Raw genomic sequence first — 111,412 nt, 5'->3', positions numbered from 1 at the left:
GATGCGGACACGCGGATAGGACCCGATACGCTTCTTCACCTGAGGAGTGCTTCTTTCATGCGCCGACCTGGACCCTAGACAAGTCCCATCGTTGCAGGTCAGGAGCACTCTTCGCGTTTCCGATCACGCATCGGACACCCAGCCACGTGAAAGCCCGAGGCTAGAACCCCACTACCGAAACCCAGCCGCACGACGCCGAATCGACCAGGGCCTCGGCCTGGGCGCGTACGCGCTGAACCGCCTCTACAGCGATCTGTCCGAACTGGGTCATTCACAGCAAAACTGATCACGGCTGGGCGAGCAGGAAGGCTGCGAGCGCGGTGAATTCGTCAACGTCGGCGAGTAGCCGCCAGGCCGTCGGTATCGAGGCGACGGGGCCGAACACCCCTGCCTGGTCCCGCAGTACGGCCAGATCCGCGATGGCCTCGCCGCCATTGGCGAGCATCACCGCCAGATCGGTGGCGATCCGGCCCGGCTCATGCCCGGTCCCGCGCGGCCGAAGCGACCGGAGCGCAGTGGAGTACGCGGCAGCCAGCCCAGTGGCATCAGCGAGATCGGCCAGCAACCGTGCCCCGGCATGACCGACCACCCCCGAACCATCGGCACTGACATGGACCCTGGGACGCAACCCGAGACTCTGCACGTAGAAAGTGCCCTCCGCCCGGACCGACAGAACCCCTCAGCAAGGTTCATCGTCCCAGGTCAGGAAAGCACTTTCGCCTTTTCGCCCCACCAGCCGCCGTACCCAAGTGAAACGGCGAGGCTAACCTTCCGCCATGGGAAGCACACAAAATCAGGATGATGGGCGCTGCTACGCATGGCGGGATCTGCTGCAACGGTGGAGTGACGAGTGGCTCGACCCTGTACTGCACGAACAGGAGCGGGCCGAGCCGTTTCCCGGCAAAGTGCGCAAAGCTCGCTGGCTGGGGGCTGCTGGGGCTACCGGCGAAGACCTCAGCGCGCTCGAACAGCGCCTGGGTACCGTTCTGCCGGCGAGCTACCGGCAGTTCCTGCTGACCAGCAACGGCTGGCTCAACACAACCCATGCCATCGACCGAATCTTGCCGCTCCAGGAAGTCGGATGGGCCCGGGACCTGGACCCGGAACTCATCACAGGCTGGACAGGTGGACCCACGGAGACGGCGTCGCGGGTGAGTGACGAGGAGTACTTCGTCTACGGCAAGGCCCAGGACCCCACCTCGCTCCGCCCCGAATACCTGCCGCACACCCTGATGATCAGCCATACCCCGAACGCCACCGACGTCTACTTGCTCAACCCCTGCGTGGTCACCGCAGACGGAGAGTGGGAAGCCTGGTATCTCGCCCACTGGCTGCCCGGAGCGGTCCGCTACCGGTCCTTCTGGGACCTGATGAATGACGAATACAACGGCTTCCGCGAAGAACAGTGAAAGTCATGGGTCCTCGTCCCTGTGAGGACAGGACAGGACAGGACAGGGATCGGGCTGCTGGATCAGCGTGCGATCCCACCGCGTCAGAGGTGGGGATGATCAAAATCCGCGGTTGACTTCGAGATTCGTCAACACGAGCAGGGCGCGCAGGAGCTGGGTCACCGCTTCCCCAAGGCGAGCGCCTGGCAGCTCCTCGGCTACCTCCTGCTCGACACCACCGACCACCACCGGATCGACACCGTCGGCTTCTACCTCTCCCGCTCCGCCGTCCTGGCCACCTGGCCGGTGGAGAACTACCTCGACCTCCTTGGCACCTGCCGCCGAGACCTCGCTGCGCTGCGCTCCGTCTTCCCCGAACTCCTCGCCGGCTGCCGGGCCGACGCGGAGCCGTACACCCCGGAAGACCAAGACCGCGTCCGGCGGCTGCTCCAGAACCTGGCCCCAGTCATCGAGGCCGGCCACTGCCCCACCTGCGCCCAGCCGCTGCCCGAGGCCACCCGCCGCCCCCGCAAGTTCTGCACCACCTGGTGCCGCAGCCGCGACCAGGCCATGCGCCGCAAGGGTCTCCTCCCCGGCGGCCCCGTTCCGGCTCTGCCACGCCCGCGAAAGGAGCGCCTGGAACCCCCAGAAGACGCGGAGATTGTGAGCCTCACACCGCATTTGCGCAGGTAGACGCGTTGCGCAGCAAGGCTGCGAGGGCGTGAGACGGAGCTCGTGGCTGCACTCTCCTACGTTCCGGCCGCGGGCTCTACCGGGCCGCCACGCGGCGCTTCCCCACCCCGGCCTGGCGGTTCGGGACGGCCCGGGGGAGGCTGGAGAGGGGGCAGGAGGCCGTCATGCGCGTCCAGGACATCCAGATCGGCGAGACCTACCAGGTCAAGATCCCCCAGCGACTGCCGCCGGCCCTCCGCCACCGTATCCCCCGCACCCATGCCGACTTCGCCGCCGACATGCGACTGAACCTGCGCCGCGGCGACCGCTTCGACCTCACCGTCACCGGTACCGACCCCGAGGGCGCCACCGTCGACGGCTACGAGGCCACCACCACCAACCGGGTCACCCTGCGCCTCACCGCCGACCAGATCGAACTTCTGAACCTCCCCGCCGGCCCCGAGTACGAGATCGACGGCTTCGTCACCGACACCGACGGCAACGAGGTCACCCTCCCCGCCGCCACCACCTACACCGTCCTGCCCGCCGTCTGGCTGCATCCCCTCGAAGAACCCGTCCCCCTCGCCCCCAGCACCGCCCGGTTCTACCGTGCCCGGGTACAGGCACAGGCCACCGGGATGACGGTCCAGGACGTCGCTCGCGCCGCTGAGGACGCACAGGAATACCAGCGCGACATCGCCGGGCAGGCACTGGACAGCTACCGAGCCGAGGAATGGCTCCGCACCGCCGAAGTGGAACACCAGGAATGGCTCCGGATCTCAGCACTCATGACAGACAAGACAATGAAGACGTACGCCCCGCAGAACGACCCGCAAGGAATGACACCCCACTCCTGAGAAGCACGCTCCCGTCCCCCTGACCGTCGCGGCTGAGATCGCTTCGCGCGCCAGTTCCCGGCGGGCCCCTTCCCGGCCTGAGATGATCAGCGGGACCGTACGAATGAACGCAGAGGTGGGGAACATGGTCGGCCTGGTGCTGCTCGGCGTCTTGGTGCTCGCCGCCGGCGGGTGTGCGTGTGTGGTGTGGGCGGAGCGCGGCGGGCCCCGCTGGGTCCGCGGCGTGGCGACCGTGACGCTCGCCGCGAGCGAGCTGGTGCGTCGCTCCGAGAAGAACCGGCGCCGGAGTCTGAACCGGACCACCAGCGACGGCGAGTAGGAACGGACGAAGCGGCCTGAACCGGGCGGTCAAAGTCGCCTGGCACGGTCAAGATCACTTGTCAGAGGTCACCTGCGGCTGCTGCATGGTGCTGCTGATCGTCGTGGTGGTGGCTGGGATGGTGGTTCGTGGTGCAGCGCAGCATTTGCACGACCCGGCCGGGACAAGGGTGCTGCTGCTCCGCAAGATGACCGCGCCGCAGCCCCCTACCTGATCGGCCTCCGCGACACGGCCGCATTGCTGGCCGGATTCGCCCTCGCCGCCTGCCGCAGGACCGCGTGGGTGGTGTGGTCAGCCGAGGAAGGACAGCCGGACTTGGCGTTCGGGGCTCTCCCGGTTGGAGTTCACCAGTACAACGGACTGCGAGGCCCCCAGCTCCAGCTCACCATTGACTACGGGCAGCGTGGCGTGTGGTGGTACCAGTGCCGGGAGCACGTGGTCACTGCTGTGGCCTGGACGACCGTGGCGGGCTCGCCAACGGTCGTCCGCGGGAAGAATTTCGCGGAGGGCTGCCAACAGGTCATCGTCACTGCCCGCGCCGGTCTCGATGATGGCCAGGCCGGATGTCGCGTGGGGGGTGAAAACGTTCAGCAGTCCGTTTCGCCCATGAGCGACCTCCCGGAGGAACGCGGAGCATGCGTTCGTCAGGTCGTGCATGGTCTCAGTGGCGCCGGTTGCAATGTTGACGGTGCGGGTGGTGAAGGTGCCGGTCATGATTCACCCGTACCCATCACGGAACAAAAGCACTAAGGGCCGGATGGGTTGTTCCTCCGGGACTCCGCCGGTAGGGGCACGTGCTCCCGTACCTGGACAGGCCCATCGCACCGTCTCATCCGAATACCGCAAGCCAGCCCTGGACTGCGGCTTCCTCGCTCTCCCGGCCCCACACGCATCCCTTGCCGTCCAGCGCCTCGATCCGCTCCGGTGGCAGCTTCACTCTGCGGGAGCAGGAACCCCTCCATCCACCGCTGACCCCGCCAGCCTGGCCCGGCGAACGATTGCGCTGCTTCGTGGGCAGCAGCACGGCGCCGATCTCCGCACCGGCGGCTGCATAACATCGCAGTTCTGCAATGTTCCACGCGAGATCTATGCACGACTGCTGCATACAGCGCCCGCGCCCGTGCTGCTCGCTGCACCCTGACACCTGCGGATGTACGCACTCGCCGGAGCAGCAGCCGGTTGTTTTGGAGAACCAGAACAAAACGGTTCCCCTGGTGATACCGACCGGCGCCCTGCCCTCCCCGCTCGGGAGGGTGTGCGGGCCGCTGGGCATGCGAACGGCGCCGCACCCCGGGGGATGCTGTTGGTGAGGTTCCCCCGAGATGCGGTCTTTCACCACGCCCGCTATGCGTCGAGCAAAGCCGCCGTCGAGTCCATCGCGCTCAACCTCAGCCCCGAGCTCGGCCGGCGCGGCATCACCATCAACGCCATCGCGCCCGGGGGAACGGTCACCGACATGTCGGACCATGCGGGTTCCCAGTACGTCCATCCCGACGTCGACGCTGACTTCAATACCGCTATCCGCACTGCGAGTGCGCTCGGGAGAATGGCCCAGCCCGCCGAGATCGCCGCAGTCGTCTCGTTCCTGGTGTCGGACGATGCCTCGTTCATCACCGGCCGGACCATCCAGGCCGACGGCGGCTGGTTCTGACCAGGAAGGGCACCGTGGGCGAGACGGCCGCACAGCCTTGGTGCGCCGTCTGCTGATTCTGGGACTGGAAGCTCCCACCCTGCACTGGAAAACACCTGGTCGCAGCGGCCAGAGTCCGTCGAACAGGCGTACAGTTAAAAGACCGGAAGTACTTCGCACACCGGCTCCCACGCGGGTGTCATTTTCGGCGATCACGAAAAAACCGGGCTGCCGACGGACAGCCCGGGGGCAGGTCCACACCATGGCCACCCTCCTTGACCGGACCGCGCCCCGCGCCCCCGCATCAGAGTTCCCGGCACGCTTGTCCCTCACCCCGAAGAGCACCCTCGCCGGCCAGCTGGACGGGGCCTGGTGGCCCCGTTCCCGCGACCTGGACGTGGAGCTTCCACCGCTGGTGGCCGCACTCGACGAGGTCTGGGGACGCATCACACGCGTCACCATGAACCCCACCCACTGGCCCGTCATCCCGCACAAGGTGCCCGTCTCCGGGCACACCGTCCATGTGGGCTGGTTCACCGAACAGCACCCCGACAAACTGATCCTGCTTTCCCTCACCCTCGGCCGCTGGGACCTGCTCGTGATCCCGCCCGAGACCGAGCCCGCCGCCGCGGCCCGTCTCATGGCCGCTGCCGCGATCCCCGGAAGCGTTCTCACCGCCGACATGCTGATGGCCAACGAAGCCGATATCAGCAGCGGCATACGGGACGCCCGAAGCCGCGAGGACACCTGGGAAACCGAAGGCGGAGCATGCATGGCGCCCTTCGGGCACCCGATCGGGCAACGGGCCCTCCCCGCACCCGGGAACACGTAGCGGTGAGAAGCATGGCGCCCCTCATCCTCATCGCGGCGGTGATCGTCATGACCGCCATCGGAATGCATCAGATGCACCTCCTCAACACACAGCACGACGCGCGCATCGCCGCCTATCACTTCAGCGACGCCCTGCCCGGCGTCCGCCGACGCAGCCGCAAGCACCACCCGCGGGCACACGGAGACCCCTGCCGATGACCCAGACCCTCCTCTGACCGGGGGCAGTGGGTGGGACGCCACAGGCGTCCCACCCACCGACGTGTCGCCCGCCCCCGACGAAAGGACACCTGCCTCGGACCCTCACGAGACACAGACACCGCGGTCAGCCGGACACGCAGAAGTCCGTATCGTCGCCGCCTCGCCCCAGGCCGCCCGCGCGGTCGCCGAAATACTGCGCCACTGCTTCGACGCCACCGAACAGCGCAGCTACCCCACCCCCGCCGGCGGCACCCGGCTCCACCTCACCGTCGACACCGAAACCGCCGCCGGCCCCGTCCGCTCCTGGCTGGCCACCAGCAGGCCCCCCACCGGCACCGGCGCCCACGCCGATGAGACCTGACGGACCGGGGCACACACCACGCACGAAAGGACGCGGCCATGGCCACACTCCGCGAGCGGAAGACCTACCGCCAGCAGATCCTCAACGACCTGTACGAAGCCACCGAAGGCAACCGCCTCCTCGGCATCACCGGAGCGAAACTCGGACACGACCTCCACATCCCGGAACAGGACCTGGCCGCCGCCTGTACCTACCTCGCCGGCGAGGGTCTGATCACCGTCGACTGGGAGCCCGGCAACACACCCGCAATGGTCTCAATGACCCACCAGGGAATCCGGCTCATGGAGACCGAGGAAGAAAATCGCGGCTGAACCAGCCTCTCAAGCACAGTCACCTGGCCCCAGCCAGCGTACGCATTGCTTGCAGCGGAGTGGGTTCACCCAGACATCAGTGAAGCACCCAGGGCACCTGTTTCAAGAAGCACGCCGCCACCCACTCTCGCGGCTGGTGGTGGCGTGCCACAACGTGCCGGTAAGAGCGGTACGGTATCCAGGGGGCGTCGGGGATCACTCCCAGGAGGCCACCAAGGAGCATTCTCCCAGGTCAGCGGCTAAGTGCACACTCAAGTGCCGAGTGTTTCCCAAGCTCGGAGCGCGAGTTCGGCCGCTGGACCGCCGGATGCTGGGCGCCGACCACAGGCTCCGTGCTGGCCAGGCGGGTGAGCCGCCCGCATCGCCCTGGCTCAGCTCCCGGGGAAGTACCGGCGGGGGCGGCAGACGCTGATCCGCACCGACTCCGGTCGCGGCACCCACGAGTTCGTCTCCTGGCTCACGCAGCGTGGCCAATGGCTGTCGTACTCGGTCGGCGTGACCATCACCGACGCCACCCATCAGGCCATCTTGAAAGTACCAGCCTCGGCCTGGACGCCAGCCGTCGAGCCGGACGGCGAAGTCCGTGACGGGGCATGGGTGACCGAACTCGCCAGGGACGTGGTGCTGGACGGCTGGCCGGACGGGATGCGGCTGATCGTCCGCAAAGAACGGCCGCACCCCGGCGCCCAGTTGCGATTCACCGACGCCGACGGCATGTGCCATGACTCAATCCTTTCACGGAATCGAGTCTCTATTCGAACCGGGGCGGTTCACCCTGCGCCCACCCGACACGACAGCCGGGCCACTGACGAGCCCACCACCAGGCCCGACAGCCGAAACGGCCCGTCAGAGAAACCGACGGACCGCCACGAAAGATCGAGGCTAGGTATCCGGATGTCGGCCTCGGCGCCGACGCTCTCATCGCCACAGCTATTGGCCCGACCACCAAGCGACATCAATACTCAGGTTCTGGTTCAGCTTCTGTGGTCGGTCACGCTGGGTTAGCCGGTCACGGGAAGAGGACCTGTTTGCGCAGAAAACTATGCATGCCAACTGTTCTGACCGGGTGCGACATGCCGCCTCTGGCGTAATCGACTCGTTGGGCCGGTTAGCGGTGTCAGGCTGTAGGGGTTGATCACTGTCGTGCGAGGAGCCCTGCGCGCACAGGGCGTGTGAGCGTTCTCCGAGCGGATCGCCGCTGACTTCCCGCTGGATCCGAGTGTGTCGGGGTGTGCATTGGGTCGGGGCACTGTGAGCCGGAATACGTGGCTGGGGTGTTGAAGGCGCCAGCGCCGAGAGAGGGAAAAGCAGCTCCCCATCCTGGCTGACACCGCCTGGTACCGGCTCCGCCCACTGAATTCCCACGCCGCGGTACGAAGGGATGCAAGGAGCGATGACCGAAGGCGGGCGGAAGCCGAGCAAGTTTGAGGTGGACCGGTCGGAGGGGTTTGGTGAGCGGTTGCTGGGTGTGCTGCTGGACCGGGCTCACGAGATGCCGCCGCAGTTGATCGCCCCGCTCGTTGCGGAAGAAGTGGCCAGGGTCGGTGGCCGGGACCTCTCGATCCTCTTGCAGGACTACGAACAGATGCTGCTGGTGCCGCTACCGGGACGGCGGCTGACGGTCGGTGACCCCGAACCGGTCGAGGACTCCCCCGCCGGCGAGGCGTTCCTGAGCCGCAAAACGGTAGAGGTGCCGCAGGACGGCACTGTGCGCATGTATCTGCCGCTGCTGGACGGCAGTGACCAGATCGGGGCGATGGCCGTCACCCTGGACAGCGTCGATGACGACGACCGGCGGTTGCTGCGCAGACTCGCCGGCTTGGTCGCAGACATGATCGTCACCAAGGACGCCTACACCGACCTGTTCTTCCAGGCCCGGCGCAGCGCCCCGATGAGCGTGGCCGCGGAGATCCAGTGGTCGTTGCTGCCCCCGCTGTCGATGACTGTTCCGCAGGTTGAGGTGGCCGGAATCCTGGAGCCCGCGTACGACGTGGCCGGCGACAGTTTCGACTACGCCCTCAACGGCGACATCCTTCATGTGGCCATGATCGACGCGATGGGCCACGGCCTGGACGCGGCGACCATGGCGACGGTGGCCATCGGCGCCTATCGCCACACGCGACGGGCCAACACGGATCTGTCCCAGGTGTACGCGTTCATGGACAAGGCCATCAACGAGCAGTTCGGCCCCGACCACTTCGTCACCGCGCAGATGATGTGTCTGGACATCGCCACGGGCCGGATGCAATGGGTCAACGCCGGCCACCCGGCACCGCTGCTGATCCGTGACCGCGCCGTGGTGGACCGGCTGGAGAGCCCGACCACATTGCCGGTCGGCTTCGGCGGTGAGCAGCCGGAAGTCAGCGAGCGGATGCTGCAACCCGGGGACCGGCTGCTGTGTTTCACCGACGGCCTGATCGAGGAGCACCAAGCCGGCGGGGAACAGTTCGGTGAGGAGCAACTCATCGAGTGGACCAACCGGATCCTCCGTGACCACATCGCGGTGCGGGCGGTGGTGCGCGCGCTTTCTCACGCCCTGAAACAGGAACGAGGCGGCATCACCAGCGACGACGCGACCATCTTCCTCATCGAGTGGCGCGGCGGCGACGCCGATCATCTCGCCACCCTCGATTGAGCCGACGACCACCCGCCCCGAGGGAGTCGAAGCCCCCACGGCCGATCCGCCGTTCGCCAAGCCGCCCTCGGCCCAGAGGAAAAAGGCAGCCGTCACCGCAGGATCTGTTGAACCTCCGGACGCCACTCTTCCATGTCTGCACCCTTTCTCATGAACAGAGCCAACGGTCGGCAGTGCGGTGTAGAGGTCCGCCAGCGTTCAGCCCGGCCGTAGAGTGCGGTATTCAGTTGAGGTGTATTCCCCAGACTCAACCGGTCGTCGCAACACCCCACGAGCCGAGGGTCACGAGCGGATTCCAACGGCAGCACCCCGGCATCTCGCTGGCGGTCTCGCTGACCGGCGGCAACCACAACGATGTCACCCAGCTCATTCCGCTGCTCGAAGCGGTGCCGCCCGTACGCGCGCAAGCGCGGTCGGCCGCGTCGTCGCCCGGACGTTGTGCTCGCCGACCGCGACTACAACCACGACAAATACCGGCGCTTGGTCTGGGGCCTCGCTGTGAAGCAGTTGATCGCCCGACGGGGTACCGATCACAGCTCTCGGCCGGGCACTGTCACGTTGGCTGACGGGTGGGATGATCTTCGGGTTGATCATGGTGGAGGGGGTTGTCCGTGGGCAGTACGGCGCCGTCGTACAAGGGGCACCGGTACCCGGTCGAGGTGATCTCCCACTGCGTGTGGCTGTACTTCCGCTTCCCGTTGTCATTCCGCGAGGTGGAGAAGCTGATGCTGCAGCGCGGCATCATCGTCTCCTACGAGACGGTCCGCCGCTGGTGCCTGAAGTTCGGACAGGCCTATGCCGACGGACTGCGCCGCCGTCGGCCACGGCCCGGGGACAAGTGGCACCTGGACGAGGTCTTCATCAAGGTCAACGGCGAGCTGAAGTATCTGTGGCGGGCCGTCGACCAGAATGGCAACGTCCTCGACATCCTCGTCCAGAATCGGCGGGACAAGACCGCGGCAAGACGCTTCTTCCGCCGCCTGATAAAGAAGACCCGTACGGTGCCGAGGGTGGTCGTCACCGACAGGCTCCGCTCCTACAGCGCGGCGCACCGCGAGGTCATGCCCTCGGTGGAACACCGCTCCCACAAGGGCCTGAACAACCGGGCGGAGAACTCCCACCAGCCCACGCGGCAGCGTGAACGCGCGATGAAGGGATCCCGTTCCGTAGGCGGGGCCCAGCGGTTCCTGTCCGCGTTCAGCGGCATCTCGCCCCACTTCCGCCCTCACCGCCACCTGATGACAGCCTCCGACCACCGAGCCGAGATGACCGTCCGCTTCGCGATCCGGGACCAGATCACCCAAGCTGCCAGCCGGCCCACCACGGCCTGACCACAGGCCCGGACCGCAAGCCCACCATGCCCCAACGCGCCGTCAGGCACCGACATACTCAACAACTTGACAGCGCCCATCGGCGACGTCAAGCGCCTCGCCTTCGAGTCCGACTTCGACGAACTCGCGCTCAAGCTGCGTGACGAGGCCATCCGCCGGATCAGACGGCGCGCAGGTGGACCAGCGCCGCGCTCTGAGGTGCCCGCGCAGGACCTGGCAGCCCCAGTGCTCCCAGTGCCGCACCGGAGGCCTGGACGCCCGTGACCTCCCAGGTGACCGACGGGTCGGCCGGCGTGATGAGCGAGGCGCTGTAGGTCTGGTCCGGGTCGAGTCCCGGGATGCGGAGCCGCGGTGGCACGGGCACGATATCATCGAGCTGGGCATAGGAGAAGAGCGCCTCCGACCGGTCCCGGGCGACCACTCCATGCGCGAGTAGACCGTCGGGCAGTTCGACGCGCGTCAGCCGCCCCGTGTGCAGGAGCGCGCGGTGCCGCTTGTAGAGGCCGATCCAGGACTTGAGACGGTCCAGCTCGTGGGCCGGCACCTTCGTGAGGTCCCACTGGATGCCGAACTGGCCGAAGAAGGCCGTGGCTGCGCGGAGGTCCAGGGTGCTGGTCCGGCCGGTCTGGTGGGAGACCGGTGCGGTGACGTGAGCGCCGAGGTACTCCAGCGGGGCGAGCTGGGCGGTCCAGTGCTGGATCGGCTGGCGGGACAGCGGATCGGTGACGTCGGAGGCCCAGGTGCTCTGGACCCGCTCGAGCACGTCCAGGTCGATCCTGCCGCCTCCCGAGGCGCAGCTCTCCCACGAGATGCCGGGATGGCGGCGGGCCAGCTCATCGAGGAGCTCGCGGAAGGCGAGGGTCTGCCGCCGTGAAGCGGGCCGGCCGGTGCCGCGCGAGTCACCGCCGTCGACCTGGTCGCGGTTGTGGTCCCACTTGACGAAGTCGATCCGGTGCGCCGCCACCAGACGGCCGAAGGCGTCGAGCAGGTGGGTCCGCACGTCCTCCCGGCCGAGATCGAGCAGGTAGCAGTTGCGTTCCAGCACGGGCGACCGGTCGCCCGTGCGCAGAATCCAATCGGGATGATCGCGGTGGACCGCGGAGTTCGGGTTGACGGCCTCCGGCTCCCACCAGAGCCCGAACTCCATCCCCTTCTCGTGCACCCGGTCCACCAGCGGTGCCAGCCCGTGCGGCCACACCGCCGGGTCCGGGGTCCAGTCGCCCAGGCCGTCGTCAAGGGAGGTGCGGCCTGCGAACCACCCGTCGTCGAGCACGAAACGCTCGGCACCCAGCTCGGCCGAGATGTCGACCAGCGCGGTCAGCGTGTCGAGGTCGTGGTCGAGGTAGACCGCCTCCCACGGGTTGAACATGACGGGTGCGGGCCGGGACGGATGGGCCGCGAGCGACCGGACGTACTGGTGGGTCGCGTCCGCCAGTCCGTCGAGGCCGCGCGCGGACGCGGCCACGTGCACCCAGGGCATCGCGTACGTCTCGCCCTCGGCGAGGACCATCTCGCCCGGGTGCAGCAACTCGCCGGCCCGGACGACGGCGGTGCCGGAGCTGAGCTGCTCGACTGCGTACCGGTGGTTGCCACTCCAGGCGAGGTGGACACCGAGCACCTCACCCTGGCCGTATCCGAAGCCGGGGTTACCGACCACGACCAGGCCGGTGCCGTCGAGGACGCGCATGCCGCGGCGGTGCTCCCGGACCCACTGCCCGTCCGCGAGGGCACGGCGCTGCGGCTGCCGCTCGCGGGCCCATCGCCCGGTGAAGTCAAGGATCTCGCCCGCGCCGGTCGGAACGGGGACGACCACGTCGAGGGCGTCAACCACGTAGGGACCGGCGCCGACGTTGGTCAACAGGTGCCGGAGGCGGAGCCCTCCCCCCGGGACGGCTTCGGCCTCGAAGCACAGTTCGAGTCCCGCTGCCCCGTCGGTGGTCCGGACCACGAGTGAGCCGTCCTCGCACCGCACCGAGGCGGGGCCGAACGCGGTGGACCAGTCGCTCCCGGGGCCTTCGGGGCCGACCCGGTGGCCGAGCAGCGCGGGCCGTCCGAGGTAGCCGCGCGCGTGCTCCGGGAGCACGCTGACCGGTGAACCGATCAGCCAGGAGTTCCAGGCCGTGGTCTCGACCGAGGCCGGGAACGTCAGGGACCGGACGTCCGTCGCCGCCAGGGAAGACCCCACCCATCCGATGTCGGGCAGGCCGTCCGCCCTCGGCAGCAGGACCATCGTCGTGGTCTCGGTCCCGCCGAGTCCGGAGAGGGACACGGGGGCGGTGGGCGCGGGCACGGCAACGCGTCCGGGCTCGATCATTCGGTGACTCCCTGGTGCGGTGAGAGGGGGGTGGGGGGATCAGGCCTGCACTGCGAGCAGGCGTTCCTTGAGGTCGTCGAGCGCCAGCCGGGCGGCGCCGAGGGCGACGGACTCGTCGCCGAGCAGGGACACACGGAACTCCGGGTTGTTGAGGGAGGTAGCGGCCAAGTGCCGCTCGAAGGGACCGGCGAGCACGTCCCCCGCGCGGGACAGGCCGCCGCCGAGCACGACGAGATCGGGGTCAACGGCGTGGACCAGGACGGAGGCGCCCAGGGCGAGGGCCTCGGCGACGCGGTCGACGGTGCGCACCGCGGTGCGGTCGCCGTTCGCGGCCGCTTCGAAGAGGGCCCGGACGTTGCCGCTGGTGGACTCCTCGGCGGCCGAGCCCGCGAGCTCGCGGCTCTCGCGGTCGAGCTGCGCCATCGCTTCGGCCCACCCCAGGATCTTCATGGAACCGACGGACGCCGCCAGGCCATGCCGCCCGTTGTGGATCTGCCCGTTGATGACGATCGCGGCCCCGAGGCGGCGGCCGGCGTGCATGTAGACGAGGTCGCGTGCCCCGGCGCCGCCCTGCCACTGCTCGGCCACCGCCGCGAGGTGGATGTCGTTGGAGACCACAACGTCCCGCTTGAAGCGCTCCGACACCTCCGACACCACGTCGATCCGGTCGAAACCCGGGAGTGAGTAGACGTCCAGGTCCTGGCCCGCGGGAACGGTGCGGATGTCCATGACCTCCGAGCCGTTGGCGCCCACACCGGTGATGCCGCAGGCCACCGAGCGGACGTGTTCCGCGCTCGTCCCGGTCTGCCGGAGGGTCACCTCGACCAGACGCGCCGCCGCCCCGATGCGCCCGGCCGGCCCGACTCGGGAGTCGACGCTGCGTCTGCGTACCGCCAGGACGTTTCCGCGCAGGTCGCAGACGACCACGGCCACCTTGTGGGCGCCGATGTCGACTCCGACGACGGCGAAGTCCTCGGCCACGACCTCGTAGCGCCGGGCCGGCCGCCCCGCCGACCGCTCGCCGTTCGGACGGTCGAGTGCCTCACGGACGAAGCCCTCGTCCAGCAGCGTCGCCACCAGGTCCTCGGCGGTGGGGCGGGAGACTCCGACGATCGCACGCACGTCGCTGACCGTCAGTGACGGGGCGTCGAGGAAGGCCCGCACCGTGGCCGAGAGATTGAGCCTGCGCAGGAGGTGGGCATCGCCCGCACGGCCTGCGGGTGCCGTGCTGCCCCGGGTTTCACCAATGTCTTGACTCACGGCGGCACGGTATCTAAATTGACGCCGCAACAGCAATATTGACAAGAAACTTACTTATCTAAATTCTGGCCGAGCGACCTCCCCCGGTGGGTTCGACCAGCAAGGAGGGCCTCATGAGCAAGCGGGCCAACTGGGGTGCGGTAGCGGTGTCGTTGGGCCTGGTCGCGCTGACCGGCTGTGCCGTCGGCGGCGGGAACGGAGGTGGGAGTGGTTCGGGCGATGACGTGACGTTGAGCCTGCTCACCTTCGAGACCCCCAACCTCACCGCCTCCTACTGGGACGACATCATCGCCCGGACCAGCGCCAAGGTGCCGGGGGTGAAGATCAAGAAACTCGTCGCGCCGAGCGCCGAACAGCGCAACGAGTACACCCGCCAGCTCGACTCGACCGGCGCACTGCCCGACATCATGGTCGCGATCGATCCCGCCGGACTGGCGGAGGGCGGCAAGCTCGCCCCGTTCAGCGAGAAGGAACTGGCGGACTGGACCAGCCCGACCGCGAACAGCTTCAACGGCAAGATCTACCAGCTGCCCACCAACTCGCAGACCTGGCAGATCTACTACCGCAAGGCGGACTTCGAGAAGGCGGGCATCACCACTCCTCCGAAGAAGTGGGACGACCTGCTCGCCGCGGTCGACAAGCTGAAGGCGGCGCGGATCAAGCCGTTCGTCATCGGCGGCGGTGCACCGGACGGCCTCGGCCCGCGATGGACCTTCGCCCAGCTGGTGGCCGACGAGGTCTACGCCAAGGACCCAAAGTGGCTCGACAAGCTGACCGCGGGCAAGACCGACTTCAGCGACCCGCTTTTCGTCAACGCGGCGACCAAGATGAAGGCACTGGCGGGCAAGGAGAACGTCGACAACCTGTCGGCCACCTACGCACAGGCGCAGGAAGCCTTCTTCAAGGGCAAGGGCGCCATGTACCCGATGGGCTCGTGGTTCCCGGCGTCCCCGGACAAGGCGCAGCAGAAGGAGTTCGGCGCCTTCCCCATGCCCACGCAGGACGGCTCGCTCGTCCTGCCCGTTTACACCGGCGGTGGTCTGTCGGTGAGCGCCAAGGCCTCCGACGTCGCGAAGGCCAAGCAGTGGGCCGTCGAGTTCTCGAAGCTGAACGCCGATGGCGGGGCGCGGTACGACGGCCTGTTCGTCGCGCTCAAGGGCTACAAGCCGCCGGCCGGCCTGCCGCCGCTGTACAACACCACCCTCGATCTCTACGAGAAGGCCCAGGCCGGTGGAACCGTGACGCCGAGCTTCGGAAACGAGAGCGGTGTCCCGGCCCTGCCGTCGGGCTTCATACCCAAGGTCGACGCGGCACTGAACGATCTCCTCAACGGCCGTGCGGACGTGGACAAGTTCGTCGCGACGCTGAACACGAAGTTCAAGGAGCTCTCGAAGTGACACACCCCTCGCCCGCCCGGACGGGGACCGACGCCGCCGGAGGAATACCGCGGCCCGTCCGGCCGCCGGCCACTTCGGCCCCGTCCGGGCGCGCGGGTGGGCCGCACCGGCGCCGCACCTGGACGTGGTCGTCAGCGGGAACCGGCGCCGTCTTCGTCCTGCCGACCCTCACGATCTTCACCGCGATGGTCCTGGCGCCCATCCTGTGGACCCTCTACACCGGGATGACCGATGAGCGCGCCACGCGCCCGGACACCTCGTTCGTAGGCCTGGACAACTACGGATTCCTCCTCGGGAACGAGGAGTTCCGGCACTCCCTGTGGAACACCGTGGTGATCACGGTGATCGTGGTGGTGCTGACGAACCTGCTCGGTCTCGCGATCGCCCTGCTGCTGCGCCGGCCGGGCCGGCTCTACAGCCTGCTCCGCAGCGTCTACTTCACACCGGTGATCCTCTCCGCTGTGGTGGTGTCGGTGATCGGGCGTTCGATCCTGGCGGACGACGGCCTGCTGAACAGCGCGCTCGTCTCGCTGGGGGTCGAGCACCCGCCGGGCTGGCTCACGGATCCCTCGTACGCGATCTACTCCGTCTCCGGGATCATGGTCTGGCAGCTGCTCGGCTTCGCCGTCGTGGTCTACCTCGCCGGGCTCGCGGGGATCCCCGCCGAGCTCGACGAGGCCGCGAGCCTCGACGGCGCCGGCCCCTGGCAGCAGTTCCGCGCGATCACCTGGCCGCTGCTCGCGCCCGCGCTGACGATCAACACCGTGATGCTGATGATCAGCTCGTTCAAGGTCTACGACCAGATCGCCGTGCTCACCAACGGCGGCCCCGGCACCGACGGCACGGCCACCGTGGCCTTCGCGGTGATCCGCACCGCCTTCTCCGAGCAACGTCCGGGAGTGGCGTCCGCGATGGCCGGGATCATGCTCGTCGTCGTCTCGGTAGCGAGCGTGACCGTGCTCAGGCTCCTGCAACGACGAGAGGTGAATCTGTGAACTCCCGAATGCCGTGGATGCGGCCGCTGTTGGCCACCGGCGTGGCGGCCGTCTTCTGCATGCCGCTCTACGTGGCGCTGGTCAACGTCTTCAAACCCAGCTCCGAGGTCGTGACATCGCCGTTGGCGCTCCCGCTTCCGCCGACGCTCGACAACCTCGAACACGTACTGAGCCGGCCGGACGGGCTGTTCTGGTACGGCCTCGTCAACTCCGTCACCCTGACCGCGGCGTCGATCCTCATCACCACCGTGCTGGCCGCGATGTCCGCGTACCATCTCGTGCGGTCGGGCCGCTGGTGGAGCCGTGTCGTCCTCGGCGTCATGCTGTCCGGCCTGATGATCCCGCCCGCGGTGATCATGCTTCCGATCACGCGGATCCTCGACGCCATCGGCCTGTTGCACTCGATGCCGGGCGCCGTGCTGGTCGACGTCGGGTACTACCTGCCGTTCGCCGTGTTCGTCTTCATGGGCTTCATCCGCTCGATCCCGCGCGAACTCGAAGAGGCCGCGGCGGTCGACGGTGCCGGCCGCTTCCGGATCTTCTGGCAGGTCGTCTTCCCGCTGCTGCGGCCCGCGTCGGCCAGCGTGCTGATCTTCCTCGGGGTATGGGTCTGGAACGACTTCCTGACTCCACTGCTCGTCCTGGGCCCGGGAGCCGGGAACACCGTGACGGTCGGGATCTTCCGCTCCATCGGCCCCTACCAGCAGGACTTCGGGGCGGTGTTCGCCTTCATGCTGTTGGCCACACTGCCCGTCCTGGCCTTCTATCTCGCCTTCCAGAAGCAGTTCGTCCGTGGTCTGACAGGGGGTGCCACGAAGGGATGACCGGCACGAGCGGCCGGTGCAGCAGTTTCCGTCGAGAGGTGACAGGAGCAACATCATGCGGTTCTCAGAACTCATAGTCGGATCCCAGCCCCCTCGGAGGAGGCCCGAACGGCGTCGGCGGACGGCCGGTGCCCTGGCGTTCGCGGTGCTGACCGCCGGCATTCTGCCCGCGGTCGGCGCACAGCCGGCGCAAGCACGACCTGGCGGAACGACTCCGTCGATCGAGATCCAGGCCGGCTATCTGGAGCTGGAGCTCGACAGGACAGGGACGGTCGTGGGTCTGGAGGACGTCAGGACCGGGGTCGACCACCTCGCGCCCGGTCATGCGGCGTCCCTGGTCAGCCTGGTCGTCGACGGCAAGCAGCAGAGGCCGACCACGGTTGACCGTTCCGGACCCGGTGGCCAGATGCTCACGTTCCGGAACAAGGCCGCGCACTGGAAGATCCAGGTGAAGCTGGTCAGCAGTCGCGGGGGCTACACCACGTTCGAAGCGGTCGCCGTCGACGTGCCGAAGGGCGTCGATGTGCAGACCCTGCTCTGGGGTCCACTGGCCACATCGATCTCCCAGACGGTCGGTACATCGGTGGGCGTGGTCCGCGACGACGATTTCGCCATCGGGCTCCGACCGCTGACCGACCGTACCGAGGGCGCCTGGCCGCAGGAGGACCAGGACATGGGCTGGGAGAACGAGGTCAACCACGATCCGGACCACGTGAGCGTGGGCTCCCTGGAGGAATGGAGCGCGGCAGGCGCGACCCCCTGGGGTTCCGTACTGCGCGCCTTCACCTTCGACTACACCAAGGAACGCCACCGCAAGGTACGCGGCTATCCGATCCCGGTCGGACCGCTGCCCGGCCGCGACGGCAGGATCGCCGGTTCCAAGATCGCACTCTTCGGAGCCTCGCCCGAGGCGACGCCGACGATCCTGTCCAACATCGCGAAGGGTGAGAAGCTGCCCTACCCGAAGCTGAGCGGGCAGTGGCAGAAGGCCTCCCAGGCGAGCAGCCAGTCATGGCTGGTGCTCGGCGACCTGGAGACCGGCAACATTCCGGCGGCGGCCCGGTTCGCCAAGGCGGCCGGTATGAACCGCATCTACTCACTCACCAGCAGCTACGGCCCATGGAAGTCCAGCGGCCACTACCAGTTCGACTCCAGCCTGGGCGGCAGCGACGCCGGGGCCGCGGCGGCCGTGGACAGCGCCCGGGCGAACGGTGTACAGCTCGGCGTACACACTCTGTCGGACTTCATCAGCACCGGCGACGAGCCCTACAACTGGGCCTGGTTCCCGCGGGACGCCTACCTCAAGCCGCCCGCCGACGACCGGCTCGCGATGGGAGGCACCGCCTTGCTCACCCGTCCACTGACGGCGGACGACACCACCGTGTACCTGGACGACGGCGCGCTGCTCGCCGCGGGACCCAGCTACAGCCTCCTGCGCATCGGGGACGAGTTCGTCAGCTACGGAGCGGCCGAGCAGGTGGGGAAGGAGTGGAAGCTGACCGGCGTGCAGCGCGCGCGATGGGGATCGGTCGCGGTCGCACACCCTGAGGGCGACCACACCGCCCGGGTCATGGCCAACAGCTACGGCGGCGCGATCGGCGGCCATGCCGTCCTCGACGAGATCAGCGACCGGCTGACCACCGCCTGGAACACCACCGGCATCACCGGTATGTCGTGGGACGGCCTGGAGTCGGCATCGGAGTCCGGCTGGGGCGCCTACGGCATGGCGCACCTGGTGAACAAGACGTTCCGGCGCATCGATGCCAAGGACGGATTCATCTCCGAGACCAGCCGGATGACCTCGAACACCTGGGACGCGCTGACCCGGGCCAGCTGGGGTGAGGTCGGCAGCACCTCGATGGAGCAGGTGTTCGCCAACAACAAGTACCTCCAGGCGAACTACCTCCCCGGCATGCTCGGCTGGATCAGCCTCAACGGCTCGGACAGTCTGCTCACCATGGAGTGGAAGCTGGCCCGAGGCGCAGGCCTGAACGCCGGGACGGGTTTCCAGAGCTCGGTCTCCCGCCTCGAATCGGGCGGCGAGAACACCACGCGGCTGCTCGACGCCATTCAGCAATGGGAGACGGCACGCAACCTGGGCGCGTTCACCGCGGAGCAGCAGGCGCGGTTCCGCGACCTGAAGACGAACTGGCACCTGAGCGCGGTCGAGCCGGGCAAGCGCTGGTCCCTGCAGGAGCTGGACGCCGACGGCAAGCCGGTCGGCGCCCCCCAGGCCGTCGTCGCCCCGACCCCGGAGCTCGACGCCGGACCGCTGCCCGCGGCAGCCAAGGGAGCCCTGTACGAGGCGACCGTGAAGACCAACACGCCGGCGACCACGCGCTACGCGGTGACCTCGGGGACCTTGCCCGCGGGCCTCGTGCTCAATGCGGACACCGGCGGAATCGTGGGGACACCGGTCAGGGCGGGAGCGGCGCCGTTCACGGTCACGGCGTACCAGAGCTCCGGTCTGCCGACAGCGCGGCGCGACTACGTGATCGAGGTCGGCGGTCACTGAGCTCGTAGGCGTGGTGTCGTCAGGGTGAGTCCAGTGCCGGCAAGGCATCCGTCAATAAGGTCGGGCTGGTACTGGACCTGGCGCAGTCCCGGTGGGCGCCGTCGAGCAGGCGGATGTAGTCCATCTCGCTCAGCGAGCGGCACTCGCCCTTGCGGCCGGCGTGTCGGCACAGGCGGGTGGGCAGGCCCGGCCTGATGCACAGCAGCCCGGCCACCGAGAGGCGGCCACGGCTGCACCCGGGCACACGCACCGTCGGGGTGATCCCGCGCTGGCCCCAGGTGCGGCCCTTGGGCGGCCGACCGGTTACGCCCGATTCATCCTCGAAGCAGATGAACGCGCCGGTCGCCGTCCGGAGGTTTTTACCTCCTGCCAGGTCGCCTTCCGCCATGCAGTAATCGCGTCTTCGTCGCGTTCGGCGGCGGGCCGGGCGGGCATCTGCACGCTGTAGCCCATCCGGTGCAGCAGCCGGGTGACGCCGGAGAAGCTGTAGGAGATGTGGAACTTTCGCCCGATCAGTGTGCGTACCCGGGCGACGGTCCACACCTGATCGTCCGTCCAGCCGTGTGCGGCCGGTGCAGGCATCGGACCTGTGTTCTCCCATCCGCCGAGGCGATCTCGCCTGGCTTCAGAGTCGCTACAAAATCCGATTCAGCTCAGGTCGGGGTGCCCCGGGCACGCGGTCCTGCTCGACGGTCCTGTCGAGGCGGACGAGAGTCTGAACCGCCATCCCGCCCACGTTCGGGAACCACTCGACCAAGTGTTGTGACACGGCTGATCTGCCACCATGACGAGGTCCGCACCCAGTTCACACCCACACTGCCCGCGCGGTGTCGGACCCGCCCTGCTCACCCGGCCGCAGTCAGATGTTGGACCACGACTTCCGTAGTCCGCTGCACGTGAGTGAGCACCCACCGCGTTGGCCCACAGCCACCGCCGTGGGTGCGTGGCGGGGATCCCGGTCACTGGTGATGGTTTCGCCATTCGGGGGCGAGGATCGCCCACATCTGCTTGTCGTGACGGGTGCCGCCGTAGGGCCAGTACTCGCGCCGTACGCCTTCGAGCGTCATACCGAGCCGCCGGGCCACCGCAGAGCTGCGCTCGTTGTCGGCTCGGCAGTGCCACTCGGCGCGATGCATCCCCCGGGAGGCGAACGCCCACTCCAGCAGCGCGCGGCACGCCTCTGTGACCAGGCCATGACCCTCGACGGCCGGCTCCAGCCAGCAGCCGATCTCGCAGGAACCGAAGCCGGCGTCGAAGTCCACGAACATCACGCCGCCGACCAGCGTTCCGTCGAGCCAGATACCGAAGAGGCGGCCGCCGTCCGCGGCCTGACGCTCGGCGTACCGGCGCAGTGTGGCCCGCGCCCCGTCGAGGTCGTCGGTGACGAACCCCGGCCCGACCCACGGCCGGATGTGCTCGCGAGCCCGGTCCAGGTGGGCCGCGAACTCCTCGGCATGCCATATCTCCAGCGGGCGGAGGCGGGCGTTGTCCCGCAAAGAAAGGGAAAACATGATGACCCCATTCACATAACAAGCGTTACGGTTATGTACCGTAGCAGCATGCCACGCACCAAGGGGAACCATGAGGCTCGCCGACGCGATGTCTCCGAGGCGGTCTGGCGGGTGTTGGTCGCTCACGGCTTCGGTGGATTGACCATGCGAGCCGTCGCCGCCGAGCTCGATGCCACCACCGGCCTGCTCACCCACTACTTCCCCGCCAAACGCGACCTGGTTGCGTACGCCCTCGACCTGCTCGAACGGCGAAGTGCCTCCCGCCCCCGGCGCGCCGCCGACAAAGGCCTGTCCGCCGTGAGGGCCGCGCTGCTGGACATCCTGCCGCTGACTGACGAGGCCACCGAGAGCAACCGGATCTGGGTGTCCTCCTGGGATGCCGCGCTCGCCAACCCCGAGTTGAGCGGCGATTACGCCCGCAAGTACGCGCAGAGCCGCGAAAAGCTGCGCGACCTGGTCGCCGCAGCCCAACAGCTCGGCGAACTGCCCGATGGCGACCCGGCCCGCATCGCGGCCGGCGCCCAGTCCTTCGTGCTCGGTCTGGTGGTACAGGCGCTATTCGACCCCCCGGCGTTCCCACCCCACCGCCAGGCCGAGCTCCTTGATGACTACCTGGCCACGTTGACCTCCCCGCCCTCATCCGGTGGCGATCACGAGGTCCTGTCCTGACGGCCACGCGTCTCGGAAGAGTTGTCGAGACTCGCACGGCGGCCGGCAGCGCGCACCGTTCATCGGCCCCGACACCCGTGTGCTCACCTTGCAGTCCCTTCCCGAAGACGCACCGTCACGAGCGGCCGTCCGCCGGTCGTCGCCACACCACCGCACCGCCCCCTCGTTCCCGTCCGGCCACCGCCCTCGTAGACGTGTCCGGCCGCACGGGAACGAGGAACAAGAAGGAAACCGCACGTATGACCACCGCGACCAACAGGCAGCACGCCCCGTCGCCCCTCCCACGCCTGTTCGCATCGTCCGGGCCCGCCGCATCACCACCCTGGACGGCGAGGCCGACACCCGGGTCCTCGACGCCATCGAGGCGGCCCGCGCCGCCCACCCCGAGCAGCGGATCAACCACCGCATCGAGCACTGCTCCCCCGTCGACGAGAAGCTGGTCCAGCGGATCCGCGCCGCCGAGGTCACCCCGGTGTCGTTCGGCGCATTCGTCCACGGGGGGCTCCAAACTGCGCCGCTACCACGGTGACGCGCGCGCCGCACGGGTCAGTGACCACCGCTCCTTTCTGGACGCCCGCATCGTCGTCGCGGGCTCGTCCGACCACCCGTCGGGTTCCCCTTGAGCCGCTGCTCGCCCTCCAGACGATGGTGACCCGGCGTACCAGCGGGGGCGATGTCCTCGGCGCCGGCAGGGCCCTGACGGTCCGTGAGGCTTTAAACGTTTACACCATCGCTTGGGCGCGCCACAGGCGAGTCCCAGCTCAAGGGCCGCGGACGCATTGCAGCAACCGGGGCTCTCACTGCTCGCCCTGTCCTTTTCTGCCTCGCATACGAAGCGAACCACCGCCGAATGGCACCAAGATCCGGGCCATTCCCGGACCACCTCGCCCACGAGGAACGAAAGATTCAACGTTTCCGCTGGTCAGCGACATGCATGACGTGTACCACCAGCAGACGAAGAATCTTCTGGTGTCGTACTCGCCGAAGAAGCTCGGCTTCTTCTAGACGCACGAGAAAAGGCGCCTGACCTGGGCTTTCACCCGTCAGGCGCCTTTCACTCAGCCCGCTCTCGATCGAGCCCGGCTTGCGTGCTAACTCCCATTTCCTCCCACTGCTGTACCCCTCCCGACCAGTGCTTCCGGACCAGTCACGGACCAAACCTCCAGTTCAGCCCTCGGGTGCGTCACCTTGGTTGACGCGCTGCCACTCGTTCATGGACTGCTCGATGAGGCGGTTCGCCTGCTCTCGAAGGCCGTCGAGGAACTTGGCGTAGTGGCGAAAGAGAACCTCGATGCTCTGACCGGCGCGGCGGGCGCATTCGGCCGGGTCCACTCCGGAGTAGAGCCAGAACGAGATCCCGGCGTGCCGGAGATCGTAAAGTCGCTTGGCCAGGCGAGAAGTCCGCTCGGTACGAGTCAGGGCGTGCTCCCGGGCCCGCGCCCACGTGATGCCGTAGGCGGCAGCGTCCACGCAGTTGCCAGCCTGGTTCCGGAAGAGTCGACCGTCGGGTGCCACATCGAACCGTTTCACATGGGCACGCAGCATGCGTACGAATTGCGGCGGGATGGGAATAGGTCGCGTCGCGCTTGCCGCGCGACGCTTGAGCGAGTGCACCTCGTGCACCTCTCCGTTGTCGGTCCACTCCTTGCCAGACGTGACAACCCCGCCCGAGAGGTTGAGCATCCCCCATCCAGTCTTCGGCAAGTGGCATTGATCGATCCGAAGATGGATGACCTCAGCTGGCCGCATAGCCGCGAAGTACATGCAGCCGAAGAACGCCTCAAGATGAGGACCCCGCCCCCGCTGGCGAGCAACGGACTCGAGCAGGCGAAGCACCTGGGCCGGATTGGGAACGGCGGCCGGATCCACCTCTTCATTGACTGCTGGCGCTTTCCACCGTAGACCGTTGAGGGGGTTTTCCGCGAAGTACCCCTTCTCCACCGCAGTGTTGAGAGCTTCGTTGAACGCAGCCCTCTTGCGTCGGGCTGTCTTGGCCGCAGCCGCCTTGCCGTCCAGTTTGCGGCACATCGCGTCGAGGGCCCGCCTCAGAACGTCGGCCTCCGCGAGGGCGCTGACCGGCAGCGAGTTCCGCTTCATCCAGTCCAGCGCGTGGAGCCACTCCTCGGTGGGCTCGCACTGCCAGGCTTTCTTGTTGAATGCCCACGAGTACAGGGCACGCCGTAGTACCCGCGGATCGGAAAACGTTGCGCCGGGGCGCACGAGGGCGGGCGTGACCGTGGCGAAGGCATCAGCCAGGGTGCGGCGGGTGTTCCCTGGCGTGCGCTCCCATCTTTGCTCGATGTATTCGTGCGCCAGGTCATACCACGTAGTTCGCTGCTTGATGGCCCGCAACTCGGATGCCGGCAGACCGGTGTGCTCATCAAACGGCTCACCCTCGCGCGCAGCTGTCATCAGCTTCGCGCGTCGGCTATCAGCAAGCGCGAACGTGATGAAGGACTCGGACTTCTCTCGCCCGTTAACCGTCCACCGAATCTGGAAAGGCTTGCGCCGGTCTGGGCGCTCGCGTATCTCCCAGAAGCGGACGTTATAACTCATCGCCATCCGGGCGTATCCCTTTCACACGCCTCCCACCACGCATCCAGATCGACGCGGCGGCAGCGCAGTTCACCGTTGGGCAGCTTGATAATTCGGGGTGCCTGACCGCGAGCGCGTAGGCGGTAGAAGGCCGACGGGCTCATCCGGATTTCCGCTAGGACCTCGGCGAGCTTGAGCGCAGGTGGACGAGCCATTGATGTTTCCTCGGGTATTCTGAATTCGTCGGCCGCCCAGGCGGCAGCGCGCGACTTGCACCCACTCCGCCACAGATGATGGGCAGGCGCTGTCAGTTACGGGGACTGCTGGGCGCCGAAATGAAGGGCCATAGTGTCCGAACGGCTCCACCGCCAAGCACAGCCGCTGCGAACACCCTCAATGGTCGTCACGATCGCCGGTTTGGCTAATACTCCAGCCGTAGATCGTGATCTCGGTGGTGAGGGGCGCCGAGGCGGCAGGTGGCCAGCGTCGATCATCTCGCCCGAGATCGCCCACGCCGTCGCGGGCGTCGGCTCCTTCTCCGTCTACCCGAGTTCACCGAGACGGAGGGCATCCCTTATCTCGCTGAGCTTCGCGGTCGTGGCCGGGGTCCGCTCCTGCGCTTGTTCAGCGAGTCGGAGGGCGTCGTCAATCTCGCTGAGCTTCACGGAGGACAGGACGGCCGCCCGCTCTATCAGGTCGTCCCGGGACACAGTGGTCAGCCACGTGCACGGGGTGAAGCCTGGACGCGGGAACGCGAGCCGCAGCACGCCTTCGAACGGCAGTCCTTCACCGGCGCCGACCGTCACTTCGATGCCCAGACCGCTGATGTCGACGCCCGCCGGAGCGACGACCTGCATCACCCGGATCCCGGACGTGTCGTCTCCCGACAGCAGTACGACCAACCTCCGCTCGTCGAACTGGACCCACCAGACTTCGCCACGTTGCACAAGTCCTCCAGACACATGACGGCAGGCAGACGCTGCGCGACCCTGACGCGCTGTGGAGACGGGTGCGGCCACCGTTGATCATCGGTGTGTGAAGACTGAAGATCATGCGGTGGCCGCAGGTCACAGCGTAGACCCTGCCCGCTGGCAGGAGGCGTTCGAGGGCCTGATGGCCCGGATCGCGGGCCGGTTCACACGGGTCGAACCCCGACGTCGGGTCGGGCGGTTGGTGCTCGGGCTGCTGTCGGACCTGCCGCGCAAAAACTGCTGGACCATCGCAGAGTGGGCCGGAGAGAGCACCCCGGACGGCATGCAGCACCTGCTCGGGCGGGCCAAGTGGGACGCCGACCAGGTCCGCGACGACGTGCGGGCCTACGTGGTGGAGCATCTGCGGGACGACCAGGCGGTTCTGGTGGTCGACGAGACCGGCGACGTGAAGAAGGGCACCGACACCGTCGGTGTCCAGCGCCAGTACACCGGCACCGCGGGCAGGATCGAGAACGCGCAGGTCGCCGTCTATCTCGTCTACGCCGGCCGCCGCGGACACGCCGCGGTAGACCGGGAACTGTACGTTCCGCGTTCCTGGACCTCGGACCCCGACCGCTGCCGGGCCGCCGGACTCGGTGACAAGACCGAATTCGCGACCAAACCGCAGCTTGCCGCCCGCATGGTCACCCGATTCCTGGACGCCGGCCACCGGGCCGCCTGGCTCGCGGGAGACGAGGTCTACGGCGGCAACCCGACGCTACGCGCCGCGCTGGAAGAACGCGGCACCGGCTACGTCCTCGCGGTGGCCTGCTCGCACGAAGTCACCACAGGCGCCGGGAAGTTCCGCGCGGACACGCTGGCCAGGAAGGTGCCCAAGAGGGCCTGGCAGAAGCTGTCCGCAGGGAGCGGAGCCAAGGGCCACCGCTTCTACGACTGGGCCGTCATCGACCTCACCGCCCCCCGGCCCGGGAGCCGGCAGTTGCTGATCCGCCGCAACCGCAGCACCGGCGAACTCGCGTACTACCGCTGCTACTCGCCGGCCGCCGCAGTGCCGCTAACCACCCTGGTGCGCGTCGCTGGATCAAGGTGGCGGGTCGAGGAGTTTTTCCAGTCCGGCAAGGGCCTGGCGGCCTTGGACGAGCACCAGGTCCGCCGCTACCCGTCCTGGTCCCGCTGGGTCACCCTGGCCATGCTCGCGCACGCCTTCCTCGCCGTCGTCCGCGCGAACGAACACGACCGCGATCCCGCACCAGACGCCCTCATACCGCTCACCTGCAACGAGATCCAACGGCTGTTCATCACGCTCGTCATCCGGCCCGCCTTTGACCCGGTCCACCGGCTCAGCTGGTCCGACTGGCGACGCTGCCACCAGGCCCGATCCCAGACCAGCCACTACCGGCGGCAAGCCGCTCGAACGTGAAGATCACGATTTACGGCTGGAGTACTAGCCTCGGGCTTTCACGTGGCTGGGTGTCCGATGCGTGATCGGAAACGCGAAGAGTGCTCCTGACCTGCAACGATGGGACTTGTCTAGGGTCCAGGTCGGCGCATGAAAGAAGCACTCCTCAGGTGAAGAAGCGTATCGGGTCCTATCCGCGTGTCCGCATCGAGGGCGGCGGGAGCGGGGTGGTCTCGCAGGCTGGCGGAGTACTGCTGGTCGAGACTGCCCGTAAGACCGGCCTGGATACCGAGATATCGGCGGCGCTGACGCCGTGGCGGCGGCCTCGGGCGGTGCACGATCCGGGCAAGATCCTGCTGGATGTGGCTCTCGCGGTCGCGCTGGGCGGGGACTGCCTGGCCGATGCGGGACTGCTGCGGGCCGAGCCGGCCGTGTTCGGGCCGGTGGCCTCCGACCCAACGGTCTCCCGGCTGATCGACACCCTCGCCGCGGCCGGGGACAAGGCCCTGACCGCGATCCGCTCGGCGCGCGCCGAAGTGCGCGAGTACGTCTGGACGTTGGCCAAAGATGCGGCGCCGGATAGGGGCGGCCAGGTGATTGTGGACCTGGACGGAGTGCTGGTCCTGGCCCACTCCGACAAGCAGGACGCGGCCGCGACCTGGAAGAAGTCGTTTGGACATCACCCCCTGATGGGCTTCGTCGACCACGGAAGCGGTGGCACCGGGGAGCCGGTGGCAGCACTGTTGCGGCCGGGGAACGCGGGATCCAACACCGCCGCCGACCACATCACCGCCACTCAACTCGCTTTGGCCCAGCTCCCCAAGCGTCACCGGCGCGGCCGGTCCACACTGATCCGTACCGACTCCGCGGGCGGCACCCATGAGTTCCTCGCCTGGCTCACGAAACGGGGCCGGTGGCTGTCGTACTCGGTCGGGATGACCATCACTGAGCAGATTCATCAGGCCGTGTTGAAGGTCCCGGCCTCCGCCTGGACCCCAGCGGTCGAGCCGGGCGGCGAGATCCGCGACGGCGCCTGGACCGCCGAACTCGACGGCGACACACTCAAGGGCTGGCCGAAGGGAATGCGGCTGATCGTCCGCAAGGAACGGCCCCACCCCGGCGCCCAGTTGCGCTTCACCGACGCCGACGGCCTGCGGCTCACCTGCTTCGCCACCAACACGACGGGCGGGAAGATCACGGACCTGGAACTGAGGCACCGCCGACGGGCGAGGGCAGAGGACCGCATTCGGAACGCACGGGCCACCGGCCTGCGGAACCTGCCCCTGCACGAGACCGCACAGAACCGGATCTGGCTGGAGATCGTCCAGCTCGCCCTCGACCTGCTCGCCTGGATGCCGATGCTCGCTCTGACCGGCAAACCCCGCCTCTGGGAGCCCCGCCGCCTGCGGTTGCGGCTGTTCTCCGCCGCTGCCCAACTCATCACCACCGCCCGCCAACGGCACCTGCGATTCGCCCACCACTGGCCATGGACCGACGTGATCACAGACGCGATCAGACGGCTCGACACCCTCCCGAACCCACGCTGACCAGCAACAACCCGTCCCGACGAGCAGAAGAGCCACCGACCGGAACCGTGGAATCCGGCGCCCACCCGATGCGACGATCGGGCCACCCGTATGCCCGCACACGCTCCACAACGACGCATTGGCCGCCAGCCGAAGCTGACGACCAATCACGAAAGATCGAGGCTAGGGCCTTCTTACGGGCCCGCTCCCACGTCTTGCCGCAGGCCGCTGCATCGACGTATCCGTCAGCCGCATTGCGGAACACTCGACCATCGGGCGCCACGCCGAAGCGATCGACGTGATCTCGCAGCGTGCGCACGAACGACGGCTGTATCGCCGTACTCAACCGGGAACCGGACAAGTGCCTGGCCCTGGAGTGGCACACCGTGCACGACCTACCCCAGGACATCATCGAATGCCCCGCGAGGAATGGGTCAAGACCCAGCCCCACGCACTCATCGCCTCCTGCGTCGTACTCCTCGACCGACGGCGCCGGATGCTCATGCTGCGCTACGCCCCCGGACAGCCGAGCGCCGGAAGTTGGTGGTTGCCGGGCCGTCCGGCAAGACACCACAGCCAGCCCGGTAGCCGACGGCGCGGCCAGCACCGGGTTCGCGGCCCCCTCTACGATCAAGGCCCTACTGCCCGGACTTCTTCAGCCGCTCAGCCGCCTTTGCTGCGGTCTCCTGGGCCTTTCCCGTCATTTGCTCGCCGCGGCCCTCTGCCTGCATACGCTCGTCGCCCAAGGCACCGCCAGCGGTTTCCTTCAGCTTGCCCTTGACCTGCTTGGCTTTCGCCTTTCCCTTACCCATGACACTTCCGTCCTTCCCTGTGAGGGGGTTGACGTCTCCACCTTGCGCCCGTCAATCTGAGGCCGCAATCGGTGAGGTGTCGCCGCAGAGCGGCGCTCTAGCCGGTCGGGCAGTTCGTGGAACCCAGGGCCTGGCCACAGGGGGCAGCTCCGCATCTGGCTGGGAGTCGGGTTCACTCGGACCTGGTCCGGACGGCAGCTGCGGGTCTTGGGGCGCCGGAATTCAGCCTTCCGACGACGGGTCTCGGGGCCTCTCCTAGATGAACATGGAACGCCGGGAACAGCAGCCTCATCTGCCTGCACAGCCCATGTGCTGAGGAACAGCACAGTGGCTTCCTGCTTCGGCTACTCGCTGTACGCTCGCCGCTGGCGCGCCGGACGCGCATGCTGGTCAAGACATCCGATGCAATCTTCTACGGCGAGGTACTCGAGTGGGCCTGCGCCAGGCCCGGCTGCTGGGAGGTCCGCTCCGGGACGTCAGCAGCGTGGCAGCCCGGATCGTACCGGCCGGTACGATGCTGAGCGGCGAGCGGACGAGTCCGCGCTGGATTCTCTACTTCCCGTACCGAATGCTGGCACGGCGGGGGTGGCCTCCCGGCATTGCGGCGGAACCATCGGCCGGGTAGTGGAGGGCGATCACCACAACAGCTCTGTCGTGCGGCCCCCGCGGCGCGGTCTTCGACGCCGAGTCTCCACGCAGCCCCTTGATCATCACTGCGGCGGTTAAGCTCGGGCCCGACGCTGTTTCCGGTCGGTCCCCGCGGGCCGGGAGGCCTGGCAAGGCAGCAATGGGCGCAAGGATTCGAGGCATCCGCGACGGCACACCGCTCCGGCCGGACCGTTCCATCCCGAAAGGATCTGGGAATGTCCGACAACGACGTGAGCATGCGGAGGGTCCTGGCGATCGTCACGAACTACGGCGTCGAGCAGGACGAACTTCTGGTGCCCCTCGAACACCTGCGGGGCTGGGGCGCCGACGTGGACGTCGCTGCCGTGTCGGCGGACGATATTCAGACCCTGGTCGGCGACAGGGCTCCCGGCGAGACCATCCGACCCGAACTCACTCTGAGCGACGTCGACCCGGCCGATTACGATCTACTGCTCGTGCCAGGTGGCACGTTGAACGCCGATACGCTGCGCCAGCAGGAATCGGCGAGGAGATCGTCCGCTCCTTCACATCGTCCAGTCGCCCCATAGCGGCCATCTGCCACGGACCCTGGACCTTGGTCGAAGCGAGTGTCATCGAAGGTAAGAGGCTCACGTCCTACCGCTCGCTGAGGACAGACATCGCCAATGCCGGTGGTGAATGGGACGACGAGCCGGTCATCAAGGACGACTCCCATGGCTGGACGCTCATCACCTCGCGCAACCCAGACGATCTGGAGCCCTTCCTGCGAGAGATCGACGCGGCGCTCGCCGTAGATACCCACTGAGCGGACCGGTAGGCCGGTCCCCGCTGCGCGCCACCGGCTCACGGGAGGACTCATCCATGTCGGCGTGCAAGCGGATCACAGGCCACCATGCGGGTCTCGTCAGGCACACCTGCAACAGCTCCAGATCGGGTCGAAGTACCCGTATGGCGATTTTCGCACCGCGGGAGATCGCGGTCAGCCTCCTCCTGCCTGCCGGACCTGCCCTCCACGCCTCGATGTAGCCGCCCCCGCTCCCAAGCCGGTGTCCTCTTGTGAGACTCCGCAGGTCAGCTGCTTGTCCCTCTCGGCTGTCCCTAAGGATTCGGACACGATCGTGAGACTGACCGGCTGGACACGGCGTGAGACACCGCGAGAAACCACAGGTCACAGCGTCGCCGTGGGACACGAGCGGCGAGACCCTATGTGTGTCGGGAAGCGGACCGGAGCACCGGGGAAGGGTGCCAACCCCTGCGCAGGGAGTCAGGGCGTAACCGGGCCACCGCCCGTAATCCGATTCTCATGCGGAGCGGGTGTGATCGCATACGGAGACGCAGCGCACCACAGCGGGCCGAGCGCGGTATCCGGACGACAGAGACGGCAGGCCAGCGCGCTGTCCTCGGCGGGCAGGCTCACTGCCTGCTCGCGCGACGGCCTTCGCCGATGCCCTGCTCGACCGTCCAGTCCAAGGGTGGGGACGGGGGCTGGCGTCCGGTATGCACGCTTGGCTCCCTTCCTCTTCCTTCTGCCAGCGGCGGGTCGCTGTCGTCAGGTATCGGACACGGTGAAGAGGGCGCCATCGGAGTCGCGGATGACGAAGGCGTCGAATGAGGCATCGGCGAGTGAGGGAACCGGTGAGGATTCGCCCCTGGCAGCAACGGCGGCGGCCGCGGCCTGCTTGCTGCTCTGGACACGGATGTCCACAATCGACCGGGGGGGCCGGATTCTCGGGTCCGGGTCGGTTTCGATACCTCCGCCGCGCAGGGTGGCGACGGTGTCTCCCGCGGCCTGGATGAGGACGTGATCCTGCGCGTAGTCGACCGTGCAACCGCCGGGCAGTTGGGCCCAGTCGAAGATCTCCGCGTAGAAGATGGCGGCCTCGAACGCGTCGCGGGTCTGCAGGTCCAGCCGGGCTGGAGCACTGCCCCGCCCCACGGACCAGAACAGGACCGGGCCTTCCCAGAATTCGAACACGGCACCGTCACGGTCGGCAGCGATCCCGACGCGGCCCTCGCCCAGGGGAAGCGGCCCCACGGCGAGCGTGGCGCCGCGCTCGCCGATCCGGACCGCCGTCTCATGCGCGTTCTTGCCGGCGAAGTACGGGCCCCAAACGGCTGAAGGGCCACCAGCATCCGATTCCGGCGACCGGTTCACCATAGGCCAGAGCCACCGAAAAGTTGCTGCCCAGGATGCTCTCCCGGAACTTCCAGCCGATGACATCGGTATGGAAGGACTGTGCTGCGCGCAGATCCTGCGCCATCAGATTCACCCAGCAGGGCGCGCCGGTCACCGGCCTGATCTTTTCGAGGGTCGGCATTCGATACTCCTCCGGCTGTGTGACGGACGGCGAGGCATGTTGGCGGCCTGGGGTTCAGCCTTTGGTCGTGCGGCCGCTGAGCAGGTCGCGTACGCGGTCCACCAGCCCGACCCCGGGCACGAGCAGCTTGTTGGCGGGCGGGGTGTTCGGGAGCGAGGGGTGGGGGCGGGTGGGGGCCATCTCCTTGGCCCGGCGCACCAGCCGCCCCAGCTCGTCCAGCTTCGCGGGTGGGAGGGACGCTGCGAGTCTCGGGAACAGTTCGTGCTCCTCCTCGCGAACGTGGGAGGCGACCGCGAACTTCAGCTTAGCGACGATGTCGTTGAACTGCGGATCAACGGCGTGCAGGTCTTCGAGATCCTTGAGCATCTGCTCGACCTTGGCATGATCGGCGAGTTCCTTGTCCGCCAGTGTCGCACCGTCCGATACGTGATTGCGTACCGCCGGATACAGGTGCAACTCCTCGGCAACCGAGTGCCGTACCAATTCCGCAGTCAGCCGGTCCGCCAGTTCGCGCCGCTGCGGATGGTCGACGGGCTGCGCTTCGATCTGCGTGAACAGTGCCTCCAGCTCACGATGATCGGCCGTGAGCTCCACGATCACATTGCCGCCGTGTCCCATGACAGTCCCTTTCCTCTTTCTCGGGTTCATCGCCCCTCAGAAGGAGGGTGCAGACGCCCAGACAACAGCCATGGAGGCAAAACCTGCGCCTTGCTCGCGAAGACAGACCCGGCGCTCACCTCCCCGGCGCAGCCACGTCAGGGCCCACACTGCTGCCCTTGGTTTCCTGGGGCCGGCCTGGATTACGGCTACTCGTGACGGTGGGCGTCGGCTCCGCGCGGCGGTGGCAGGCTCATGCCCTCACACTGGCCCCGACCACGCTCCAGCGCGCGTCACCGTCACAGTGCCCGCGCCCGATCCCGCACCGCCGGCCAGGGCGCCATCCGGACATACATCAGGCACTTGGCTCATCAGGGCCCCGCGTATTGGCGATGTAGCTGTCCGGGGCGGCACATGCAGGCCCAGACGTACAGGGAACGCCGAGCACACCACGGGTGCCGGGGAGTGCAAACGATGCTCGAACCTGTTACCGCCCGCGGCTTCGCCTACTACGAGCTCACAACCGAGATGATGCAGCGCGTTCTTCTCCCCCCCAGACAGGCGCTGTGTGATGAGCAACCACGGCCGTCCTCCGCGCCCGACGCAGCGAGCGGAACTGACAGCCCGGCCCCTCCCGCTGCCGACCAAGACAGCGCCGCGCTCCTCTCTCGCTCTGCCCTCCACTGCTGCAAGGCCCCCGAAACCAGAACGGCAAAAGTTTGCGGACAGCCCCGGGCCGGAAACGCCGCCGGGTGCGGGGCCCGATGAAGTAGGGGGACGAGGCTACCGCGCAGCTGGATGACCTCCCGGGTGGAACCGAGGGCGAACCACCCGTAACCAGCTGGCATACGACGCTTCCGGCGTGCTGCGAAGCAGCCTCCCCCACATCGCCACCGTGGAGGAAGACGTTGCGAAGGATGTTGTCGTCGCCCCGTCCAACCCGAAAGACGCCGAGCACCTGCGTCAGGAAGTCGTCCAGCAACTGACCTTCTCTGCCTACGCCCTGCAGATAGCAGACCCCACAGCACAACATGAGCACCTGCTTGGCTGGGCACCGGCCCACGGGCAGTTGGTCCGGTCTCCTCCAGCCGTACCCGTCGGCTGCACTTCCGCGTCCGCACGGAGGCCAAGAGTGAGCCCTGCGCCATCCACGCTGAGCAAAACCTTTATCCCAACAGCCTGCGAGCAGTTCCTGACAAATACTTCATCCCCTCATCCTCGGCGCGGGAAGGGGTTGCTCCCCCACTCGTCGCGAGCCGACGAGCCAGGAACACATGTCGCGCCGCGATGATCAGCTGCCCCTTGAAGAGAACGACGCGCACCCCCTGCGCGCCAAGGCCAACAGCTGTCTCTACTTCAGGCAGACAACGCTGATACGGATGCCTTCGGCAGTGGGGCGGTCCTGGCTGGCGACCCCACCGTGGTCGCAGAGTTCGAAGCCAAGAGGTACCGGCGAGCCGACCACCTGTGCTGGCCACGGCTCGACGCGGTGAGCTCGACTGGACACGGCATCCGGACTGCCGAACCAGCGTGCCTCCCCCTCCTCCTGTGGTGAGCCACCCAGGGAGCATGCGACGGATGCTGCCGTCACGAAGAATGATCTCGAATAATGGACCGTGGTCGGGTGATACGTCGCCGTGAACTGTCTGATTCCGAGCGGGTATTTGTCCGGTCGCTGCTGCCACAGTCCTTGCCGGGCCGGAAGCGACTGAACGACCGCAACGCGCTCGATGGGGTCGCAAGGAAGTTCCGGACCGGGGGCGCCCTGGCGGGACGTGCCAGCGATACGGCCCGTGGGCCACACTGCACACCGTTTCCACCGCTGAGCCAAGGACGGCACCTTCGAGCAGATGCTCCGGCCGGCCGAGGCGGAAGGAAACGCGGCTGGCCTCAGTGTCAACAACGCTCGTGATCAATACAGTTAGGCCGCGGTTTCTGCGATGAGGACGGCGGCGGTTACCGGGCCCGAGGTGTCACTGGTGGCTGCGTCGGCTACCGCCGCCCGGACGGCTCGGGCTACTTCCAGTGGTTGGTACCCGGGGGCGACCGCGAGCTGGACCTCGATGTGCCGGCCTGGTGGATGGTCATGTTGCTCCACTTTGACCGGGTGGCTTCCCAGCACGGGGGTGAGGCGGGCCACGCCCGGAACAGCCGCTGCGACGTCGGCCAGCTCCCCGATGGGGCCCCTCATGGGCCCTGTTCCGGTCGTTGGGAACGAGCTTCGCGCGGCTGCGGCCTCCGGCGAGGGCCCCATGGTGTTCTCTGCGGTCTGCGGCCTGACGTCTCTCTCCGGGCCCTCATGGAGATCCGTGACGCGCAGGTCAACTGCCACGGTGGCCAGGCCGAGCCGTTCAGCGGCCACGTTGAGCAATGTGCTCCTCAACTGCTCCGCGGTGCGGGGCAGTGGCTGCCCTATAAATGCGGTGAATGCGGCCTCGATCCTGAGCGGGCCAGGCGGTAGCGCGCTGGCCGGCGGACGGACGGACGGCTCGGACACGGGCCCGAGCGATGCCGGTCCGATGCGCAGGCTCTCCAGCCAAACGCCAGGAATCTCAGCGGCCGTGCGCCCGAGGGCCCGGACGGCTGCTTGCTCGGTGATCCACGTCCCGTCGTCAGGCCCTCCGAGCGGGAGCAGCCGACCCAGGCCGAGCTGGCGCCGTACTGCCTGCATCCACGCCTCAGTTTTCACCGGCCTCTCACCCTCTTCCATGGCCACGGTTCTCCCCCTCCCGCACTGCGCCCCGACTCCGCAGGGGCTCTGGGCAGGGGCACTTCGTGCCACTCGTTGCACCACCCCGTCTCATGGTTCGCACCTCTGATAAAACCCACTAAAACGAATATAATCCGATCAAAGAGTGCTAGGTGATCTCCTTCAGGGAGGAAGAGCCCGATGACTGAGAACACCGGCGGAAAGCACGGCGGTGCGCCCGGCTCTCGCGGTCGGACGACCATTGCCGACGTGGTGGTAGAGAAGATCGCTGGGATGGCGGCACGCGATGTGCCCGGCGTCCATGCCCTGGGCAGTGGATTCGCGCGCTCGATGGGTTCCATGCGGGAGCGGATGCCCGGCGCCGGTAGTGGCAAATCCGTCACGCGCGGGGTCAGCGTCGAGGTGGGAGAGGTGCAGGCGGCCATCGATCTGGAGATCGTCGTCGACTACGGCGTCTCCATCACGGACGTGGCCAGTGACGTGCGCGAGAACGTGATCTCCGCAGTGGAGCGGATGGCGGGCCTGGAAGTCGTGGAAGTCGATATCGCGGTCAGCGATGTGAAGCTGCCCGACGAGGAGGACGAAGAGGAACAGCGGCAGCGGGTTCAGTAGCCAAGGGGAGCAGCCCGCTTGAGCGAAGGAGCGCGTGATGAGCAAGGCTGTGGTCGGCTTGATTGCCGGAATGGCACTGGGCTTCGCCGGATACTTCGGTGGCTTCTGGGCCTTCCTGCTGGTGCTGGTACTGGGCGCCGTCGGACTTGTCGCCGGGCGCTTGATGGAAGGTGATCTCGAACCGGGTGACTTCATCCGCCGCCGTGACGACCACCAGCGGATGCGCGATGACCGGCGACAGGCTTAGGGAGACTGGCGGCAGTGACCAGTGACGTCGATCGTCGTCCGGGCATTCCTCGTGGGGAGCGGGGTGCGACCACCGTCTCCGACCGAGTCGTTGCGAAGATTGCTTCCCACGTGGCCCGCGAGGCGCTGAGCCGGTTCACCGAGTCGGCCGGCCACGTACCGCCCGGCCGCCGGACACCACGCGTGAGGGCGTCTGTGCGGCGGGCACCGGAGCGGAACGAGAACGCCGCAGGACGGGACGGTGATCCTGCCGATAGCCGTCCGGCCGCGCTTGGCGAAGTACGGATGCACATCGCCGTGGAGCTGGGCTATCCGTCCGACATCGGGGCTCAGTGCGCTGCGGTGCGCCGCGAGGTCATCGAGCGACTCAGGAGATGGGCCGGCATGGACGTGTCCGAACTCACGGTGTCGGTCGAGAGGCTGCACTCGGTGCACTCGCGGCATGGAGACCGGGAGAGAGTGAGATGAGCGCGAACACCTGGCGGCAACCGACCGGCGATGGCGACATTCCCTCCGGTACGGGACAGGTAACTACGTCTGCGGGCAATCCCGCAGGTAAGGGCACGACGGCAGCGGTCCATAGAGCGGGCCGGCCGGCGCGCCGCTTCTGGTCCGCGCGGCGGATCCCGGCAGCCGTTGTGGCGCTTCTGTCCGTCGCAGCCATTGGGCTGCTCCTGTACGACGTGGTCTCGGTGCGGGCAGACCGGCCCGGGATGAGCTGGCGACGGCGTCTCGCCGAGGAACTGGCCACACGACCACTGCATGACATCTGGATGACCGTCGGGGCCGCAGTGGCGATGGCCCTTGGCCTGTGGCTTTTCCTGCTGGCGGTGACGCCGGGACTGCGCGGACTGCTACCCATGCGGCATCCCACCGGAATCCCCGGAACAGGGGAGGTCCGCGCCGGGCTCGACCGCCATGCGGCCGCCCTGATTCTGCGCGACCGGGCCGTACGGGTGTCCGGTGTGCAATCGGCACGGGTCGATGTCGGCCGCCGGAAGGTCAAAGCCCGGGCACAGGCACATTTCCGCGATCTCAACGAGGTCCACGCGGATCTGGACGCCGCGCTGAGCGAAGCCGCAACGAACTTGGGGCTCGCCCAGCAGCCCACGCTGGACGTGCGCGTCCGGCGCCCGAAGAAGGGGTGAAGTGTCCCATGCTCAAGGCGGTGAACCGGGTGCTGCTGGGGCTACTCGGCCTTGGACTGTTCGCCCTGGGTGGCGGCGTGCTGCTGGGTGGGCTGGATCTGCAGCGCCACTGGGGGTTCGACGTGCCGGGCTGGTGGCCCTTCCGAGGTCCGAACGATGTCGTGCTGGGCACCGAGGGACGCACCCGATGGCGGGAAGAGGACTGGTGGTGGCCGGCCGTCATTGCGGTGCTCGCCGTGCTTCTCGCGCTGCTGCTGTGGTGGCTTCTGGCGCAACTGCGCAGACACCGGCTGGGCCAGGTCCTCATCGAGAGCGAAGACGACCCGGCGGCCCGGCTCAACGGCCGCGCGCTGGAGGACGCAATCGAGGAAGAGGCGCAGGTCCTGGACGGGATCTCGCAGGCTCATGTGCGGCTGACGGGTCGGCGTACTGCTCCGGCCGCACGAGTACGGCTGTTGCTGAAGCCTCACGCGGAACCGGCGCAAACTCTGGAGCAACTGAGCCGGGAAACGCTCGCACACGCACGGGACTCGGCAGGCCTGGACCGCCTCCCGTCGGAGGTCCGACTCCGGGAAGTCCGCCACCGCACCCGCCGCATCGCCTAGGCGATCTGTCCACGGAGATCGGTGACAGATATCGCCGGTGTGTGGTGATCCTGAACAGGTGAGGCCCTCATACGGGTCTGCCAAACGACCGGTGTAGCTCACGTTGTTGAGGTTTCTGGCGGACTGCTGAGAGACGGCCGTCGAGGTGATGTCGAAGGCGTTCAGTGCGGTCCTCCAACACATGGTCCGGCGGGCTTGACTCTTACCGGTGAAGTCCGGGGACGTGATCTCCATGTTGACGCGCTTCAGTGCGGCCTTCGTTGGGGAATTGACCGCGGACCTTGCCCCCCGGCAGCGGCTTCTGCCGCTGGCGTACGATCTTCGACTCGAACGCGCCTTCACGGTCCCTGGGCACGGTGATCTCCATGGGCCGACGTCGGTCCGTACCGTCTTGGAGCGGGTCCCGTTGTGGGAGGTGCCGCCATAGAGCCTCGTGCAGACGGGGCCATGCCCCTTAGATTTGAACCGCGCTTTCCAGGACGGTTGTCGGAAGCTGATGAGTTGCGTCACGGCGCCTCTGGTGCCGAGCGCACTGGCGATGACGGCCAGGCGGAAGCGCAGGATGCGCCTGCCCTCGCGGCATGGCCTTTTCCCTGGTCTGGTGGACGATCGCCTCGCGCGGTCTGCATCGCCGTGTGTATGTGTGAGGCGCATACTGAAAAGACCTGGGAGAACGGAGGACGCCATGATCATCCTCGGCGTCATTCTACTGGTCATCGGTCTGGTGGCCGGCATATCGATCCTGTGGACCATCGGCATCGTGCTCGTCGCGATCGGCATCGTTCTTTGGATCCTGGGTGCCGTCGGGCATGCAGTGGGCGGTCGACGGCATTACTGGTAGGGCTGCTTGTTCCGGCTCCCCGTGCGGCCATGTGATGTCCAGCGGCGGCTGTGATCTCGGTGTGCTCGGGTGCCGCATGCTTGCTCGATGCGGATGTTGGTGCCCTGCCCGCAGATCGCTACCAGGGTCGGGAATTCAGCGTCCCGGATGGGAGCACACATGGCTGTACGTCATCAGCTCATCGCCCGGGAACCGTCCGTACTCTGGGCAGTTCTGGAGGACGAGAGCCGTTACACGGACTGGGTGGTGGGGACCTTCGACTCCGGCCCGGGCGACGGGCGTTGGCCGGAAGTCGGATCGTCGATCAAATACACGGTGCGTGTGGGTCCGAAGGAGTTCGACGGACGCACGACGGTCCGTCGCCTCGACGCGCCGCGCGCGCTGGAACTCGAAGCGCACGGAGGGCCGTTGGGTACGGCACGGATCGCCTTCGACATCCGGCCGTGGGGCGACAAGACCTTGGTCATTCTCGACGAGCATCCGCTGCGCGGACTGGGAGGGAGTCTCCACAACACAGTTCTCGACGCCTTTGCGCAGATTCGGCACCGCAGCATGCTGCGACGACTGGCGGAAGTCGTCGAAGGAATGCCCCAGGACACGGGGTGAGCGACAGGACGGGAGGACCAGCCCCAACAGTTCGTCTTCCCACCGATGCCCGGTGGCTGGCGGATTCGAGGGGTCGTCTCAACACTGCTGGTCAGCTGACTGAGTCCAGTAGCTTTAGCGAGACGCTCGGCTGGGGCTTCCCAGCCGAGCGTCTTTCGTGGTCGGCTGTTGAGTTCGGCGGCCACCACCTCCACGCCCTGGTCCCAGGTCAGGGAAAGCCACAGGTGCGGCGGAAGGGATTGGACCGTCGCGGCGAGAGCGTTACGGGTGGCCAGGACACTGTGGCCGCACGGCAGATGTACGAGCATCAGATAGCGGGTGGAGCGCTCGACCGCCAGGTGGCGGCGAGAGTGGTGCTCCTGGCTGCAACGTCGCGCGCCGCAGTTACGCGGAGCGTGTGGCTCGCCCTTGCCCGGCGTGGACTCGCACACGCCACGACCACAGTCGTGGAACAGCCCTTCGTGCACCCGGCTGGCAGCGTGACCATACGACCGGCACCTGGACCCCGCAGCCATGCAAAGGATGGGCTCGTGCACCGTCGTCCGCTACACCGCCAAAACATCGATCACCAAAACTGTCGCCCACCCCGGCTGGTGCGCCCGACAGCTCCTCAAGGTGCGAGGCGCCCGATACCGATCAGACTTGGATGCATGGCAGAAGAACGTCGGCCGCGCGACGGGAACACTTCTACGACAGCCGCGTGGCGAAAACGACGACTTCCGAAGCGCGGCGGAGCAATTCGGAAGCGCGCACCGCGAACACGTCGAGCTGCGTCTTGCGGGCCCGCCTGCCCTGTTGCAACGTCGTCGCCGCTGCAGGCACTCACGTGCAGGCCGCCGGAGTCTGACATGGGACTGATCACAGGACTTCTCACGCTCCCCAACACACCGGTCCGCGGAGTGATCTGGGTTGCAGAGAAGCTCAACGACGCTGCCGAGCGCGACCTGCACCACCCAGGAATGCTCAGTGCCCAGCTGGCTGTACTTAACCGGGAGTTTGAAGACGGAGATATCAGCACGGAGGATTTCGAACCGGGAAGAGGAAGGGCTGATCGACCGGCTGCATGCTGCACAGGTCGGCCCCGCACCGAACGATCGAAGGTGGCGCACTCATGGATGACACAGCCAAGGTGGCCCTCGCGGCCGCTGTAGTGGGCGGCTATGTGCTGGGCCGGACGAAGAAGGGCCGGCTGGCGCTGACCATAGCGACGTATCTGGCAGGGAGACGATTCGGCCTTGAACCCCGACAGCTTGCCGCCGAAGGGATGCGCAGACTCGGAGAGATTCCCCAGTTCGCCGAGCTGCAGGAGCAGCTGAAAGGGGAAGTCTTCGACGCAGGCCGTAAGGCAGTGGCTGCCGCCGCCGACCGGGGCATGAGTTCCCTGGCCGACGCCCTCAGCGACCGCACGGCGCGGCTCGGCGAGAAGCAGGATGAGGGGGACGAGGAGGAGTACGAGGAGGAAGAGGGAGGCGCGGAGTACGAGGAAGAGGAGGAACCGGAAGAGGAAGAGGAAGAGGAAGAGCCGGAGGCCGAGTACGAAGAGGACCAGGCTGAGGAAGAGGAGGAAGAGGAGGAAGAGCCTGAAGAAGAATACGAGGAAGAGGAAGAGCCGGAAGAGAGGCAGCCGAAGCGGCGCCGCAGTTCTCTCCAACCAGCCCAGCCCAGAGGGGGCGCGGCACGCAAGAAGGCCGCTCCAGCCCGCGGAGAGAAGCCTCGGACGGCCAAGAAGTCTGCCGCCCGGAAGGCGGCCCCGCCAAAGAAGACGGCTGCGAAGAAAACTGCTCCGGCCAAGAAGCCCGCCGCCCGGAAGACGGCCCCGCCAAAGAAGACGGCTGCGAAGAAAACTGCTCCGGCCAAGAAGCCCGCCGCCCGGAAGACGGCCCCGCCAAAGAAGACGGCTGCGAAGAAAACTGCTCCGGCCAAGAAGCCCGCCGCCCGGAAGACGACGTCGTCGAAGCGAGCAGCGTCCAAGCGCGCCGATCGTCGGAGGTAGACAGTCATGACCAGGACGGAAACAGACCAGCCCACGGCACAAATGTCGGGTGCGGACCGGCTTCGCGAAGAGGCGTCCAACTTCCTCAGTGCACAAGTGGAGAGGCTCGCCGAGAAGGCGGGCGACAAACTGACCGATGTCACTGGGCAGCTCACTGATGTGGCCGAGAGTGGATCGCTTCCCGCGATCGGCTCCCGTATTCTCCAAGGCGACTCACCGCTGAAGGCATTCATCGGGGAGAAAGCCAAGGGCGTCAAGGACAAAGTCGTGGGGAAGGTCAAGGAAGCGTTCGGCGGCGGAAAGGGGAAACGCAAGTCGAGCGGCGGCAAGGTCATGAACATCATCGAGGTGCTCGATGTGGGAGTGCCCCTGCGTGTCGCGTACGACCACTGGACGCAGTACGACCAGTTCAGCAGCTTCGCGAAGGGCGTTCGCGACGTCTCGAAGAGCGATGAGATTTCCAGTGACTGGAAGGTCAAAGTCGGCCCTTCCTCGCGCAGCTTCAAAGCGACTGTCCAGGAACAGATTCCCGACGACCGCATCGTTTGGACGTCCGAGGGAGCCAAGGGAACTACCCGTGGTGCGGTCAGCTTCCATGAGCTGGCACCCAGCCTGACTCGAATCGTCCTGGTCGTGGAGTACTACCCGTCCGGGTTCTTCGAGAAGACGGGCAACCTGTGGCGCGCCCAAGGGCGCCGCATGCGACTCGACTTCAAGCACTTTCAGCGATACGTCTCCCTCGCCCAGGAAGAGCCCGAGGGCTGGCGCGGTGAAATCCGGGACGGTGAAGTCATCGTGTCCCACGAAGACGCCATGGAAGAAGAAGAGGCCGCCGAGCAGGAGGACGCACAAGGCGAGGAGTCCGAGGACGAGGAATACGAGGAGGAGCCTGAGGACGACGAGCCCGAGGACGAAGACTACGAGGACGAGGACGAGCCTGAAGACGAAGAAGAAGGCGAATACGAGGAAGAAGAAGAGGAGGAAGGAGAGGAAGAGGACGTAACACCCTCCAGGAAGCAAAGGCGACAGAGGTGACGCCATGACTGACGTCGACTTCAGGCAGGGGTCTACCCCGTTTCGGGGCCGTAGACCACCAATGTCGGGCCGCAGTCTGTCCAGATGGGTCGTGATCCACCGCAGGACTTTGCGCGGCTTGCGCATCGTCCGGTGCGGCGGGGGCGGATCACCTCGAAAACCCTGGTCGCGGACTTCACGGAAGATCTGGCTGGCCGGCGTTGTGACAGCCCTCAGCGAACCGCTTGTAGATGTACGGCTTGAAGTCGTCCAGCAGCGTCCGGCGGGAGGTGACCTTGACGAGCAGATCGTCGACATCTGGAGTTCTGGCATGGCGTCGGGATCGTGTAGTAGTCGAGCTGCAAATTCCGGCTGATTCCATGCAACGGGCTTCCATGGGAGAGGAGTTCGTGCACGGCCGGGCGCCGTTCGGGGATACCGACGATGATGCGGCGCGGACGGCCGTTGACGTCGTTGGCTCCGTCCGGGGCCAAACGTGGCTCCGCTTCGGAAGAGGCGGGCCCGTATCGGCGAACGCGGACCGAACGCATTTGCAGTGTCCTGGCACGGTCTGCTCCACAGTTACTGTCCGAGGTTGTTCCACAGGTGCCAGGCGTCCGCGACCTGGACGGCCTGCGGTGCCGCCGCGCGTGCGGCCTCGGGGTAGGTGGAACCACGGTCCTGGCAGATGACCTCCACCTCAGGATGGTCGGCGAGCCAGCGGGCTCTGGCGCGGATTCCCTGCCGGGCAGTACATCGATCGGTCGCCGGGCTTCGAGGTCCACAAGCAACGTCACGTACGTATGTCCGCGCAGCAGTGCGAATCGATCCGACGGTCAGATTGCCTCGTATCTCGCCGGTGGCCGCCGCCACCTCCGCCCCGGCCCGCTCAGCCGCCCCCAGGGCCTGGCGGGCGGCGGGCAGGAACGCCTCTCCGGCGGTGGTCAGCCGCTCCCAGCGGCTGGTCCGCTCGAACAGCCGGGCACGCAGTTCCTTCTCCAGCCGGGCCACTTGGTGGCGGAGCGCGGACCGGACGACGTGGCACCGCTCGGCGGCGCGGGTGAAGCTCGTGGTCTCCGCTACCGCGAGGACGTAGCGCATCTGCTGGAGATCTCCATTGATCCATCGTGAACCACGATGGATCGGATGACAAACATGCGTTGGACCAACGGATGCCTGTTCGGCGATGCTGAAGTCAAGGGCAGGCCACGGCAGTCAGCGAACAGCCACCGCCCCGGACCGGCAAGGCCCGGAGCCGCCGGCCCCGTCGTACCACCACCAGTGCCCCGGCCGACCCGACCCTGCGGAGACATCCATGCGCGTGATTGCCTTCGACCACCTCGTCCTGAACGTCGCCGACATCGAGCGCTCGCTCGCCTTCTACACCGGCCCGCTGGGGCTGCAACCGGTGCGGGTGGAGGAGTGGCGGGCCGGCAAGGTCTCCTTCCCGTCCGTGCGGGTGAGCCCCACCACCATCATCGACCTCGTCGAGGCGCCCGACGAGCGGCCGCAGGGCTCCAACGTCGACCACATCTGCCTGGTGGTCGAGCCGCTCGACTGGCAGCAGGTCATCGATTCCGACGTCTTCACGGTGCTGGACGGTCCTGGCGAGCGCTTCGGCGCCCAGGGCACCGCGGCCTCCCTCTATGTGCAGGACCCGGACGGCAACACCGTAGAACTGCGCTGGTACCCGCAGGACGCCTGAGGATCGTCGCGGCAACCCATCGGACACCCCCTATTGATCAGAAACTCAATGGGTTCTCGTCCAGGACGTAGCGAACGGTGGGACCGCCGAAGTAGCCCCGGACGATGTGTGGCTGTCGCTGGCGTCTGCGGAAGAACCGGCTTGTTTCGGTGGCAAGTTCGGCTTGGTTCCGGGCTCGGTGCTGCCACCAACGCGGCCACCGCCCGCAACCGCAGGGCCTCCTGCGCCGACGGCGACAGGTGCCGCGCGTCCCCCACCAGATCGCTCACACACCACCAACGACCCAGAACCCAAAGCGTTTCGGGGATCAATATGCTTCGGTGGCCAGTTCGGAGGCCTGCTCGAAGTGTTTCGGGGTCGGCAGTACCTGAAAACTGCGGCGGCCTCCAACCAAAGGCCAGAAAACACCTCCACAAGTCGCTGAGTGGCGAGACTCCGCCGGGCTACCAGTAATGCCTTCGTCCAGCGACCGCGTGCCCCAGCGACCCCAAGATCCACAAGACGACCCCGATGACCGCGAGAACAATCCCGATTGTCCACAGTATGGAGATCCCGGTCACGAACCCGACGACAAGCAAAATAATTCCGAGAATTATCACGATGTGCTCCGATCTCGCACATGCCCTCTGTTTTTTTTACTGTGATCCCTGCACACCGCAAGGGCAACTGCTCAGGGATGTCGGCGGTCTCTGAACCTGGACCCCCTGGGGTCGGTGACTTTTGGCCCCGTCTGCAGTTGTTCAGCCGGTTGCCGCGCTCGGTGTGCGGCCGATGTCGCGGTCTTTGAGCCGGTAGGAGTCTCGCGCCCAGGGCCTCAGTGGAAGCGATTCCTTCCTTGAGGGATAGCGTGCCCACCACCCCACCACCCGACCACCCCACCACTCACAGCGTTTCTTATGCGGCAGCGATGGCGCTATGCAGCCAGTGGGGGCTACGGCGCGCGGTTAGGAGGCTGTGCCCGGCGCTGAAGCAATGTGCGAGCTCCGAGATGCCGTCAGCCCTGGCCGTATATCATGGAACGGCGTCTTGTGAAGGTGACGCGGGCATCATGTCGTCTCCGATTCCGGAGCGGGAACATGGCCGTAGGCGAAGAGGACGAGACAGGGCGCGTCCGGCGTCCGTCCAGCAAGAAGCCCGTCAAGAAGACCGCCAGGAAAACCAGCACCGGACGGGCCAGCAGCCGCACGAGCGAAACGAAGCGTGCGGCCCGTAGGGTTTCGGCCCCGCGGGCCATGCGGTATGCGGCTGAGCAGCTCCAGGAGCTTTTGGGGCGAGCACCCGAGTCCGTCTCGGCGGTGAAGCCGACGGAGAGCGGCTGGCAGGCGGACGTGGAAGTTTTGGAGCTGGAGCGTATCCCCGCTACTACCAGCGTGATGGCGAGTTACCGGGTGACGCTGGACGAGGAAGGCGAACTGCTGGCGTACGAGCGCACCCGCCGCTACACCCGAGCCCAGATCGACCCGCGTGGCTAGGGCCGGAATACCGCTGCTGCACCGCTCGCCGGACAAACAAACGGAAACGGCCTCGTCCGGAGCCACGTGTGAGCTGCTGAAAGGAGGCACCATGACTATGGTGCCGCAGGGCGGAGGAACCATTTCCAGGGCCGGCGGAGGAGGGTCGGGGAACCTTTACGACATCCTCGAGCTGATTCTGGACCGCGGCCTGGTGATCGATGTTTTTGTACGTGTGTCCTTGGTGGGCATCGAGATCCTCAAGATCGATGCCCGCATCGTCGTGGCGAGCGTGGATACCTACCTGCGTTTCGCGGAGGCCTGCAACCGCCTCGATCTGGAGGAGGGCCGCAAGGCTCCGTCTCAGCTGACCGACCTGGTCGGCGAGGTAACCGAGAGTGGAGCACACGGCAAAGCCAAGGGCGCACTGAGCGGGGCCGCTGACGTGCTGACCGATGCTCTGAAAGGGGGACGTGACGACGACGAGGCCGAGCAGTCAGAAAAGAGGCGCAAGGAGCCCGAGGAGAGGCGGGAGCGGCCGCGGCGTCGGCCTGCCGCCCGACGCCGCGAGGAGTGAACCATGGCCGTATACGTGTATTCCATTGTCAGGGCCACCCATCCGCAGCGCTTGGACGGCCTCCACGGGGTGGGGGACCCGCCTGCGACCCTCCGCACGGTGCGCACCGAAACACTGTCCGCAGTCGTCAGCGACGCGCCCGAGGAGCTGCGTCCCAAACGCCGAGACCTCAGCGCACACCAGTCCGTCCAGGAACAGCTGATGGCCGACGGCACCGTTTTGCCGCTGCAGTTCGGCTTCACCACCACGGACGACGACGCTGTACGAGCGGTCCTGGAGGACGGTACGGATAATTTCGGCGAACGCTTGCGGGCGCTGGAGGGCTGCGTGGAATACCACCTGAAGGCCGCCCAGGACGAGGATGCGCTGTTGCGCCAAATCCTTCAGGAGTCCGACGCGGCACGCGAGCTCAACGAGGAGATCAGAAGCGGCCGCAGCAGCCCGGAACTGCCGCTCGCCCTCGGGGAGCTGGTCTCCCAAGAAGTGCAAGCGCGGCAGGATCGGCTCGCTGTCGCAGTCCTCGATGCGCTGCGCGGACTCGCGCGGGAAGAACGCTCGTCGCAGCCGACCGGGAACGACTTCTTGAATGTGTCCTTTCTTGTGGAGCGGGACAACGAGAAGAGCTTCCTCGGCGCGGAACAGGACATCGCCAAGGAGCTGGGCGAGGACTTCGACCTGCGACTGGTCGGCCCGCTGCCCGCCTACAGCTTCGTCTAAGGAGTCCTCATGGGACTGCTGACTCAACTCGCGACTCTTCCGCTGGCGCCGGTGCGCGGCGTGGCCTGGGTCATGGAGCGCGTCGTCGAGGCCGCGGAGAACGAGTACTACGACCCGGCACCCGTCGAACGGGAACTCGCCGCACTTGAGCGAGCGCTCGTGGCGGGAGACATCGACGAGGAAACCTTCGACCGGCGCGAGGACGAGTTGCTGGACCGGCTGGACGAGATCAGGGCCCATGTCCAGGGCGTCGATACCTGATCGCGGCAGCCGGTGGAACGGGCGCATTGCCACGCGCTCCCGTCGAAGCTCCGGGACACCAGGGAATTGAGGTGCAGCGGCCGTGACCGAACCCGTCGCCAGGAGGCTGGGCGACCTCCCGTCCAGGTCCGCCCCGTATGGCCAGGGCTCCTCGGCCAATCTCGCCGACATCCTGGAGCGCGTCCTGGACAAAGGCATCGTCATCGCAGGCGATATCCAGATCAACCTCCTGGACATCGAACTACTTACCATCAAGCTGCGCCTGCTGATCGCTTCGGTGGACAAAGCGAAGGAAATGGGCATTGACTGGTGGGAGCACGATCCCTCACTGTCGTCACGCGCCAACGACGGCTACCGCTCACTCGCCGAGGAGAACAAACGGCTGCAGGCTGAAATCACGGCGCTGCGCGAGGACCGCGAGCTGGCACGGGTCAAGGACGAGGAGAGCCGCGCTGCGACTCCCCGGCGCACCTCACATACCAAACGAGCAGAGCCCAGCCCCCGCAGCGAGAGGCGGGACGAGCCATGACCGCCACGGTCTCCTATGCGTACGCCGTAGCACGGGACGCCGACGGATCGCTGGAAAAAGCTCTGTCCGGGCTCCCTGGAGTGGCGGAGGCGTCGGTGCATCTAGTGCGTGTAGAAGACAGCGACGATGTGGTGGTCGCCGTGAGCCCGGTACCCGAGCGAGACTTCCGAGAAGCCGCGCTGCGAGCGCATCTTGAGGACTTGGACTGGCTGGAGTCAGTCGCCCGCGCCCATCACCGGGTGATTGAGGCCTTGGCCGCCCGCACCGCCGTCCTGCCACTGCGTCTGGCGACGGTATACCTCGACGACGAGCGGGTGCGACTCATGCTCCGGGCCCGCCACGAGGCGTTTGCCGGCAGACTGACCGACCTGGCAGCGCAGGTGGAGTGGGGCGTCAAGATCTATGTCGAAGCGGCCGCTGAGACCGAGAGGCCAGCAGGCCCACCCACAGATGCGGGTCTGAGCCCCGGGCGGGCCTACCTCAGCCAGCGCAGAGCACAGCGACACGCCCGCGAAGACGCCTATCGGGGCGCCGAACAGGCAGCCGAGCGGGTCGAGGCCGCCGCCCGCGCTTATGCGGTTGATCGCGTCCAGCACCGGCCGCAGCAAGGCGAACTCGCCCGCGGGCCGGGAGAGAACGTCATCAACGACGCCTACCTTGTGCCACTGCAACACGCCGAAGACTTCCGCGCCGATGTCATGCAGGCCGCGGAAGCACTACCCGGGGTACACGTCGAAGTCACCGGGCCGTGGGCCCCGTACTCCTTCGCCGCCCTCGCCGAAGCAGAACCGCTGAAGGGGACCACGCCGTGAGGGCGGCAAGCAGGCCGGAGGCCACGCCGGAGGAGCCGCTGCCGCAACGGCAGATCGCACTGATCGACCTGCTGGACCGGTTGCTCAGCGGAGGGGTGGTCCTCACCGGTGACGTCGTGCTCTCCATCGCCGACATCGACCTCGTACGCATATCGCTGCGCGCGCTGATCGTCTCCATCAGCGAACAGAATCCGTCCCCCTGGCATGCCATCTCAGCACCCACAGGAGACGACCATGACAGGTGAGGACCGTCCGCCCGGAAGCCGCCTCGACGAGATCGCCGATGCCGCCGCCCGCGCCTTCCGCATGCTGCCCGCAGTGCCGCAGGACATCCTGCCCCGGGGCGGTGCGGAGGTGCGAAGGCCCGCCCACCGGATCACTACCGACCCGGACACAGTGGAACGGGACCTGATCAAACTCGTACTCACACTCGTCGAGCTGCTACGACAGCTCATGGAACGCCAGGCCCTTCAGCGCGTCGACGCAGGAGACCTCACCGAGGAACAGGAGGAACGCCTCGGAGCAACTTTGATGATTCTGCACAGTCGTATGATTGAACTCTGCTCTCGATACGACCTTTCCATGCAAGATCTCAACTTGGATCTCGGACCTCTCGGATCTCTGCTGCCACCACCTGAATGACCCCAGGGAGAACGACATGGGTATCGGAAAGAAGTCCAAGAATATAGGCAAAATCGCGGAGGGGAAAACAAAGGAAACGGTCGGGCGGGCCGTGGGCAACGAAAGCCTGGAGGGAAAGGGGAGGGCCCAAAAGATGAAAGGCAAAGTGAAGCAGGCAGTGGAGAAGGGCAAGGACACGTTCAGGCACTGAAAGAAAGACATGTAGCACTGGCCCGCTGCCGCACTCCCTCGCGGCCGAGGCCGCCTCCCCTGCACGACGACGGGGGGTTCCTGATGATGGCGGACCTTGAGGGCAATGAGTTCTGCATCATCCCTGAGGGCGCCTTCGAGCTCGACGACGAGGGACGCGCGAACTACCTCGGGGGCCTCTGACCCAGCCCCATAGGTTCGCCGACTGGTCTTTCGTCGATACCCGCGGCGCCGAGTGCGCGGCCGGGCCGCACGGGGCGCGGCAGTGCTTACCTGTCGGCTCCGGCTTGGGCGTGGCGGCCAGCGGGCTGGGGCCCGTGCCAGTCCAGGCACACGATGGTGGCGTCGTCTGCCGGGTGTCCGTGGCAGGCATCGGTGACCGCTTGGGTCAGGGTCCGGACGACCTCGCGGGGGTGTTCGCCGGCGGTGTTGTGGATCATGTCGGGCAGGTCGACGGATTCCGCTTGGCGTTCTTGCATGCCGTCGGTGTAGAGCACCAGGCGGTCGCCTGGGGCAAGGTCGAGGTTCTGGACCCGGTAGCGGCCGGGTGCGTGCACGCCGAAGGGCAGGTCGGCGTCCAGGCGTACTTCGTCGACTGTGCCATCGCGCAGGCGCAGTGGCCAGGGGTGGCCGGCGTTGACGAGCTGTGCGCCGGACCCGTTCAGGGCGATGCGCAGGAGTTGGCCGGTGGCGAAGGCGCCGCGGCCGTGGTCGAGGAGGGCCTGATTCGTCTGGCGGGCTTGTTCGGCAAGGTCCTTCTCGGCGCGGCGGGCGCCGCGGGAGGCGTTGACCAGGAGGGAGGCGATGAGGGAGGCGTCGACGTCGTGGCCCATGGCGTCGGTGACGGCCAGGTGCAGGGTGGCGTGGTCGAGGCTGTAGTCGTAGGTGTCCCCTGCGATGGTGTCGGCCGGAACCAGGGCGCAGGCAAGGGCGAACTCAGCGGCCTCGCAGGAGGCTGCCGAGGGCAGGAGCTGGCGCTGGATCTCGGCGGCCAGGCTCAGCGCGGTGGTGCGCTCGCCCCAGTGATAGAGGTCGGTGAAGCGGCGGTCGGTGACGATGATGTACGCCAGCGCGTGCGCGGCCTCCTCGACCTGCTCCAGCACCTCCTGCGTGGACTGAGGAAGGAACAGCTCCAGCACGCCGATCGTGTCGCCCCGGTTGGTGACCGGTGCGACCACCTGCTGCACGTCGCCGTCCGGGCCCTGCACCAGCTTCTGGGTACGCAGGACCTTGTCGTAGATGCTGCCGGCCAGGGGGATCTGGTCGGCGCGTCGACCCTGCTGCGAGGCGGCCTCCCCGCTGACCCGCACCACCTGCCGGCCGACGACGTCGACGAACAGGAAGCTCACGTACTGCGCGCCGAAACGGTCCCGCAGGTTGTCCGCGACCGTGTCCAGGGACGCTACCGGCGCCGCATCCTCGGCTGCGGCCAAAAGCTCGGCCAGCCCGATCCGATTATTGGCCATCGTCGTCTCCCAGCGTTCCTTCGCACCCCCACCTGACCACAGGCATCATCCTCACGCGACTGCGCATCGAGTCGGCTAAGAGGTCGTTTTCTCCCAGTGTTTCATCCCGGAATCTGCTGTTTGATCTGTGGTGCCGGGTCGCGCCAGGACACGGTGGTTTCGCCGGTGCGGCGGCGGGGCATGAGGTCGGTCATGGCGAGGTGGATCATGGCTTCGGAGCGGGCAGGCAGGGTTTCGTAGTCGCGGGCCAGGCGGCGGCGGAACATGAGCCAGCCGTAGGTCCGCTCGACCGCCCATCGCTTCGGAATGGGGGTGAAGCCCCTGGTTCCGGGGGCGCGGGCGGCGATTTCCATGTCGATGCCGAGTGTGCCTGCATGCTCGACGAGGTGCTGGCGGTAGCCGCCGTCGACCCAGACCTTGCGGATGCCGGGGTGTTCGGCGGCGACCTGGTCGATGAGCTGGGTGCCGGCCACGGAGTCCTGCACGTTCGCTGCGGTGACGAGCACCGCTAGTGCTGTGACCGCATAGGTTCGCCGGGTCGGTGGTCGTGGCGGTTGGATGTGCGGTGACGCCCGATCCGACTCCTGGAGGTGCGGTGGCCGATCCTGTCCGTGTGCGCAGGTTGACCGACCAGGAGGGACAGACACTGCAGCAGATCGTGCGCCGGGGCAGCACCAGTTCGGTGCGATACCGGCGCGCGATGATGCTGCTGGCCTCAGCCGGCGGCAACCGGGTGCCGGTGATCGCCCAGCTGGTCCAGGCCGACGAGGACACCGTCCGGGACGTGATCCATCGGTTCAACGAGATCGGCCTGGCCTGCCTGGACCCTCGGTGGGCGGGAGGCCGTCCCCGCCTGCTCAGCCCTGACGACGAGGACTTCGTCGTGGCGACGGCCACTACCCGCCCGACCAAGCTCGGTCAGCCCTTCACGCGCTGGTCCATCCGCAAACTCGCCTCCTACCTGCGGAAAGTGCACGGCCGCGGGATCAGGATCGGACGCGAGGCGTTACGGTGCCTGCTCGCCCGCCGCGGCATCACGTTCCAACGGACCAAGACGTGGAAGGAGTCGCCCGACCCGGAGCGTGACGCCAAGCTGGACCGGATCGAGGAGGTGCTGGAGCGATTCCCGGACCGGGTGTTCGCGTTCGATGAGTTCGGGCCGCTCGGGATTCGCCCCACCGCCGGGTCGTGCTGGGCCGAGCAGGGCCGACCGGAGCGGCATCCTGCGACCTACCACCGCACCCACGGGGTGCGCTACTTCCACGGCTGCTACTCGGTTGGCGACGACACGTTGTGGGGCGTCAACCGTAGGAAGAAGGGCGCCGCGAACACCCTGGCCGCGCTGAAGTCGATCCGCGCCACCCGCCCGGACGGCGCCCCGATCTACGTGATCCTGGACAACCTGTCCGCCCACAAGGGCGCCGGCATCCGCCGCTGGGCGAAGAAGAACAAGGTCGAGTTGTGCTTCACCCCGACCTACGCCTCGTGGGCGAACCCCATCGAGGCCCACTTCGGACCGCTGAGACAGTTCACCATCGCCAACTCCCACCACCCCAACCACACCGTGCAGACCCGGGCTCTGCACGCCTACCTGCGGTGGCGCAACGCCAACGCCCGCCACCGCGACGTCCTGGCCGCCGAACGCAAGGAGCGTGCCCGCATCCGCAGCGAGAAGGGCCTCCGCTGGGGCGGCAGACCACTACCGGCCGGGGCCTGACCACCCAACCCGGCCCGCTAGGAGTTGGCAGCCTCGCCCAGGACGCGGGCGAGTTCGCGGGGGCGGGTGGCCATCGGCCAGTGGCCCGAGTCGAGGTCCACGTACTCAAGGTGAGTAGCGCGGGCGAGCTCAGGACTCTCACCGGCGGCGATCCACTCCTGGGCCTGGGCGGGGGTGAACTCGGGGCAGACAACCACAACGGGGACGTCGAAGCGGCGCTCGTCGGTCAGGCGCACGACTCCCCTGGCGACCGCCTCGGGGACAGGAACGGCGGCGGACGCGAAGCGGTCCCGGGCCTGCTGGTCCAGGTCAGCGGCGTCCGCGCCCTCGAAAGGATCCCACCCCGGGAAGGGCATGGCGCCGCCCTCGATCGCGAAGTGATCGGCGTAGGCCCGCCCATCGGCGGCGGGGAAGCCGCCGATCAAGGCGACCTTGGCCACCTTCTCTGGTCGTGCGTCGCCAGCCAGCCAGGCCAGGGTCGATGCTGCGGAGTGCCCTACCACCAGAGGCTTTCCGGGCACCGCGTCAACCGCGGCAAGCACTGCTGCCAGCTGGTCGTCAAGCGTCGCGGAGGCGGCGCCGTCACCCTGGCCCGGGAGGGTGAGCGGCACGGGATGGTGGCCGAGCGTGGCGAGTTCGGGCACGACGTCGTCCCATGCGGATCCGTCGAGCCACAAGCCAGCGATGAGCAGGATGTCCACGGTGGTTCTCCCGGAGAGACGTCAGATCTGGTTGCCGGCACGCTACCGGGAGGCTCTGACACCGGGCTCCGGTCAGACTGAGATCTTTGAAAACTGCGGCTCGACCCAACCCAACCTGGCGAACCTACGCGGTCACAGCACTAGTGTCCTGCGCCGGAGATCCGTCGGCAGAAGCGGGCGAGGGAGTCGAGGATCTCCTCGGCCGTCTTGGTCCAGATGAACGGTGTTGGGTTTTCGTTCCACTCCTTTACCCACGCACGGATGTCGGCTTCCAGGGAACGCACGCTTTTGTGGGAGCCGCGGCGGATCTTCTGGTCGGCGAGGAAGCCGAACCACCTCTCCACCTGGTTGATCCAGGACGAACTGGTAGGGGTGAAGTGCAGGTGGAATCGGGGGTGTTTGGCCAGCCATGCCTTGATGGCGGGCGTCTTGTGGGTGCCGTAGTTATCGCAGATCAGGTGGACCTGGAGGTGCCCGGGAACCTCCTTTTCGATCTTGATGAGGAACTTCTTGAACTCCGCTGCCCGGTGCCGACGGTGCAGCGAGGTGATGACTTCGCCGGTCGCGACGTCGAAGGCCGCGAAGAGGGTGGTCAGACCGTTGCGGACGTAGTCGTGGGTGCGACGCTCGGGCATGCCCGGCATCATCGGCAGCACCGGCTGAGACCGGTCCAGCGCCTGGATCTGCGACTTCTCGTCCACCGACAGCACCACCGCCCCTTCGGGCGGATTGAAGTACAGCCCGACCACGTCGTAGACCTTCTCCACGAACAAGGGGTCCGCCGACAGTTTGAAGGTGTCCGTCAGATGAGGCTTGAGATGGAACTTGCGCCAGATTCGGCCCACGGTCGACTTCGACAGCCCGCTGCGGTCGGCCATCGACTTGCGCGACCAGTGCGTGGCGTTCTTCGGCATCTCCTCCAACGTGCTGACCACGACGGCCTCCACCTGGTCGACGCTGATGGTGGGCGGTCGACCCGGCCGGGGCTCGTCCATCAACCCGTCCAGCCGGGCGGCCAGGAACCGCCGACGCCACTTGCGGACCGTATCCGCCGCTACCCGAAGATCCCGCGCCACCACAACAATCGGCGGAACGTCAGGGCCTGCACACGCCAGCACGATCCGCGCCCGTAACGCCACCGCCTGCGCAGACGTCGCCCGCCGGGCCCAACGCTCCAGCACCGCACGCTCGTCAACGGACAACAACAACGGTTCCAGCTTCGGACCACGACGCGGTGCGGGCACACCCGCAGAAACACTCATACAGGAACTAACGATGGATCTCCGGTGCAGGACACTAGCAGGAGGCCGATGGTGTCGACGACGATGCTCCGCTTCCGCCCGACGATCTTCTTTCCGGCATCGGTGCCCTGGGTGGAGGCGAGGACGCTGGTGGACGTCTTGACGCTCTGCGCGTCGATCACGCAGGCCGACGGTTCGGCGTCCCGCCCTTCATTCTGCCGTAAGAGCTGCCTGAGCAGGCCGTTGAGCTGGGCGAACACGCCTTCCTTCGTCCACTTCGCGAAGTATCCGTAGACCGTTTCCCAGGGCGGGAAGTCGTGCGGAAGGTAGCGCCACTGCACGCCGGTGCGGTCCACATACAAGATCGCGTCCGTGATGTCGCGCAGGTCGTGCTCGGGTGGCCGGCCGAAGTGCAGGGCCCTGCCCCGGCTGCCCTGGTGATCGTGTCCCTGCTCTACCGCACCGCCCGCGCGCTGTTGTCCGTCCCCCCGGTCCTACTGCGTCGAGACACCGCCAAGGATGCCGAACTGCTGGTGCTGCGGCACGAGAATGCCATCCTGCGCAGGCATGTGAAGGGCAGGGTGCGCTATGAGCCGGCCGACCGTTTCTGGCTCGCCGCCCTCACCTCGCTGATACCGCGTGGCCGCTGGGCCGCCACCTTCCCCGTCACCCCCGGCACTTTGCTGGCCTGACACCGCAAACTGATCGCCAGGAAGTGGGACTACCGCGGCTCTCGCACCGGACGGCCGCCGACGGCGGCCGCACTCAAGAGTCTCGTGCTGCGCCTGGCCGATGAAAATCCCCGCTGAGGCCACCTGCGGGCTGCTGGCCCTCGTTGTCGAGGTGGCAGCGGGCGGTCAGGCGTCAGGGTCGACTTCGGGGTGCGTGAACCGCACGGGCTTGCCCAGCGACCGGGCGTAGGCGATTTCGGCTCGGGTGCTGTCTCCGATGTAGTCGCCGACTACGAGCAACTCATCAGCGAGCCGGATCTTCGCCCGGTGCAGACCGTCGAGTCGAACCTTCAGCGCCTCGGCCTCGACAGGATCGGACCAAAGTTCGTGCGGCGACTTCATGTCAATGCCCGGTTTGACGACAATCTTTCCGGCTTTGATCTCCCGCAGATCGGCCTCGTTCATCTCAACAGGACCTCGGTCGTGGCCGAGCGGGCGTCCGGCTCCGGCTCCGCCCGGTCCGCGTACACCGGCGAGCCGCAGTCCAGATAGATCACCGGCACACTGGCGGCGAAACGGTCCCGGACCGCGCGCAGCAGCCGCCCCTTGCCCATGCCCGGGCCACCGGTGACCAGCACCACGGGAAGGTCGGGCCCGTACAACGGTTCGCGGCCGGCGCCCGATGGTGACCGTCCGAGCAGGCGCGCGAAGAAGCCCTCCTCGTCGAGGAGTCTTTCGAATCCCAGGGCTTCACACACGGATCCCTCATGGAGGCTCTCCCGCCCGGGAGCGGGGTGACGGTGGAAGGAGATTATTGGAGCATAGGTCCTCTGTTCGGACACCGGTGGTTACAAGACAGGAAGTTGGCGATATTGGGCACGGAGTCCCGGGACGCGCCGGCACCACCTCGGACGCCCGGATGTCATGCCGGAGAAAGGCCGGAAAGGCCCAAGTGGAAGGGGATGCGGTCCGCAGGGTGGGCCGAGATCAGGCCACGCCGAGGAAGCTCAGTACGGCGAGCACCCGGCGGTGGTCGGCGTCCGCCTTCGGCAGGTCGAGCTTGGCGAAAATGTTGTTGATGTGCTTGGCCACCGCGCTCTCGCTGACCACGAGTTGCCCCGCTATCCCGGCGTTGGACCGGCCGCCCGCCATCAGCTCCAGGACCTCGCGTTCCCGCGGGGTGAGCCGGTCCAGCGGGCTGCTGTGGCGGCGCACCAGAAGCTGCGAGACGACCTGCGGGTCCAGCGCCGTCCCGCCGGCCGCGACCCGGCGCAGCGCGTCCACGAACTCCTCCACGTCCGCGACGCGTTGCTTGAGCAGATAGCCGATGCTGGAGGTGTTGGCGGACAGCAGATCGGCCGCGTACCGCTCCTCCACATACTGCGAGAGCAGCAACACCGCGGTCTGTGGCCACTGCTGCCTGATGACCAGCGCGGCACGCACGCCCTCGTCCGTGAAACCGGGGGGCATACGGACGTCGACCACGGCGATGTCCGGCCGGTGCTCCTCCACCGCGGCCAACAGCGCCTCGCCGTCGCCCACTTCGGCGACGACCTCGAACCCGGCCATCTCGAGGACCTTGACCACCCCGACCCTGAGCAGTACGGAATCCTCGGCGATCACGGCACGCACGGCAGCTCCACGGTGATGACGGTCGGCCCCCCGACGGGGCTGTCGACCGACAGCGTGCCATCGACCGAGGCGACCCGCTTGGCCAGCCCTGCCAGCCCGGTACCACCGGTGGGTTCCGCGCCGCCCACGCCGTCGTCGCTGATGACGACCAGCAGCGTCTTCCCGAAGCGCTCCACGGACACCTCGGCCCCGGACGCCTCGGCGTGCTTCACCACGTTCGTCAGCGCTTCGGAGACGACGAAGTAGGCGACCGCCTCGATCGTGGGAGACGGACGTGACGGCACGTCCACCTTCACCCGTACCGGGATGGGTGCTCGGGCGGCGATGCCGGACAGCGCGGCGTCCAGGCCGCGGTCCTCCAGAACGGCCGGGTGCAGTCCGCGCACCAGGCCGCTCAGCTCCTCTATCGCGTCCTTCGCCTCCCGGTGCGCCTCATCGATCACCTGGCGGGCGTCCTCGGGCAGGTCCTGGAGCGTGGCCTTGGCCAGGCCGAGGTTGACCGCCAGGGAGACCAGCCGCTGCTGAGCGCCGTCATGCAGGTCCCGTTCTATCCGCCGCCGTTCGGCGTCGACCGCGTCCACCAGGCCCGTCCGGCTCTCGGTCAGGTCCTCGACCCGGCGGGCCAACTGCTCCTCGCGGCTGGGCCCGAGCAGGACGGTGGCGGTGCGGGTGTCGAGCCGGGAGAGGGCGTCAGTCGACAACCGCGCGATGTGGAGCAGGGCGAGCCCCGCCGCGGTGACGTACGCCGCCCAGGTGTAGTAGCCGGGATGGTCGACGCGCCAGTCCAGCGGCACCAGCCAGATCCACAGGTAGATCGAGGTGGCGGTGACGGCCACGACCCATGCCAGGAGGGTGAAGGACCCCGCGAGAGCGAGCAGCGGCCCGTCCAGCAGGTGGTAACTGAGCTGCCGGTGCCCCGCCCGGGATCGCAGCCACTCCGGCAGCCGGGGCCGCTGTCCCGCGTAAGGCGAGGGGATGGCCACGTCGAGCCGGGTGCGGAAGCGGCCGCGCTGCACCTCGGTCAGCAGCGGCCCGGCGAGCACGATGGCCGTGAACGCGACGAACACCGCGACGGGCAGTTGGCCCGCCGGGTCGAGGACCGGGACGAAGAGCAGCCACAGCAGGGACACGACGAAGAGGACGCCGAGCTGGACGAGGACGCCCGTGACGAGGAACGAGACCGGTCGTCCGGCTCCCTGGAACGGGAACAGAAGTAGGCGCCGCAGGCGGGCGGTTGTGTGCATGGGGAAACGGTAGGTGTCCGGGCCGGGGGCGGGCCATGGCAAGAGCATCCGCCTCGGGGTGTAGCTAGTGCCACCCCCACAACGGACATTCGCGTTACTGACCATGAGCGCCGGGCGGACGAGGCTTGAGGCCGTGAAGGAACGCCAGGAACGCGAGGAGAACGATCCGATGAGCACGCTGAGCATCTGCCGACTTCAGGACGAGGCCCGCGGCTCGACCGGTCCGCGCATCCGCCGCCGGTACCGCCTGGAACACGTCCTGGTCGGCTGCGGGCTGGCCCTGCTGCCGTGGCTGGTCGTGCTGGCCAACGGGCTGCCGGGGACCGCCATCGCCTCGAACTGGTGCACCGCCTGGATCGGCCTGGACGCCTTGGAGTCGCTGGGACTGATCGCCACGGGGCTGCTGGCCATGCGCGGCCACCACCTGCACGCCCTGACGGCCACCGCCACCGCGACGCTGCTGGTGGTCGACGCCTGGTTCGACACGATGACCGCGGCACCGGGCGCGGATCAGGTCTCGGCGATAGCGATGGCGCTCGGCGCGGAACTGCCACTGGCGGTGGTGTGCGTCGTGCTGGCGGTACGAGGGTTTGCCCGCCAGACAGCCTGACCCTCGCTCCCGGCCCCGCCTCCTTCCCGCACGCCACCATCCCCTCCCAAGAAGAGATCCATGTCCCACACCGTCCTGGCCAAGCCCGCCGTCCGCTGGGCGCTCGCCGCCGATGCCGTCGCCGCCGGCGCCCTGTGGTTCGGCGACAAGGCCCCTTACCCGCACGCCCAACACAAGCTGCTGGACCTGCCGTTGCCGTATCTGACCGCGAACCGCGTGGACGCCGTGCTGCGGCCCAGGCCAGGTGAGCGGGTGCTGGAAGTCGGTCCCGGCACCGGCCTGCAGTCGCTGCACGTCGCTCCCCAACTCGGCCCGGAAGGAAGGCTGGACGTCCTGGACATCCAGCCGGAGATGCTCGACCACGTGATGCGCCGCGCGGAACGGCACGGCGTCGCCAACATCACGCCCACCCGAGGTGACGCTCGTGAACTCCCCTTCCCTTACCGCACGTTCGACGCCATGTGCCTGGTGACCGCACTGGGCGAGGTACCGGAGCCGGAGCGGGTGCTGGCCGAGGCGGTCCGGGTGCTCACCCCCGGCGGCCGACTGGTGGTCGGCGAGTTCTTCGACCGCCACTGGATCCCCTTCGGCACCTTGCACCGCCTCGCCGACGACTCCGGCCTCCACCTGGCCGCACACCGTGGCTCCACCCTCGCCTACCTAGCCCGCTTCCGCCCCTGCGCCGCGGCAGCGTAGGGACGGGCCCGGGTGTACTGCCCCGGGAGGCCGGGGACGCGGCCGGGCGGCTGGTTTTTACCCGCGGAGCTGACGGATCCCGGCGGCCGGCCCGTACCTCCTGCCGTACAAGCCGCTCGCGTCTGGAGGCAGCGTGCCCATCTCCCGCAACAGGGCAGGACCCGTCTTCGTGACCGGTGCACTGGGTCTGACCCCCGCCGCGCTCGCCTACCCCGCCATGCTCGGCGTCCAGAGCACGTCCGGCTCCCCGGACCGCAAGATCGGTCCTCGAAGTCGCGGGGGCTAGTCGGTGGATTGAACAGCTTCGAAGTATTCAGCCCAGCTGTTTTGGGCGTACTGATCCCAGGCGTAGGCGGTGTGGGGGTGGATGCCGAAGAGGTCGCTGACCACGATCGGCGGGAGGTCGGTGATCGCTTCCATCATGGCCGTGTTGCGGGCGCTGACGCCCGGCAGGCCGTGCAGCTTCATGTAGTGGTTGACGGTCTGAGGGCTGCGGGGGCGACTTGGGGGCCGGCCCGGGAAGAGGAAGCCCGGAGTCCCGGTGTGCGACTGCTGAAGCACAGAGGTGCGGCAGGCGGGGCTCGTGATCTGTCGTTCGATGAGGACCGCGAGCCGGGGTGGGAGCAGGACGGGGTGCTTGCTGATCGTCAGGTAGGCGTCGTCGCCGTCTCGGTGGAAGCGGTCGGTCGTGAGCTCGACGATCCGGGTAGTGGGAAGGGCATAGAGGCAGGTCAGAGCGCCGATGATGCGGGCTTCCAAGGGGAGGGTGTCGTCGTTGAGACAGCGGCGAAGTTGTTGGTTGAGTTCGTCGGTGTCGAGGAATCGGGAGGGCAGGCCGTATTTCTTCGTCGGGATGGTGACCTTGCTGGTCAGGCGGCGGGCGACGGCCCAGCGGATGAATGGCTTGAGGTCTCGGCGCCAGGTGGGGTTGGTGGTCAGCCAGAGGTCGAGGTCTTCCTGGCTGAGGTCGGCGAGCGTGATCGAGTTGTCGTCGAGCCAGGTCATGAACTTGATTGCGGCCCGGAGCTCTCCGGCAGTGATCGCCCGGACAGTTCCTAGTACTCCAGCCGGACTTCTTCATTGGCGCTGGTCAGCGGCTTGGGTGTGGGGAGTGTAGCGGGCTGGAACAGGGGCGGGGCGGTCTTTGCCGGGTCGTCCCGCGTCGTGATCATTGGGTGGTCCGGTTGAGGATCAAGCTCTCCTGATACGGCGCCTCTGCGCGTTCTGGTCCGCACCCCCAGTCGCACGCATGGCGGGCACCTCTGCAAAGATCGTCTTGAAGGCGGCCACCGATCATCGGGGCCGACCTACGAGAGGACAACTTCGTGACGCTCATGACGAGCAAGTCCACGGTGGCCATTTTGGGTCCGGGCGGCATCGGCGGTCTGCTGGCCGCCCTACTGTCCCGCTCCGGCCACCGCGTCATCTGCCTGGCCCGCGAAGCCACGGCACACACCTTGCGCAGCAGCGGGATCGAGGTACATAGCCGCCAGTTCGGCGACTTCACCGCAGCCGTGGAAACGGACACCGAACTGCGAGAGCCGGTCGACGCGTGCCTGATCACCGTCAAGCAGACCGCTCTGGATACCGCACTTACCCGCGTCCCGCCCGCAGCCCTCGGCGACGCCCTCGTCGTACCGCTGCTGAACGGCGTCGAACACCCCGCCACCCTCCGCGCTCGCTACCGGCCTGACCGGGTGGCCCCCGGAGTAATCCGCGTGGAGTCAACCCGCCTTGCCCCCGATGGCACCAGGCCCGTCGTCATCGAGCACGGCAGCCCGTTCGTCGAGATCGACCTGGCCGCCGGCACGGCACCCCGCCCCCACGTCGAAACCCTGGCGACCGCCCTGTCCGCCGCGGGCGTGACGGCCCGCCTGACTGAGGACGAGACCACAGCCCTGTGGGCAAAAATGGCCTTCCTCGCCCCCTTCGCCCTCCTCACCACCCGGTACGGCGCGCCCCTCGGAGAGGTCCGCACCCGCCACCACGAGGAGCTGGAGAGCCTGGTCGCCGAAACCGCCGCGGTCAGCCGCGCCTGCGGCGCACCGGTGGACCCCGCTCAGGCCCTGGCGCGCTACGACGCCTTCCCTCCCGACGCCAAGTCCTCCATGCAGCGCGACGCGGAAGCGGGCCGGCCGCTGGAACTCGACGCCATCGGCGGAGCGCTGCTGCGCGCGGCCGACCGCCACGGTGTGCTCGTGCCGGTGGCGACCCGCGTGGTACGGGAACTGCAGTCCGCAGGCCACTAGGGCATATATCGAGTCGTGATCGTTCCAGGGATCGGCCCTTACGGAAGGGATTGATCCGGAAGATCATCTTGGATGGCTCGCGCGCAACTGACGGACGTGGAGTGGGAGTTCATTGGGCCGTATCTACCGATCGGGAGATACGGCCCGTACCCCGAGCGGCTGCGGCAGCAGTTCGAGGGCGTGATCTGGCGGTTCAGGCCCGGTGGGCAGTGGCGGGAGATGGCGCAGGAGTTCGGTGCCTGGTCGACCGTCCATAACCGCTTCCGGCAATGGCGTGACGCCGGTGTCTTCGAGGCCCTGCTGGGCCTGATCGCGGAGGCTGCGAAGCGGGGGAGGTGAACCTGTCCCTGGTCAGTGTGGACTCCACGACCGCCCGCCCGCCCCACCCCCGCCACCCTGCTCTACATGCAGGCGGTCAACGAACTCCTCGGCCTGCACGTCACCGATCCCCAGGCCGGGTTCAAGGCGTTCACCCGCACCGCCCTAGCCGGCGCTCTGCCCCGGGTCACCGACCACCGGCTGTCCTTCGACACCGACCTGCTCGGCGCCCTCCAGCACACCGGCAACCACATCGTCGAGGTCGGTGTCGCCGCCCTGCACCGCTACGTGGACGGCCAGGTCGGCACGCCCCGCGACTACGACACCATGCTCGCCGCCGTCCACCAGCAGGCAGTGCGCCACGGGCTCGACCCCAGCGACCGGGCCACCCCGATCTGGGACCGGATCCGCGAGGCCGGCTCACTGACCGCCGCCGCGGCCCCCAAGCCCCTCTCCGTTTCGATCACACCCTGACTCGCTGATCCCGAAGACGCACACCGCCAAGCCGCCGCGCTCAACAGCGCTGGCGGCTCGGCCAGTTGAGCGCCCCCGCCGCGGGCTGCGGGTTCACGGAAACCGTGCGCGGTATGCGTAGACTGTCGCGCCTATCCCGCCCCGCCGGGCCCTGCCGGAGGACCACAGGCAGAGCCCGCACCCACCCGAAGGGCCCGCGTGAGTCGCGCCGTCATCGCCGTAGCCGGCATGGGAACCCGCTTCTTCCCCATCGCCAAATCGGTCAACAAGTGCATGCTGCCGGTACTCGACCAACCCGTCCTCGCCTACGCGGTCGCCGACTGCCTCGCCGCAGGCGTGCGCGAAATCGCGATCGTCACCTCGCAGGGTGAGGGCGGACGGCAGGTCCGCCACTACTTCACCGAAGACCACGGCATGCGGGACTACTTCGCCGCCCGCGGCTGGCAGAAGAAGTACGAGCCGATCGCGCACCTCCACGACCAGGCAGACTTCCACTTCATCGAACAGCCCCGCGACGGCGACCGGTACGGAACCGCCCTGCCCGCGATCCTCGCCGCCGACTTCATCGGCGACCACGACTTCTTCCTCATCGCCGGCGATGACCTGCTCCTGCGAACCGACGGCGGATCCGACCTCGCCGCCCTCGCCGCCGCCCGCGACGCCGCCGGCACCGCGGGTGCCGTCGCCGCCGCCACCGTCCCCGGCAGCGACGCCCACCGGTACGGAATCCTGAAGCCCCGAGCCACGGAGGACGGCCAGCAGGTACTGGACGATCTGTTGGAAAAGCCGACCGCCTACAGCGCACCGACGGCCTACATCAACATCAGCCGCGCCCTACTTCCCACCGCGGCCACCGCCTACTTCGAGAAGCTCACCCCGGCCGCGAACGGCGAGTACCAGGCCACCGACGCCATCACCGCCTTCGCCCGCGACCACGACGTCCTCATCCACCCCGTCGCCGGACAGTACTTCGACTGCGGCAACCCAGCGGGCTGGCTGGCCGCCAACAACGCCGTCGCCCTCCGGTCGGGGACGATTTCATGACCACGACCGGCGCCGTTCCGGCCATCGCGATCCGCACCTGCGCAGCCATCATCGAAAGCGACGAGATCTGCCTGATCCGCCGGGCCCGGCCCGATGGAGACCAGTACTCACTGCCGGGCGGGCTCCTCCACCCGGAAGAGGAAGTACCTGTCGCCCTCGCCCGCGAACTCAAGGAAGAGCTCGACCTCGATGTCACCGCCCTCCCCGACCGTCCCCGGTTGCGCTGGGCACAGGACGAGATCACGACGCGGCCCGGCAGGACCGGCACGTTCCGCCGTCTCCACCTCATCCATCTTCTGGCCATCCCCCGCTACGTCCGCGCTGTCCTCCCGGCAACCGAGCAAGACGCCGAAGACATCACCAGCGTGGTCTGGGTTCCCCTCGCGCAGGCCGCCGAACGCCACCTCTGCCCCGCCGTTGGCAACGCACTCAGCCAGCTGACCGAGCCCGCCGACGCGCCCAGCAACGTACTGCTCCCCCCGATCACCGACCAGACGTACACCTGGCGCTGATCCAACGGCCCAGGGTGCCTACTCATCGGCCAGCAAGGTGGCGCAACATAGCGCGGGATCTCCGGTCAACCAAACCGGCGATCCCGCGCATCATCGAACTTCCACCGCCACGCCCTGCCCGTACGTCGAAAGGCACTACACGACGACCTCAGATCAAGCGCAAATCGCTCACGGCCAGAATGCCGTCGAGCCATCACGCTGCTGCGTAGCTCGCGCGGAACAGATCCTGCGCTCGCTCCACGTCCCTCGGCGTGCGGAGCTGAACCTCCAGATCGCCCGTCCCGTGGTGGCCGAGCCCGGTCACGTCTCGGGTGAACCCGGGAAGGAGGTCGACGTGCCTCGGGTCGGCCTTCAGGTAGACCAGGAGCTTGCTCCGCTGGGGCGGGCAGACACAGGCGAAGTTTCGCAGCTTCTGGAATGCCGTGTACTGCTTGCGCTCGACGCGTTTGATGCTGCCTCCGAGCCCGAGCAGCGCCTCCTCGGCCGCGCTCACCACCTCCACCATCGACGCGCCCTGGACGTCGACTGCCGCCCGCGCCTCACCCTGTCGGCGCACCCGACGAGCTATCTGTATGCCGCCGCTGACGGACGCCACGGTCTCAAGCCCGAGCAGGTCGCTGCCGAAGAGTCGGTAGCGGACCAGGTCGATCGACCTCCGGTGCTCGCGTACGGCGTGTACGTCGTAGCGTGTGAAGTCGCCGGCGATACAGATCAGACGCGGTCCGCTCCACAGCACCTGGGATGCGGCCGTAGCCCCGAGCCGGTCACGAACCAGGTGCTCGAACTCGGACCGGTGATCCATCAGCCACGAGAGATAGAACAGGCCCTGGTTGATGACGCCTTCTCTGAACCACGAGTTGCGAGGATCCGGGCCGACGCCAGACCGACATGCCCGGTCACCCTCCGATGAAGCTCACTGTTTCTGTCATGTCAGCCCGCCCGGTACGCAGCCGCGGCACGCCCTCCTTCTCGAATCCCACCGAGACACCGCAGAACAGCACGAGCCCGTCATCGGCTCCGACGATCTGGCTGACGGTCTTGCGATACATCGTCCACATCACCTGAGGGCAGCTGTGCAGCCCTTCCGCCCTCAGTAACAGCATGACCGTCTGCAAGTGCATCCCCGCGTCCCCCCACTGCCCTGGCCCCATCGTCCGGTCGAGGTAGCAGAACAGCACGACCGGTGCCCCGAACGCCTCCGAGTTCAAGGCGGCGATCTTCATGGGCCTGTCGGGGTCGTCGCGCTCGATCCCCAGCGCTTTGTACCGCTGGGCAGCCGCGGCGGAAAAACGGTCCACATACGGCGAGGTCAGTTCGGCCGGGTACATCGGATACTCCCGCTCATCCCCCGGGTCTCCCGCCAGTGCCCTGGCCGTTGCGCGCCTCTTCAGCTCGGCCAAGGGCTCGCCGGTCACGACATACACATGCCACGGCTGGAGGTTCCCGCTCGACGGAGCCCGCGTCGCTGCGGCCAGCACACGTTCGAGTATCTCTTTGGATACCGGCTCATCGCTGAACGCCCGCACAGCCCGGCGACTGTCCACAGCTTCATACACATCCACGTCTACTCTTCCCCTCACTCAACGACAACCACCTCTATACCGTCTTCAGCACGCACAAGAGGCAACAGGTGATCCGGATCGCGCTTCGGATCTGCGGCAGGCGGCAGCCCTGTTCCTTGGCCTGTCGATGCGATGGGCCTCCGCCTGCTCCACGAGGCGGTGGACCGGTTCGTCGGTGATCGGACGAATCACGGAGCGGGCTCCTCAACGTCACTGGTGCGGATCGCGATCTGGGCGAAGGTGGGCATCCCGAGGTCGACGGCAGTGCCGCGGCGAGTCTGCTCAGCATCAAGCTGGGCGAGTTTGTCCTCCGCCCCGGCAAGGCTCACTTGCAGCCCTTCCACCTCGCCGAACCACCCTTCGCGATCGGCCTCGGCGATGCGGGCGAGGAGGTTGCCGCGGATCTCAACAAGCCGGTCACGCTGGGCGGGGTCGGGCCAGAGCATCGGGCAGCGGATGCAGGCTTCTCTGAACTTTGGGGCCTGTCCGCCCCAAAGCGTCTGATCTGCAGCTTTCTGAAACCGAATCGGTGACGCCAGAGGAATCACAGCGAGATGTTCCGGAGAGCGAGAGCCGCTCCCCCTGCCGCCTCGGTACTGTGTCTTCGCATGACCGACACCGAGATCGAGATCACCGCAGACCTGGTCCGCGACCTGCTGCAGGAGCAACATCCAGACCTTGCAGGGCTGGCCATTCGCGAGGTGGCGGGCGGCTGGGGCAACCAAATGTGGCGCCTCGGGGACGAGTTGGCCGTGCGCATGCAGCGCATGGACCCCACTCCGGCGCTCCAGCTGAAGGAGCGGCGGTGGCTACCGGTGCTGGCCCCGGGCTTGCCGCTCCCGGTGCCGCTCCCGGTGCGGTTCGGCGAACCGTCCGAGCGCTTCCCCAAGCACTGGACCGTGATGACGTGGGTTCCCGGCGAGCCGCTGGACCATGGCTCGATCAGCCGCGGCGACCACGCGGCCGACACGCTGGCGGGTTTCCTCCGGGCGCTCCATGTGGAGGCGCCCGCCGAGGCGCCGACCTCTACGGACTTCGGTGCCCATCCTAGGAACTGCACGGACGGCTTCGAGAACTTCTTCCAGGCCGTTGGCCCCAACGACATCGCTGCCGATGTCCGGGCCGTCTGGGACGACGCCGTTGCGGCCCACGCGTGGGAGGGCCCGCCGGTGTGGGTGCACGGCGACCTCCATCCCGCGAACGTCGTCGTCTCGGACGGAACGCTCTCGGGCATCGTCGACTTCGGTGCCATGTTCGCCGGCGATCCGGCGTGGGACCTCGCCGCCGCATGGGTGCTGCTGCCTGCGGGCACGGCCTCACGGTTCTTCGACATGTACGCGCATGCAGACGAGGCGGCGATCCGGCGCGCCCGCGGGCTGGCTGCAATGAAGAGCCTGTTCCTGATGCTCATGGGGCAGAACGGAGATCGGGGCCTTCCCGGCGGCAAGCCGCACTGGGGACCTGCAGGCCGGGCGGCACTTGATCGTGTTCTGAATGGCGTTTGATGCACGCTTCTTTAGACGTCGTTTCTTATGGCGTGATCGCTCGTTGAGTAGTGCATGACGGATCTGGTTGAGCGGTTGATGCCGGGTGAGTTGTGGGTGCTGTTCCGGCGGGTGGTGCCGCTCACGGAGGTGAAGCGTCCTCAGGGCGGCGGTCGACGACGGGCCGGTGACCGCGAGACTCTGGCCGCGATCATCTTCGTGGCCACCTCGGGCTGTACGTGGCGGCAAATGCCGCCGGTTTTCGGCCCGGCCTGGCAGACCGTCTACCGGAGGTTCGCCCAGTGGAGCCGGGACCGGGTCTGGGCCCGGCTCCACCGCGTCGTCCTGGACGAACTCGGTGCCCGGGGCGAGCTGGACTGGTCGCGGTGCGCGATCGACTCCGTCAGCGTCCGGGCGGCAAAAGGGGGCTGCTGACAGGACCGAATCCGACCGACCGTGGCAAGTTGGGATCGAAGATTCACCTGATCACTGACCGGAGCGGGCTGCCGCTGTCGCTGGGCATCTCCGGCGCGAACATGCACGACAGCCAGGGACTGGAACCGCTCGTCCGCGGCATCCCTCCCATCCGGTCCCGCCGCGGACCTCGCCGCAGGCGACCGGCCAAGCTGCACGCGGACAAGGGCTACGACTACGACCACCTGCGTCGATGGCTCCGCCAACGCGGCATCCGTCACCGGATCGCCCGCAAGGGCATCGAGTCCTCCACCCGGCTCGGCCGTCACCGCTGGGTCGTCGAGCGAACGGTGTCCTGGCTCGCCGGCTGCCGACGCCTGCACCGTCGATATGAACGCAAGCCCAAGCACTTCCTCGCCTTCGTCGGCATAGCCGCAACCCTCATCTGCCACCGCCGACTCACCAAGTGAAACGACGTCTAAGTTACCGGTGTTGCCTCTAACCTCGACGCCCGCGCCGTGCAAGGCGAAGTCCTCCGTGGCTCGTTCGCGGTATCAATGAAGCTGCGCCATCTTGAAGTGGCTGGTCAGGGTGCTGGTGTGATGTCGTTTCGGGGTGCTCGTGCTGGTCGTGGGCGGCAGTCTCGGGTGTAGATCGTCTGGCAGGAGTGGGTTTGTGGATTCCCGTCCGTCGTCGCGGGTGCCGCTCCTACGCTCCGGCCCATGATGGATCCCGAGGTGTTGGAGCGGATCGCCGAGCGTGTGGAGCTGGACGGAGTCGAAGAGCAGCTGGTCAAGCAGCTGTCGGAGGTACGAGCTGAGCGCGATGAGCTGGCCGTGGCCGAGCGGGTGTGGCAGCGGATGAGCGAGCAGCTCGCCGACGAGCGCACGGAGGCCGGGTCGCCGGTGGTCCAGGTGGCAGGTCGGGCGGTGCGGCTGGTCCCGGACCGTGGGCCGGCGGTGGCCGAGTCCGCACTGCCGGCGGAGTACCAGCGCATCCTGACCGCCGTGCGGCAGGCCGCCGGCCCGGTCTCCACCCGTCAGATCGGCAAGGTGCTGGGCTTGGACGCCGGGGTACGGGGCAAGCTGGAGCCGCTGCGCGGGAAGCTCACGAAGCTGGCCGACCGCGGCTGGCTGCACAAACGACCCGACGGGAAGTTCACCACCCGCCCGTGACCGGCCCGCACGGCGACCGGAGCGTAACCAAGGTGCCCCCCGGCGGCTGTTGGAATTGTGTGACGAAAACCAAAGAGCACGCCGGAGACACCGTGTCCCTGGTCTACCAGTGCCGCCTGCCGCTGTCCACGCACACCCTGAACTACCTCACCGACCTGCTGCGACGCCATCTCAAAGCGATACGGTCGAGGTGGCGGGCGCTGCCACCCGGGAGGATCGCGGTGATCGTCCTGGCCGTGCTGCGGCACCATAGGCGCCTGGCCGACATGGCCGGCGGCAACGACATCTCCGCCACCACCATCCGGCGCTGGCGCGACGAGCTGATCCACCTGCTGGCCGCGAAGGCCCCTCGCCTGGACCGCGCCCTGAAGAAGATCGCCCGGCGGGGCGGCGAGGTCGTCCTGATCGACGGCACCCTCATCCCCACCCAGCGCCGTACCGGAGAGGCGAACCGCCCGAACTACTCCGGCAAGCATCGCCGCCACGGCCTGCACGTCCTCGCGCTGACCGACGAGCGGGGCCGTCTGATGTGGATATCGGCCGCCCGGCCCGGCCGCACCCACGACATCACCGCCGCCCGCCGCGACCACATCCTGGCCCACCTGCGTGCTGCCGGCCTCGGCGCCCTGGCCGTCCTGGGCTTCCTCGGCCTGGACGACGACGGGGACGATCCCGTGGTCGTCACCGGCTTCAAGGCCACCCGCGACCGCAGGCTCGCACCCGCCGAGAAGGAGGCCAACCGGGTCCTGGCCGCCGGACGCGTCCCCGTCGAACGCGGCTTCGCCCACCTGAAGAACTGGCGGATCCTCACCAAGCTCCGTACCGACCCCGCCCGCGCCACCCACCTGTTTCGCGCGCTGCTCGTCCTGACGAACATCGAGGCCACTACCGACAATTGATCTCTACCGCAGGTAGCCCACGACCAGCACAAGCACCGCGGAACAGCGTCACCGGACCGGGATCGGCTGAGTGAGGTTCACCGGGTTGCCGTCGGGGTCCCGGATGTGGGCGACGCGCTGTCCCCACGGCATGTCGTTGGGGCCGCCGCGGACCGAGCCGCCCAGCGCCGCCACCTGGCCGAGCGTCTCGTCGACATCGTCGACACCGATGCTGAGCAGGATCCGCGACGCCGCCCCAGTCCCCGGGTTCTCCTTGGCCACCAGCCCGAGGTCGGTGTCGCCGATGCGCAAGCCGAGGTAGAAGGCCGGGCCTTCCGCCGGTACCCGGAAGATCTCCTCAGCGCCGAACAATTTCGTGTAGAAGCCGAGCAGAACGTCCTGGTCGGCAGTCACGATCACTGGCTGGATAGTGGACATGGCACTCCTGTCGAGAACGGTCGTGTCGCTGGATAGACCGTTCGAGGACGGTGAACTCATCGGCAAAACCACCCCGCCGGACGATCTACAACACAGACTGCCGCCCACGACCAGCACGAGCACCCTGAAACGAGGTCACGCCACCCCGCTGACCAGCCACTTCAAGATGGCGGAGCTTCAATCAACGTTGTGATTGAAGGCGACGGGACTGGATGCGAACAAGAAGACGCCTGGCCGCAAGCGTGGGCTCACTGTGGACGTCATGGGCCTGATCATCGGAGTGGTGGTCCTGACCGCGAGCGCGCACGACAACGAGGCCGGCATCGCCCTGCTGGACCAGGCTGCCGAACGATGCGGGATGCGCCTGGAGAAAGCCCTGGTCGACCAGGGCTTCAAGGACGCCGTGATCACCCACGGAACGGTGAAGGACATCATCATCGAGGTGGTCCGGCGCAACCCCGACGACCAGGGCAAAGGCTTCGTCCCGCGACCGAAACGGTGGGTGGTCGAGCAGGTCAACGGCACCCTCATGCTCCACCGACGCCTCGCCCGCGATTATGACCACCGGCCCGACAACGCGGCCTCCCGCGTCTACTGGGCCTCCACCGCCGGCATGCTCCGCCGCCTCACCACCCCCACCCCCGCCTGGCGTGACGACGTGGAGCTGGCCGCGTGAACGTCTCCGAACTCCTGCGGCTGCTGCAGACCGAACACGACGAGACCACCGCACGTGCCGACAGCCTGCGCAAGCAGATCGAGCGGCTCACCACCGCCCTCGCCGGGGCCGAGGCTCGCCGGGTCGAGCTCGCCCCCACCCGCAAGGTCATCGACGGTCTCGCCCCGCCCGACCATGTACCGGCCGCCACGGAGACCGCCACCGTCTATCAGCGCATCGTGACTGTTTTCAACGAGCACCCCGAGAAGGTGTTCCGCGTCCGCGACCTGCACGAACATCTCGGCCTGCCCACCGACGAGCCCTCGATCAACGTCACCCGTTCCCGCCTGGGACGGCTCGTTCGCCAGGGAATTCTCGAGCAGCCCGGACGTGGCCGTTCTCAGAAACGGACTTAACGCCCTCTCAAGCGGCACCGCGCGGTCGCCACGAGATACGACAAGCTCGCCGTCCGCTACGAAGCGACCGTACTGGTCGCAGCCATCAACGAGTGGCTGTGACCAGCATCCTCATGCTCGTCCTGGTGGCCTTCACTGGTCTTCGGTGTCGAATGCCTGGGCCACGGCGAGGCTGTCCTCGTAGATATGGTGCCGGGTGACCAAGCCGTCTTCGAAGGTGAGGTGCATAGCGAACCGCGCGCGATACGCACGTCCGGTGGACCGAGCGGTCTGGCGAATCTCGCCGATCACGACCGCGTCGTTTCCGTCGATGAGGATGCGCTCAACCTCAGTCGCCACCTGCTCCGGCACGTGGTGCTCGGCAAGTTCGCGATAGTGGGCGGCCGCGTCGGCCCGGGTGGACCGATGACGGATCCAGGGCGTGGCAGTACGACCGTGCTCGGCCTCCGGCCAGTTCAGCTTCCAATCGCCCCGCTCGGCGTACAGCTCGGCGATGCGCTCGGGGTCGCCCTCACCGATCCTGCGCAGTAACTCCTCAACCGCGGTCCGTGTGTTCGTAGATGTGGCTATGCACATGATTGGCCCCTCCGTATGGTCCGCGTCCTGCTCACGCGGCGAGATCACCAACCTAGTACTCCAGCCGTAGATCGTGATCTCGGTGGTGAGGGGCGCCGAGGCGGCAGGTGGCCAGCGTCGATCATCTCGCCCGAGATCGCCCACGCCGTCGCGGGCGTCGGCTCCTTCTCCGTCTACCCGAGTTCACCGAGACGGAGGGCATCCCTTATCTCGCTGAGCTTCGCGGTCGTGGCCGGGGTCCGCTCCTGCGCTTGTTCAGCGAGTCGGAGGGCGTCGTCAATCTCGCTGAGCTTCACGGAGGACAGGACGGCCGCCCGCTCTATCAGGTCGTCCCGGGACACAGTGGTCAGCCACGTGCACGGGGTGAAGCCTGGACGCGGGAACGCGAGCCGCAGCACGCCTTCGAACGGCAGTCCTTCACCGGCGCCGACCGTCACTTCGATGCCCAGACCGCTGATGTCGACGCCCGCCGGAGCGACGACCTGCATCACCCGGATCCCGGACGTGTCGTCTCCCGACAGCAGTACGACCAACCTCCGCTCGTCGAACTGGACCCACCAGACTTCGCCACGTTGCACAAGTCCTCCAGACACATGACGGCAGGCAGACGCTGCGCGACCCTGACGCGCTGTGGAGACGGGTGCGGCCACCGTTGATCATCGGTGTGTGAAGACTGAAGATCATGCGGTGGCCGCAGGTCACAGCGTAGACCCTGCCCGCTGGCAGGAGGCGTTCGAGGGCCTGATGGCCCGGATCGCGGGCCGGTTCGCACGGGTCGAACCCCGACGTCGGGTCGGGCGGTTGGTGCTCGGGCTGCTGTCGGACCTGCCGCGCAAAAACTGCTGGACCATCGCAGAGTGGGCCGGAGAGAGCACCCCGGACGGCATGCAGCACCTGCTCGGGCGGGCCAAGTGGGACGCCGACCAGGTCCGCGACGACGTGCGGGCCTACGTGGTGGAGCATCTGCGGGACGACCAGGCGGTTCTGGTGGTCGACGAGACCGGCGACGTGAAGAAGGGCACCGACACCGTCGGTGTCCAGCGCCAGTACACCGGCACCGCGGGCAGGATCGAGAACGCGCAGGTCGCCGTCTATCTCGTCTACGCCGGCCGCCGCGGACACGCCGCGGTAGACCGGGAACTGTACGTTCCGCGTTCCTGGACCTCGGACCCCGACCGCTGCCGGGCCGCCGGACTCGGTGACAAGACCGAATTCGCGACCAAACCGCAGCTTGCCGCCCGCATGGTCACCCGATTCCTGGACGCCGGCCACCGGGCCGCCTGGCTCGCGGGAGACGAGGTCTACGGCGGCAACCCGACGCTACGCGCCGCGCTGGAAGAACGCGGCACCGGCTACGTCCTCGCGGTGGCCTGCTCGCACGAAGTCACCACAGGCGCCGGGAAGTTCCGCGCGGACACGCTGGCCAGGAAGGTGCCCAAGAGGGCCTGGCAGAAGCTGTCCGCAGGGAGCGGAGCCAAGGGCCACCGCTTCTACGACTGGGCCGTCATCGACCTCACCGCCCCCCGGCCCGGGAGCCGGCAGTTGCTGATCCGCCGCAACCGCAGCACCGGCGAACTCGCGTACTACCGCTGCTACTCGCCGGCCGCCGCAGTGCCGCTAACCACCCTGGTGCGCGTCGCTGGATCAAGGTGGCGGGTCGAGGAGTTTTTCCAGTCCGGCAAGGGCCTGGCGGCCTTGGACGAGCACCAGGTCCGCCGCTACCCGTCCTGGTCCCGCTGGGTCACCCTGGCCATGCTCGCGCACGCCTTCCTCGCCGTCGTCCGCGCGAACGAACACGACCGCGATCCCGCACCAGACGCCCTCATACCGCTCACCTGCAACGAGATCCAACGGCTGTTCATCACGCTCGTCATCCGGCCCGCCTTTGACCCGGTCCACCGGCTCAGCTGGTCCGACTGGCGACGCTGCCACCAGGCCCGATCCCAGACCAGCCACTACCGGCGGCAAGCCGCTCGAACGTGAAGATCACGATTTACGGCTGGAGTACTAGCCCGCACAGTCCGGGCGAGACGATTACCTCCTGAGTAAGGCAACGCATCATAAAGATCCACTTTCCAAACGCACCCTAACTTGATCTTTAACCTGTGCGGCGTGGACGCGGGGTTGTTGACTTCTTCGTCCGTCGTTTTGCGGGGCCCGGTTTGCCGACTGTGTGCACGTCGTAGCGTGGTGTGGGCCAGGTGTTCTTGCGACCGGATGGCCGTCCTGGGCCGGGGCGGGAGGATTTCGGTGCTCTGGCAGGACAGGCCGCCTTCGGGCGGAGGTGCCGGAAACCGCGGCGGACTCGGGCGGGAGTGAGCTTGTCGGGCGGGCTCGGTTTCTCCCACGGCCGTCGCAGGTCGGCCGCCAGCGGGCGGGCCAGACGTAGTTGGGTGAACACGGCGAGGATCAGCCAGGTCCACCGGTCGGCTGCTTCGGGGGTGCGGATCTTCGGGCAGCTCCAGCCCAGGGTCTGCTTGAACAGCCGGAAGGTGTGCTCGATGTCGAAGCGCCGCAGGAACGCCTGCCACAGACGGTCGACGTCGGCTGTGGTGGCGTCGGTGCCCGACCACCACAGCCACACCGGCTTCGGTGTCGCGCCGCTGGGCAGGTGCTCGACCTGCAGGCGGATCACGGTGCCTTCGATCACCGGCAGGGAGCCCAGCTGGGCAGTCCAGGCGGAGCGGTGGGTCAGTCTCGGGTGGAGCCGGTCCCAGGCCCGTGCGGTGGCGGTGCCGTAGAGGCGGGTCTCGGTCACCGTCTGCGCGTCGGGTGTGTTCCAGGTGGTGGGGTCGCCGAAGACGAACTCGCCGCCGTGGCGGGGTGGGCGGCCCCGGGTGCCGGGCGCGCGGGGCGGGACCGTGCGGCGCAGGACGCGGTCCGAGCGCATCCGGCCCAGCACCTGCACCGGCAGATCCTTCACACCTGCACCGGCAGATCCTTCAGCAGGAAGGCGAGGCGGGGCACGTCGTATCCGGCGTCCACCACGATCAGAACGTCCGGATCGCCGTCTTTCCACTGTCCGGCCGCCATCAGCCGCTCGACGAGTTCACGCATCTGCCCGGCCGTGACGGTGGCGGCATCATCTCCCGGGGCCAGACGCAGCGCGTCCAGCGGGGCGGTCCATGAACTGCGGCCCGTCTCCAGCGCGCAGATCACCGAGTACGGCCAGCCGGGAACAGGAATGTGCTGGTCCTTGCCCCGGCCGTAGGTGTGACACAGGATCCGCTGCGGTGAGGTGTGCGCGCTGGGCCGCAGCCAGCAGGTGATGTCGGCGGCCAGCATCAGCCGGCCGTCCGCCGCCCGCGGTAAAGACACCGCGGCCAGGGCCCGCCGCAGCCTGCCGACATCGACCTGGCCCGCGGCCAGGGCGTCGTAGAGCCCACCGTGCCCGCGACGATGCTCGCCCACCAGCGACAGCTCCACCAGCGACCGGACCGGACCATCCGCACACAACACGGCATCCGCAAGCTCGAACAACGCATCCGCACGCCGGGTCAGACAGGAGTAGAACTCACCCCGGAAGCATGACAGTTCCGCAAACGGATCCTGCCCGACAGCATGATGCAACAGACTCATTCCCACGGCCTTCGCGCTGAGCTTGTGTGTTTCTTGGTCGGAGCACATGCTCAGCCGAAGGCCGCCTGCACGCACGGCAGTTACCAGTCCGAGTGATCAAGTACGACGAGTCGTTCGACCTCCGAGGTTAAAGATCAAGCTAAAGGCTGTCCCGCAACTGCTGGTCACGAGTGAGATGATCTCGTCGTGTCTGGTGTGATCACGGCGTCGGAGCCGTCTTGGATAGCCCCGTTCTCCGGGTTGAGCCCGCGTCAGTTCGGCAAGCTCATCAACGCGTTGCGGCGCGACGGGGCGGACCCGGTCCGCAAGGGCCGGCCCTGGGGTCTGCCGCTTGAGGACCGCGTCCTGCTGGTCGCCGCCTACTGGCGAACCAATCTCACGCTGCGGCAGTTGGCGCCGCTGTTCGGCATCTCGAAGTCGGCCGCCGACCGCATCATCGACCACCTCGGCCCGTCGCTGGCGCTCCAGCCCCGCCAGCGGTTCCGCAAGGACACCGTGCTGATCGTGGACGGCACCCTGGTCCCCACGCGTGACCACCAGGTCGCCGAGCAGTCGAAGGATTACCGGTACTCGACCAACCACCAGGTCGTCATCGACGCCGTCACCCGACTCGTCGTCGCGGTCGGCCGGCCGCTGCCCGGCAACCGCAACGACTGCAAGGCGTGGGAGCTGTCCGGCGCGAAAGCCGCCATCGGCCGCACCACGGTGATCGCGGACGGCGGATACCGGGGCACCGGCCTGGTCATCCCGCACCGCCGCGAGAATGGCCAGACCGAACTCCCGGCCTGGGAAGAGGAACACAACACCTCCCACCGCAAGGTCCGCGCCCGCGTCGAGCACGCCTTCGCCCGGATGAAGACCTGGAAGATCCTGCGCGACTGCCGCCTCAAGGGCGACGGCGTACACCACGCCATGCTCGGCATCGCCCGCCTGCACAACCTCACCCTCGCCGGGTAACGAAGAAACAGGCAGGTCAACGAACACGTCGTAGATCATTTACGGGACAGCGCTTAGCTGAGCTGGTGTTTCAGGGATGTCGCACGTTGACGTGATCACCAAGAACGTTCCAGTCCTTTGGGGCTCTTTCGTGTCTGCCGTGGGTGAGTGCGTCGGCGCCAGGGGCAGGGCTGAAGCATTCTCGCCTGTCGAGATGGATGGTTGGTGACGATCGTGGCCGTTCGGCCTGCTGGGCCCGGTGAACGAACGAAGGACGCGACCTCCGATGATCAAGGTGTCGAAGCCGTTGATCGTCCAGAGGTCGCGTCTGTATGCCAGTTTCCACGATCGAAGTCCTGTCCTGCCGCCGCGCCCGCATAGCGGACTCGCCGACCGACGAGCCCGAGGAACTGGTCCGGCTTGCCGAGGTGTTGGAGGCTCTGCCCGATCCGCGCCGACGTCATGGGCGCCGCTACCGGCTCGGCGCCCTGCTGGCCGTGTGCACCCTCGCCGTCCTCGGCGGCTGTACCACTCTGACGTCCATCGCCCGCTTCGCGGCCGGGATGCCGTCGGAGTTGAGAGCCCGCCTTGGCCTGGGAACTGCCGTCCCGCGGGCCTGCACGCTGGGCCGCCTGCTGGCCCGGATCGACGCCGATGCCCTGGACCAGGCCGTCGGCCACTGGCTCGCCGATCAGCTTGGCCCCCACGACGGTCTGCGGGCCCTGGCGGTGGACGGGCGCCGCCGTCGTGCACGGCGAGAAGGCGGTGGTCGCCCAGCGACAGGTCGACTCCAAGAGCAACGAGATCACCGCGTTCCAGCCGCTGCTGTCCCCACTTCAACTCGCGGGAACCGTCGTCACGTTCGACGCGCTGCTGACCCAGACCGATCACGCCCGCTTCCTCGTCGAGGAGAAGAAGGCCCACTACATCGCCGTGGTCAAGGGCAACCACCCCACCTTGCAGGCAACGCTGAAGAAGCTCCCCTGGCGGGACATCCCTTTGCTGAACAAGACCCGTGCCACCGGTCACGGCCGCGATGAGATCCGACGGCTCAAAGCCGCAACCGTCACCGGGCTCGCTTTCCCGCACGCCGTGCAGGCACTACAGATCGTGCGCCGTCGTCGCGATATCCGTACGGGAAAGGTGACGCTCGAGCGCGTCCACGCAGTCACCAGCCTGGTCGCCGAGCAGGCCACTGCCGTCCAGCTTGCCGCCACTGTCCGTGGACACTGGCAGGTCGAGGCCCTGCACCACGTCCGCGACACTACCCTCCGCGAGGACGCCTGCCGCGTTCGCACCGGGAACGCACCCCGCCCTCTGGTCACCTTCCGCAACCTCGCGATCGCCCTGGCTCACCTCGTCGGCTGGACCAACCACGCCGCAGCCGCCGATCACTACCGGTCACACCCCGACCACGCACTCGACCTACTCATGCCCGCCAGTTGAGAACGCTCGCACCCTGGCGCCAGGGGCGTGGGCTCCTCGTAGGAAATCGCGAGGCTTCACAGAGAGCAACCCGATCAGGAGCTGCCACAGCCTCTGAGAGAGCGGTACGTGACCTGATGTCCGGTTCGTTGTCGCCTGAACGTGTGGCTGTGGGGACTCCGGGCCGGTCAACGCGTTTGGCCGTGCTCGAGTGGCGGGGTGAGCGAGCGCAAGTCCTACAAGAGCGACTTATCTGATGAGCGTTGGGCGCTGATCGAGCCGGTGATCACCGCGTGGAAGGCGAAGCATCCCTCCGTCAGCGGCCACCAGGGCAACTACGAGATGCGGGAGATCGTCAACGCGATCTTGTACCAGTCCCAAACCGGCTGCCAATGGGACTACTTGCCCCACGACCTGCCGCCGGCCGGCGCGGTGAAGTACTACTTCTACAAGTGGCGGGACGACGGAACTGACCAGACCCTCCACGAACTGCTGCGCTGTTCGGTGCGTGAGCGGGCCGGGCGATTAGAGGACCCGTCCCTGGTGGTCCTGGACACGCAGCGCCTTCGAGAAGGCACACGGTGACACATTGCGTCCGGGACCGGCGCCCATGACGGACACAGAGCGCGCCGCGGCCAAAGCTCGAACCTCCCTTGAAGCACCGGCAGTCGAGCGCGAGGCATCCCTCCCGGCACTGGAGACTGTCCCCGCCTACGCCGCCGATGCCGGCGACCACGACGCGCTCCTGGACGCTTTCCTCGACGCTCACGGCGACTGGCAGAAGTGGCGCACCTGGTCCGACGAGACCACCCACGCCATCCACGAGGAACAGACCCTGCGCATCGAGCGCATCCACAACGCCCCTGCTCGGGAGACCGCCTGGACCGTAGCGGCGTACGAAACACCGGTCTCCGACCGCATGTGGGTCCTCACCGCGACCGGCAGCACCCCCGCTCCCGTCCTGCAGGTCCTGCTGGATCACCTCGCCTACAACGACGGCTGGGACACAGCCCTCGGCTCCCCGGTGGACGAAAAGACCGTCACCGCCGCCGCGCAGCCCCTCTCCGATGCCGGGTGGAAGCACACCGTGGACGGACGCTGGATCCGCTGGACGTCTCCCGCCGGAGACGCTGGAGTCCAATTCGACGCCTTCGTCGCGCAGCATCCCATCCAGAACCTCGACACCTGGACCGTCTGGGCGGGTCCGAGCCTCGACCACGCCACCTGGACCCTCACCGCATCTCCGTACACTCCCAGCTCGCTGCTGGCCGACCTGTCGGAAACCCTCGCCCACGGAATCGGCACCCGCCAGCCCTTGCCGCCCACCCGCAAGCACAAGGCCGCCCTCGGGACCACACCGCCGGCCACCTCAGCGGCCACGGCCTCGCGGCCCATTCACCTCGCACGCTGAATCGTGTGACTGAGCGCGAAGCGGACTTCAGAGCGGCTTTAGGTCAGCCAGCCCAGAGGATCGGCCCTTGCTTGAGTGCAAGGAGTTCCGACTCCTGCGGGGCCGGCCACATGTCGACGAGGTACTGAAGTCCCCGGTCCGGCCGGTCCGGGTGATCACGCTTCTGCGAGGGGAAGCGGTCCGCGCACGTCGCCTACCGCACGGCGACGTGATCCCCGGTCGACGACTTCGCCCCGGAGGTGGAGTTCCCGTAGTACGTCCACCGCCATGTCCCCGACCCGGTGGCCTTCACCGTGGTCTTGAGCGCCCCCGTACTACTCGACGTCGCCTTCTTGACCGTCGTGTACGAGGATGCGCCCGCCGCCTTGAACTGCAGGCTGACCGTGCGGCCCGCGTACCCCTGGTACGTGTGGGTGTCCCAGTTCGCGCGTGTGACCCGCCCGGTCACGGTGATCGTCTTCCCTTTCGCGACCGGCTCCGGCGAGGCGTTGACAGTGACGCGTGTGGCCCGCTTGACCTGCAACGGAAGGTCCTTGTCGTCAGTGTCGTGGGCGTCGCCGGCGAGAAAGACCCGAGCAGCAGTTCGCCAGGTGCCGGCGTCCTCGTTCCCGAAGTCACGGTTCTGCGGGTCGATGTACAGCCATTCCTCGAAGTCGCAGATTCCTTTCGCCCTGTCCACGACCTTGCAGTCGCTGGTGATGACGGAGCTGTGCAGGGTGTCCCCAGTGTCGGGCTTCCCCCGGTAGGGGAACACCGTCGGCCCGAAGTCGTATCTGAGTTTGGTCGTCATCCGGAAGACCGCATGCACCTCGACCTCCTCCTTGACCCCGATCACGATCGGCTTCCCGCCGTTCACCGAGACCCGGCTGAAGGAGACCCCGCCCTCCGCCGCCCCGGACGGCACCGCCGCTACCCCTGTGAACATGACCGCCGCTCCACCAGCCACCACCGCTCTCCACATCGTCTTCCCCATCTTCGAGCTCGCCCTTTCCCCAGCAGCCTGGACCGAACGCGTAGGCGCACGGCCGGAGGTTCATCCTCACGGCTGACTGTGGGACAGGAGAGGGCCGTACGCGGTTGTACGCGGTGCGGCAACGATTTGATCAACACCGCATCGCCCTGGCCCGGTTCCCGGGAGGGGGGCCCGATGGCTTCACGGAGGATCCGGTGATCAGCCTTCCGCATTCCTGACTCCGCAGCGGAACAGGTGCACCCGAAATCGGTACGTTCACCGCGCCGAGTCCCTATCCTGCCTCCTGAGCCGGGACACGTTAGTCGGCACTGGTGTCCCGTCTCAACGGATCTGGTTTACGACGAGTGGCTCGACCAGCGGCGACCAGATCGGTTGAGATAGGGCGGGAGCCGGATTCTCGGCGGATCTGGTCAGATGCGCGTTGCTCGTGCTGCTCATCTCAGTTGATGTGGTTCGGTTCAGGTGTTGCGACCAATCTGGTCGGTGCAGCTCAGTAGGGCCCTTGGGACCTGCCCCTTGACCCCCGTCCACGATCAGGCGCCGCCCCCACCACCCCCTCTGATGGCCGCAGCGGAGGCACTGAGACCGGGCGGGGGTCCTACTTCGACGGGCGCGTCCAGGCACGGACGGCCAGCTTGCCGGTGGTGCCGAGATCGAGGTGGGGCGTCACGGTCACCGGATCGGCGCGCTGCTCGGCCCGCACCCTGACGTACGGGACGTTGACGGCGGCGCCGGACTCGGTGGTGTTGCGCCACATGAGGCCCGAAAGGGCGCTCTCGCCCGGCTTCAGGACCAGCGGGCGGGCCGGCTCGTCAAATCCGGTACCGGTGCTGATGCCACCGCTTCCATGTACGATCCGGACGCCTTGGACGGGTGACAGATCCTTGTCCAGCAGTTCCAGAAGCGGGTAACCGTCAAGTGAGTAGTCGCGCTTCCCGCAGTTCTCCAGGTGCAAGCCCACCACGCGCAGCCCCATCGCGGCGTCGCCGTCATCGGTGGTGAGGCGGATGCCGGAGGGTGGACACTCGCCGGACGCGAGCGGCGCCTCGGCGGCGGGCACCTTGGTCACCCGGGAGACCTTGACGCGGGTCACCCGGGACGCTCCGGGGGCCAGCACCCCCACCCGGACCGTGCCGCGCTCGGTCGCGCCGGGGCCGACCGAGCGCACGGTCTCGTGGCTGTTGCCCATGACTTCGCCGGTGTCCGTGGTGAAGTCGAACAGGATCGTGTACGTCAGCGCCTCGGTTCCGTTGTTGGTGACTTCGTAGGCGGCCGAGATCCCGGAGTCACCGGTGGGAAGGGGGTCGGCGTGGACGGAGAACCCGTCAGATTTGGGGGTGGGCGTGGCGGAGGGGATGGTCACCGAAGTGATCCGGACGCCGTCCACGGGCGGGTCGGTGACGGCGGTCCCTGACGCGGGGGCGACTGCGCCGGGGGTGCCCGCCTGTTCGGATCCGCACGCCGTGAGCAGCAGGAGTGCGGCGAGGGCCGGAAGAAGGGAAGTGACTTTGCGCATCAGGTCACTCCATCAGGGGCGCGAGCGCCGAGCCATGGTGTAAGCCAAAATTCCGGTCACAGGCGTGTCACGGGCCGCCTGCCGAGTGGGCTACTGCGACCTGCGGATACGCGGCTCCGGGCAAGATCAGGGGCACGGTGTTTACTACGGTTGCCTGTTCCGGCCGTGTTTGGCCCCCTCTGAAGGCGCATCGCCGTTCCCGGCCCGGGACGGTAGAGGCTCGACTTCGGTGAGATCGGGATCGCTCCAGGAGCGCGGCGGCATAGGCCTCGTTTTGCTTGGTTGGAGGAACGTCAGCCCCGTCCGCGTCGATGTACTTGTCGTACAGATCCGTGAAGCACTGGGCCGCAGCGGCGTCGCCTGCAGGACGCTCGCCTTCCCAGACAGCAAGGTCATAACTCATGGGTGAAGCCCACCATCCCGCACCGACAGCGGCATCGACGGACCAGACCGCCTGAGACGGAGAGCGAATCGGACCAGATCAACTGAGATCGGAGCCAGATCGCAGAAGACGGGACAGCACTGGCGAGGAGCCGTGAGCTGGCGGTTCCCGGACGACGGGACACGGTTGTTGGAACCAGGTGGTCACACTTCTTGCAACCAACCGTGAGTTGTCGGTGCCTCCGGGGACAGCTATTGGTCGATGTCGACGTGAACCCCGCGCAGCTGCAGCCGAGCCTTGAGGAACTCCATCTCCGACAAGGTCCCCACCAGGCCATCGTGGCTCAGCTCCCCAGCCAGCTCACGAGCGCGCGACAACGAGGCCGCTGAGACCTCCCGAAGGACCTTCAAAGCCGGGACAAGACTGGGGACCGGACCGACCAGCCGGAGCCTGACGGGTCCGTGCGCTGCGAGTAGGGCCTCCCGGACATCATCAGGCGCTGGTCCCCGACCAGCGTGTTCACACAAGTAGGTGCCGCAGGACCCGCAAGAGAACTCCGAGTCCCACCACAACTCATCGTGAAGGATGAACTGGTTCACCTGTCGCACCGCTGTGCTGCCGCACTCGCACCGCGATGTGATCTTCGCTGTCTGACCAGTCACCCGGGCTCCCCCATGTTCCACTCCCGCGGCAGATCCTCGCCGCAGAAGACGCAGACGAAGTCCTCCTCCCGCACGATGTTGAGCTCCCGGCAGGAGCGGCATCGGCGGAAGACCACCTCGTGGGTGAACCCGGATGGGTGATGGATCCCGATCCGGTCCAGGGCCTCGGCCACGGCTGGCCATGAGCTGACGTCCGGGCAGTAGCCGGTCGACTGGTTGCTGACCTCCTCGACCACCCACCGTCCGGACTCCTCGCGGAAGCTCATCTCGCCGGCGCTCAGCACCTCTCCGCCGCCAGCGCACACCACGTGCTCGCTGCGGCGCGGAGCCAGTCGCAGTACCCCGCCGCCATCGACGACGAACGTGAAGGGCTCGGCCAACTCATTCAAGGTCAGCGCAGAGACCCACTCGCCGAAGTCCGCTGACGAGCGGATGCTCCGACCCTCACTACCCGCCCGGACGAGCGCCTTCAGCTCCGCCGGACCCACATACCGATAACTCTGCCCCCGCGTCTCCACGCACACCAATCTAGTGATTCATGCAGCCAGAACCTGGGGAATTACGGGCTCTGGCGAAGACCGCGAGCGTTGATAGGGCGGGACTGCGGCCTCGGCGTTCGCCATCAAGCTCAGTGCCAACAACCAGGTCCAGGTTCCAACTACCGTGTCCCGGCTCACCTCCTGTGCCGAGGCTCAGTAGTTGTCACCGGCGTAAGCCGGATGACGTGGTGAGTGGATCGGTCGAAGCTGTCTGGTTGGCACAAGCGAGGCAAGCCTGTCACACACACTCATGCGGCAGCATTTATGTCACCGGCTACGGAGGGTATGTGACAGGCCCGATGGCTCATTGGATCAGGTCGGTGTGCGGATGCTCGGGGAGGTCGGGCAGACGTAGAGCTGCATGTTGTCGGTGCTGCCCACTTCGACCGCAGTCGGCTGCGAGGGGTCTTGGGCAGCGTAATGGGCGGCGTAGGCGGCGGCCTGGTCTTCACACGGCGCCCAGCTGCGTCCCTCACCACCGTCCCATTCGGAGGAAGCGATGGTCAGCAGCGGGACCATCTGCACATCGCAGACAGTGCAGTATCGACGATACGGGTCGGTGCGGCCCCACGGGGGCCAGCCGCCGACCTTCCAGCCGGGGGCGTCAGCCAGCTCACAGTCATAGAAGTCCCGCGGATGGTCCGCGTAGGCGCTGTCCACGCCCACGCCGGCTGCCTGCCATCTGCTCCGGTCCTCCACCATCAGCCGCATCTCCGGGCTCAGATCGAGGCTGTCGGGGTACTCGGTGATCGCTTCTGGTGCCAGCAAGCACGGCTCGGGCACATAGCCCGGATAGTTCGCCTCGTACGGTTCCGGCGGTGTGGCGAGGATGTCGACGACCGCGGCGGCGGACCGCCAGAACAGCGCGGTCGACGGCTTGTTATCCGGATCGTGGTCGTAAGGGCACCAGAGAATCTGGAGCAGATCGGCCTGGCCGGGCGGCCGCAACAGAGGTATGTCGTGCAGATACAGCTGGGCCACGGGCAACATGGGGACCGGGCACTCCGCGGGCGGAGGGCTGGCAGCGAGTCGCTCCGCGAGCCTCGCAGCGCTCCGTTCCTTGAGCGCCTCCTCCTCGGGCGTTGGCTCGAAACCACCGGAATCAGGGCGCCACCGGGCCCGCATGCGTCTCTCAAGCCGCACTATGGCCGGCGACTGGCGGAACCAACTGTCAAAGTGCAGGTGCGAGCTTTCACAGTGCGGCCACGGCTCCTCAGCCGGCCACAGCAACGGCCCCCCGACCGAGCTCTCCCTGACCGACGGCGACCCCGGGCGGGGATGCAGCCGAATCGCAGGACGCGCCAACGAAGCCAGCTCAGGAAGGACCGCGGTCACATCTACAGGCCGCGGCGGAGTCCTACGTACAAAGACCATGCCGGTGATCCTGCCACCAGCCACCGACAGCCCCCTGCCGCCTCAATCGGCGTCGTTGGCGTCGGTGCTCAGCTGGTCGAGTCCAACGCACGCAGACTGGGCCACGGTGACAGCTTCTCCGAACTAAGAAGCCAAGCAGGACAAGTTGCCCCTTAGCCTTGATCCACCGATCTGATGGCTGTGGATGACTCTTCGAGAAACAAGGAAGTGCCTTGTGACCTGCGATGATGGGAGTTCTTGAGGCTTCCAGCACGCACGATCGGCAAGGCACTTCCGAGATGCAAGTTTCCCATACTCCAGCGGCGGTCTCCGCTGCGTTCGATGACCCGAATCTGGTCGCGCATGCCGGGCTGGTTCCGGTGATGCGGCTGGCCGAACGGTGCGGGCTGTCGGGCCTGGTGGCGCAGAAGGTGAAGCTGAGCGGGACGAGGAACGGCGCGGGTGCGTCGGCGGACGTCAAGGTCAGCAGCATCGTGGCCGGCATGGCGGCGGGCGCGGACAGTATCGACGACCTCCATATCCTGCGGCACGGCGCGATGCCGGCCCTGTTCCGGGGGCCCGTGCGCCGTCCACGCTGGGCACCTTCCTCCGTTCGTTCACCCACGGTCACGCACTCCAACTCCACGCTGTCCACCGCAGGTTCCTCGGTCAACTGGCCGCGCACGCCCCGCTGCTGCCCGGTGCCGGCGACAAGGCGTTCATTGATATCGACTCCACCCACAAGCGGGTCTACGGCCGGGCCAAGCAGGGTGCCGAGTACGGCCGGTTCAAGGGCATCCGCACCCTGCACCCCCTGCTCGCCACGATCTGCACCCCGCACGCGCGGCCGGTGATCGCCACAGTACGGATGCGCCGCGGCAAGGCAGCCGATTCCCGTGGGGCCCCGAAGTTCGTCAGTGAGGCGCTGTCCACCGCCGTCGAGGCGGGCTGCACCGGCACCCGGATCCTGCGAGCGGACTCGCAGTTCTACAACGCCGGGGTGATCTCCGCCTGCCGCCGGGCCGGAGCCCACTTCTCGATCACCTGCGGGATGAATCCCTCCATCAAACGGGCCGTCCTCAGCATTCCCGACCAGGCCTGGCAGCAGATCACATACCCGACCGCGGTGCCCGATCCCGCAACCGGTGAACTCATCTCGGACGCCGAAGTCGCCGAGATACCCGCCTACACCGCCTTCGCCAGCCGCACGAAAGCGCAGCGGGTCACCGCGCGGCTGATCGTGCGCCGGGTCCGCGACCTGGCCAAACCCGCCATTGTGGGTGAGCAGGGCGAGTTGTTCCCCGTCTGGCGCTACCACCCGTTCTTCACCGACCAGCCCGCCGCAACCCTGCAGGCCGAACGCGAACACCGCCACCACGCGGTCATCGAGCAGGTCATCGCCGACAGCAAAGCCTCCGCCCTGGCCCACCTGCCCTCCGCACACTTCCACGCCAACGCAGCATGGCTCACCCTGTGGGCGATGACCTACAACCTGCTGCGGGCCACCGGCGCACTGACCTCGCCCTTCCATACCAAGGCCACCACCGCCACCCTCCGCAGCCACCTGGTCCAGGTCCCGGCCAGGATCACCCGCTCCGCCCGCCGCATCACACTGCACCTACCGCACAACTGGCCCTGGCAGCACACCTGGACACGCCTGTTCTCCACCGCCCACGGACCGGCCGGCTGATACGAAAAGTCCCTGCCCACCCCGCCCGCAAGGGCCCGACCGGAACCCAACCGTGGAAAAGCTGGGCAGACCAGCGGACACAACCTGCCCTCACCCGGCCGCCCGACCCGAAACCGATCAAAAGACCACTCTCAAACCACCTCGGTGGATCCAGGCTTAGCCAGCCGTCCCAGCTACCCTCCGCCCATGGAGCAAGACCACCCCCTCGTTCGCGACGTCTTCCCAGATCTCATCGCCGAGCTGACTGCCCTCCTGGAGGATGAAGGAGAACGTGAGCTGGCGCTATGCGCGTGGGATCTGCGTCTGGTTGACGAGTGCGGCTGCGGCGATGACTTTTGCCAGAGCATCCGGACGGCAGATCATCCGCAGGGGCAGCCGTATGGCCCGGACCATCGGTGCGTGCCTCTCTTGCCCTCGAAAGGCATGCTGATCCTGGACGTCGTGGACGGCCGGATCATGTACATCGAGATACTCGATCGGCCACCCATGCACCGTCAGGGTGCACAGCCGTGACGTTCGCCCGAACGGAACACGAAGTGCGGGCTCGGGCTTGCCAATTCGGGTGCTCGGGCCTACGGATGGGGCCTGGTTCGGGTGCGGGTACGGCCACCGTTGATCATCGTGACTTGTGTGGAGTAATGATGAGACGGTGGCCGCAGGTCACAGCATAGATCCCGCTCGTTGGCGGGAGGCGTTCGAGGTGGCCATGGGCCGTATCGCGGGACAGTTCGCCCGGGTCGAACCTCGGCGCCGGGCCGGGCGGTTGGTGCTGGGCCTGCTGTCGGACCTTCCGCGCAAGAACTGCTGGACGATCGCGGAGTGGGCCGGGGAAGCGAGCCCGCACGGCATGCAGCATCTGCTGTGCCGGGCCTCCTGGGATGCCGACGCCGTCCGCGAGTACGTCGTCGAGCACCTGCACGACCAGGAGGCGGTGCTGGTCGTGGACGACACTGGCGACGTGAAGAAGGGTGTCCACACCGTCGGCGTACAGCGTCAATACACCGGCACGGCCGGGCGGATCGAGAACTCCCAGGTTGCCGTCTACCTTGTCTATGCAGGTGCCCGAGGCCATGCGGCGGTGGACCGGGAACTGTACGTGCCCCGTTCCTGGACCTGTGACCACGACCGGTGCAAGGCAGCGGGGCTCGGCGAGGACATCGTCTTCGCGACCAAGCCTGAACTGGCCCGCACGATGATCGAACGGTTCCTGGACGCCGGACACCGCGTCGGCTGGGTCGCCGGCGACGAGGTCTACGGCGGCAACCCGAAGCTGCGGTCCGCCCTGGAGGAGAATGGCCTGGGGTATGTCCTCGCGGTGGCCTGCTCGGCCGAAGTCACCACCAGGGCGGGCAAGTTCGTTCCGTGCCGACACGCTCGCCGCGAAGGTGCCGAAGCGTGCCTGGCAGAAGCTGTCGGCAGGCGCGGGAGCCAAGGGCCACCGCTTCTACGACTGGGCCGTCATCGACCTGGCCGAGCCCGGCCCTGGCCACCGGCGGCTGCTGATTCGCCGCAACCGCCGCACCGGTGAACTGGCCTACTACCACTGCCACTCCACCCGGTTGGTCCCGCTCACCACCCTGGTCAGGGTCGCCGGATCAAGGTGGCGGGTGGAGGAGACTTTCCAGACCGGGAAGGGGCTGGCCGGCCTGGACGAGCACCAGCTCCGCCGCTACCCCTCATGGGCCCGCTGGGTCACCCTCGCCATGCTCGCCCACGCCTTCCTCGCCGTCGTCCGCGCCGACGAACACACCCGCCCGGCCTCCGACGACCTCATTCCACTGACCTGCAACGAGATCCAGCACCTGTTCATCGCGCTCGTCGTCCAGCCGCTGTCCAACGTGGCTCACCGCCTGCGCTGGTCCGAGTGGAGACGACGTCATCAAGCTCGATCACGCACCAGTCAGTACCGGCGACAAGCCGCCACTCAGACATGAAGATCACGATCTACAGCTGGAGTACTAGATCCGGCAAAGCCGCGCTTCGCCAATGATCCAGCGGCATTGAAACAGTTCGAAATTGAGGACCCCATAGCTGAGCGGCGCGCTGCGCACGGGTCTTCGACGACCAATAGGGGAAAGCTGGTTGCCCAGAACTTGAGACCGGGGTCGGACTGCCGTCGTCGTCTCGAGCCCACCAAACCGTACGAGTCCGAGCGATCTCACGGAAGAAGGCCGCTGCCTGAGCCCCGCTTGTGCTCACCTGAATCCTCCTACGATCGTCCCGACTTCGGCATCACGCTTGAGCGCGGCACCAGAGGGCACCACTTGCCGCCGGTCCACGACGTGCACACTGCCGTTTGGGCGAGTCGCGCGCCATGGGCAAGATCTCGCCAACAACACGGCTGCGGTGCAGACTACTCCGCGACCGAGCTCTCCCCTTCATCTTCCTGGGAAGCCGGCGGCAGTTCGGGCGCATTCACCTGGAACTACGGCTTCACTGTGCCGCCGGCCGCGGCCGGCCCCACGCCACCGTTGTCTCTGTCCTACGACTCGGGCAGTATCGACGGGCGCACCGCCACCACCAACAACCAGGGCTCTGCGGTGGGTGAGGGGTTCTCCCTGACCGAGTCCTACATCGAGCGCACCTACGGCAGCTGCGACAAGGACGGTCACACGGACGTCTTCGACCACTGCTGGAAGTACGACAACGCGCGCATCGTCCTCAATGGCAAATCCAGCCGCCTGGTCAAGGTCAACACCTCTGGAGACTGGCGTCTGGAGGACGACGACGCCTCCACCGTGACCCGCTCCACCGGCGCGGACAACGGCGACGACGACGGCGAGTACTGGACCGTCATCACAGGCGACGGCACCAGGTACGTGTTCGGCCTTAACAAGCTCGACGGCGCCGCCGACCAGCGCACCAACTCCACGTGGACTGTCCCCGTATTCGGCGACGACTCGGACGAGCCCGGCTACGACAAGGGCAGCGCCTTCGCCGAGCGGTCCCTGACCCAGGCGTGGCGGTGGAACCTCGACTACATCGAGGACACCAGCGGCAACGCCTCCACCTACTGGTACGCGAAGGAGTCCAACTACTACCCGAAGAACAAGGCAGCGACCGCTAACGCCTCGTACACACGCGGTGGCTACCTCAAGGAGATCAAGTACGGGCTGCGCAAGGGCGCCCTGTTCACCGATGACGCGGACGCGAAGGTGACCCTCGCGCACGCGGAGCGCTGCACCGTCGGCGGGTGCGCAGATCTCACCAAGGAAACCGCCAAGAACTGGCCCGACGTCCCCTTCGATGCCATCTGCAGCAGCAGTGACAGCGAATGCAATGCTGCGGGCCCGTCCTTCTTCTCCCGCAAGCGCCTCACGGGCATCAGCACCTTCTCCTGGAACGCCACCAGCAAGGCGTTCGACCCGGTGGACACGTGGGCGCTGACCCAGGACTACTACGACGCAGGTGACATCGGTGACACCACCGACCACGTCCTGGTCCTGGAGTCGATCAAGCGTACGGCCAAGGCCGGTCCTGCGGCGGTCGATGTCAACCCGGTGACTTTCACCTACCAGTTGCGCCCGAACCGGGTCGATGGCACGGACGATATCCTGCCGCTGAAGCGGCACCGCATCGAGACGATCACTTCCGAGACCGGATCGATCACGACGGTCACGCTGTCGCAGCCCGAGTGCAAGCGCAGCGAAGTCCTCGGCGCCGCGCAGGACACCAACACCCGCTCCTGCTACCCGCAGTTCTGGAACATCAACGGCGCCACCAAGGCGTCGGTGGACTGGTTCCACAAGTACCGCGTTCTGGCCGTCGGCGTCGCCGACCCCACCGGCCAGAACGAGGCGATCGAGCACGCCTACGACTACGCCGGTGCTGCCTGGCATCACAGTGATGATCCGTTCACGCCGAATGAAGTTCCCCCCTGGTCTTGGACAGCGGTTGCTTACGCTGCGGGGGTGAAGTCGTGCTGCAGCCTGGCTCGGGTTTCGAGTGGGGTGAGGTACCCGAACTCGGGGTGCTTGCGGAGCCTGGTGCGGTTGTACTCGACCTCGATGAAGCGGAAGATGTCAGCGCGGGCCGCCTCGCGGCTCTCCCAGACGGCGGTGCCGATCTCCGCTTTCAGCAGTCCGAAGAAGCTCTCGGCTGCGGCGTTATCGTAGCATATGCCGGTTCTTCCCATGCTCTGCCTCAGGTTCAACTCCTGTAGTTCGCGGCGGAATTCGCCACTCGTGTACTCGCTTCCGCGATCGGTGTGCATGATGCAGCCACCCTGAAGGTCACCGCGGCCGGCGGCCATCCGCAGCGCGTCGGTGACCAGCTCGGCACGATGGTGTTCGGCCATCGCGTAACCGATCACCTCGCGCGTCGCCAGGTCGATGACGGTCGCGAGATACCACCAGCCGTCGATCGTCGGCAGATAGGTGATGTCACCGACGAGCTTCATGCCGGGCCGGTTAGCGGTGAAGTCGCGGCCGACCAGGTCCGGAGCCGGTGCGGCCTTGGTGTCCTGTTGCGTCAGGTGGCGGCGTCTGCGGCGGGTGATGCCGCGGATGTCGCGCTCGCGCATGATCCGCTCGACCTTCTTCCGGTTGATCGCATGTCCCTTGCGCCGCAGCGCGGCGTGCACGCGCGGGGCGCCGTAGGCACCCCGCGAGGAGGCGTGGATCTCACGGATCTCCTCGCTCAACTCGTCCTCGGCGCACTGTCGTTCGGCCGCTGTCGGCCGGGCCGCCAGCCAGGAGTAGAAGGTGGAGCGGTTGATCCCCGTGACACGGCACAGCAAAGCCACGCTGTAGCCGCCAGGGTTGGCCTCGGCGGCCTTCTCCGCGTCGATGAAACGGCACAGCGTGCCTACTTCATCGTCTCCTTCGCGAAGAAGGCCGCTGCTTTTTTCAAGATCTCGATCGTCTGCTGCTGTTCCCGGTTCTCCCTGCGCAGCCGCTGGAGCTCATCCTTCTCCGCCGTGGTCAGCGCGCCGGGCGCCCCCTCGCCGCAGTCGACCTTCGCCTGCTTCACCCAGCCGCGAAGCCCCTCCGCACTCACACCGAGTTCCCGGGCGACCTCGGTGACGTTCCGCCCTGACGACCGGACCAGTGCCACCGCGTCCCGCTTGAACTCCGACGTGTACCGCTTGCTCATGTTGCTCTTGCCACTCAACCTGGACTGCTTCCTCCGGGACTGATCCGTCCCAGTATCAGGCTGTCCACTTCAGAGGGGGAACTTCATTCAGGGTGGCTGCATCATGCACACCGATCGCGGAAGCGAGTACACGAGTGGCGAATTCCGCCGCGAACTACAGGAGTTGAACCTGAGGCAGAGCATGGGAAGAACCGGCATATGCTACGATAACGCCGCAGCCGAGAGCTTCTTCGGACTGCTGAAAGCGGAGATCGGCACCGCCGTCTGGGAGAGCCGCGAGGCGGCCCGCGCTGACATCTTCCGCTTCATCGAGGTCGAGTACAACCGCACCAGGCTCCGCAAGCACCCCGAGTTCGGGTACCTCACCCCACTCGAAACCCGAGCCAGGCTGCAGCACGACTTCACCCCCGCAGCGTAAGCAACCGCTGTCCAAGACCAGGGGGGAACTTCACCCGCTCCGCTTTCGTGCGGCTGGCGAAGGCGGTGTAGGCGGGTATCTCGGCGACTTCGGCGTCCGAGACGAGCTCACCGGTTGCAGGATCGGGCACCGCGGTCGGGTATGTGATCTGCTGCCAGGCCTGGTCGGGAATGCCGAGGACGGCCCGTTTGATGGAGGGGTTCAACCCGCAGGTAATCGAGAAGTGGGCTCCGGCCCGGCGGCAGGCCGAGATCACCCCGGCGTTGTAGAACTGCGAGTCCGCTCGCAGGATCCGGGTGCCGGTGCAGCCCGCCTCGACGGCGGTGGACAGCGCCTCACTGACGAACTTCGGGGCCCCACGGGAATCGGCTGCCTTGCCGCGGCGCATCCGTACTGTGGCGATCACCGGCCGCGCGTGCGGGGTGCAGATCGTGGCGAGCAGGGGGTGCAGGGTGCGGATGCCCTTGAACCGGCCGTACTCGGCACCCTGCTTGGCCCGGCCGTAGACCCGCTTGTGGGTGGAGTCGATATCAATGAACGCCTTGTCGCCGGCACCGGGCAGCAGCGGGGCGTGCGCGGCCAGTTGACCGAGGAACCTGCGGTGGACAGCGTGGAGTTGGAGTGCGTGACCGTGGGTGAACGAACGGAGGAAGGTGCCCAGCGTGGACGGCGCACGGGCCCCCGGAACAGGGCCGGCATCGCGCCGTGCCGCAGGATATGGAGGTCGTCGATACTGTCCGCGCCCGCCGCCATGCCGGCCACGATGCTGCTGACCTTGACGTCCGCCGACGCACCCGCGCCGTTCCTCGTCCCGCTCAGCTTCACCTTCTGCGCCACCAGGCCCGACAGCCCGCACCGTTCGGCCAGCCGCATCACCGGAACCAGCCCGGCATGCGCGACCAGATTCGGGTCATCGAACGCAGCGGAGACCGCCGCTGGAGTATGGGAAACTTGCATCTCGGAAGTGCCTTGCCGATCGTGCGTGCTGGAAGCCTCAAGAACTCCCATCATCGCAGGTCACAAGGCACTTCCTTGTTTCTCGAAGAGTCATCCACAGCCATCAGATCGGTGGATCAAGGCTTAGCCGTCTGGTCATCCGAACCAGCCGCGAGGTGGAGGCGAATTTCCGCTAGGCACTGTGCGACTGCTGTAGAGGTACCAGGAACCTCATTGCCGGCCTGCCCATAAGAGAAACGGATGACGGTACCGCCCTGACCATCCGAAACAGCACCGTCTTGGACCGCAGATCGTTGACCATTGCCCGCCGCCATCACACCCCCGAAGCCAATGCGAATGTTGCATACGCCGTCCTCACCAGTGGATGGCGTGAGGCCGTGCGATCCGCCCGAGGATATCGCGCGGGAAAGGTCCAGGACACGCGAGTGCCGAACATGCTGGTGCCCAGCACCAACTAATGAGTTGCCCACATGTCCGCTCCCGACTGGCCGTTCGGCGCCTTGTGCATCATCGTCCCGATATGTGCTTTCACGACGCCCTGCTGCTTGTCCTGCCCGACGCGGAGCTGAACGGAGCCCCACCGCACGAACGCTCCCCCAGCAGCCAGCAGCACCACACCCCACATGACATTTACCGACACGGACCGCGTGGAACTAGAACGCGTCGCCCAGGACCTGCACGCTGAGGCAACCTCCGAGAACCCTGAACCGGGTCGCCTGCGCCAGTTCGCCACCCAGTTCAAGGACAAGCTCCTGGAGGCCGGCACCACCATCGCGGCCACGATGAGCGTTCAGATGGCCGAGCAAGCCCTCGCTGCGCTGGGGCAGTAGCCATTCCCGCAACGCTATGGCACCCGGGATATCAGCCACTTCCCAGGAGCCAGCTCGGGTTCGCCGGACGGCGCGCGGCCGGGTGTCTGTCGGCGGGCGTGAGCAGCTGCCAGCCGTGAGGGTCGACAGCGGTGTTTCATGACGGTGGACAGGCCCTGACCTGTACCAGTGAACGCTGGCACAGAGTTCGCGGGGGCAAGTCGGTGCCCTCGCTGCCGTTGAAAGCCCGATCTGTTCGGCTGCGCCTCGGCAGTGTTGGACCCCAATACCTCATTGCCGAGGGCCTGTCTCACGTATGGCGTTTGTGGCTGCCGTGTCCTGATCTGGAGGTAGCTTCAGGAGCAGCGCAGGATCAGCTCCCCCCGAGCCGACATGTCGAGGGGTAGCTGTTCGAGCCGTGAACAACGACCCGGCCACCTGCTACCTCACCGCTCACCGCGGGCGCCTCAGAGCGTGCTCGCATTACCCATGGGATAGCAGCACCTGAGCTTTACTGTCGGCGTAGACCTCAGTTCTGACCACACAAATCGGTGGTCGAACTGAGTGGACGTCACCCATGTTCGACCCCTGGATCACGAGGGACTCGAACGGGTGGACTCCATCATTCTCTGGCTGCTGGCAGCCTCCGGCGTGCTGAGCATCTTCCTATTCGTCGCCCGGGGACTGCTCGACCAGCTGCCCGAAATCATCATCGCCTGGCGCAAGGTCCAGCGGATGTACCAGAGTGCTGACCGGAACGTCGACGACTCGACGGGCACTGACGTATGAGATGGCCTGGGAGCGATCTACGGGATGGGCCCGCGTCTCTACCGGGAGGCGTGACCTGACGGTCAGGGAACGACGACAGCGCATCGAGCAGGGAACGCGACCGTCTGACCGTGTCGTTGGTCCACCCGGCGAGGAGCGTCCGTGATGACACGTCGGAGTGACCGCGGTGCCCCCGAACCACAGACACCGTGGGACGAGGTCAGGCCTCGGCTATGGCTAGGCGGTCACTTCTGGGCCACCCCTGACGGCGATGTGCAGACCGCCCTTGTCGGTGGTGAATTCGCCCTGATCATCAGCCTGTTCACCCGATCAGGCCGCGGACCGACCCTGGAGTCGATCAACTGATCGGTGAGATCCCCGACGGTCCACTCACGGCTGAGCAACTCCGCCGCATCACCGCACCAAGCCGTCAGACCAGTTCACTCCCCCAGGCGCCAGTAGTCCAAAGCCCCCGGCCGAAGGCGCTGATATGGAACTGACCCTGGGTGCGCCGCGTGAGCCCGTGCGCGCGGTATGACTGCAGTGAGTTTCAATCGCCCGTGCCGCCCGCACCGTGGCTCACGCATCCTCGTCTGCTTTCGCCCACGCTGCCCTGGCGGTAGGTTTCAGGATCTCCCTACACGCTGCTGGCGTCTCATCGAAACGGACCGCCTCAACAGCAGGGCAAGCGGGAACGAATGTCCGACCTTATCGATCTGCACCGAACTGCCCGCACGGCAGCTCTTCTTCGCCCAGCATTGATCTATGGACATGGTCGACCTGGGTGCGATCGCAGCCCTTCTCTCCGTTCCCACTGCCGTAGTCGCAGCATGGTGGACCAAGCGCAGCGCAGAAGGCGCAACGTCTGCCGCACTCCTCGCCGGGCGTATCCAGGCCGACACGACCATCTCGGCGGTACAGACCCAGAGCCTCCTCAACCGGGATCAGCAACGGCACATTGCACTCGGCAGCGCGTGCATGGAGTTCCTGAGTCTCCGACACCCTGGTGGGTGTGGTGAAGCGACTCCCGAGCCTCAATCACGATGAACGCCAGGCGCTCGCGGCCAAGCACGCTATCCCGGTGGAAACCCGTTACGCCTCACTGGAGCTCCTCGCCCCTCCTGATGTCCTTACAGCCGCAGAGTGCCTTCTCTCGCAATGCCGCCTCTTGGAACGCTGCGCGCTCGATCGCGCGGTATTGCGCGCGACAATCAGCTCCCTGGAAGCAGGCTGGTGTCCCGGCGACCCAGAAGATTGCACCGACGATCGTCATAGCGCGGCGACCTCGGCGAGCGGGGCGCCGGGCCACGGTTCCTGCTACGCGACCGCGACAGCAAGTACACCGACGCCTTCGATGCCGTCTTCACCGCCGAGGACACTCAGGTGCTGCTCAGCGCGCCCCGGGCACCGCGCATGAACGCGCATTGCGAACGCGTGATCGGCACCATCCGCCGCGAGGCCCCCGACCACGTCCTGATCCTGGGCGAGAGCCACGCCAGGAAGGTCCTGACTGACTGCCAGGACCACTACAACGGACACCGGCCGCACCAATCCCGGCAACAGCTACCGCCCAGCGCGACCGAGCAGCCCGCAATCGTGCACGACCTCGACGACCGAAGCCTGCTCCGCACCAGGGTCCTCGGCGGCGTCATCAACGAGTATCGATACGCCGCGTGACCTGCAACGACGACTTTTCGAGCCCCACAGGGTGGCCAGCTTCCGCGCTTTGGGCGATGTGTCCGGACCTTTTTGTGCGGGCGGACGGTAAACCGACTGCCGAAGGCGCTGGCTTCCTCTGGGTGAGTGGCCGAGCGAAGCCTGACCCACGCAGTGTCGTGAGCCAGGCCGGTCAGGCGGGAGAGCCGCCTTGCCTGCCACGAAGTGATGGGCGACCACAGCCAGCGGCGCATCTCGCTGCAGAGCTGGTCGAGGGCGTCGGCCAGGGACGCGCCGGGTTGGGCCCAGGCGGTCGGGAGGGCCCGGGCGCCGTCGCCGTGCTGGTCGAGTAACAGGACGCGCGCGCGTGCCCGGCACGGTGGACCAGGGCCAGAACCTGGAAGTCGCTGATGCCCGCGCGGTGGGTGTCGTCGACGATCCGCCGCTGGGCGGCCAGGTCCAGGCCGCGGGGCATCCAGGGCTGGTGGGGCGTCACTTCGGGGCCGTGAACAGGGTTTCCTGGGTGGCCTGGAAGCGGTAGGACTCGGTGCCGGTCTGGTCGGGCCGCCGCTGTCCGTCACGCTTCTCTCGCTGTGGGAACTGCGCCGACTGCGCACTCATTTCGGTCTGACCGTACGCGGTGCGCTGCGGCAGGACGACCGTGTGCCGGCATAACTCCGGCGAGGTACGCGGGGCCCTGCGCGCGCAGGGCCCCGCTTCACTTCAGCAGCCCGTACGGTCCTCCGTCAGGGTGCCCTGCTCGGTCCGCAGTGTGCGGTCGTAGCAGCCTTCCGACCCGTCCAGCCGGTAGCGCTCGCTCGACGTGCCGACAGCATGGCGCTGGTCACGCGGGACACCCAGCGTCCAGGCGGCGTCGCCGGTGTAGGTGTCGTCGAGCCGCGACCAGGAGATGCGCTTGCCGGCGCGTACGACCGAGGTATCGGCGCGGTCCCCGAGCGTGAGGACGGTGCGCAGCCGGTTGTCCGTGCCGATCGTGATCTCGCCGTCCATGGTGTAGACGCGGTGGGTGTGCGCGACGCGCGCCGGGCCTCGGCCGTCCACGGTCACCGTCTCGTCGTCGTCCCAGCGTGACGTGAGCCCGTCGGTGTTCTCGTCCTCCGTCCAGCGGTGGACGGAGGTATTGGCGAGGGTGCGCGAGACGGTGGTCTCGACGCGCCCGTGCGAGGTGTCGACATAGCCGGCGACGGTCAACCGGTGGCCACCCTTGGTGTCGAGCCGGTTCAGCGAACCGGGCGTGACCGTCGTCGAGTTGGAAAGATCACTCTGATCGTGCTTCGTTAGCGCCCCGGTGACGTGCTCGCTGCCCTCGTCCTGCCAGACCAGCACGTTGGCGGGCGTGTTCCAGCCGCTCTGTCCGGCGGGCAGTCCGGCGACGGACACCTCGACGCGGTGCTCGCGCCCGTCGTTGAGGATGCCCGCGAACGGCGTCAGGTCGTACTCGATCGGCTTCACGTCGAAGGCACGCGGCGCCGGAACGACGTACCAGAGGAAGGGGTTGGACCATCCTCCGGTCCATACGTTCGGGAACGGCGCTGCTATTCCGGCAAGTTGGCCGTCGACCTTGATCTGCACCTCACGGTACGGGCCGTTGTCCGCCTTGCAGGAGTACGGAGCGGAGTCCGGCACGGTGAGGTACCAGAACTCCTCGCAGCCGCCGCCCGAGCCGGTGGCGTACACCTCGGCGACGATGCGCTCCGAGTTGCGCGGGGTGGTGAGCCGGGCGCCGTCCAGCGGGATCACCTTGTCGGGCGTCGCCGCCGGCTTCGTACGCCCCTCGGCGGCGTAGAAGGTCAGCGTGACCTCGACGTCGATGACGCCGGTGTACGTCTCATTGACAACGTTGCCGATGAGCATGTCGACGTCCTGCCCGCGGCGAAGCGTGTCGCTGTAGTGCGTGACGTCCTTCTCCACCGACCAGTTGATGCCGTCGACCGAGGGCTCGGGCGTGGACGTACGGAACATCTCCACGCCGCCGATGCGGAGGTAGCCGAGCCGGTCGAACTGGCGCCCCTCGACCTTTCCGTCGAGGCGCAGCACCACCTTGCTCCAGCGGTCGCCGCACTCCTCGGGCGGAGTGTAACTGCCCCTGTACGGCGTGAAGTTGCGAAACTGTGTCTCGGCGACGGTGACTTGGCAGGAGCGGGTCGGGGGCTTCGCGACGGGCGGCGCCGCGGTCAGCGGGTCGTGCCAGTCGGTGCCGAACTCCGGGGGGACCGGCTCGGCAGCGACCGCCGGGCTCGCGCCGAGCACCGAACCGGCGGCCAGCACCAGTCCGGCGAGCATGGACGTGATCTTACTCTTCATGGGTCAGGAGTGAAGCGCGGGACGAACAAATGCGCCAGAGGCGAAAATTCGACCTTGGCGCGTTTTGTTCCCTCATGCGCAAAAATTAATTGCCGCGACTGCCAGCGGAACGCGAACCTTGCACGGTTTGAGCCACTCGCCACCCTCTCAGCGATCCGTGGGACGTCATGCAGATTCGCGATCTTCCGTTTCCGATCCCGGTGATCCCGACGTACGGTCAGGCAGCCGCTTTCTGCTGTGGCTTGCCCGGCAACAGCTCGGCGGCCAGCTGAAGTCACCCGGCTGTGGGCTGCTGCACCAGTGCGGAATCGCCGGCCTGCCGCTCGCCGTGGGCGTCGCCGCGCAGGCCGTCGTGGACCGCTCCGGCAGCAGGCTGGCGCTCGCGGGCGGGCTGATCCTGCTGTTCGGCGCCGCCATCGCCGTCGGCGACACCCTGCTGCACCGCACCGCCATCACCAACTGGATCACGGCGGCCGCCCGGGTCCAGCACCTGCTGGCCCGTAAGACCGCCGAACTCGGCTCGGTACTCACCCGGAGGGTCGCCGCGGGCGAGATGGTCGCGGTCTCCACCGGCGACGTCGAGAAGATCGGCTGGTTCGTCGAAGCACTGTCGCGCTTTCGCCGCCGCCGCGACCGCCCTCGCCCTGGTCTGCGTCGCGCTGGTCGTGTACCAGCCCACGCTGGGTGCGGTGGTCGCCGGCGGCGTGCCCCTGTTGGCCCTCGCCGTACTGCCGCTGCTGCCCCGGTCCACCCGACGCGCCGACATCCAGCGCGAAAAGGCGGGCCGCGCCGCCGAACTGACCTCCGACGCCGTCGCCGGCCTGCGCGTGCTGCGAGGCATCGGCGGCGAGGAGCTGTTCCTCGGCCGCTACCGGCAGGCCTCCCAGGAGGTGCGCAAGGCGGCCGTCCGCAGCGCTCGGATGTGGTCGCTGATCTCCGCGGTCCAGGTGCTGCTGCCGGGGCTGCTGATCACCGTGGTCGGGTACGGCGCGAGGCTCGCCCTCGACGGCCGGATCTCCATCGGTGAACTCGTCACCGTCTACTCCGCGGTGACCCTGATGACTTTTCCCTGCGGCACTCCGAGGAGATCGCCATGGCGTACTCCTCCTCCCGACCCTCCGCGAAGCGGACGGCCCGGGTGCTGTCGCTGGAGCGCACCACGACCGACACCCTGGACAGCGCCGAGATTCCCGAGCGGCGATCTGTACGACCCGGTGACCGAGCTGCTCGCCCCGGCCGGCTGCTTCACCGCGGTGGTGTGCGGCGGCCCCGACGACGCCGACCGACTCGCCGAACGGCTCGGCGGGCATCCCGCGGAGGCCGGCGAAGCCGTCTCGGTCCGGCTCGGCGGAGTGCCGCTCGCCGAGCTGCCTGCTTCGGGCGGAGCCGGTCACTTCGCGAACCTCCGTGCCTCAGGTTTGACGAGTTGGAGTGTGTATTTGGCGTCTCTGCTTCGTGCTGCGCCTGCGTGCGCGTCGGCCGTCTCATCATCTCCTGCATGCGCCGATGATGGCCATCACCCGTTCGGTCACCGTGGCTGCGGGCAAGTTCGCGCCCGGTCATCTGGGCGAGCTGACGGCCGTCGTACCGTTCGAGTTGGTCGACGCTGTCCTTCACGAGACCCGTCGCCTCCAGAGGCGACTGCGTGATCTCCCGTCCCGTGTCGGCATCTACTTTCTGCTGGCGATGTGTCTCTTTCCCGAAGTCGGTTACCGGCTCGTCTGGGACAAGCTGACGGCAGGGCTGGCCGACGTGCCGGTCGCTTCTCCGACTCCAAAGGCGCTGCGGGACCTGCGGCGCAGGCTGGGAGCCACACCGGTGCGGGCGTTGTTCGACGTACTGGCCGGGCCGCTGGCGCGGCCGACGACCCCAGGAGTGAGCTTCGGCCCGTACCGGACGGTGTCGTTCGACGGCTGCAGTTCGCAGAAGGTCTCCGACACGGAGCGCAACCGGGCATGGCTCGGCCGGACCTCCCATCACGGCTATCCCACGCTTGAGTTGATGACACTCGTCGAGACCGGGACACGGGCCCTCCTCGGTGTGGTCTTCGGCCCCACCGACGAGGGCGAGACCAGCTATGCCTCCCGCCTTCTGCACCTGCTGCGGCCGGACATGCTGGTGCTGTGGGACAAGGGTTTCGACGGCAATGCCTTCCTCGTCGCGGTGAGTGCCACCCGTGCCCAGTTCCTGGGCCGGCTCCGCAGCAACCGGCGTACCCCGGTCCTCACACGTCTGGCCGACGGCTCGTACCTGTCGGTGATCGGCACCGTGAGGGTGCGGGTCATCGACGCGCAGATCACCGTGACGTGCGCCGACGGCACGTGCTTCACCGGTTCCTACCGCCTGGCCACCAGCCTGACCGACTCCCGACGCTACCCCGCCGACTCGCTGACGCGCCTCTACCACCAGCGGTGGGAACACGAATCGGCGTATTACGCGCTCCGACACACGATCACGGCCGGACGCGTCCTGCGTTCCGGCGACCCCGTCGGCGTCGAACAGGAGATGTGGGCGCTGCTGACGCTCTACCAGGCCCTGCGGACGGTCATGGTCGATGCCGCCGAGTCCGTTCCGGGCACCGACCCGGACCGCTGCGGCTTCACCATCGCCTTCCAGGCAGCTCGCGACCAGGTCGTCCAGGCCGCCGGCGTCGGCACAGCAAACTACGCCGCAGACGGCCGCATCGGACAGAAGCTTCTCGCCGGCCTGCTCCCGGCCCGCCGGCAGCGGGTGAGTACCCGCAAGGTCAAATCACCGATGTCCCGCTACAGCGAGCATCATGACGACGGACGGCCTGACGTCACCCTTGCCGTCACCAGCCTCGACATCTCCATCCACGAACCCCCGGAATCGCAGCCAGCCCTGCCCACCCGCTCCCGTGACGACCGGTATGTCCTCCCCACCCGGCGCCGCAGGCACCGGATCCTGGCCCTGCTCCAGGAGAACCCCACCCGCCTCTGGCGCCCCCGCGTACGAGTCCACACCCGGGGCGATCTACAAGAGCATCGCTGCTGACCTGGGCGTCAACCGGGCGACTCTGCGTGAGTGGGTGCCGCGGGACCGCGAACGCCGTGGCATCACCGCGGCAATTGCGAAGCCGGGCGCCCGGCCTCGGGAGGCGGTGCCGTCCGCTGATCCGGACGAGCGGGTGCGGCAGTTGGAGGCCCGGGTGGCCGAGCTTGAGGCAAGTGAGCGCAAGCTCGCCACCGAGCGGGACATCCTCCGCAAGGCGGCCAAGTATTTCGCCCGAGAGACGAACTGGTGAGGAGCCGCTTCCGGTTCGTTGACGACCATCGGAACACCTACGAGGTGAAGCGGCTCTGCCAAGTCCTGGACGTGAACCGGTCCAGCTACTACAAGTGGCTCGCCGGCGCCGAGGCCCGGGCCACCCGGCAGCGGGAGGACCGGATCCTGGCCGAGGAGATCCGCGAGGTCCACGGCGAGTCCGACGGCGCCTACGGCTCCCCGCGAGCGACGGCCGAGCTCCGCGAGAAAGGAAGCCTCCTGCGTCCACTGTCCGGCACACCCGTCACTCCTGCCACGTCGAGGCGATCGGCGATCACCCGCCTACGGCCCGGCCGTCGACGGTCCGCCAGTCGCATGCAACGTGCGCGGACCCTTCCTGACGAACCATCACCGAAGGCAGCGACTACTGACGGTCCGTCACGCGAGTGGCGCGCTGCGGAATGCCGCGACGTGCGGCCCCGGCGAGGGAGTCGCACCACGTCCCGTCGTCGCAGTCGCGACTGAAGTGGTGGTGCGTGTACGGGGATGCCCCTGGCTGCACGGCGTCTGCCGACCGTGTACGTCACCGGCGGCGCACAGGGCTCGCAGCAGATCAACGACGTCGTGCGGGACTCGCTGACGTGGCTGCTGGAGCGCGCGAACGCGGTCCACCAGTGCGGGCCAGCCAACGTCGAGGGCCTGCGGCAGCACGCGACGGGTCTGCCGCCGGAGCTGGCGGGCCGCTACTATCTCGCCGGGTTCGTCGGCCCGGAGCTCCCCGACGTGCTGGCACTGGCCGACGTCGTGGTGTCCCGTAGCGGCGCCGGGACACTCGCCGAGCTGACCGCGCTGGGCAAACCGGCTGTGTTCATCCCGCTCGCCACCTCGGCCGGGAACGAGCAGTCGCACAACGCCCGCCACCCCGAAGAGGCCGGTGCGGCCGTTGCCCTGCTGGGTGATGTCAGCGCCGACCGGCTCAAGGACGCGACCGGCCCGCTGCTCACCGACCCCGTACGGCGGGTGGCGATGGCGGAACGGGCCCGTGCGCACGGGAGGCCTGACGCGGCGGACAGGCTCGTGGACGTGATCCTGTCCGCTGCGTCCGGCTGACCGGCGCGGGGCGTTACGGGAGACGGCCGAAGTGCAGGGCCGTGCCGGTCTCGATCAGCACGGCGCAATCGTTGAACACGTCGTCGCCCTGGCCCATCGGGTCAGGGACGTCGCGGTTGCCGAGGTACAGGCCGAGCTTCTGTGCGTTGTCCTCGGTGCAGATCGTGCGGAGCGTTTCGAGGACCGCGGCGTCCATCGTCAGCACGGTGTCGGCCCAGTCCAGCATCTCCAGCGTGATCTGCTGGGCTCGGTGGGTGCTGAGGTCGTAGCCCAGCCGGTCAGCCGCCTTGATCATGGAGGGGTTGGCGGGCTGGTCCCGCCATTTGCCGATCAGTCCTCGTCTGCGCTGTTTCGGTTCCGGACGTCGTCCGGTGGTGCCGGGCGGGGGGTGCGGGCGGCTGCGGCCGTGGATGTCCGGCTGCCGAGCGGCACCTCGCGGGCGGACAGCACCTGCACGGCCGCCGGATCCGGCCAGGTCCCGGCTCATCCCGTCACCCGTTCCGCCACCCGTCTTGCAAGTTCATCTCGTCACTCATCGCGGCCCCTTCGGGATCTCTTGGGGTCTGCCTTTGGTTCTCCCGCTAAAAGTGATTGAATATTAAACCGAGCGATTTCGGGGTCGCCGTTCCGATCAGCCGGCGGCCCAAGCAAAGGAGGGGCAGAGCGGTGAGTGACGCTACGGCTGTACAGGAGCAGGGTGCCCGACGGGTCTACATCGACAAGGCCTCGCCCGAGTCGTACCAGGCGTTCCGGCGCGCCGCCGAGGCGGTGCATGCTGAAGCCGTCGCGGCCGGCCTGGAACCCTCCCTGCTGGAACTGGTCAACATCCGCGCCTCCCAGCTCAACGGCTGCGCCTTCTGCCTCAACGCCCACACCCGGACGGCCCTGCGCGCCGGGGAGTCCCCGATGCGCCTGGGAGTCCTGCCGGGCTGGCGCGACACGGAGGTGTTCACCGTACGGGAGCGGGCGGCACTCGCCCTGGCCGAGGCGGTGACGAACCTGGACGACGCCGCCGCGCAGGAGTCGGCGTACGCGACGGCCCGGGAGGTCTTCACCGAGGCCGAGATCTCCGCCGTGATCTGGGCGGCGATCACCATCAACACCTTCAACCGGGTCTCTATCCTTAGCAAGCACCCCGTACGGCAGACCGCCACGCCACAGCCGGCGCTCAGGTGACCGTACGAACTCCTCGCACCTACATTTCCGCATGGCCGGACACCGGACCCCACGCCCGAAAGGCTCACGATGACTATCGAAATCACTGACTCCCCCGACACGCACCGCTACGAGGCCCGCGTGGACGGGCAGCTCGCCGGCTTCGCCGAGTACCTGCGCACCAGCGAGAGCGCGCTTGTCGTCTTCACGCACACCGAGGTCGACCCGGAGTTCAACGGACAGGGCGTCGGCTCGGCGCTGGCCCGCGCGGGCCTGGATGCCGCGCGGGCGGACGGGCTGCGCGTGCTCTCGGTGTGCCCGTTCATCACCGCCTGGATGGTCCGGCACCCCGACTATCAGGACCTCGCCTATCAGAGCCGCAGCAAGGTCGCGGACTAATACTCCAGCCGGACTTCTTCATTCGTGCTGGTCAGCGGCTTGGGTGTGGGGAGTGTAGTGGGCTGGAATGGGGGTGGGGCGGTCTTTGCCGGGTCGTCCCGCGAAGGTGTGGCCGCGCTGCTTGTCGTGGCAACGTTCCGGGCAGCTCGCTCGCATGAGTCATGAACCAACGGGCGTGTGGGAAGAGGGACTTGCTGAGCTGCTCTTGCGGATCGGAAGGCGTTTTGCCCGCGTGGAATCTCGGCGCCGGGTGCGGGACTACGTCCGTGGGCTCCTTGGCCCGGTGGGCCGCAAGAACTGCTGGGTGCGCCACGAGGCGCCATGTGACCGAGTGGAGGTGGAAGACCTCTACCGCCGGGCCGTCGCAGCGGCCGGGTAGAAGCTGAGGGCAGTCCGAGCCGGGGAAACGCCGGTGAGGACGGAAAGCAGCCCTGACAACGCCGGGACGGCGCGGTACTGCCAGACGCGTCGGGTTCGGCAAGCAAGGCCAGAAGGCGTACGAAGAGGAACCCGTGTAAAGCCCCGTAAGTCTTGCGCCGGGCTCAAATCTGGCGGATATGGGCCCGGGGTGCAGTGCGTGACCGCTCGCTTCGACAGGGGTGGTCAACTCCGAAGCCGGTCTCCAACTGCCGGTGGGGAGGCCACGCTGAAGGTCTGCGGCGTAGGCGTGGCGATGCTGCCGGGGTAGTAGCGGGACGCCGACCTGGCCGATCGGCACATGGTGAACGTGGGAACCGCCTGCGGTCGCCCCCACTTTCCGGGCATCCGGTCCGGAGATCGAGGGCAGGCCCGTTGCCGGCTGAGGTCCGCAGGTGGGGCGGAGGCCCCGTAGTAGTCCGAGCGGAGGAAAGCTCCGTACATGGCGAAGGGGGCCAGCAAGACAGCAGGGAGGATGCTGCAATGCCGGGAGGCCGCTGGTGAATACCGACGCGCTGGAGTTCGCGCTGCTCAAGGCCGAGCGCCGGGTACTGGAGATGTAGACCAAGCTGCACTGTTGGGCGACCGACGATCGTGATCGCCGGTTCGATGACCTGTTCAATCTCGTTGCCGATCCCGCGTTCTTGCTGGTCGCGTGGGCTCGGGTGCGAAGAAACAAGGGCGCCCGCTCGGCCGGAGTGGACGGGCAGACCGCCCGCTCCGTAGAGGACGGGCAAGGGGTTGAGGTCTTCCTCAACGAAGTGCGGTCCGACCTGAAGGACCGTAGTTTCCGCCCGCTTCCCGTGCGGGAAGCGGGCGATCCCCAAGCCGGGGACGGCCAAGCGCCGTCGGCTGGGGATCCCCACCGTGCGGGACCGGGTGGTCCAGGCGTCCCTGAAGCTGGTGCTGGAGCCGATCTTTGAGGCGGATTTCCTCCCGTGTTCCTACGGATTCCGCCCCAGACGCCGGGCTCATGACGCGCTCGCCGAGGCACACCACTTCGCCAAGAGCTCCTATGAGTGGATGGTGGAGGGGGATATCGAGGCGTGTTTCGACTCGATCGACCACACGGCTCTGATGGGCCGGGAGCGCCGCCGAGTCGGGGACCGACGCGTTCTTGACCTGGTGAAGGCGTTCTTGAAGGCGGGCATCCTCAGCGAGGGCGGCCAGTCCAAGGACACCGACACCGGCACTCCGCAGGGTGGGATTCTCTCGCCGCTGCTGGCCAACATCGCCCTGTCCGTCCTCGATGAGTTCATCGCGGCGGGCCCGGGCGGGCCGAACTCCACACAGGGCCAGCGGGCCCGACGACGTCGGCAGAATCTGCCCAACTACCGGCTCATCCGGTATGCGGACGACTTTCTGATCGCCGTGACTGGGACTCGTGAGCAGACGCTGCTGGCGTCTCATCGAAACGGACCGCCTCAACAGCAGGGCAAGCGGGAACAAATGTCCGACCTTATCGATCTGCACCGAACTGCCCGCACGGCAGCTCTTCTTCGCCCAGCATTGATCTATGGACATGGTCGACCTGGGTGCGATCGCAGCCCTTCTCTCCGTTCCCACTGCCGTAGTCGCAGCATGGTGGACCAAGCGCAGCGCAGAAGGCGCAACGTCTGCCGCGCTCCTCGCCGGGCGTATCCAGGCCGACACGACCATCTCGGCGGTACAGACCCAGAGCCTCCTCAACCGGGATCAGCAACGGCACATTGCACTCGGCAGCGCGTGCATGGAGTTCCTGAGCGTCTCCGACACCCTGGTGGGTGTGGTGAAGCGACTCCCGAGCCTCAATCACGATGAACGCCAGGCGCTCGTGGCCAAGCACGCTATCCCGGTGGAAACCCGTTACGCCTCACTGGAGCTCCTCGCCCCTCCTGATGTCCTTACAGCCGCAGAGTGCCTTCTCTCGCAATGCCGCCTCTTGGAACGCTGCGCGCTCGATCGCGCGGTATTGCGCGCGACAATCAGCTCCCTGGAAGCAGGCTGGTGTCCCGGCGACCCAGAAGATTGCACCGACGATCGTCATAGCGCGGCGTACGTAGCCTGGGAATTCCTCGTCGAGTGGGCACGCAAGGACGAGGAGGGAAGAAGGCATGACCGGGATTTTCTGGACTACTGCCTCCGCAACAGCGCCACCCTCACCGAAATGCAGGTAACTCAGGCTCTCTCCCTAAAGGCTGTCCCGTAACCATCCGCCCTGGATCGGTTGCCACTGAACTTGGACCGGTTTCCTGCGTGGCCTTGGCCGTGGCCGTGAGGCTTCATTCGTTCGTGCGATAGGTCATGAACCAGTGGGTGTCGAAGTAGTGGGCCATCGTGAAGGGATGGTCCTTCTCAAGGAGGATGCGGCAGACGAACTCTGCGGTTGAACATTCGAAGGCGACGTTCTCGCCGTCGAATGCCCGCATGGTGACGGGCCAGTGGTCAGGGTCTCCGTCGTCGATCTGCCAGCAGTACAGATTCTCGTGCTCGGTGTTTGCCCAGACAAGCAGGCCGTCCTTCTTCAAGTCGGTCCACGGTTCCTGGTTCAGATGGAGGTACGCGTCGAAGGCACCCTCCCCGAACGTCTCCACCATGCGCTTGTAGTCGCGGGGAAGACGCGCGCCCATGCGCGCCTCGATCTGCGCCCAGTCGACGTCCGGTCGCTGGGGCGGCAGGATCCAGCCGGTGATGCCGATGAGCCGCTCGACCCAGTCTTCGTCCTGGCCGGCGATCCCCGCGGGCAGCGCTTGTACCTGCCGCGGGGTGACTGCCAGCACCGGCACGATGTCGCCCTGCGCATCCAGTGCGGTCCCCGCGCCGAGCCACTGCCCTGCATGGGCCCAGGCCACTACCGTCTCGGCACGGCCTTCGAGGAAGTCGAGGAGACCTGCGCCATGAACCTCGCTCACGCCCGGGTCCGTGATGCCGTCCAGGACCAGGGTCCGTGGTGCCCCGTGGCGGGAAGCCAGCTTCTTGACCAGCGCGTGGGGGTCGATGTCCTGCGAGAGGTACAGAACCCCGCTCGGCCGGGGAATCCGGTCCAGCAGGTTGTTGAGCATCGAATGAGTGAACTCCATGGAGGACAGGAAAGCGCACTCCACTGACAAGAGCCCGAGATCCAGCTTCGACGACAATCGGTCCAAGTGCGCTGTCCGAGGACAGCTACCGTGCGACGCCATTCGGGCAAGGCGGCCCCGCTCCCCTGCAAGGTGGGGCTATCCGGTGAGGGCCAGGTTGTGCAGGCGGGCGATGCCGTGCATCGCGTGCTGCACTCCATCGCCTCTCAGGCGGCAGTCGCGCAGGATCTTCCAGGTCTTCATCCGGGCGAAGGCGTGCTCGACGCGGGCGCGAACCGACTTGTGAGACTTGTTGTGTTCCTGTTCCCAGTCGGGCAGATCCTCCCCCTTGCGGCGGCGATGCGGCATTACGAGCCCAGTGCCCGGGTAGCCGCCATCGGCGATGGTCATCGTGTTGCCGACGGCGGCCTTCGCGCCGGACTCCGCCCAGGCCCGGCAGTCGTTGCGATTGCCCGGCAACGGCCGGCCGACCACCACGACCAGGCGGGTGTCGGCGTCGATGACCACCTGATGGTTGGTGGAATAGCGATAGTTCTTCGACTGCTCGGCCACCTTATGGTCCCGGGTGGGCACCAGGGTGCCGTCCACGATCAGCACCGCGTCCTTGGCGAACCGCTGGCGGGGATGCAGTGCAAACCTCGGGCCGAGGTCGTCGATCACCCGGTCCACGGCCGACTTCGACACCCCGAACAGCAGGGCCAGTTGCCGCATCGTCAAGTTCGTCCGCCAGTACGTGGCGACCAGCAGCACCCGGTCCTCCAACGACAGCTTCCACGGCCGGCCCCGGCCCGGAGAGTCGGCACCCTCGCGTCGCAGCGCGGTCACCAACCTGCCGAAGACGCGGGGACTCAGACCGGTGAACGGAGCTATCCAGAACGGCTCGGACGCCGTGATCACGCCTGACACGGTCGAGATCACCGCAGAGCAAGATCACTTACGGGACAGCCCTTAGAGGGGGAACCAGGAACAGTGCCCGTAGGGACAAGTTCTCGTCAGCGCTATGTAGAGGTACGTCTCGGGGGAGTATGAGAGAACGACCTTGAATGAATTAACGAATACGACCATGTTCATGCCACCTTTGGGTCAAACAACAAATACCCCCTCCCGGTCCGCAATGGGCCAGGATGGGGTATTTGTTGCGTTTGGAGCTGGCGGCATCGCGGCCCGGACAAGATCATCCAACGATTACACCGAAAGAATCGTTGGCCAGAACTTGCTGCCGGCGGCGCTACTTCGTACCTTCAACGCACCAGCACCAGAATGTTGCTGGTGCTGGCGGAGAGTCGCCAACGTGGAACGAGAGCAAGTGAACATCTACGTCATCGTTACGATGATCCTGGCCGTGCTGTACGGCTTCCATCGAGTGCTCGACGAAGTCGAGCTACTGAAGGAAAGGATCATCTCGGTGATCCAATCCTACGTGGAGGTACGCGACGAACTGGACAGGGCGAAGCGCTTCGATCCCCCAGAGTTGGACCAGAACCAACTGCAGGAGAACAGAGAGAATGACCCGGACGACGACGAAGGCTGCGACGGAGTTCGCCGCTAGTTAGGTTTTCGTCTCGGCTCCCTGAACTACGGAAGGACAGGACCCCTGGTCCCCTTCCGTGAAATCGTGCTCAAGGTTTACAGCAGGTGCGATCTTGCCTGCGGCCATTGCTATGTCTATGAATATGCAGATCAGAGCTGGCGCTGGCGTACCCGCCCCGAAGTAATCTCTGATGAAGTCATCTTCCGGACTGCTCTGCCAGGCGCTGAGCATGCCAAGACAAATGCACCGCCCTCCGTGTCAGTGATCCTGCACGGAGGACTCGAAAGCCGGTAAACGACGCCCCCTCGGTAATCCGCGGGGGCTTGCTTTGCGTTACAGGTCGTTGGTGTTATTGCTACATCAGCTGGCAGGGATGGATTCGTCCTCCTCATCGTCGGGTATCTCTTCTAAACGGTACCCCTAACCTCAATACCGGTAACTTAGTACTCCGGCTGTAGATCGTGATCTTCATGCTTCAGCGGCTTGTCGCTGGTAGTGACTGGCTTGGGATCGGGCCTGGTGTCGGCGTCGCCAGTCGGACCAACCGAGCCGGTGGGCGGCGTCGTGCGTGGGCCGGATGACGAGGGTGATGAACAGGCGCTGGATCTCGTTGCAGGTGAGGGGTATCAGGCCTTGCGGTATCGGTTGCCGGTCGTGCTCGTCGGCTCGGACGACAGCGAGGAAGGCGTGGGCAAGCATGGCGAGGGTGCCCCATCGGGACCAGGACGTGTAGCGGCGGACCTGGTGCTCGTCCAGGGCGGCCAGGCCCTTGCCGGACTGGAAGAACTCCTCCACCCGCCACCTCGATCCAGCCACTCGTACCAGTTCAGTCAGCGGCACTGGTGTGGGCGAATAGCAACGGTAGTAGGCGAGTTCGCCGCTGCTACGGTTCCGTCGGATCAGCAGCTGCCGACTCCCGGGCCGGGGGTCGGCGAGGTCGATGACGGCCAGTCGTAATAGCGGTGGCCCTTCGCTCCGGCTCCGGCCGACAGCTTCTGCCAGCCGCGTTTGGGTACCTTCTTGGCCAGGGCGTCGGCGCGGAACTTCCGTGCCGCGGTGGCGACTTCGTGTGAGCAGGCCACCGCGAGAACGTAGCCGGTGCCGCATTCCTCCAGTGCGGTGCGCAGTTTCGGGTTGCCGCCGTAGACCTCGTCGCCCGCCACCCACGCAGCAGGGTGGCCGGCGGCCAGGAACCGGGCGACCATGCGCGCGGCCAGTTCCGGCTTGGTGGCGAAAGTGGTGTCTTCGCCGAGCCCGGCGGCACGACAGCGGTCGGGATCGGAGGTCCAGGAACGTGGGACGTACAACTCCCGGTCAACCGCGGCGTGCCCGCGCCGACCGGCGTAGACCAGGTAGACGGCAACCTGGGCATTCTCGATCCTGCCGACGGTGCCGGTGTACTGGCGCTGGACGCCGACGGTGCCGGTGCCCTTCTGCACGTCGCCGGTCTCGTCGACCACCAGCACCGCCCGCTCGTCGTACAGATGTTCCACCACATAGCCCCGCACGTCGTCACGGACCGCGTCGGCATCCCATTTGGCCCGGCTGAGCAGGTGGTGCATGGCATCCGGAGTGGACTCCCCGACCCACTCGGCGATCGTCCAGCAGTTCTTGCGCGGGAGGTCCGATAGGAGTCCGAGCACCAACCGCTTAACTCGCCGCCGGGGGTTCCACGCGCGCGAAACGACCCGCGATCCGGTTCATCAGGCCCTCGAATGCGTCCTGCCATCGGGCCAGGTCTACGCTGTGACCTGCGGCCACCGCTTGATCGTTCGTTGTCTTCGCAAACCACGATGATCACCGGTGGCCGCAACCATCTCGTTCCCAGTTCGCATGGCGGGGCCGCGCGGCGACGGCCGGGATGCTAGGCCATCCAGCAGTACAGGCCGTGCCCCCGCACCTCGGCGGAGCGGGCCAGGTCCGCCAGATCACTCAGGAGATCCCCCACCATCTCCGGGTCGAACGCCTCGCCCTCGGCGGCCCGTTCCTGGATCCACAGCTCGCCGACCCCGGCAAGGCGATCCGCCGAAGCACCGGCGAGCGCTCCTTGAAGCGCAGCCGAGATGACGAACAAAAGCGGGCCGCCTTCTTCTCCCGGATCAGCAATCGTATGCGGCTCGTCGGATGCGACGAGCGCCTCGAAGCTCTGCCCGGTGAGCAGGCTCTCCCACTCGATCACCGCCTCGGGGGCATCGAAGTTACCGCAGCTCAATGAGCCGAAGACTTCGTCCGGCCCGCTATCCACGGTGCTTGCCGCCGAGGTGTCGTCAGGGGCGATGAAGTACTTGATGATGCTCACCCGTGCATGGTGTCTGCTCAGACCGCTTCGGGACAGCCCCCGCACGAGCCCAGGAAACCCAGCCGTAAGCCATCGTGATCACGATCTACAGCCGGAGTATTAGTTGCTCCCTTCGGGGTTCTGGTAGAT

At 67.2% G+C, this 111,412-nt stretch carries 107 protein-coding genes and 31 pseudogenes (2 of these 138 cut by a window edge); 86 read left to right on the top strand and 52 right to left on the bottom strand.

The features are described from left to right. Both OG609_RS41570 and OG609_RS41565 read right to left on the bottom strand, forming a co-directional pair. Nucleotides 1-39: the 5' end (the start) of an IS1380 family transposase gene (locus OG609_RS41570; RefSeq protein ID WP_327270970.1), read on the bottom strand. The gene continues 1,338 nt to the left of window position 1, outside the view; the window shows 39 of its 1,377 coding nt (coding positions 1-39); its start codon is at nt 37-39; its stop codon lies off the left edge, out of view. A gap of 271 nt (nt 40-310) precedes the next feature. Beyond that, a pseudogene (locus OG609_RS41565) lies at nt 311-673 on the bottom strand (transposase); the annotation flags it as partial. Between the two features lie 103 nt (nt 674-776). Between OG609_RS41565 and OG609_RS41560 the strand changes: the two are divergent. Further along, nucleotides 777-1,409 carry an SMI1/KNR4 family protein gene (locus tag OG609_RS41560; protein WP_327277505.1) on the top strand — a complete coding sequence of 211 codons (633 nt, stop codon included), beginning with the start codon at nt 777-779 and terminating at the stop codon, nt 1,407-1,409. A gap of 99 nt (nt 1,410-1,508) precedes the next feature. Here the strand turns inward: OG609_RS41560 and OG609_RS41555 are convergent, their stop codons facing one another. Further along, the gene (locus OG609_RS41555; protein ID WP_327277504.1) at nt 1,509-1,871 is read right to left on the bottom strand and encodes a hypothetical protein; all 363 of its coding nucleotides are present in this window, start codon (nt 1,869-1,871) and stop codon (nt 1,509-1,511) included. 374 nt (nt 1,872-2,245) lie between these two features. On the opposite strand from OG609_RS41555, the gene OG609_RS41550 reads away from it, so the two are divergent. The 3 genes from OG609_RS41550 (at nt 2,246) to OG609_RS41540 (ending at nt 3,450) form a co-directional block, all read left to right on the top strand. Then, nucleotides 2,246-2,917, top strand: a complete 672-nt coding sequence (locus tag OG609_RS41550; protein WP_327277503.1) for a hypothetical protein — start codon at nt 2,246-2,248, stop codon at nt 2,915-2,917. Nucleotides 2,918-3,020: 103 nt separating this feature from the next. Then, the gene (locus tag OG609_RS41545) at nt 3,021-3,236 is read left to right on the top strand and encodes a hypothetical protein (protein ID WP_373302700.1); all 216 of its coding nucleotides are present in this window, start codon (nt 3,021-3,023) and stop codon (nt 3,234-3,236) included. An 85-nt stretch (nt 3,237-3,321) separates the two neighbouring features. Further along, on the top strand, nt 3,322-3,450 hold the full coding sequence (locus OG609_RS41540) for a hypothetical protein (RefSeq protein WP_327277502.1): 129 nt from the start codon (nt 3,322-3,324) through the stop codon (nt 3,448-3,450). A gap of 77 nt (nt 3,451-3,527) precedes the next feature. Here OG609_RS41540 and OG609_RS41535 read toward each other — a convergent pair whose 3' ends face one another. Further along, complete coding sequence (locus OG609_RS41535) at nt 3,528-3,950, bottom strand: YjbQ family protein (RefSeq protein ID WP_327277501.1); 423 nt, start codon at nt 3,948-3,950, stop codon at nt 3,528-3,530. Nucleotides 3,951-4,542: 592 nt separating this feature from the next. Here OG609_RS41535 and OG609_RS41530 point away from each other — a divergent pair. From OG609_RS41530 to OG609_RS41490, 9 genes and pseudogenes are all read left to right on the top strand, one after another. Next, the gene (locus OG609_RS41530) at nt 4,543-4,887 is read left to right on the top strand and encodes an SDR family NAD(P)-dependent oxidoreductase (RefSeq protein ID WP_327277500.1); all 345 of its coding nucleotides are present in this window, start codon (nt 4,543-4,545) and stop codon (nt 4,885-4,887) included. Between the two features lie 241 nt (nt 4,888-5,128). Next, nucleotides 5,129-5,698, top strand: a complete 570-nt coding sequence (locus tag OG609_RS41525; protein WP_327277499.1) for a DUF5994 family protein — start codon at nt 5,129-5,131, stop codon at nt 5,696-5,698. A gap of 11 nt (nt 5,699-5,709) precedes the next feature. Next, entirely contained in the window at nt 5,710-5,895 is a 186-nt protein-coding gene (locus tag OG609_RS41520) for a hypothetical protein (RefSeq protein ID WP_327277498.1), read from the top strand. A 148-nt stretch (nt 5,896-6,043) separates the two neighbouring features. Beyond that, nucleotides 6,044-6,256, top strand: a complete 213-nt coding sequence (locus tag OG609_RS41515) for a hypothetical protein (RefSeq protein ID WP_327278362.1) — start codon at nt 6,044-6,046, stop codon at nt 6,254-6,256. Between the two features lie 38 nt (nt 6,257-6,294). Then, complete coding sequence (locus OG609_RS41510) at nt 6,295-6,567, top strand: hypothetical protein (RefSeq protein ID WP_327277497.1); 273 nt, start codon at nt 6,295-6,297, stop codon at nt 6,565-6,567. 354 nt (nt 6,568-6,921) lie between these two features. Next, a pseudogene (locus OG609_RS41505) lies at nt 6,922-7,284 on the top strand (transposase); the annotation flags it as partial. Nucleotides 7,285-7,960: 676 nt separating this feature from the next. Beyond that, nucleotides 7,961-9,202: a PP2C family protein-serine/threonine phosphatase gene (locus OG609_RS41500; RefSeq protein WP_327277496.1), complete on the top strand. Its 1,242-nt coding sequence runs from the start codon at nt 7,961-7,963 to the stop codon at nt 9,200-9,202. A gap of 311 nt (nt 9,203-9,513) precedes the next feature. Further along, nucleotides 9,514-9,751, top strand: a pseudogene (locus OG609_RS41495) (transposase); the annotation flags it as partial. Nucleotides 9,752-9,813: 62 nt separating this feature from the next. Further along, nucleotides 9,814-10,533: an IS6 family transposase gene (locus tag OG609_RS41490; RefSeq protein WP_442818045.1), complete on the top strand. Its 720-nt coding sequence runs from the start codon at nt 9,814-9,816 to the stop codon at nt 10,531-10,533. Nucleotides 10,534-10,693: 160 nt separating this feature from the next. On the opposite strand, the gene OG609_RS41485 is transcribed toward OG609_RS41490, so the two are convergent. Both OG609_RS41485 and OG609_RS41480 read right to left on the bottom strand, forming a co-directional pair. Continuing rightward, nucleotides 10,694-12,847, bottom strand: coding sequence for an alpha-galactosidase (locus OG609_RS41485; protein WP_327277494.1), 2,154 nt, complete (start codon nt 12,845-12,847; stop codon nt 10,694-10,696). A gap of 39 nt (nt 12,848-12,886) precedes the next feature. Beyond that, the gene (locus tag OG609_RS41480) at nt 12,887-14,107 is read right to left on the bottom strand and encodes an ROK family protein (protein WP_327277493.1); all 1,221 of its coding nucleotides are present in this window, start codon (nt 14,105-14,107) and stop codon (nt 12,887-12,889) included. Nucleotides 14,108-14,220: 113 nt separating this feature from the next. Here OG609_RS41480 and OG609_RS41475 point away from each other — a divergent pair, with 113 nt between their 5' ends. The 4 genes from OG609_RS41475 to OG609_RS41460 all read left to right on the top strand — a co-directional run bounded on the left by OG609_RS41475 (nt 14,221) and on the right by OG609_RS41460 (nt 19,838). Continuing rightward, nucleotides 14,221-15,504 (top strand): ABC transporter substrate-binding protein, encoded by a 1,284-nt coding sequence (locus tag OG609_RS41475; RefSeq protein WP_327277492.1) that lies wholly within the window; start codon nt 14,221-14,223, stop codon nt 15,502-15,504. A 185-nt stretch (nt 15,505-15,689) separates the two neighbouring features. Next, complete coding sequence (locus OG609_RS41470; RefSeq protein WP_442818100.1) at nt 15,690-16,499, top strand: carbohydrate ABC transporter permease; 810 nt, start codon at nt 15,690-15,692, stop codon at nt 16,497-16,499. After that, nucleotides 16,496-17,323 (top strand): carbohydrate ABC transporter permease, encoded by an 828-nt coding sequence (locus OG609_RS41465; protein ID WP_327277490.1) that lies wholly within the window; start codon nt 16,496-16,498, stop codon nt 17,321-17,323. The genes OG609_RS41470 and OG609_RS41465 overlap by 4 nt, the downstream gene beginning before the upstream one ends. A gap of 55 nt (nt 17,324-17,378) precedes the next feature. Further along, nucleotides 17,379-19,838, top strand: coding sequence for an Ig domain-containing protein (locus OG609_RS41460; RefSeq protein ID WP_327277489.1), 2,460 nt, complete (start codon nt 17,379-17,381; stop codon nt 19,836-19,838). 91 nt (nt 19,839-19,929) lie between these two features. On the opposite strand, the pseudogene OG609_RS46545 reads toward OG609_RS41460, so the two are convergent. Continuing rightward, a pseudogene (locus tag OG609_RS46545) lies at nt 19,930-20,408 on the bottom strand (winged helix-turn-helix domain-containing protein); the annotation flags it as partial. Between the two features lie 389 nt (nt 20,409-20,797). Continuing rightward, nucleotides 20,798-21,349 carry a GNAT family N-acetyltransferase gene (locus tag OG609_RS41445; protein ID WP_327277487.1) on the bottom strand — a complete coding sequence of 184 codons (552 nt, stop codon included), beginning with the start codon at nt 21,347-21,349 and terminating at the stop codon, nt 20,798-20,800. Nucleotides 21,350-21,397: 48 nt separating this feature from the next. Between OG609_RS41445 and OG609_RS41440 the strand changes: the two genes are divergently transcribed. Next, the gene (locus OG609_RS41440; RefSeq protein ID WP_327277486.1) at nt 21,398-22,018 is read left to right on the top strand and encodes a TetR/AcrR family transcriptional regulator; all 621 of its coding nucleotides are present in this window, start codon (nt 21,398-21,400) and stop codon (nt 22,016-22,018) included. A gap of 79 nt (nt 22,019-22,097) precedes the next feature. Beyond that, nucleotides 22,098-22,547 (top strand): hypothetical protein, encoded by a 450-nt coding sequence (locus OG609_RS41435; protein WP_327277485.1) that lies wholly within the window; start codon nt 22,098-22,100, stop codon nt 22,545-22,547. 638 nt (nt 22,548-23,185) lie between these two features. On the opposite strand, the gene OG609_RS41430 is transcribed toward OG609_RS41435, so the two are convergent. The 3 genes from OG609_RS41430 to OG609_RS41420 all read right to left on the bottom strand — a co-directional run bounded on the left by OG609_RS41430 (nt 23,186) and on the right by OG609_RS41420 (nt 25,500). After that, entirely contained in the window at nt 23,186-24,580 is a 1,395-nt protein-coding gene (locus OG609_RS41430; RefSeq protein WP_327277484.1) for an integrase, read from the bottom strand. Next, nucleotides 24,571-24,768, bottom strand: a complete 198-nt coding sequence (locus OG609_RS41425; RefSeq protein WP_327277483.1) for a helix-turn-helix transcriptional regulator — start codon at nt 24,766-24,768, stop codon at nt 24,571-24,573. Before OG609_RS41425 ends, OG609_RS41430 begins: the two co-directional genes overlap by 10 nt. A 327-nt stretch (nt 24,769-25,095) precedes the next feature. Beyond that, nucleotides 25,096-25,500, bottom strand: a complete 405-nt coding sequence (locus OG609_RS41420) for an mRNA interferase PemK (protein WP_023547126.1) — start codon at nt 25,498-25,500, stop codon at nt 25,096-25,098. A 166-nt stretch (nt 25,501-25,666) separates the two neighbouring features. Here OG609_RS41420 and OG609_RS41415 point away from each other — a divergent pair, with 166 nt between their 5' ends. Together OG609_RS41415 and OG609_RS41410 are read left to right on the top strand one after the other, a co-directional pair. Next, entirely contained in the window at nt 25,667-26,905 is a 1,239-nt protein-coding gene (locus OG609_RS41415; RefSeq protein WP_327278361.1) for an IS701 family transposase, read from the top strand. A 149-nt stretch (nt 26,906-27,054) separates the two neighbouring features. After that, nucleotides 27,055-28,431, top strand: coding sequence for an IS1380 family transposase (locus OG609_RS41410; protein ID WP_327271204.1), 1,377 nt, complete (start codon nt 27,055-27,057; stop codon nt 28,429-28,431). 617 nt (nt 28,432-29,048) lie between these two features. On the opposite strand, the gene OG609_RS41405 is transcribed toward OG609_RS41410, so the two are convergent. Next, a complete protein-coding gene (locus OG609_RS41405) occupies nt 29,049-29,222 on the bottom strand; it encodes a CsbD family protein (protein WP_114243069.1) in 174 nt (57 codons plus the stop codon). Nucleotides 29,223-30,085: 863 nt separating this feature from the next. On the opposite strand from OG609_RS41405, the pseudogene OG609_RS41400 reads away from it, so the two are divergent. Next, a pseudogene (locus OG609_RS41400) lies at nt 30,086-30,654 on the top strand (type 1 glutamine amidotransferase domain-containing protein). A 744-nt stretch (nt 30,655-31,398) separates the two neighbouring features. Here the strand turns inward: OG609_RS41400 and OG609_RS41395 are convergent. From OG609_RS41395 to OG609_RS41380, 4 genes are all read right to left on the bottom strand, one after another. Continuing rightward, nucleotides 31,399-31,884: a hypothetical protein gene (locus OG609_RS41395; protein WP_327277482.1), complete on the bottom strand. Its 486-nt coding sequence runs from the start codon at nt 31,882-31,884 to the stop codon at nt 31,399-31,401. A 40-nt stretch (nt 31,885-31,924) separates the two neighbouring features. After that, on the bottom strand, nt 31,925-32,167 hold the full coding sequence (locus OG609_RS41390) for a hypothetical protein (protein ID WP_327277481.1): 243 nt from the start codon (nt 32,165-32,167) through the stop codon (nt 31,925-31,927). A gap of 54 nt (nt 32,168-32,221) precedes the next feature. Further along, on the bottom strand, nt 32,222-32,785 hold the full coding sequence (locus tag OG609_RS41385; RefSeq protein ID WP_327277480.1) for a hemerythrin domain-containing protein: 564 nt from the start codon (nt 32,783-32,785) through the stop codon (nt 32,222-32,224). A 1,900-nt stretch (nt 32,786-34,685) separates the two neighbouring features. Next, nucleotides 34,686-34,955, bottom strand: coding sequence for a hypothetical protein (locus OG609_RS41380; protein ID WP_327277479.1), 270 nt, complete (start codon nt 34,953-34,955; stop codon nt 34,686-34,688). Nucleotides 34,956-35,654: 699 nt separating this feature from the next. Between OG609_RS41380 and OG609_RS41375 the strand changes: the two genes are divergently transcribed. The 4 genes from OG609_RS41375 (at nt 35,655) to amaP (ending at nt 38,085) form a co-directional block, all read left to right on the top strand. Beyond that, nucleotides 35,655-36,086 (top strand): Asp23/Gls24 family envelope stress response protein, encoded by a 432-nt coding sequence (locus OG609_RS41375; RefSeq protein WP_114243073.1) that lies wholly within the window; start codon nt 35,655-35,657, stop codon nt 36,084-36,086. 37 nt (nt 36,087-36,123) lie between these two features. Next, on the top strand, nt 36,124-36,333 hold the full coding sequence (locus OG609_RS41370; RefSeq protein WP_327277478.1) for a hypothetical protein: 210 nt from the start codon (nt 36,124-36,126) through the stop codon (nt 36,331-36,333). 463 nt (nt 36,334-36,796) lie between these two features. Beyond that, nucleotides 36,797-37,480 carry a DUF6286 domain-containing protein gene (locus OG609_RS41365; protein ID WP_327277477.1) on the top strand — a complete coding sequence of 228 codons (684 nt, stop codon included), beginning with the start codon at nt 36,797-36,799 and terminating at the stop codon, nt 37,478-37,480. An 8-nt stretch (nt 37,481-37,488) separates the two neighbouring features. Further along, nucleotides 37,489-38,085 carry an alkaline shock response membrane anchor protein AmaP gene (gene amaP, locus OG609_RS41360; RefSeq protein WP_327277476.1) on the top strand — a complete coding sequence of 199 codons (597 nt, stop codon included), beginning with the start codon at nt 37,489-37,491 and terminating at the stop codon, nt 38,083-38,085. A gap of 67 nt (nt 38,086-38,152) precedes the next feature. On the opposite strand, the pseudogene OG609_RS46540 reads toward amaP, so the two are convergent. Next, nucleotides 38,153-38,368 (bottom strand): annotated as a pseudogene (locus OG609_RS46540) (hypothetical protein); the annotation flags it as partial. 402 nt (nt 38,369-38,770) lie between these two features. On the opposite strand from OG609_RS46540, the gene OG609_RS41355 reads away from it, so the two are divergent. Both OG609_RS41355 and OG609_RS41350 read left to right on the top strand, forming a co-directional pair. Continuing rightward, the gene (locus OG609_RS41355) at nt 38,771-38,926 is read left to right on the top strand and encodes a DUF6131 family protein (RefSeq protein WP_164495245.1); all 156 of its coding nucleotides are present in this window, start codon (nt 38,771-38,773) and stop codon (nt 38,924-38,926) included. A 159-nt stretch (nt 38,927-39,085) separates the two neighbouring features. Beyond that, nucleotides 39,086-39,532 carry an SRPBCC family protein gene (locus OG609_RS41350; protein WP_327277475.1) on the top strand — a complete coding sequence of 149 codons (447 nt, stop codon included), beginning with the start codon at nt 39,086-39,088 and terminating at the stop codon, nt 39,530-39,532. A 113-nt stretch (nt 39,533-39,645) separates the two neighbouring features. Here OG609_RS41350 and OG609_RS41345 read toward each other — a convergent pair. Then, nucleotides 39,646-39,864, bottom strand: a pseudogene (locus OG609_RS41345) (IS30 family transposase); the annotation flags it as partial. On the opposite strand from OG609_RS41345, the gene OG609_RS41340 reads away from it, so the two are divergent. From OG609_RS41340 to OG609_RS41330, 3 genes are read left to right on the top strand one after another with little or no spacing between them, the layout of a single operon-like run. Further along, nucleotides 39,829-40,683 (top strand): gas vesicle protein GvpG, encoded by an 855-nt coding sequence (locus OG609_RS41340; RefSeq protein WP_327278360.1) that lies wholly within the window; start codon nt 39,829-39,831, stop codon nt 40,681-40,683. The pseudogene OG609_RS41345 and the gene OG609_RS41340 overlap by 36 nt on opposite strands. Next, a complete protein-coding gene (locus tag OG609_RS41335) occupies nt 40,644-41,525 on the top strand; it encodes a histone protein (RefSeq protein WP_327277474.1) in 882 nt (293 codons plus the stop codon). Before OG609_RS41340 ends, OG609_RS41335 begins: the two co-directional genes overlap by 40 nt. 6 nt (nt 41,526-41,531) lie before the next feature. Continuing rightward, nucleotides 41,532-42,560, top strand: coding sequence for an SRPBCC family protein (locus OG609_RS41330; RefSeq protein ID WP_327277473.1), 1,029 nt, complete (start codon nt 41,532-41,534; stop codon nt 42,558-42,560). A 789-nt stretch (nt 42,561-43,349) separates the two neighbouring features. Here OG609_RS41330 and OG609_RS41325 read toward each other — a convergent pair. Next, nucleotides 43,350-43,696, bottom strand: a pseudogene (locus tag OG609_RS41325) (LysR family transcriptional regulator); the annotation flags it as partial. A gap of 158 nt (nt 43,697-43,854) precedes the next feature. On the opposite strand from OG609_RS41325, the gene OG609_RS41320 reads away from it, so the two are divergent. After that, nucleotides 43,855-44,244, top strand: a complete 390-nt coding sequence (locus OG609_RS41320) for a VOC family protein (protein WP_327277472.1) — start codon at nt 43,855-43,857, stop codon at nt 44,242-44,244. A gap of 443 nt (nt 44,245-44,687) precedes the next feature. Here the strand turns inward: OG609_RS41320 and OG609_RS41310 are convergent, their stop codons facing one another. Then, on the bottom strand, nt 44,688-44,843 hold the full coding sequence (locus OG609_RS41310) for a DUF6131 family protein (protein WP_229846355.1): 156 nt from the start codon (nt 44,841-44,843) through the stop codon (nt 44,688-44,690). Between the two features lie 477 nt (nt 44,844-45,320). On the opposite strand from OG609_RS41310, the gene OG609_RS41305 reads away from it, so the two are divergent. From OG609_RS41305 to OG609_RS41265, 9 genes are all read left to right on the top strand, one after another. After that, entirely contained in the window at nt 45,321-45,716 is a 396-nt protein-coding gene (locus OG609_RS41305; protein WP_327277471.1) for a gas vesicle protein GvpO, read from the top strand. A gap of 91 nt (nt 45,717-45,807) precedes the next feature. Next, the gene (locus OG609_RS41300; RefSeq protein ID WP_327277470.1) at nt 45,808-46,272 is read left to right on the top strand and encodes a gas vesicle structural protein GvpA; all 465 of its coding nucleotides are present in this window, start codon (nt 45,808-45,810) and stop codon (nt 46,270-46,272) included. Nucleotides 46,273-46,275: 3 nt separating this feature from the next. After that, the gene (locus OG609_RS41295) at nt 46,276-46,989 is read left to right on the top strand and encodes a GvpL/GvpF family gas vesicle protein (protein ID WP_327277469.1); all 714 of its coding nucleotides are present in this window, start codon (nt 46,276-46,278) and stop codon (nt 46,987-46,989) included. A gap of 9 nt (nt 46,990-46,998) precedes the next feature. Continuing rightward, nucleotides 46,999-47,250 carry a gas vesicle protein GvpG gene (locus OG609_RS41290; protein WP_259930026.1) on the top strand — a complete coding sequence of 84 codons (252 nt, stop codon included), beginning with the start codon at nt 46,999-47,001 and terminating at the stop codon, nt 47,248-47,250. 82 nt (nt 47,251-47,332) lie between these two features. Next, nucleotides 47,333-47,779: a gas vesicle protein gene (locus OG609_RS41285; RefSeq protein WP_327277468.1), complete on the top strand. Its 447-nt coding sequence runs from the start codon at nt 47,333-47,335 to the stop codon at nt 47,777-47,779. Beyond that, nucleotides 47,776-48,591 (top strand): GvpL/GvpF family gas vesicle protein, encoded by an 816-nt coding sequence (locus OG609_RS41280; protein ID WP_327277467.1) that lies wholly within the window; start codon nt 47,776-47,778, stop codon nt 48,589-48,591. Before OG609_RS41285 ends, OG609_RS41280 begins: the two co-directional genes overlap by 4 nt. Next, a complete protein-coding gene (locus OG609_RS41275) occupies nt 48,588-48,836 on the top strand; it encodes a gas vesicle protein (RefSeq protein WP_114243088.1) in 249 nt (82 codons plus the stop codon). Before OG609_RS41280 ends, OG609_RS41275 begins: the two co-directional genes overlap by 4 nt. Continuing rightward, complete coding sequence (locus tag OG609_RS41270) at nt 48,826-49,233, top strand: gas vesicle protein K (protein ID WP_327277466.1); 408 nt, start codon at nt 48,826-48,828, stop codon at nt 49,231-49,233. The genes OG609_RS41275 and OG609_RS41270 overlap by 11 nt, the downstream gene beginning before the upstream one ends. A gap of 16 nt (nt 49,234-49,249) precedes the next feature. Then, on the top strand, nt 49,250-49,423 hold the full coding sequence (locus tag OG609_RS41265; protein ID WP_114243090.1) for a CsbD family protein: 174 nt from the start codon (nt 49,250-49,252) through the stop codon (nt 49,421-49,423). A gap of 268 nt (nt 49,424-49,691) precedes the next feature. Here OG609_RS41265 and OG609_RS41260 read toward each other — a convergent pair whose 3' ends face one another. Both OG609_RS41260 and OG609_RS41255 read right to left on the bottom strand, forming a co-directional pair. Then, a complete protein-coding gene (locus OG609_RS41260) occupies nt 49,692-50,888 on the bottom strand; it encodes a PP2C family protein-serine/threonine phosphatase (protein WP_327277465.1) in 1,197 nt (398 codons plus the stop codon). Between the two features lie 101 nt (nt 50,889-50,989). Next, nucleotides 50,990-51,400, bottom strand: a pseudogene (locus OG609_RS41255) (transposase); the annotation flags it as partial. Nucleotides 51,401-51,483: 83 nt separating this feature from the next. Here OG609_RS41255 and OG609_RS41250 point away from each other — a divergent pair. Further along, a complete protein-coding gene (locus OG609_RS41250) occupies nt 51,484-52,605 on the top strand; it encodes an IS630 family transposase (protein WP_327277464.1) in 1,122 nt (373 codons plus the stop codon). Between the two features lie 17 nt (nt 52,606-52,622). On the opposite strand, the gene OG609_RS41245 is transcribed toward OG609_RS41250, so the two are convergent. From OG609_RS41245 to OG609_RS41235, 3 genes and pseudogenes are all read right to left on the bottom strand, one after another. Further along, nucleotides 52,623-53,306 (bottom strand): alpha/beta fold hydrolase, encoded by a 684-nt coding sequence (locus tag OG609_RS41245; protein WP_327277463.1) that lies wholly within the window; start codon nt 53,304-53,306, stop codon nt 52,623-52,625. Nucleotides 53,307-53,446: 140 nt separating this feature from the next. Continuing rightward, nucleotides 53,447-54,568 (bottom strand): IS630 family transposase, encoded by a 1,122-nt coding sequence (locus tag OG609_RS41240; protein ID WP_327272935.1) that lies wholly within the window; start codon nt 54,566-54,568, stop codon nt 53,447-53,449. 35 nt (nt 54,569-54,603) lie between these two features. After that, nucleotides 54,604-54,954: pseudogene (locus OG609_RS41235) on the bottom strand (transposase); the annotation flags it as partial. Nucleotides 54,955-54,984: 30 nt separating this feature from the next. Here OG609_RS41235 and OG609_RS41230 point away from each other — a divergent pair. Further along, nucleotides 54,985-55,353 (top strand): annotated as a pseudogene (locus OG609_RS41230) (integrase core domain-containing protein); the annotation flags it as partial. A 51-nt stretch (nt 55,354-55,404) separates the two neighbouring features. Here the strand turns inward: OG609_RS41230 and OG609_RS41225 are convergent. From OG609_RS41225 to OG609_RS41210, 4 genes and pseudogenes are all read right to left on the bottom strand, one after another. Beyond that, a pseudogene (locus OG609_RS41225) lies at nt 55,405-55,692 on the bottom strand (hypothetical protein); the annotation flags it as partial. Beyond that, nucleotides 55,680-55,976, bottom strand: coding sequence for a hypothetical protein (locus OG609_RS41220; protein WP_327277462.1), 297 nt, complete (start codon nt 55,974-55,976; stop codon nt 55,680-55,682). The gene OG609_RS41220 and the pseudogene OG609_RS41225, both read right to left, overlap by 13 nt. Nucleotides 55,977-56,205: 229 nt before the next feature. Then, nucleotides 56,206-56,850, bottom strand: coding sequence for a response regulator transcription factor (locus tag OG609_RS41215; RefSeq protein WP_327277461.1), 645 nt, complete (start codon nt 56,848-56,850; stop codon nt 56,206-56,208). Next, nucleotides 56,838-58,094, bottom strand: a complete 1,257-nt coding sequence (locus OG609_RS41210) for a sensor histidine kinase (protein ID WP_327277460.1) — start codon at nt 58,092-58,094, stop codon at nt 56,838-56,840. Before OG609_RS41210 ends, OG609_RS41215 begins: the two co-directional genes overlap by 13 nt. A 169-nt stretch (nt 58,095-58,263) precedes the next feature. Here OG609_RS41210 and OG609_RS41205 point away from each other — a divergent pair, with 169 nt between their 5' ends. From OG609_RS41205 to OG609_RS41195, 3 genes are all read left to right on the top strand, one after another. Beyond that, complete coding sequence (locus OG609_RS41205; RefSeq protein WP_327277459.1) at nt 58,264-58,704, top strand: hypothetical protein; 441 nt, start codon at nt 58,264-58,266, stop codon at nt 58,702-58,704. A gap of 60 nt (nt 58,705-58,764) precedes the next feature. Beyond that, nucleotides 58,765-59,400 (top strand): class I SAM-dependent methyltransferase, encoded by a 636-nt coding sequence (locus tag OG609_RS41200; RefSeq protein ID WP_327277458.1) that lies wholly within the window; start codon nt 58,765-58,767, stop codon nt 59,398-59,400. 133 nt (nt 59,401-59,533) lie between these two features. Then, entirely contained in the window at nt 59,534-59,686 is a 153-nt protein-coding gene (locus tag OG609_RS41195; protein ID WP_327278430.1) for a hypothetical protein, read from the top strand. On the opposite strand, the gene OG609_RS41190 is transcribed toward OG609_RS41195, so the two are convergent. Then, a complete protein-coding gene (locus tag OG609_RS41190) occupies nt 59,683-60,405 on the bottom strand; it encodes a hypothetical protein (protein WP_327277457.1) in 723 nt (240 codons plus the stop codon). The two genes, OG609_RS41195 and OG609_RS41190, sit on opposite strands and share 4 nt — an antisense overlap. Before the next feature lie 329 nt (nt 60,406-60,734). Between OG609_RS41190 and OG609_RS41185 the strand changes: the two genes are divergently transcribed. The 5 genes and pseudogenes from OG609_RS41185 (at nt 60,735) to OG609_RS41165 (ending at nt 63,997) form a co-directional block, all read left to right on the top strand. After that, nucleotides 60,735-61,649, top strand: a complete 915-nt coding sequence (locus tag OG609_RS41185) for a ketopantoate reductase family protein (protein WP_327278359.1) — start codon at nt 60,735-60,737, stop codon at nt 61,647-61,649. A 72-nt stretch (nt 61,650-61,721) separates the two neighbouring features. Further along, a pseudogene (locus tag OG609_RS41180) lies at nt 61,722-62,080 on the top strand (transposase); the annotation flags it as partial. Then, nucleotides 62,055-62,441, top strand: a complete 387-nt coding sequence (locus OG609_RS41175; RefSeq protein WP_327277456.1) for a hypothetical protein — start codon at nt 62,055-62,057, stop codon at nt 62,439-62,441. The pseudogene OG609_RS41180 and the gene OG609_RS41175, both read left to right, overlap by 26 nt. Nucleotides 62,442-62,639: 198 nt before the next feature. Next, the gene (locus OG609_RS41170; protein WP_327277455.1) at nt 62,640-63,485 is read left to right on the top strand and encodes a sugar phosphate nucleotidyltransferase; all 846 of its coding nucleotides are present in this window, start codon (nt 62,640-62,642) and stop codon (nt 63,483-63,485) included. Next, the gene (locus tag OG609_RS41165) at nt 63,482-63,997 is read left to right on the top strand and encodes an NUDIX hydrolase (protein ID WP_327277454.1); all 516 of its coding nucleotides are present in this window, start codon (nt 63,482-63,484) and stop codon (nt 63,995-63,997) included. Before OG609_RS41170 ends, OG609_RS41165 begins: the two co-directional genes overlap by 4 nt. A gap of 193 nt (nt 63,998-64,190) precedes the next feature. On the opposite strand, the pseudogene OG609_RS41160 reads toward OG609_RS41165, so the two are convergent. The 3 genes and pseudogenes from OG609_RS41160 to OG609_RS41150 all read right to left on the bottom strand — a co-directional run. Continuing rightward, nucleotides 64,191-64,838, bottom strand: a pseudogene (locus tag OG609_RS41160) (DUF5655 domain-containing protein); the annotation flags it as partial. A 55-nt stretch (nt 64,839-64,893) separates the two neighbouring features. Next, entirely contained in the window at nt 64,894-65,559 is a 666-nt protein-coding gene (locus OG609_RS41155) for a nitroreductase (protein WP_327277453.1), read from the bottom strand. Between the two features lie 188 nt (nt 65,560-65,747). After that, entirely contained in the window at nt 65,748-66,005 is a 258-nt protein-coding gene (locus OG609_RS41150; protein WP_327277452.1) for a hypothetical protein, read from the bottom strand. 162 nt (nt 66,006-66,167) lie between these two features. On the opposite strand from OG609_RS41150, the gene OG609_RS41145 reads away from it, so the two are divergent. The 4 genes from OG609_RS41145 to OG609_RS41130 all read left to right on the top strand — a co-directional run bounded on the left by OG609_RS41145 (nt 66,168) and on the right by OG609_RS41130 (nt 69,531). Beyond that, entirely contained in the window at nt 66,168-67,064 is an 897-nt protein-coding gene (locus OG609_RS41145; protein WP_327277451.1) for a phosphotransferase, read from the top strand. Between the two features lie 54 nt (nt 67,065-67,118). Continuing rightward, a protein-coding gene (locus OG609_RS41140) for an IS5 family transposase (protein WP_327277450.1) occupies nt 67,119-67,927 on the top strand; the annotation gives its coding sequence in 2 pieces (ribosomal slippage) (nt 67,119-67,466 and nt 67,469-67,927; 807 coding nt in all). Between the two features lie 252 nt (nt 67,928-68,179). Next, complete coding sequence (locus OG609_RS41135) at nt 68,180-68,632, top strand: hypothetical protein (protein WP_327277449.1); 453 nt, start codon at nt 68,180-68,182, stop codon at nt 68,630-68,632. A gap of 59 nt (nt 68,633-68,691) precedes the next feature. Next, nucleotides 68,692-69,531: a transposase family protein gene (locus OG609_RS41130; RefSeq protein WP_327277448.1), complete on the top strand. Its 840-nt coding sequence runs from the start codon at nt 68,692-68,694 to the stop codon at nt 69,529-69,531. A 48-nt stretch (nt 69,532-69,579) separates the two neighbouring features. Here the strand turns inward: OG609_RS41130 and OG609_RS41125 are convergent, their stop codons facing one another. Next, complete coding sequence (locus OG609_RS41125) at nt 69,580-69,948, bottom strand: VOC family protein (protein WP_327277447.1); 369 nt, start codon at nt 69,946-69,948, stop codon at nt 69,580-69,582. On the opposite strand from OG609_RS41125, the gene OG609_RS41120 reads away from it, so the two are divergent. The 4 genes and pseudogenes from OG609_RS41120 to OG609_RS41105 all read left to right on the top strand — a co-directional run. After that, the gene (locus OG609_RS41120; RefSeq protein ID WP_327277446.1) at nt 69,947-70,141 is read left to right on the top strand and encodes a hypothetical protein; all 195 of its coding nucleotides are present in this window, start codon (nt 69,947-69,949) and stop codon (nt 70,139-70,141) included. The two genes, OG609_RS41125 and OG609_RS41120, sit on opposite strands and share 2 nt — an antisense overlap. Before the next feature lie 3 nt (nt 70,142-70,144). Further along, a pseudogene (locus OG609_RS41115) lies at nt 70,145-70,624 on the top strand (transposase); the annotation flags it as partial. Then, nucleotides 70,621-71,019, top strand: a complete 399-nt coding sequence (locus OG609_RS41110) for a hypothetical protein (RefSeq protein ID WP_327277445.1) — start codon at nt 70,621-70,623, stop codon at nt 71,017-71,019. The pseudogene OG609_RS41115 and the gene OG609_RS41110, both read left to right, overlap by 4 nt. Before the next feature lie 6 nt (nt 71,020-71,025). Continuing rightward, nucleotides 71,026-71,121: pseudogene (locus OG609_RS41105) on the top strand (IS5 family transposase); the annotation flags it as partial. Between the two features lie 30 nt (nt 71,122-71,151). Here the strand turns inward: OG609_RS41105 and OG609_RS41100 are convergent. Beyond that, on the bottom strand, nt 71,152-71,595 hold the full coding sequence (locus OG609_RS41100; protein ID WP_327278358.1) for a nuclear transport factor 2 family protein: 444 nt from the start codon (nt 71,593-71,595) through the stop codon (nt 71,152-71,154). A 173-nt stretch (nt 71,596-71,768) separates the two neighbouring features. After that, nucleotides 71,769-72,173 carry an mRNA interferase PemK gene (locus tag OG609_RS41095; protein ID WP_023547126.1) on the bottom strand — a complete coding sequence of 135 codons (405 nt, stop codon included), beginning with the start codon at nt 72,171-72,173 and terminating at the stop codon, nt 71,769-71,771. 166 nt (nt 72,174-72,339) lie between these two features. On the opposite strand from OG609_RS41095, the gene OG609_RS41090 reads away from it, so the two are divergent. Next, nucleotides 72,340-73,578 carry an IS701 family transposase gene (locus OG609_RS41090; protein WP_327278344.1) on the top strand — a complete coding sequence of 413 codons (1,239 nt, stop codon included), beginning with the start codon at nt 72,340-72,342 and terminating at the stop codon, nt 73,576-73,578. 115 nt (nt 73,579-73,693) lie between these two features. On the opposite strand, the pseudogene OG609_RS41085 reads toward OG609_RS41090, so the two are convergent. Beyond that, nucleotides 73,694-75,174, bottom strand: a pseudogene (locus OG609_RS41085) (NF041680 family putative transposase). Between the two features lie 186 nt (nt 75,175-75,360). Between OG609_RS41085 and OG609_RS41080 the strand changes: the two are divergent. The 5 genes and pseudogenes from OG609_RS41080 to OG609_RS41060 all read left to right on the top strand — a co-directional run bounded on the left by OG609_RS41080 (nt 75,361) and on the right by OG609_RS41060 (nt 78,946). Next, nucleotides 75,361-76,131, top strand: a complete 771-nt coding sequence (locus tag OG609_RS41080; RefSeq protein WP_327277444.1) for a transposase — start codon at nt 75,361-75,363, stop codon at nt 76,129-76,131. A gap of 311 nt (nt 76,132-76,442) precedes the next feature. Continuing rightward, nucleotides 76,443-76,736: pseudogene (locus OG609_RS41075) on the top strand (transposase family protein); the annotation flags it as partial. Between the two features lie 70 nt (nt 76,737-76,806). Beyond that, nucleotides 76,807-77,556: an ISAs1 family transposase gene (locus tag OG609_RS41070; protein WP_327277443.1), complete on the top strand. Its 750-nt coding sequence runs from the start codon at nt 76,807-76,809 to the stop codon at nt 77,554-77,556. A gap of 198 nt (nt 77,557-77,754) precedes the next feature. Then, nucleotides 77,755-78,096 (top strand): annotated as a pseudogene (locus OG609_RS41065) (transposase); the annotation flags it as partial. 49 nt (nt 78,097-78,145) lie between these two features. Beyond that, nucleotides 78,146-78,946 (top strand): DUF317 domain-containing protein, encoded by an 801-nt coding sequence (locus OG609_RS41060; RefSeq protein ID WP_327277442.1) that lies wholly within the window; start codon nt 78,146-78,148, stop codon nt 78,944-78,946. 193 nt (nt 78,947-79,139) lie between these two features. Here the strand turns inward: OG609_RS41060 and OG609_RS41055 are convergent, their stop codons facing one another. The 4 genes and pseudogenes from OG609_RS41055 to OG609_RS41040 form a co-directional block, all read right to left on the bottom strand. Beyond that, a complete protein-coding gene (locus OG609_RS41055; protein WP_327277441.1) occupies nt 79,140-79,919 on the bottom strand; it encodes a hypothetical protein in 780 nt (259 codons plus the stop codon). A gap of 598 nt (nt 79,920-80,517) precedes the next feature. Further along, complete coding sequence (locus OG609_RS41050) at nt 80,518-81,435, bottom strand: DUF4232 domain-containing protein (protein WP_327277440.1); 918 nt, start codon at nt 81,433-81,435, stop codon at nt 80,518-80,520. A 1,040-nt stretch (nt 81,436-82,475) separates the two neighbouring features. Further along, nucleotides 82,476-82,997, bottom strand: coding sequence for a hypothetical protein (locus OG609_RS41045; protein ID WP_327277439.1), 522 nt, complete (start codon nt 82,995-82,997; stop codon nt 82,476-82,478). Between the two features lie 325 nt (nt 82,998-83,322). After that, a pseudogene (locus OG609_RS41040) lies at nt 83,323-84,392 on the bottom strand (hypothetical protein). A 278-nt stretch (nt 84,393-84,670) separates the two neighbouring features. Here OG609_RS41040 and OG609_RS41035 point away from each other — a divergent pair. From OG609_RS41035 to OG609_RS41025, 3 genes and pseudogenes are all read left to right on the top strand, one after another. Further along, nucleotides 84,671-86,061: pseudogene (locus tag OG609_RS41035) on the top strand (IS1380 family transposase). Nucleotides 86,062-86,247: 186 nt separating this feature from the next. Continuing rightward, entirely contained in the window at nt 86,248-86,574 is a 327-nt protein-coding gene (locus tag OG609_RS41030) for a hypothetical protein (RefSeq protein WP_327277438.1), read from the top strand. A 193-nt stretch (nt 86,575-86,767) separates the two neighbouring features. Then, a pseudogene (locus tag OG609_RS41025) lies at nt 86,768-87,995 on the top strand (IS701 family transposase). A gap of 10 nt (nt 87,996-88,005) precedes the next feature. On the opposite strand, the gene OG609_RS46535 reads toward OG609_RS41025, so the two are convergent. Further along, nucleotides 88,006-88,260, bottom strand: coding sequence for a DUF2750 domain-containing protein (locus OG609_RS46535; protein WP_442818044.1), 255 nt, complete (start codon nt 88,258-88,260; stop codon nt 88,006-88,008). 152 nt (nt 88,261-88,412) lie between these two features. Here OG609_RS46535 and OG609_RS41020 point away from each other — a divergent pair. Beyond that, nucleotides 88,413-89,945 (top strand): annotated as a pseudogene (locus tag OG609_RS41020) (RHS repeat-associated core domain-containing protein); the annotation flags it as partial. Between the two features lie 14 nt (nt 89,946-89,959). On the opposite strand, the gene OG609_RS41015 reads toward OG609_RS41020, so the two are convergent. Both OG609_RS41015 and OG609_RS41010 read right to left on the bottom strand, forming a co-directional pair. After that, nucleotides 89,960-90,850: an IS3 family transposase gene (locus tag OG609_RS41015; protein WP_327278357.1), complete on the bottom strand. Its 891-nt coding sequence runs from the start codon at nt 90,848-90,850 to the stop codon at nt 89,960-89,962. A 17-nt stretch (nt 90,851-90,867) separates the two neighbouring features. Beyond that, the gene (locus OG609_RS41010) at nt 90,868-91,155 is read right to left on the bottom strand and encodes a transposase (protein ID WP_327270990.1); all 288 of its coding nucleotides are present in this window, start codon (nt 91,153-91,155) and stop codon (nt 90,868-90,870) included. Between the two features lie 103 nt (nt 91,156-91,258). Between OG609_RS41010 and OG609_RS41005 the strand changes: the two genes are divergently transcribed. Next, nucleotides 91,259-91,573, top strand: coding sequence for an integrase core domain-containing protein (locus OG609_RS41005; protein WP_327277437.1), 315 nt, complete (start codon nt 91,259-91,261; stop codon nt 91,571-91,573). Here the strand turns inward: OG609_RS41005 and OG609_RS41000 are convergent. Continuing rightward, the gene (locus tag OG609_RS41000) at nt 91,557-92,429 is read right to left on the bottom strand and encodes a transposase (RefSeq protein WP_327277436.1); all 873 of its coding nucleotides are present in this window, start codon (nt 92,427-92,429) and stop codon (nt 91,557-91,559) included. The two genes, OG609_RS41005 and OG609_RS41000, sit on opposite strands and share 17 nt — an antisense overlap. A 724-nt stretch (nt 92,430-93,153) precedes the next feature. Between OG609_RS41000 and OG609_RS40995 the strand changes: the two genes are divergently transcribed. From OG609_RS40995 to OG609_RS40975, 5 genes are all read left to right on the top strand, one after another. Continuing rightward, nucleotides 93,154-93,360, top strand: a complete 207-nt coding sequence (locus OG609_RS40995) for a hypothetical protein (protein WP_327277435.1) — start codon at nt 93,154-93,156, stop codon at nt 93,358-93,360. A 591-nt stretch (nt 93,361-93,951) separates the two neighbouring features. Continuing rightward, complete coding sequence (locus OG609_RS40990; RefSeq protein WP_327277434.1) at nt 93,952-94,128, top strand: hypothetical protein; 177 nt, start codon at nt 93,952-93,954, stop codon at nt 94,126-94,128. Nucleotides 94,129-94,272: 144 nt separating this feature from the next. Further along, on the top strand, nt 94,273-94,473 hold the full coding sequence (locus OG609_RS40985; protein WP_327277433.1) for a hypothetical protein: 201 nt from the start codon (nt 94,273-94,275) through the stop codon (nt 94,471-94,473). A 1,017-nt stretch (nt 94,474-95,490) separates the two neighbouring features. Continuing rightward, nucleotides 95,491-95,784, top strand: coding sequence for an integrase core domain-containing protein (locus OG609_RS40980; protein WP_327277432.1), 294 nt, complete (start codon nt 95,491-95,493; stop codon nt 95,782-95,784). Between the two features lie 346 nt (nt 95,785-96,130). Next, nucleotides 96,131-96,304: a hypothetical protein gene (locus tag OG609_RS40975; RefSeq protein WP_157987277.1), complete on the top strand. Its 174-nt coding sequence runs from the start codon at nt 96,131-96,133 to the stop codon at nt 96,302-96,304. A gap of 182 nt (nt 96,305-96,486) precedes the next feature. Here the strand turns inward: OG609_RS40975 and OG609_RS40970 are convergent, their stop codons facing one another. Continuing rightward, nucleotides 96,487-98,088 (bottom strand): peptide-N4-asparagine amidase, encoded by a 1,602-nt coding sequence (locus OG609_RS40970; RefSeq protein WP_327277431.1) that lies wholly within the window; start codon nt 98,086-98,088, stop codon nt 96,487-96,489. A 167-nt stretch (nt 98,089-98,255) separates the two neighbouring features. On the opposite strand from OG609_RS40970, the pseudogene OG609_RS40965 reads away from it, so the two are divergent. From OG609_RS40965 to OG609_RS40950, 4 genes and pseudogenes are all read left to right on the top strand, one after another. Beyond that, a pseudogene (locus tag OG609_RS40965) lies at nt 98,256-99,461 on the top strand (ABC transporter transmembrane domain-containing protein); the annotation flags it as partial. A 133-nt stretch (nt 99,462-99,594) separates the two neighbouring features. Continuing rightward, a complete protein-coding gene (locus OG609_RS40960; RefSeq protein WP_327277430.1) occupies nt 99,595-101,103 on the top strand; it encodes an IS4 family transposase in 1,509 nt (502 codons plus the stop codon). A 169-nt stretch (nt 101,104-101,272) separates the two neighbouring features. Then, nucleotides 101,273-101,586: pseudogene (locus tag OG609_RS46530) on the top strand (IS3-like element ISRhosp5 family transposase); the annotation flags it as partial. A 285-nt stretch (nt 101,587-101,871) separates the two neighbouring features. Next, nucleotides 101,872-102,423, top strand: a pseudogene (locus tag OG609_RS40950) (UDP-N-acetylglucosamine--N-acetylmuramyl-(pentapeptide) pyrophosphoryl-undecaprenol N-acetylglucosamine transferase); the annotation flags it as partial. A gap of 13 nt (nt 102,424-102,436) precedes the next feature. Here OG609_RS40950 and OG609_RS40945 read toward each other — a convergent pair. Further along, a complete protein-coding gene (locus OG609_RS40945) occupies nt 102,437-102,910 on the bottom strand; it encodes an arsenate reductase/protein-tyrosine-phosphatase family protein (protein WP_327277428.1) in 474 nt (157 codons plus the stop codon). Nucleotides 102,911-103,089: 179 nt separating this feature from the next. On the opposite strand from OG609_RS40945, the gene OG609_RS40940 reads away from it, so the two are divergent. The 5 genes and pseudogenes from OG609_RS40940 to OG609_RS40920 all read left to right on the top strand — a co-directional run bounded on the left by OG609_RS40940 (nt 103,090) and on the right by OG609_RS40920 (nt 106,582). Continuing rightward, nucleotides 103,090-103,599 (top strand): carboxymuconolactone decarboxylase family protein, encoded by a 510-nt coding sequence (locus OG609_RS40940; protein ID WP_327277427.1) that lies wholly within the window; start codon nt 103,090-103,092, stop codon nt 103,597-103,599. A gap of 15 nt (nt 103,600-103,614) precedes the next feature. Further along, a pseudogene (locus OG609_RS40935) lies at nt 103,615-103,977 on the top strand (GNAT family N-acetyltransferase); the annotation flags it as partial. A gap of 154 nt (nt 103,978-104,131) precedes the next feature. Continuing rightward, nucleotides 104,132-104,281, top strand: a pseudogene (locus OG609_RS40930) (IS701 family transposase); the annotation flags it as partial. A 980-nt stretch (nt 104,282-105,261) separates the two neighbouring features. After that, a pseudogene (locus OG609_RS40925) lies at nt 105,262-105,726 on the top strand (reverse transcriptase domain-containing protein); the annotation flags it as partial. 184 nt (nt 105,727-105,910) lie between these two features. Continuing rightward, on the top strand, nt 105,911-106,582 hold the full coding sequence (locus tag OG609_RS40920) for a hypothetical protein (RefSeq protein WP_327278429.1): 672 nt from the start codon (nt 105,911-105,913) through the stop codon (nt 106,580-106,582). A 73-nt stretch (nt 106,583-106,655) separates the two neighbouring features. On the opposite strand, the gene OG609_RS40915 is transcribed toward OG609_RS40920, so the two are convergent. Both OG609_RS40915 and OG609_RS40910 read right to left on the bottom strand, forming a co-directional pair. Continuing rightward, on the bottom strand, nt 106,656-107,453 hold the full coding sequence (locus OG609_RS40915) for a hypothetical protein (RefSeq protein WP_327277426.1): 798 nt from the start codon (nt 107,451-107,453) through the stop codon (nt 106,656-106,658). Between the two features lie 138 nt (nt 107,454-107,591). Continuing rightward, on the bottom strand, nt 107,592-108,359 hold the full coding sequence (locus tag OG609_RS40910) for a transposase (RefSeq protein WP_327277425.1): 768 nt from the start codon (nt 108,357-108,359) through the stop codon (nt 107,592-107,594). Between the two features lie 400 nt (nt 108,360-108,759). On the opposite strand from OG609_RS40910, the gene OG609_RS40905 reads away from it, so the two are divergent. Together OG609_RS40905 and OG609_RS40900 are read left to right on the top strand one after the other, a co-directional pair. Then, the gene (locus OG609_RS40905) at nt 108,760-109,002 is read left to right on the top strand and encodes a hypothetical protein (protein WP_327277424.1); all 243 of its coding nucleotides are present in this window, start codon (nt 108,760-108,762) and stop codon (nt 109,000-109,002) included. Nucleotides 109,003-109,047: 45 nt separating this feature from the next. Continuing rightward, a pseudogene (locus tag OG609_RS40900) lies at nt 109,048-109,263 on the top strand (hypothetical protein); the annotation flags it as partial. Nucleotides 109,264-109,452: 189 nt separating this feature from the next. Here the strand turns inward: OG609_RS40900 and OG609_RS40895 are convergent. The 3 genes and pseudogenes from OG609_RS40895 to dacB form a co-directional block, all read right to left on the bottom strand. Next, nucleotides 109,453-110,688 (bottom strand): annotated as a pseudogene (locus tag OG609_RS40895) (IS701 family transposase). Nucleotides 110,689-110,848: 160 nt separating this feature from the next. Beyond that, complete coding sequence (locus OG609_RS40890) at nt 110,849-111,283, bottom strand: hypothetical protein (RefSeq protein WP_327277423.1); 435 nt, start codon at nt 111,281-111,283, stop codon at nt 110,849-110,851. Nucleotides 111,284-111,382: 99 nt separating this feature from the next. Beyond that, on the bottom strand, nt 111,383-111,412 hold the 3' end of the coding sequence (dacB, locus tag OG609_RS40885; RefSeq protein ID WP_327277422.1) for a D-alanyl-D-alanine carboxypeptidase/D-alanyl-D-alanine endopeptidase. It continues 1,467 nt past the right edge of the window; 30 of the gene's 1,497 nt are visible here — the last part of the coding sequence; the start codon falls outside the window, past its right edge; it ends in the stop codon at nt 111,383-111,385.

The organism is Streptomyces sp. NBC_01224 (genome assembly GCF_036002945.1).
Taxonomy (GTDB): Bacteria; Actinomycetota; Actinomycetes; order Streptomycetales; family Streptomycetaceae; genus Streptomyces.
Note: the sequence above shows the minus strand (reverse complement) of the source record. Positions and strands in the feature narration are given on the sequence as shown.

Excerpts from the sequence above, each read along its gene's own strand:
- OG609_RS41560 (WP_327277505.1), top strand. The coding sequence starts at position 777 with ATGGGAAGCACACAAAATCAGGATGATGGGCGCTGCTACGCATGGCGG.
- OG609_RS41550 (WP_327277503.1), top strand. The coding sequence starts at position 2,246 with ATGCGCGTCCAGGACATCCAGATCGGCGAGACCTACCAGGTCAAGATC.
- OG609_RS41545 (WP_373302700.1), top strand. The coding sequence starts at position 3,021 with ATGAACGCAGAGGTGGGGAACATGGTCGGCCTGGTGCTGCTCGGCGTC.
- OG609_RS41540 (WP_327277502.1), top strand. The coding sequence starts at position 3,322 with ATGGTGCTGCTGATCGTCGTGGTGGTGGCTGGGATGGTGGTTCGTGGT.
- OG609_RS41535 (WP_327277501.1), bottom strand. The coding sequence starts at position 3,950 with ATGACCGGCACCTTCACCACCCGCACCGTCAACATTGCAACCGGCGCC.
- OG609_RS41525 (WP_327277499.1), top strand. The coding sequence starts at position 5,129 with ATGGCCACCCTCCTTGACCGGACCGCGCCCCGCGCCCCCGCATCAGAG.
- OG609_RS41520 (WP_327277498.1), top strand. The coding sequence starts at position 5,710 with ATGGCGCCCCTCATCCTCATCGCGGCGGTGATCGTCATGACCGCCATC.
- OG609_RS41510 (WP_327277497.1), top strand. The coding sequence starts at position 6,295 with ATGGCCACACTCCGCGAGCGGAAGACCTACCGCCAGCAGATCCTCAAC.
- OG609_RS41500 (WP_327277496.1), top strand. The coding sequence starts at position 7,961 with ATGACCGAAGGCGGGCGGAAGCCGAGCAAGTTTGAGGTGGACCGGTCG.
- OG609_RS41485 (WP_327277494.1), bottom strand. The coding sequence starts at position 12,847 with ATGATCGAGCCCGGACGCGTTGCCGTGCCCGCGCCCACCGCCCCCGTG.
- OG609_RS41475 (WP_327277492.1), top strand. The coding sequence starts at position 14,221 with ATGAGCAAGCGGGCCAACTGGGGTGCGGTAGCGGTGTCGTTGGGCCTG.
- OG609_RS41470 (WP_442818100.1), top strand. The coding sequence starts at position 15,690 with ATGGTCCTGGCGCCCATCCTGTGGACCCTCTACACCGGGATGACCGAT.
- OG609_RS41460 (WP_327277489.1), top strand. The coding sequence starts at position 17,379 with ATGCGGTTCTCAGAACTCATAGTCGGATCCCAGCCCCCTCGGAGGAGG.
- OG609_RS41445 (WP_327277487.1), bottom strand. The coding sequence starts at position 21,349 with ATGTTTTCCCTTTCTTTGCGGGACAACGCCCGCCTCCGCCCGCTGGAG.
- OG609_RS41440 (WP_327277486.1), top strand. The coding sequence starts at position 21,398 with ATGCCACGCACCAAGGGGAACCATGAGGCTCGCCGACGCGATGTCTCC.
- OG609_RS41430 (WP_327277484.1), bottom strand. The coding sequence starts at position 24,580 with ATGGCGATGAGTTATAACGTCCGCTTCTGGGAGATACGCGAGCGCCCA.
- OG609_RS41425 (WP_327277483.1), bottom strand. The coding sequence starts at position 24,768 with ATGGCTCGTCCACCTGCGCTCAAGCTCGCCGAGGTCCTAGCGGAAATC.
- OG609_RS41415 (WP_327278361.1), top strand. The coding sequence starts at position 25,667 with ATGGCCCGGATCGCGGGCCGGTTCACACGGGTCGAACCCCGACGTCGG.
- OG609_RS41405 (WP_114243069.1), bottom strand. The coding sequence starts at position 29,222 with ATGGGTAAGGGAAAGGCGAAAGCCAAGCAGGTCAAGGGCAAGCTGAAG.
- OG609_RS41390 (WP_327277481.1), bottom strand. The coding sequence starts at position 32,167 with ATGCCGACCCTCGAAAAGATCAGGCCGGTGACCGGCGCGCCCTGCTGG.
- OG609_RS41385 (WP_327277480.1), bottom strand. The coding sequence starts at position 32,785 with ATGGGACACGGCGGCAATGTGATCGTGGAGCTCACGGCCGATCATCGT.
- OG609_RS41380 (WP_327277479.1), bottom strand. The coding sequence starts at position 34,955 with ATGAGGGGCCCCATCGGGGAGCTGGCCGACGTCGCAGCGGCTGTTCCG.
- OG609_RS41375 (WP_114243073.1), top strand. The coding sequence starts at position 35,655 with ATGACTGAGAACACCGGCGGAAAGCACGGCGGTGCGCCCGGCTCTCGC.
- OG609_RS41370 (WP_327277478.1), top strand. The coding sequence starts at position 36,124 with ATGAGCAAGGCTGTGGTCGGCTTGATTGCCGGAATGGCACTGGGCTTC.
- OG609_RS41365 (WP_327277477.1), top strand. The coding sequence starts at position 36,797 with ATGAGCGCGAACACCTGGCGGCAACCGACCGGCGATGGCGACATTCCC.
- amaP (WP_327277476.1), top strand. The coding sequence starts at position 37,489 with ATGCTCAAGGCGGTGAACCGGGTGCTGCTGGGGCTACTCGGCCTTGGA.
- OG609_RS41355 (WP_164495245.1), top strand. The coding sequence starts at position 38,771 with ATGATCATCCTCGGCGTCATTCTACTGGTCATCGGTCTGGTGGCCGGC.
- OG609_RS41350 (WP_327277475.1), top strand. The coding sequence starts at position 39,086 with ATGGCTGTACGTCATCAGCTCATCGCCCGGGAACCGTCCGTACTCTGG.
- OG609_RS41340 (WP_327278360.1), top strand. The coding sequence starts at position 39,829 with ATGTACGAGCATCAGATAGCGGGTGGAGCGCTCGACCGCCAGGTGGCG.
- OG609_RS41335 (WP_327277474.1), top strand. The coding sequence starts at position 40,644 with ATGGATGACACAGCCAAGGTGGCCCTCGCGGCCGCTGTAGTGGGCGGC.
- OG609_RS41330 (WP_327277473.1), top strand. The coding sequence starts at position 41,532 with ATGACCAGGACGGAAACAGACCAGCCCACGGCACAAATGTCGGGTGCG.
- OG609_RS41320 (WP_327277472.1), top strand. The coding sequence starts at position 43,855 with ATGCGCGTGATTGCCTTCGACCACCTCGTCCTGAACGTCGCCGACATC.
- OG609_RS41305 (WP_327277471.1), top strand. The coding sequence starts at position 45,321 with ATGGCCGTAGGCGAAGAGGACGAGACAGGGCGCGTCCGGCGTCCGTCC.
- OG609_RS41300 (WP_327277470.1), top strand. The coding sequence starts at position 45,808 with ATGACTATGGTGCCGCAGGGCGGAGGAACCATTTCCAGGGCCGGCGGA.
- OG609_RS41295 (WP_327277469.1), top strand. The coding sequence starts at position 46,276 with ATGGCCGTATACGTGTATTCCATTGTCAGGGCCACCCATCCGCAGCGC.
- OG609_RS41290 (WP_259930026.1), top strand. The coding sequence starts at position 46,999 with ATGGGACTGCTGACTCAACTCGCGACTCTTCCGCTGGCGCCGGTGCGC.
- OG609_RS41280 (WP_327277467.1), top strand. The coding sequence starts at position 47,776 with ATGACCGCCACGGTCTCCTATGCGTACGCCGTAGCACGGGACGCCGAC.
- OG609_RS41270 (WP_327277466.1), top strand. The coding sequence starts at position 48,826 with ATGACAGGTGAGGACCGTCCGCCCGGAAGCCGCCTCGACGAGATCGCC.
- OG609_RS41265 (WP_114243090.1), top strand. The coding sequence starts at position 49,250 with ATGGGTATCGGAAAGAAGTCCAAGAATATAGGCAAAATCGCGGAGGGG.
- OG609_RS41260 (WP_327277465.1), bottom strand. The coding sequence starts at position 50,888 with ATGGCCAATAATCGGATCGGGCTGGCCGAGCTTTTGGCCGCAGCCGAG.
- OG609_RS41240 (WP_327272935.1), bottom strand. The coding sequence starts at position 54,568 with ATGAGTGTTTCTGCGGGTGTGCCCGCACCGCGTCGTGGTCCGAAGCTG.
- OG609_RS41210 (WP_327277460.1), bottom strand. The coding sequence starts at position 58,094 with ATGCACACAACCGCCCGCCTGCGGCGCCTACTTCTGTTCCCGTTCCAG.
- OG609_RS41205 (WP_327277459.1), top strand. The coding sequence starts at position 58,264 with ATGAGCACGCTGAGCATCTGCCGACTTCAGGACGAGGCCCGCGGCTCG.
- OG609_RS41200 (WP_327277458.1), top strand. The coding sequence starts at position 58,765 with ATGTCCCACACCGTCCTGGCCAAGCCCGCCGTCCGCTGGGCGCTCGCC.
- OG609_RS41190 (WP_327277457.1), bottom strand. The coding sequence starts at position 60,405 with ATGACCTGGCTCGACGACAACTCGATCACGCTCGCCGACCTCAGCCAG.
- OG609_RS41185 (WP_327278359.1), top strand. The coding sequence starts at position 60,735 with ATGACGAGCAAGTCCACGGTGGCCATTTTGGGTCCGGGCGGCATCGGC.
- OG609_RS41175 (WP_327277456.1), top strand. The coding sequence starts at position 62,055 with ATGCAGGCGGTCAACGAACTCCTCGGCCTGCACGTCACCGATCCCCAG.
- OG609_RS41165 (WP_327277454.1), top strand. The coding sequence starts at position 63,482 with ATGACCACGACCGGCGCCGTTCCGGCCATCGCGATCCGCACCTGCGCA.
- OG609_RS41150 (WP_327277452.1), bottom strand. The coding sequence starts at position 66,005 with ATGCTCTGGCCCGACCCCGCCCAGCGTGACCGGCTTGTTGAGATCCGC.
- OG609_RS41145 (WP_327277451.1), top strand. The coding sequence starts at position 66,168 with ATGACCGACACCGAGATCGAGATCACCGCAGACCTGGTCCGCGACCTG.
- OG609_RS41135 (WP_327277449.1), top strand. The coding sequence starts at position 68,180 with ATGATGGATCCCGAGGTGTTGGAGCGGATCGCCGAGCGTGTGGAGCTG.
- OG609_RS41120 (WP_327277446.1), top strand. The coding sequence starts at position 69,947 with ATGGCACTCCTGTCGAGAACGGTCGTGTCGCTGGATAGACCGTTCGAG.
- OG609_RS41125 (WP_327277447.1), bottom strand. The coding sequence starts at position 69,948 with ATGTCCACTATCCAGCCAGTGATCGTGACTGCCGACCAGGACGTTCTG.
- OG609_RS41100 (WP_327278358.1), bottom strand. The coding sequence starts at position 71,595 with ATGTGCATAGCCACATCTACGAACACACGGACCGCGGTTGAGGAGTTA.
- OG609_RS41090 (WP_327278344.1), top strand. The coding sequence starts at position 72,340 with ATGGCCCGGATCGCGGGCCGGTTCGCACGGGTCGAACCCCGACGTCGG.
- OG609_RS41060 (WP_327277442.1), top strand. The coding sequence starts at position 78,146 with ATGACGGACACAGAGCGCGCCGCGGCCAAAGCTCGAACCTCCCTTGAA.
- OG609_RS41055 (WP_327277441.1), bottom strand. The coding sequence starts at position 79,919 with ATGGGGAAGACGATGTGGAGAGCGGTGGTGGCTGGTGGAGCGGCGGTC.
- OG609_RS41050 (WP_327277440.1), bottom strand. The coding sequence starts at position 81,435 with ATGCGCAAAGTCACTTCCCTTCTTCCGGCCCTCGCCGCACTCCTGCTG.
- OG609_RS41030 (WP_327277438.1), top strand. The coding sequence starts at position 86,248 with ATGGAGCAAGACCACCCCCTCGTTCGCGACGTCTTCCCAGATCTCATC.
- OG609_RS41010 (WP_327270990.1), bottom strand. The coding sequence starts at position 91,155 with ATGAGCAAGCGGTACACGTCGGAGTTCAAGCGGGACGCGGTGGCACTG.
- OG609_RS41005 (WP_327277437.1), top strand. The coding sequence starts at position 91,259 with ATGCACACCGATCGCGGAAGCGAGTACACGAGTGGCGAATTCCGCCGC.
- OG609_RS40995 (WP_327277435.1), top strand. The coding sequence starts at position 93,154 with ATGACATTTACCGACACGGACCGCGTGGAACTAGAACGCGTCGCCCAG.
- OG609_RS40985 (WP_327277433.1), top strand. The coding sequence starts at position 94,273 with ATGACACGTCGGAGTGACCGCGGTGCCCCCGAACCACAGACACCGTGG.
- OG609_RS40970 (WP_327277431.1), bottom strand. The coding sequence starts at position 98,088 with ATGAAGAGTAAGATCACGTCCATGCTCGCCGGACTGGTGCTGGCCGCC.
- OG609_RS40960 (WP_327277430.1), top strand. The coding sequence starts at position 99,595 with ATGATGGCCATCACCCGTTCGGTCACCGTGGCTGCGGGCAAGTTCGCG.
- OG609_RS40945 (WP_327277428.1), bottom strand. The coding sequence starts at position 102,910 with ATGAGCCGGGACCTGGCCGGATCCGGCGGCCGTGCAGGTGCTGTCCGC.
- OG609_RS40920 (WP_327278429.1), top strand. The coding sequence starts at position 105,911 with ATGGACATGGTCGACCTGGGTGCGATCGCAGCCCTTCTCTCCGTTCCC.
- OG609_RS40915 (WP_327277426.1), bottom strand. The coding sequence starts at position 107,453 with ATGGAGTTCACTCATTCGATGCTCAACAACCTGCTGGACCGGATTCCC.